At 74.5% G+C, this 114,417-nt stretch carries 105 protein-coding genes and 3 tRNA genes (2 of these 108 running past the window's edge); 38 read left to right on the top strand and 70 right to left on the bottom strand.

The annotated features are described in order from the left end of the window. Positions 1-354 carry the 3' portion of a cob(I)yrinic acid a,c-diamide adenosyltransferase gene (locus Q1A09_RS03590; protein WP_299952113.1) on the top strand. It extends 246 nt beyond the left edge of the window, so 354 of the gene's 600 nt are visible here — the last part of the coding sequence; its start codon lies beyond the left edge, outside the window; its stop codon occupies positions 352-354. A 72-nt stretch (positions 355-426) separates the two neighbouring features. Here Q1A09_RS03590 and Q1A09_RS03595 read toward each other — a convergent pair whose 3' ends face one another. The 15 genes from Q1A09_RS03595 to Q1A09_RS03665 form a co-directional block, all read right to left on the bottom strand. Next, positions 427-831 (bottom strand): DUF2550 domain-containing protein, encoded by a 405-nt coding sequence (locus Q1A09_RS03595; RefSeq protein ID WP_299952114.1) that lies wholly within the window; start codon positions 829-831, stop codon positions 427-429. 54 nt (positions 832-885) lie between these two features. Further along, entirely contained in the window at positions 886-1,275 is a 390-nt protein-coding gene (locus Q1A09_RS03600; protein WP_299952115.1) for a F0F1 ATP synthase subunit epsilon, read from the bottom strand. Between the two features lie 257 nt (positions 1,276-1,532). Further along, complete coding sequence (locus Q1A09_RS03605) at positions 1,533-1,781, bottom strand: hypothetical protein (protein ID WP_299952116.1); 249 nt, start codon at positions 1,779-1,781, stop codon at positions 1,533-1,535. 289 nt (positions 1,782-2,070) lie between these two features. After that, positions 2,071-3,516 carry a F0F1 ATP synthase subunit beta gene (gene atpD / locus Q1A09_RS03610; protein ID WP_299952117.1) on the bottom strand — a complete coding sequence of 482 codons (1,446 nt, stop codon included), beginning with the start codon at positions 3,514-3,516 and terminating at the stop codon, positions 2,071-2,073. 91 nt (positions 3,517-3,607) lie between these two features. Next, positions 3,608-4,585: a F0F1 ATP synthase subunit gamma gene (locus tag Q1A09_RS03615; protein WP_299952118.1), complete on the bottom strand. Its 978-nt coding sequence runs from the start codon at positions 4,583-4,585 to the stop codon at positions 3,608-3,610. 1 nt (position 4,586) lies between these two features. Further along, the gene (gene atpA, locus Q1A09_RS03620; RefSeq protein WP_299952119.1) at positions 4,587-6,224 is read right to left on the bottom strand and encodes a F0F1 ATP synthase subunit alpha; all 1,638 of its coding nucleotides are present in this window, start codon (positions 6,222-6,224) and stop codon (positions 4,587-4,589) included. 112 nt (positions 6,225-6,336) lie between these two features. Further along, the gene (locus Q1A09_RS03625; protein ID WP_299952120.1) at positions 6,337-7,167 is read right to left on the bottom strand and encodes a F0F1 ATP synthase subunit delta; all 831 of its coding nucleotides are present in this window, start codon (positions 7,165-7,167) and stop codon (positions 6,337-6,339) included. Beyond that, complete coding sequence (locus tag Q1A09_RS03630) at positions 7,167-7,742, bottom strand: F0F1 ATP synthase subunit B (RefSeq protein ID WP_299952121.1); 576 nt, start codon at positions 7,740-7,742, stop codon at positions 7,167-7,169. The genes Q1A09_RS03625 and Q1A09_RS03630 overlap by 1 nt, the downstream gene beginning before the upstream one ends. 55 nt (positions 7,743-7,797) lie before the next feature. Next, the gene (atpE, locus tag Q1A09_RS03635) at positions 7,798-8,034 is read right to left on the bottom strand and encodes an ATP synthase F0 subunit C (RefSeq protein WP_299952122.1); all 237 of its coding nucleotides are present in this window, start codon (positions 8,032-8,034) and stop codon (positions 7,798-7,800) included. Between the two features lie 108 nt (positions 8,035-8,142). After that, positions 8,143-8,970, bottom strand: a complete 828-nt coding sequence (atpB, locus tag Q1A09_RS03640; RefSeq protein ID WP_299952123.1) for a F0F1 ATP synthase subunit A — start codon at positions 8,968-8,970, stop codon at positions 8,143-8,145. After that, positions 8,967-9,200, bottom strand: coding sequence for an AtpZ/AtpI family protein (locus Q1A09_RS03645; RefSeq protein ID WP_299952124.1), 234 nt, complete (start codon positions 9,198-9,200; stop codon positions 8,967-8,969). The genes atpB and Q1A09_RS03645 overlap by 4 nt, the downstream gene beginning before the upstream one ends. Before the next feature lie 92 nt (positions 9,201-9,292). Beyond that, positions 9,293-9,790, bottom strand: a complete 498-nt coding sequence (locus tag Q1A09_RS03650) for a hypothetical protein (RefSeq protein ID WP_299952125.1) — start codon at positions 9,788-9,790, stop codon at positions 9,293-9,295. Further along, on the bottom strand, positions 9,787-11,052 hold the full coding sequence (locus tag Q1A09_RS03655) for a glycosyltransferase family 4 protein (protein WP_299952126.1): 1,266 nt from the start codon (positions 11,050-11,052) through the stop codon (positions 9,787-9,789). Before Q1A09_RS03655 ends, Q1A09_RS03650 begins: the two co-directional genes overlap by 4 nt. Positions 11,053-11,056: 4 nt before the next feature. Next, entirely contained in the window at positions 11,057-12,364 is a 1,308-nt protein-coding gene (gene glyA / locus Q1A09_RS03660) for a serine hydroxymethyltransferase (protein WP_299952127.1), read from the bottom strand. A 133-nt stretch (positions 12,365-12,497) separates the two neighbouring features. Further along, positions 12,498-13,139 carry an L-threonylcarbamoyladenylate synthase gene (locus tag Q1A09_RS03665; protein WP_299952128.1) on the bottom strand — a complete coding sequence of 214 codons (642 nt, stop codon included), beginning with the start codon at positions 13,137-13,139 and terminating at the stop codon, positions 12,498-12,500. Between the two features lie 33 nt (positions 13,140-13,172). On the opposite strand from Q1A09_RS03665, the gene Q1A09_RS03670 reads away from it, so the two are divergent. Continuing rightward, positions 13,173-13,991 carry an endo alpha-1,4 polygalactosaminidase gene (locus Q1A09_RS03670; protein WP_299952129.1) on the top strand — a complete coding sequence of 273 codons (819 nt, stop codon included), beginning with the start codon at positions 13,173-13,175 and terminating at the stop codon, positions 13,989-13,991. Here the strand turns inward: Q1A09_RS03670 and prmC are convergent. The 9 genes from prmC to argS all read right to left on the bottom strand — a co-directional run bounded on the left by prmC (position 13,961) and on the right by argS (position 25,473). Then, positions 13,961-14,821, bottom strand: a complete 861-nt coding sequence (prmC, locus tag Q1A09_RS03675) for a peptide chain release factor N(5)-glutamine methyltransferase (protein WP_299952130.1) — start codon at positions 14,819-14,821, stop codon at positions 13,961-13,963. The two genes, Q1A09_RS03670 and prmC, sit on opposite strands and share 31 nt — an antisense overlap. Before the next feature lie 11 nt (positions 14,822-14,832). Beyond that, positions 14,833-15,909 (bottom strand): peptide chain release factor 1, encoded by a 1,077-nt coding sequence (prfA, locus tag Q1A09_RS03680; protein WP_299952131.1) that lies wholly within the window; start codon positions 15,907-15,909, stop codon positions 14,833-14,835. Continuing rightward, positions 15,906-16,178, bottom strand: coding sequence for a 50S ribosomal protein L31 (rpmE, locus tag Q1A09_RS03685; protein ID WP_299952132.1), 273 nt, complete (start codon positions 16,176-16,178; stop codon positions 15,906-15,908). Before rpmE ends, prfA begins: the two co-directional genes overlap by 4 nt. 187 nt (positions 16,179-16,365) lie before the next feature. After that, the gene (rho, locus tag Q1A09_RS03690) at positions 16,366-18,669 is read right to left on the bottom strand and encodes a transcription termination factor Rho (RefSeq protein ID WP_299952133.1); all 2,304 of its coding nucleotides are present in this window, start codon (positions 18,667-18,669) and stop codon (positions 16,366-16,368) included. Positions 18,670-18,950: 281 nt separating this feature from the next. Continuing rightward, positions 18,951-19,892 (bottom strand): homoserine kinase, encoded by a 942-nt coding sequence (gene thrB, locus Q1A09_RS03695; RefSeq protein ID WP_299952134.1) that lies wholly within the window; start codon positions 19,890-19,892, stop codon positions 18,951-18,953. An 8-nt stretch (positions 19,893-19,900) separates the two neighbouring features. After that, positions 19,901-20,992, bottom strand: a complete 1,092-nt coding sequence (gene thrC, locus Q1A09_RS03700) for a threonine synthase (protein WP_299952135.1) — start codon at positions 20,990-20,992, stop codon at positions 19,901-19,903. A 37-nt stretch (positions 20,993-21,029) separates the two neighbouring features. After that, positions 21,030-22,325, bottom strand: a complete 1,296-nt coding sequence (locus Q1A09_RS03705; protein WP_299952136.1) for a homoserine dehydrogenase — start codon at positions 22,323-22,325, stop codon at positions 21,030-21,032. Continuing rightward, positions 22,322-23,815 carry a diaminopimelate decarboxylase gene (lysA, locus tag Q1A09_RS03710; RefSeq protein ID WP_299952137.1) on the bottom strand — a complete coding sequence of 498 codons (1,494 nt, stop codon included), beginning with the start codon at positions 23,813-23,815 and terminating at the stop codon, positions 22,322-22,324. The genes Q1A09_RS03705 and lysA overlap by 4 nt, the downstream gene beginning before the upstream one ends. Then, entirely contained in the window at positions 23,812-25,473 is a 1,662-nt protein-coding gene (gene argS, locus Q1A09_RS03715; RefSeq protein WP_299952138.1) for an arginine--tRNA ligase, read from the bottom strand. Before argS ends, lysA begins: the two co-directional genes overlap by 4 nt. Positions 25,474-25,690: 217 nt before the next feature. Between argS and Q1A09_RS03720 the strand changes: the two genes are divergently transcribed. From Q1A09_RS03720 to Q1A09_RS03730, 3 genes are all read left to right on the top strand, one after another. Next, positions 25,691-26,551 (top strand): DUF3105 domain-containing protein, encoded by an 861-nt coding sequence (locus Q1A09_RS03720; RefSeq protein WP_299952139.1) that lies wholly within the window; start codon positions 25,691-25,693, stop codon positions 26,549-26,551. Positions 26,552-26,588: 37 nt separating this feature from the next. After that, positions 26,589-27,287 (top strand): DUF305 domain-containing protein, encoded by a 699-nt coding sequence (locus Q1A09_RS03725; RefSeq protein ID WP_299952140.1) that lies wholly within the window; start codon positions 26,589-26,591, stop codon positions 27,285-27,287. A 122-nt stretch (positions 27,288-27,409) separates the two neighbouring features. Beyond that, positions 27,410-27,481, top strand: a tRNA-Arg gene (locus tag Q1A09_RS03730). A gap of 79 nt (positions 27,482-27,560) precedes the next feature. Here Q1A09_RS03730 and Q1A09_RS03735 read toward each other — a convergent pair. Then, positions 27,561-29,198 carry an ABC-F family ATP-binding cassette domain-containing protein gene (locus tag Q1A09_RS03735; protein ID WP_299952141.1) on the bottom strand — a complete coding sequence of 546 codons (1,638 nt, stop codon included), beginning with the start codon at positions 29,196-29,198 and terminating at the stop codon, positions 27,561-27,563. 46 nt (positions 29,199-29,244) lie between these two features. Then, positions 29,245-30,360, bottom strand: coding sequence for an adenylate/guanylate cyclase domain-containing protein (locus tag Q1A09_RS03740; protein ID WP_299952594.1), 1,116 nt, complete (start codon positions 30,358-30,360; stop codon positions 29,245-29,247). A gap of 397 nt (positions 30,361-30,757) precedes the next feature. On the opposite strand from Q1A09_RS03740, the gene Q1A09_RS03745 reads away from it, so the two are divergent. The 5 genes from Q1A09_RS03745 (at position 30,758) to Q1A09_RS03765 (ending at position 37,608) form a co-directional block, all read left to right on the top strand. Then, a complete protein-coding gene (locus tag Q1A09_RS03745) occupies positions 30,758-31,642 on the top strand; it encodes an ATP-binding cassette domain-containing protein (protein ID WP_299952142.1) in 885 nt (294 codons plus the stop codon). Further along, positions 31,642-32,409, top strand: coding sequence for an ABC transporter permease (locus Q1A09_RS03750; RefSeq protein ID WP_299952143.1), 768 nt, complete (start codon positions 31,642-31,644; stop codon positions 32,407-32,409). Before Q1A09_RS03745 ends, Q1A09_RS03750 begins: the two co-directional genes overlap by 1 nt. A 244-nt stretch (positions 32,410-32,653) precedes the next feature. Next, on the top strand, positions 32,654-36,577 hold the full coding sequence (locus Q1A09_RS03755; protein WP_299952144.1) for a multifunctional oxoglutarate decarboxylase/oxoglutarate dehydrogenase thiamine pyrophosphate-binding subunit/dihydrolipoyllysine-residue succinyltransferase subunit: 3,924 nt from the start codon (positions 32,654-32,656) through the stop codon (positions 36,575-36,577). Between the two features lie 22 nt (positions 36,578-36,599). Then, a complete protein-coding gene (locus Q1A09_RS03760; RefSeq protein WP_299952145.1) occupies positions 36,600-36,782 on the top strand; it encodes a DUF6104 family protein in 183 nt (60 codons plus the stop codon). Positions 36,783-36,903: 121 nt separating this feature from the next. Next, positions 36,904-37,608 carry a metal-dependent hydrolase gene (locus Q1A09_RS03765; protein WP_299952146.1) on the top strand — a complete coding sequence of 235 codons (705 nt, stop codon included), beginning with the start codon at positions 36,904-36,906 and terminating at the stop codon, positions 37,606-37,608. Between the two features lie 23 nt (positions 37,609-37,631). Here the strand turns inward: Q1A09_RS03765 and Q1A09_RS03770 are convergent, their stop codons facing one another. Beyond that, positions 37,632-38,003 carry a S26 family signal peptidase gene (locus Q1A09_RS03770; RefSeq protein WP_299952147.1) on the bottom strand — a complete coding sequence of 124 codons (372 nt, stop codon included), beginning with the start codon at positions 38,001-38,003 and terminating at the stop codon, positions 37,632-37,634. A 50-nt stretch (positions 38,004-38,053) separates the two neighbouring features. Between Q1A09_RS03770 and sodN the strand changes: the two genes are divergently transcribed. From sodN to Q1A09_RS03800, 6 genes are all read left to right on the top strand, one after another. After that, complete coding sequence (gene sodN / locus Q1A09_RS03775; protein WP_299952148.1) at positions 38,054-38,458, top strand: superoxide dismutase, Ni; 405 nt, start codon at positions 38,054-38,056, stop codon at positions 38,456-38,458. A gap of 145 nt (positions 38,459-38,603) precedes the next feature. Next, on the top strand, positions 38,604-39,836 hold the full coding sequence (locus Q1A09_RS03780; protein ID WP_299952149.1) for a PP2C family protein-serine/threonine phosphatase: 1,233 nt from the start codon (positions 38,604-38,606) through the stop codon (positions 39,834-39,836). 77 nt (positions 39,837-39,913) lie between these two features. Further along, complete coding sequence (locus Q1A09_RS03785; protein WP_299952150.1) at positions 39,914-40,579, top strand: phosphatidylserine decarboxylase; 666 nt, start codon at positions 39,914-39,916, stop codon at positions 40,577-40,579. A gap of 11 nt (positions 40,580-40,590) precedes the next feature. Beyond that, entirely contained in the window at positions 40,591-41,388 is a 798-nt protein-coding gene (gene pssA / locus Q1A09_RS03790; RefSeq protein ID WP_299952151.1) for a CDP-diacylglycerol--serine O-phosphatidyltransferase, read from the top strand. After that, positions 41,385-41,876: a GNAT family N-acetyltransferase gene (locus Q1A09_RS03795; RefSeq protein ID WP_299952152.1), complete on the top strand. Its 492-nt coding sequence runs from the start codon at positions 41,385-41,387 to the stop codon at positions 41,874-41,876. Before pssA ends, Q1A09_RS03795 begins: the two co-directional genes overlap by 4 nt. Positions 41,877-42,008: 132 nt before the next feature. After that, on the top strand, positions 42,009-42,791 hold the full coding sequence (locus Q1A09_RS03800) for an HAD-IIA family hydrolase (RefSeq protein WP_299952153.1): 783 nt from the start codon (positions 42,009-42,011) through the stop codon (positions 42,789-42,791). Between the two features lie 109 nt (positions 42,792-42,900). Here Q1A09_RS03800 and Q1A09_RS03805 read toward each other — a convergent pair whose 3' ends face one another. Then, on the bottom strand, positions 42,901-43,383 hold the full coding sequence (locus Q1A09_RS03805; RefSeq protein ID WP_299952154.1) for a hypothetical protein: 483 nt from the start codon (positions 43,381-43,383) through the stop codon (positions 42,901-42,903). Between the two features lie 89 nt (positions 43,384-43,472). On the opposite strand from Q1A09_RS03805, the gene Q1A09_RS03810 reads away from it, so the two are divergent. Both Q1A09_RS03810 and Q1A09_RS03815 read left to right on the top strand, forming a co-directional pair. After that, positions 43,473-44,429 carry a diacylglycerol kinase family protein gene (locus Q1A09_RS03810; protein WP_299952155.1) on the top strand — a complete coding sequence of 319 codons (957 nt, stop codon included), beginning with the start codon at positions 43,473-43,475 and terminating at the stop codon, positions 44,427-44,429. A 313-nt stretch (positions 44,430-44,742) separates the two neighbouring features. Next, positions 44,743-44,994 carry a WhiB family transcriptional regulator gene (locus Q1A09_RS03815; RefSeq protein WP_222194009.1) on the top strand — a complete coding sequence of 84 codons (252 nt, stop codon included), beginning with the start codon at positions 44,743-44,745 and terminating at the stop codon, positions 44,992-44,994. 102 nt (positions 44,995-45,096) lie between these two features. Here the strand turns inward: Q1A09_RS03815 and Q1A09_RS03820 are convergent, their stop codons facing one another. Continuing rightward, complete coding sequence (locus Q1A09_RS03820) at positions 45,097-46,578, bottom strand: sensor histidine kinase (RefSeq protein ID WP_299952156.1); 1,482 nt, start codon at positions 46,576-46,578, stop codon at positions 45,097-45,099. 87 nt (positions 46,579-46,665) lie between these two features. On the opposite strand from Q1A09_RS03820, the gene Q1A09_RS03825 reads away from it, so the two are divergent. Then, the gene (locus Q1A09_RS03825) at positions 46,666-47,160 is read left to right on the top strand and encodes a GNAT family N-acetyltransferase (protein WP_299952157.1); all 495 of its coding nucleotides are present in this window, start codon (positions 46,666-46,668) and stop codon (positions 47,158-47,160) included. Between the two features lie 13 nt (positions 47,161-47,173). Here Q1A09_RS03825 and Q1A09_RS03830 read toward each other — a convergent pair whose 3' ends face one another. The 4 genes from Q1A09_RS03830 to Q1A09_RS03845 form a co-directional block, all read right to left on the bottom strand. Next, entirely contained in the window at positions 47,174-47,449 is a 276-nt protein-coding gene (locus Q1A09_RS03830; RefSeq protein ID WP_299952158.1) for a biotin/lipoyl-binding carrier protein, read from the bottom strand. A 71-nt stretch (positions 47,450-47,520) separates the two neighbouring features. Further along, entirely contained in the window at positions 47,521-48,567 is a 1,047-nt protein-coding gene (locus Q1A09_RS03835; protein ID WP_299952159.1) for a biotin carboxylase N-terminal domain-containing protein, read from the bottom strand. Between the two features lie 400 nt (positions 48,568-48,967). Continuing rightward, positions 48,968-49,318, bottom strand: a complete 351-nt coding sequence (gene rsrA / locus Q1A09_RS03840) for a mycothiol system anti-sigma-R factor (RefSeq protein WP_299952160.1) — start codon at positions 49,316-49,318, stop codon at positions 48,968-48,970. Further along, entirely contained in the window at positions 49,315-50,007 is a 693-nt protein-coding gene (locus tag Q1A09_RS03845) for a sigma-70 family RNA polymerase sigma factor (protein WP_299952161.1), read from the bottom strand. The genes rsrA and Q1A09_RS03845 overlap by 4 nt, the downstream gene beginning before the upstream one ends. Before the next feature lie 231 nt (positions 50,008-50,238). Here Q1A09_RS03845 and ybaK point away from each other — a divergent pair, with 231 nt between their 5' ends. Further along, on the top strand, positions 50,239-50,718 hold the full coding sequence (ybaK, locus tag Q1A09_RS03850; RefSeq protein ID WP_299952162.1) for a Cys-tRNA(Pro) deacylase: 480 nt from the start codon (positions 50,239-50,241) through the stop codon (positions 50,716-50,718). A 24-nt stretch (positions 50,719-50,742) separates the two neighbouring features. Here ybaK and Q1A09_RS03855 read toward each other — a convergent pair whose 3' ends face one another. Further along, a complete protein-coding gene (locus Q1A09_RS03855; protein WP_299952163.1) occupies positions 50,743-52,311 on the bottom strand; it encodes a fused MFS/spermidine synthase in 1,569 nt (522 codons plus the stop codon). Between the two features lie 19 nt (positions 52,312-52,330). Then, positions 52,331-53,077 (bottom strand): SOS response-associated peptidase, encoded by a 747-nt coding sequence (locus Q1A09_RS03860; protein WP_299952164.1) that lies wholly within the window; start codon positions 53,075-53,077, stop codon positions 52,331-52,333. Positions 53,078-53,257: 180 nt separating this feature from the next. Between Q1A09_RS03860 and Q1A09_RS03865 the strand changes: the two genes are divergently transcribed. The 3 genes from Q1A09_RS03865 to rsgA all read left to right on the top strand — a co-directional run bounded on the left by Q1A09_RS03865 (position 53,258) and on the right by rsgA (position 57,158). Continuing rightward, positions 53,258-54,727: an NAD-dependent succinate-semialdehyde dehydrogenase gene (locus Q1A09_RS03865; protein ID WP_299952165.1), complete on the top strand. Its 1,470-nt coding sequence runs from the start codon at positions 53,258-53,260 to the stop codon at positions 54,725-54,727. Positions 54,728-54,812: 85 nt separating this feature from the next. After that, on the top strand, positions 54,813-56,102 hold the full coding sequence (gene aroA, locus Q1A09_RS03870) for a 3-phosphoshikimate 1-carboxyvinyltransferase (RefSeq protein WP_299952166.1): 1,290 nt from the start codon (positions 54,813-54,815) through the stop codon (positions 56,100-56,102). 51 nt (positions 56,103-56,153) lie between these two features. Further along, positions 56,154-57,158 (top strand): ribosome small subunit-dependent GTPase A, encoded by a 1,005-nt coding sequence (gene rsgA, locus Q1A09_RS03875; RefSeq protein WP_299952167.1) that lies wholly within the window; start codon positions 56,154-56,156, stop codon positions 57,156-57,158. 175 nt (positions 57,159-57,333) lie between these two features. On the opposite strand, the gene Q1A09_RS03880 is transcribed toward rsgA, so the two are convergent. Both Q1A09_RS03880 and Q1A09_RS03885 read right to left on the bottom strand, forming a co-directional pair. Further along, on the bottom strand, positions 57,334-58,065 hold the full coding sequence (locus tag Q1A09_RS03880; RefSeq protein ID WP_299952168.1) for a peptidase E: 732 nt from the start codon (positions 58,063-58,065) through the stop codon (positions 57,334-57,336). 48 nt (positions 58,066-58,113) lie between these two features. Beyond that, complete coding sequence (locus Q1A09_RS03885; protein ID WP_299952169.1) at positions 58,114-58,650, bottom strand: DUF2087 domain-containing protein; 537 nt, start codon at positions 58,648-58,650, stop codon at positions 58,114-58,116. Between the two features lie 63 nt (positions 58,651-58,713). On the opposite strand from Q1A09_RS03885, the gene Q1A09_RS03890 reads away from it, so the two are divergent. After that, the gene (locus Q1A09_RS03890; protein ID WP_299952170.1) at positions 58,714-58,896 is read left to right on the top strand and encodes a DUF2795 domain-containing protein; all 183 of its coding nucleotides are present in this window, start codon (positions 58,714-58,716) and stop codon (positions 58,894-58,896) included. Between the two features lie 157 nt (positions 58,897-59,053). Next, complete coding sequence (gene hisN / locus Q1A09_RS03895; RefSeq protein ID WP_299952171.1) at positions 59,054-59,872, top strand: histidinol-phosphatase; 819 nt, start codon at positions 59,054-59,056, stop codon at positions 59,870-59,872. Positions 59,873-59,882: 10 nt separating this feature from the next. Here hisN and Q1A09_RS03900 read toward each other — a convergent pair whose 3' ends face one another. The 3 genes from Q1A09_RS03900 to Q1A09_RS03910 all read right to left on the bottom strand — a co-directional run bounded on the left by Q1A09_RS03900 (position 59,883) and on the right by Q1A09_RS03910 (position 62,326). After that, positions 59,883-60,062, bottom strand: a complete 180-nt coding sequence (locus Q1A09_RS03900) for a hypothetical protein (protein ID WP_299952172.1) — start codon at positions 60,060-60,062, stop codon at positions 59,883-59,885. Between the two features lie 98 nt (positions 60,063-60,160). After that, complete coding sequence (locus tag Q1A09_RS03905; protein WP_299952173.1) at positions 60,161-61,594, bottom strand: FGGY family carbohydrate kinase; 1,434 nt, start codon at positions 61,592-61,594, stop codon at positions 60,161-60,163. Between the two features lie 30 nt (positions 61,595-61,624). Continuing rightward, entirely contained in the window at positions 61,625-62,326 is a 702-nt protein-coding gene (locus Q1A09_RS03910) for a GAF and ANTAR domain-containing protein (RefSeq protein ID WP_299952174.1), read from the bottom strand. A gap of 234 nt (positions 62,327-62,560) precedes the next feature. On the opposite strand from Q1A09_RS03910, the gene Q1A09_RS03915 reads away from it, so the two are divergent. Beyond that, positions 62,561-63,958: a cystathionine beta-synthase gene (locus Q1A09_RS03915; RefSeq protein WP_299952175.1), complete on the top strand. Its 1,398-nt coding sequence runs from the start codon at positions 62,561-62,563 to the stop codon at positions 63,956-63,958. Then, complete coding sequence (locus Q1A09_RS03920; RefSeq protein WP_299952176.1) at positions 63,955-65,094, top strand: cystathionine gamma-synthase; 1,140 nt, start codon at positions 63,955-63,957, stop codon at positions 65,092-65,094. Before Q1A09_RS03915 ends, Q1A09_RS03920 begins: the two co-directional genes overlap by 4 nt. A gap of 161 nt (positions 65,095-65,255) precedes the next feature. On the opposite strand, the gene map is transcribed toward Q1A09_RS03920, so the two are convergent. After that, complete coding sequence (gene map / locus Q1A09_RS03925; protein ID WP_299952177.1) at positions 65,256-66,026, bottom strand: type I methionyl aminopeptidase; 771 nt, start codon at positions 66,024-66,026, stop codon at positions 65,256-65,258. 45 nt (positions 66,027-66,071) lie between these two features. Here map and Q1A09_RS03930 point away from each other — a divergent pair, with 45 nt between their 5' ends. Together Q1A09_RS03930 and Q1A09_RS03935 are read left to right on the top strand one after the other, a co-directional pair. Next, positions 66,072-66,335, top strand: a complete 264-nt coding sequence (locus Q1A09_RS03930) for a helix-turn-helix domain-containing protein (protein ID WP_299952178.1) — start codon at positions 66,072-66,074, stop codon at positions 66,333-66,335. 70 nt (positions 66,336-66,405) lie between these two features. Continuing rightward, positions 66,406-67,281: a glycosyltransferase family 2 protein gene (locus tag Q1A09_RS03935; RefSeq protein ID WP_299952179.1), complete on the top strand. Its 876-nt coding sequence runs from the start codon at positions 66,406-66,408 to the stop codon at positions 67,279-67,281. Here the strand turns inward: Q1A09_RS03935 and Q1A09_RS03940 are convergent. The 10 genes from Q1A09_RS03940 to Q1A09_RS03985 all read right to left on the bottom strand — a co-directional run bounded on the left by Q1A09_RS03940 (position 67,266) and on the right by Q1A09_RS03985 (position 78,665). Continuing rightward, positions 67,266-67,685: a hypothetical protein gene (locus Q1A09_RS03940; protein ID WP_299952180.1), complete on the bottom strand. Its 420-nt coding sequence runs from the start codon at positions 67,683-67,685 to the stop codon at positions 67,266-67,268. The genes Q1A09_RS03935 and Q1A09_RS03940 overlap by 16 nt on opposite strands. Positions 67,686-67,767: 82 nt before the next feature. Then, positions 67,768-68,637: a polysaccharide pyruvyl transferase family protein gene (locus tag Q1A09_RS03945; RefSeq protein WP_299952181.1), complete on the bottom strand. Its 870-nt coding sequence runs from the start codon at positions 68,635-68,637 to the stop codon at positions 67,768-67,770. Between the two features lie 151 nt (positions 68,638-68,788). Next, positions 68,789-69,076, bottom strand: coding sequence for a GNAT family N-acetyltransferase (locus Q1A09_RS03950; protein WP_299952182.1), 288 nt, complete (start codon positions 69,074-69,076; stop codon positions 68,789-68,791). A 129-nt stretch (positions 69,077-69,205) separates the two neighbouring features. Then, positions 69,206-70,366 carry a galactokinase gene (gene galK, locus Q1A09_RS03955; RefSeq protein ID WP_299952183.1) on the bottom strand — a complete coding sequence of 387 codons (1,161 nt, stop codon included), beginning with the start codon at positions 70,364-70,366 and terminating at the stop codon, positions 69,206-69,208. 79 nt (positions 70,367-70,445) lie between these two features. Continuing rightward, positions 70,446-71,603, bottom strand: coding sequence for a galactose-1-phosphate uridylyltransferase (gene galT, locus Q1A09_RS03960; RefSeq protein ID WP_299952184.1), 1,158 nt, complete (start codon positions 71,601-71,603; stop codon positions 70,446-70,448). A gap of 127 nt (positions 71,604-71,730) precedes the next feature. After that, a tRNA-Met gene (locus tag Q1A09_RS03965) sits at positions 71,731-71,807 on the bottom strand. A gap of 61 nt (positions 71,808-71,868) precedes the next feature. Beyond that, positions 71,869-74,013, bottom strand: a complete 2,145-nt coding sequence (locus Q1A09_RS03970; protein WP_299952185.1) for a DEAD/DEAH box helicase — start codon at positions 74,011-74,013, stop codon at positions 71,869-71,871. A 271-nt stretch (positions 74,014-74,284) separates the two neighbouring features. Further along, positions 74,285-74,361, bottom strand: a tRNA-Met gene (locus tag Q1A09_RS03975). 87 nt (positions 74,362-74,448) lie between these two features. Beyond that, complete coding sequence (locus tag Q1A09_RS03980) at positions 74,449-77,448, bottom strand: UPF0182 family protein (protein ID WP_299952595.1); 3,000 nt, start codon at positions 77,446-77,448, stop codon at positions 74,449-74,451. Between the two features lie 197 nt (positions 77,449-77,645). Continuing rightward, a complete protein-coding gene (locus tag Q1A09_RS03985; RefSeq protein ID WP_299952186.1) occupies positions 77,646-78,665 on the bottom strand; it encodes a PDZ domain-containing protein in 1,020 nt (339 codons plus the stop codon). Between the two features lie 190 nt (positions 78,666-78,855). Between Q1A09_RS03985 and Q1A09_RS03990 the strand changes: the two genes are divergently transcribed. Next, positions 78,856-80,298, top strand: a complete 1,443-nt coding sequence (locus Q1A09_RS03990) for a zinc-dependent metalloprotease (RefSeq protein WP_299952187.1) — start codon at positions 78,856-78,858, stop codon at positions 80,296-80,298. 181 nt (positions 80,299-80,479) lie between these two features. On the opposite strand, the gene Q1A09_RS03995 is transcribed toward Q1A09_RS03990, so the two are convergent. Next, on the bottom strand, positions 80,480-81,100 hold the full coding sequence (locus tag Q1A09_RS03995; RefSeq protein ID WP_299952188.1) for a M48 family metallopeptidase: 621 nt from the start codon (positions 81,098-81,100) through the stop codon (positions 80,480-80,482). Positions 81,101-81,436: 336 nt separating this feature from the next. Here Q1A09_RS03995 and Q1A09_RS04000 point away from each other — a divergent pair, with 336 nt between their 5' ends. After that, positions 81,437-82,516, top strand: a complete 1,080-nt coding sequence (locus Q1A09_RS04000; protein WP_299952189.1) for a ThiF family adenylyltransferase — start codon at positions 81,437-81,439, stop codon at positions 82,514-82,516. A gap of 67 nt (positions 82,517-82,583) precedes the next feature. Next, complete coding sequence (locus Q1A09_RS04005) at positions 82,584-83,906, top strand: AarF/ABC1/UbiB kinase family protein (RefSeq protein WP_299952190.1); 1,323 nt, start codon at positions 82,584-82,586, stop codon at positions 83,904-83,906. Between the two features lie 165 nt (positions 83,907-84,071). Here Q1A09_RS04005 and Q1A09_RS04010 read toward each other — a convergent pair whose 3' ends face one another. From Q1A09_RS04010 to Q1A09_RS04025, 4 genes are all read right to left on the bottom strand, one after another. Then, on the bottom strand, positions 84,072-84,236 hold the full coding sequence (locus Q1A09_RS04010) for a hypothetical protein (protein ID WP_299952191.1): 165 nt from the start codon (positions 84,234-84,236) through the stop codon (positions 84,072-84,074). A gap of 112 nt (positions 84,237-84,348) precedes the next feature. Further along, on the bottom strand, positions 84,349-84,627 hold the full coding sequence (locus tag Q1A09_RS04015; RefSeq protein WP_366139756.1) for a WhiB family transcriptional regulator: 279 nt from the start codon (positions 84,625-84,627) through the stop codon (positions 84,349-84,351). 214 nt (positions 84,628-84,841) lie between these two features. Beyond that, positions 84,842-85,246: a hypothetical protein gene (locus Q1A09_RS04020; RefSeq protein ID WP_299952193.1), complete on the bottom strand. Its 405-nt coding sequence runs from the start codon at positions 85,244-85,246 to the stop codon at positions 84,842-84,844. Positions 85,247-85,502: 256 nt separating this feature from the next. Next, a complete protein-coding gene (locus Q1A09_RS04025; protein ID WP_299952194.1) occupies positions 85,503-87,524 on the bottom strand; it encodes an ATP-dependent DNA helicase UvrD2 in 2,022 nt (673 codons plus the stop codon). A gap of 142 nt (positions 87,525-87,666) precedes the next feature. On the opposite strand from Q1A09_RS04025, the gene Q1A09_RS04030 reads away from it, so the two are divergent. The 3 genes from Q1A09_RS04030 to Q1A09_RS04040 all read left to right on the top strand — a co-directional run bounded on the left by Q1A09_RS04030 (position 87,667) and on the right by Q1A09_RS04040 (position 89,374). Further along, on the top strand, positions 87,667-87,930 hold the full coding sequence (locus tag Q1A09_RS04030; RefSeq protein ID WP_222194045.1) for a mycoredoxin: 264 nt from the start codon (positions 87,667-87,669) through the stop codon (positions 87,928-87,930). Positions 87,931-88,025: 95 nt separating this feature from the next. After that, positions 88,026-88,709: an ANTAR domain-containing protein gene (locus Q1A09_RS04035; RefSeq protein WP_299952195.1), complete on the top strand. Its 684-nt coding sequence runs from the start codon at positions 88,026-88,028 to the stop codon at positions 88,707-88,709. Positions 88,710-88,717: 8 nt separating this feature from the next. Then, the gene (locus tag Q1A09_RS04040) at positions 88,718-89,374 is read left to right on the top strand and encodes a uridine kinase (protein WP_299952196.1); all 657 of its coding nucleotides are present in this window, start codon (positions 88,718-88,720) and stop codon (positions 89,372-89,374) included. 61 nt (positions 89,375-89,435) lie between these two features. Here Q1A09_RS04040 and nudC read toward each other — a convergent pair whose 3' ends face one another. The 5 genes from nudC to Q1A09_RS04065 form a co-directional block, all read right to left on the bottom strand. Continuing rightward, the gene (gene nudC / locus Q1A09_RS04045; RefSeq protein WP_299952197.1) at positions 89,436-90,401 is read right to left on the bottom strand and encodes an NAD(+) diphosphatase; all 966 of its coding nucleotides are present in this window, start codon (positions 90,399-90,401) and stop codon (positions 89,436-89,438) included. Then, on the bottom strand, positions 90,398-91,768 hold the full coding sequence (locus Q1A09_RS04050) for a pitrilysin family protein (protein ID WP_299952198.1): 1,371 nt from the start codon (positions 91,766-91,768) through the stop codon (positions 90,398-90,400). The genes nudC and Q1A09_RS04050 overlap by 4 nt, the downstream gene beginning before the upstream one ends. After that, positions 91,765-93,075, bottom strand: a complete 1,311-nt coding sequence (locus Q1A09_RS04055) for a pitrilysin family protein (RefSeq protein ID WP_299952199.1) — start codon at positions 93,073-93,075, stop codon at positions 91,765-91,767. The genes Q1A09_RS04050 and Q1A09_RS04055 overlap by 4 nt, the downstream gene beginning before the upstream one ends. A 280-nt stretch (positions 93,076-93,355) precedes the next feature. Beyond that, positions 93,356-94,288, bottom strand: a complete 933-nt coding sequence (locus tag Q1A09_RS04060) for a DUF2510 domain-containing protein (protein WP_299952200.1) — start codon at positions 94,286-94,288, stop codon at positions 93,356-93,358. 19 nt (positions 94,289-94,307) lie between these two features. Then, positions 94,308-95,729, bottom strand: a complete 1,422-nt coding sequence (locus tag Q1A09_RS04065) for a M20/M25/M40 family metallo-hydrolase (protein ID WP_299952201.1) — start codon at positions 95,727-95,729, stop codon at positions 94,308-94,310. Between the two features lie 61 nt (positions 95,730-95,790). Here Q1A09_RS04065 and Q1A09_RS04070 point away from each other — a divergent pair, with 61 nt between their 5' ends. Then, positions 95,791-96,672, top strand: a complete 882-nt coding sequence (locus Q1A09_RS04070) for an alpha/beta fold hydrolase (RefSeq protein WP_299952202.1) — start codon at positions 95,791-95,793, stop codon at positions 96,670-96,672. A 403-nt stretch (positions 96,673-97,075) separates the two neighbouring features. Beyond that, a complete protein-coding gene (locus tag Q1A09_RS04075) occupies positions 97,076-97,558 on the top strand; it encodes a hypothetical protein (RefSeq protein WP_299952203.1) in 483 nt (160 codons plus the stop codon). Positions 97,559-97,609: 51 nt separating this feature from the next. Here Q1A09_RS04075 and Q1A09_RS04080 read toward each other — a convergent pair whose 3' ends face one another. The 9 genes from Q1A09_RS04080 to Q1A09_RS04120 all read right to left on the bottom strand — a co-directional run bounded on the left by Q1A09_RS04080 (position 97,610) and on the right by Q1A09_RS04120 (position 113,755). Next, positions 97,610-100,954, bottom strand: coding sequence for an ATP-dependent DNA helicase (locus Q1A09_RS04080; protein ID WP_299952204.1), 3,345 nt, complete (start codon positions 100,952-100,954; stop codon positions 97,610-97,612). Continuing rightward, positions 100,951-104,175, bottom strand: coding sequence for an ATP-dependent DNA helicase (locus Q1A09_RS04085; protein WP_299952205.1), 3,225 nt, complete (start codon positions 104,173-104,175; stop codon positions 100,951-100,953). Before Q1A09_RS04085 ends, Q1A09_RS04080 begins: the two co-directional genes overlap by 4 nt. Before the next feature lie 39 nt (positions 104,176-104,214). Then, positions 104,215-104,577, bottom strand: coding sequence for an MGMT family protein (locus tag Q1A09_RS04090; RefSeq protein ID WP_299952206.1), 363 nt, complete (start codon positions 104,575-104,577; stop codon positions 104,215-104,217). Further along, complete coding sequence (locus tag Q1A09_RS04095; RefSeq protein ID WP_299952207.1) at positions 104,547-105,560, bottom strand: hypothetical protein; 1,014 nt, start codon at positions 105,558-105,560, stop codon at positions 104,547-104,549. The genes Q1A09_RS04090 and Q1A09_RS04095 overlap by 31 nt, the downstream gene beginning before the upstream one ends. A 96-nt stretch (positions 105,561-105,656) precedes the next feature. Further along, positions 105,657-106,244, bottom strand: a complete 588-nt coding sequence (locus Q1A09_RS04100; protein WP_299952208.1) for a TIGR03086 family metal-binding protein — start codon at positions 106,242-106,244, stop codon at positions 105,657-105,659. A gap of 118 nt (positions 106,245-106,362) precedes the next feature. Beyond that, positions 106,363-107,523 (bottom strand): adenylyltransferase/sulfurtransferase MoeZ, encoded by a 1,161-nt coding sequence (moeZ, locus tag Q1A09_RS04105; RefSeq protein ID WP_299952209.1) that lies wholly within the window; start codon positions 107,521-107,523, stop codon positions 106,363-106,365. Between the two features lie 174 nt (positions 107,524-107,697). Next, positions 107,698-111,312 (bottom strand): TIM-barrel domain-containing protein, encoded by a 3,615-nt coding sequence (locus Q1A09_RS04110; protein WP_299952210.1) that lies wholly within the window; start codon positions 111,310-111,312, stop codon positions 107,698-107,700. Between the two features lie 333 nt (positions 111,313-111,645). Continuing rightward, complete coding sequence (locus Q1A09_RS04115; RefSeq protein ID WP_299952211.1) at positions 111,646-112,635, bottom strand: DUF3152 domain-containing protein; 990 nt, start codon at positions 112,633-112,635, stop codon at positions 111,646-111,648. 61 nt (positions 112,636-112,696) lie between these two features. Beyond that, on the bottom strand, positions 112,697-113,755 hold the full coding sequence (locus tag Q1A09_RS04120) for an alpha/beta fold hydrolase (protein ID WP_299952212.1): 1,059 nt from the start codon (positions 113,753-113,755) through the stop codon (positions 112,697-112,699). A 90-nt stretch (positions 113,756-113,845) separates the two neighbouring features. On the opposite strand from Q1A09_RS04120, the gene Q1A09_RS04125 reads away from it, so the two are divergent. After that, positions 113,846-114,417, top strand: the 5' portion of a protein-coding gene (locus Q1A09_RS04125; protein WP_299952213.1) for a TetR/AcrR family transcriptional regulator. It continues 79 nt past the right edge of the window; 572 of the gene's 651 nt are visible here — the first part of the coding sequence; the start codon lies at positions 113,846-113,848; its stop codon lies off the right edge, out of view.

A 114,417-nucleotide genomic window follows, 5' to 3' on the forward strand; every position in this document is an offset into this window, starting at 1 on the left:
CCCGACCCCGAGCACCCACCGCTGCGGGTCACCCCGGCCTACACCGAGCGGCTGGAGGCGGCGTGCGACGTCGCCAACGAGGAGCTGCCGGCGCTGACCTCGTTCGTGCTCCCCGGTGGCACCCCGCTGGCTGCCCTCCTGCACACGGCGCGGACGGTCGCCCGCCGGGCCGAGCGCAGCGTGTGGGGGCTGCTGGAGGCCGACGGGGAGCGCACCAACCCCGAGACGGCGAAGTACCTCAACCGCCTGTCGGACCTGCTCTTCATCCTGGCCCGGGCGGCCAACCCCGAGGGCGACGTCCTGTGGGAGCCCGGCGCGCACAGCGGGGTGCACGCCCAACGCGCCGCCCGCTGACCCGGCCGGCCCGGCCCCGCTGCAGGGGCCCGCGCTGAGCCTGCGGAGCGTGGGGGGCAGCGGGGTCCTTCGTCAGCGGTCGACGGGCGGGGCCGACTCGATCCAGGACAGGAAGCCGGTCACCGTCGAGCTGTCCATCGCCAGCTCCTGCGGTCCGGCACCGGTGCGGCAGGTCAGGATCACGCTCTCGTCGGGCAGCGACAGGTCGTCCGCGGTGGGCCGCCGACGGGCGTCGACCTGGAACTGGGCGCGGCACAGCCGCCGGTTGGGGCGTACCGACAGCGACAGCGCCCGGTACCAGAGCAGCGTCTCCCCGGAGTACCAGGCGACGCCGACCGACCAGCGCGGTGCCCCCGGGGCCCGCAGCCACATCGTGACCGCCCCCAGGCCGGAGAGCAGGAACCGGCGGCGCAGCAGGAAGGCCGCGACCAGGCCGACGAGCAACACCCCGGCGAGGACCAGGACGACAGTGGTCACCGGGCGGGGGCTGGGGGCCGCGGGGGGATCGGGAGGAGGCTCAGCCGGCTGCGGTCAGGCGTCCTGGCCGGCGGCGCGGAGCCGGGACTGGGCTCGGCGGGCGGCGGCGAGCGCCTCCGGGTCGTCGCCGGCTTGCTCGGCCCGGCGCAGCGCCTCACGGGCCCGCTCGACGTCGATGTCGGTGGAGATCTCCGCGGTCTCCGCGAGGATCGACACGCCCCGCTCGGTCACCGAGAGGAAGCCGCCGTGCGCCGCGACGACGAGGTCCTCGCCGGACTCCGGTCGGATGCGGACCACGCCACCGGGGGCCAGCTCGCCCAGCAGCGGCGCGTGGCCGGGCAGGACACCGAGCTCACCCTCGGTCGTGCGGGCGATGACCATGCTGGCCTCCCCGGACCAGATCATCTTCTCCACGGCCACGAGCTCGACCTGCAGGGTCGCCACGTCAGTCCTCCAGGGTCATCGACCGGCCGTTCGGGCCTGTGATGCGGGCCGCCGGTCCGGTCGGACGCGGCAGCGGGTCCCGGCCACTGTACCGGCGCACCGGGACCCGTTCCGCCACAGCCCGCCGGCGACGCCCGCCAGGGGACGGGAGGTGCGGTCCTGCGGCCCGCTCGAGCACGGCCGCCCCGGGCCGGCGGACGCGGTGGGATGCCCTGCGCCCGGGCCGGACGACCAGCGGCGACCGAGGTGAGGCAGCGTCAGGCGGCGCGGCGGTAGACCACGGTCCACCGGCCGACCCGGACCTGCGGGTGCCAGACCACCGAGCGGGGTGCCCACTCGGCGACGTCGAACGGCTCCGCGGCGGCCTCGACCGGCGCGTAGGGCGGCCAGCTCCAGTCCAGCGCGTCCTCGGGCAGCGGGCCGGGAGCGCCCTGGTCGTGCCGGCCCGGCTCGAGGGTCGCCGTCCCACCGCGCCGCAGCACCGCTGCGAGACCTGTCCTGTGCACCGTCGTACTCCTGGGCATGGCGCCCGCCGACCGGACGCACCGGTCCCCATGATCGACAGGCGCGCGGAGGTCCTTGAACCCCGGCCGGCACGACCACCCGATCGGGTGCTGCCCGGGCCGCCGCGCCACCACGCCCGGTCACCCCCCGGCGCCGCAGCGCGCCTCTCCTGGGCCTCCCGGACCAGGTCCGCGACGGTGCCCGGAGACGCCGACGGCCGGGCCCCCGTGGGGAACCCGGCCGTTGACAGGTGCAGCGACGCCCGCAGGGGGCCGCCGACAGGACCTGCGACTAGCTCTTCTTCAGCTTGTCGTAGTTCCGCTCGAGGTCCTCGAGGCCACCGCACATGAAGAAGGCCTGCTCGGGGACGTGGTCGTACTCGCCCTGCGCGAGCGCCTTGAACGCCTGGAGGGTCTCGGACAGCGGCACGTAGGAGCCCGGCTGCCCGGTGAACGCCTCGGCGACGAACATGTTCTGGGAGAGGAACCGCTCGATCCGCCGTGCGCGGTTGACGGTGACCTTGTCCTCCTCGCCCAGCTCGTCGATGCCGAGGATGGCGATGATGTCCTGCAGCTCCTGGTAGCGCTGCAGGATCCGCTTGACCTCGCTGGCGATGTCGTAGTGCTCCTGCCCGACGTACTGCGCGTCGAGGATCCGGCTGGTGGAGTCCAGCGGGTCGACGGCCGGGTAGATGCCCTTCTCCGAGATGGGCCGCGACAGGTTCGTCGTGGCGTCCAGGTGGGCGAAGGTGGTGTGCGGCGCCGGGTCGGTGATGTCGTCGGCGGGCACGTAGATCGCCTGCAGCGAGGTGATGGACCGTCCCCGGGTCGAGGTGATCCGCTCCTGCAGCTCGCCCATCTCGTCGGCCAGGGTCGGCTGGTAGCCCACCGCGGAGGGCATGCGGCCCAGCAGCGTGGAGACCTCGGAGCCGGCCTGGGTGAACCGGAAGATGTTGTCGATGAAGAGCAGCACGTCCTGGTCGGCCTCGTCGCGGAAGTACTCCGCCATGGTCAGCGCCGAGAGCGCGACCCGCAGCCGGGTGCCCGGCGGCTCGTCCATCTGGCCGAAGACCAGCGCGGTGGAGTTGATGACGCCGGACTCGGTCATCTCGGTGATCAGGTCGTTGCCCTCGCGGGTCCGCTCCCCCACACCGGCGAAGACCGAGACGCCACCGAACTCCTGGGCGACGCGACGGATCATCTCCTGGATGAGCACCGTCTTGCCCACGCCGGCGCCACCGAACAGACCGATCTTCCCGCCCTTGATGTAGGGGGTCAGCAGGTCGATGACCTTGATGCCGGTCTCGAGCAGCTCGGTGCGGCCCTCGAGCTGGTCGAACTTCGGCGCGTGCCGGTGGATGGTCCAGCGCAGGCTGTCGTCGCCGTAGCCGGGGGTGTCCAGGCACTCGCCGAGCGCGTTGAACACGTGCCCGGTGACCTGCTCGCCGACGGGCACCGAGATCGCCGAACCGGTGTCGGTCACCGGGGCTCCACGGACCAGGCCGTCGGTCGGCTGCATGGCGATGGTGCGGACCACGTTGTCGCCCAGGTGCTGGGCGACCTCGAGGGTCAGCGTCTTGCCCAGGTCGGCCAGGGTGACCTCGACCTTGAGTGCGTTGAAGATCTCGGGCATCGCGTCGCGGGGGAACTCGACGTCGACGACCGGGCCGGTGACCCGGACGACCCGGCCGGCGCCGGTGGTCGACTGGGTGCTCGGGCGGTCCTCGGTGACGGTCATCAGTACTGCTCTCCTGCCCTGGGGCTCGGTGGTCTCGCGTCTTCGGGGTCCCCGGTCGGGGCGGCGGGTGCCGCCCCGACCGGGGCAGTGCTCAGTTGTCGGAGCTGCTGGACACCAGCGCGTCGGCACCGCCGACGATCTCGCTGATCTCCTGGGTGATGCCGGCCTGGCGGGCCTGGTTGGCCTGCCGGGAGAGGTTCTTGGCCAGCTCCTCGGCGTTGTCCGAGGCCGACTTCATCGCCCGCCGGCGCGAGGCCGACTCCGATGCAGCCGACTCCAGCAGCGCCGCGTAGATCCGGGTGGTGACGTACTTCGGCAGCAGCGCGTCCAGCAGCGCCTCGGCCGAGGGCTCGAACTCGTAGGAGGTCGGGACCTCGCTGGAGCGCGCCGACTGGTCCTGCCCGGCGTCCGCCCCGTCGCCGTCGCCGAGGTCGTCGACCTCCTCGACGACGAGCGGGGCCATCCGCTTCGCCACCGGCACCTGGGCCAGCAGCGAGCGGAACTCCGTGTAGACGATGTGCAGCTCGTCGACGCCGAGGATGCCGTCGGCACCGCCGTCGCCGTCCGCGTCGTCCTCACCTGCGGTGAAGGCGTCGATCAGCGTGCGGCCGACCTCCTGGGCGTCCTCGTACTTCGGCTGCTCGGAGAACCCGGTCCAGGACTCCTCGACGGGCCGGTCCCGGAACCGGTAGTACGTCTCGCCCTTGCGGCCGATGACGTAGACCAGCGGCTCCTTGCCCTCGTTCCGCAGCAGACCGAGGAGCTCCTCGGTGCGGCGCAGCACGTTGACGTTGTACGAGCCCGCGAAGCCCCGGTCGGAGGTGATGACCAGGACGGCGACCCGCTTGGGCTCGGGCCGCTCGCTCAGCAACGGGTGGTCCAGGCTGGCCGAGCCGGCCAGCGCGGACAGCACCCGGGTGATCTCCCGGGCGTAGGGCTGGGAGGCCTCCACCCGGGCCTGGGCCCGCACAATGCGAGCGCCGGCGATCAGCTCCTGCGCCGAGAAGATCTTCTTCGTCGACCGCGTTGAGCGGATCCGGCGCCGCAGCGCACGCAGGGACGCAGCCATCTCAGGAGCTCCGCTTGACCCGGACGGTCTCCTGGCCACGCTGGCTGGCGTCCATGGCCTCGACCTCGGGCTCGTTGACCTGCAGCGACTCGCCGTCGGAGGTGGTGAACTGGCCGTAGAAGGTCTCCACCGCCGCCTCCAGGCTGCTCACCACGTCGTCCTCGAGCTTCTTGGACGTCCGGATCGTGTCGAAGACGACGTTGTCACCCCGGCCGATGAAGTCCAGGAACTCCAGCTCGAAGCGACGCACGTCGCCGACCGGGACCCGGTCCAGCTTGCCGGTGGTGCCCAGCCACAGCGAGACGACCTCGCGCTCGACCGGGAACGGCGAGTACTGGCCCTGCTTGAGCAGCTCGACCAGCCGCTGACCGCGGTCCAGGGTGGCGCGGCTCGAGGCGTCGAGGTCGGAGGAGAAGGACGAGAACGCCTCCAGCTCACGGAACTGCGCCAGGTCCAGGCGCAGGCGCCCGGCGACGGACTTCATCGCCTTGATCTGCGCCGAGCCACCGACGCGGGACACCGAGATGCCCACGTTGATCGCCGGGCGGACACCGGAGTTGAACAGACCCGTCTCGAGGAAGATCTGCCCGTCGGTGATCGAGATGACGTTGGTCGGGATGTAGGCCGACACGTCGTTGCCCTTGGTCTCGATGAGCGGCAGGCCGGTCATCGAGCCCGCACCCAGCTCGTCGGACAGCTTCGCGCAGCGCTCCAGCAGGCGGGAGTGCAAGTAGAAGACGTCGCCGGGGTAGGCCTCGCGGCCGGGCGGACGGCGCAGCAGCAGCGACACGGCGCGGTAGGCCTCGGCCTGCTTGGACAGGTCGTCGAAGACGATCAGGACGTGCTTGCCCTCGTACATCCAGTGCTGGCCGATGGCCGAGCCGGTGTAGGGGGCGATGTACTTGAAGCCCGCGGCCTCCGACGCCGGCGCGGCGACGATGGTCGTGTACTCCATCGCGCCGGCGTCCTCGAGGGCGGCGCGGGTGGCGGCGATGGTCGAGCCCTTCTGACCGACCGCCACGTAGATGCAGCGCACCTGCTGCTGCGGGTCACCGGTCGCCCAGGCCTGCTTCTGGTTGATGATCGTGTCCAGCGCGATGGCCGACTTGCCGGTCTGCCGGTCGCCGATGATCAGCTGACGCTGACCGCGGCCGATCGGGGTCATCGCGTCGATGGCCTTGATGCCGGTCTGCATGGGCTCGTGCACCGACTGCCGCTGCACCACCGAGGGCGCCTGCAGCTCCAGGGCGCGGCGGCTGGTGGTCTCGATCGGCCCGGCACCGTCGATGGCGTTGCCCAGCGGGTCGACCACGCGGCCGAGGAAGCCGTCACCGACGGGGACGGAGAGCACCTCGCCGGTCCGGCGGACCGTCTGGCCCTCCTCGATCCCGGCGAAGTCACCCAGGATGACGACACCGACCTCGCGGACGTCGAGGTTCAGGGCCAGGCCCCGCACGCCGCCCTCGAACTCGAGGAGCTCGTTGGTCATGACCGAGGGCAGGCCCTCGACCCGGGCGATGCCGTCACCGGCCTCGGTGACGACACCGACCTCCTCGCGGGAGACGTCCGGGGTGTAGTCGGAGACGTAGTTCTGGATGGCACTGCGGATCTCGTCCGCGGAGATCGTCAGCTCGGCCATGGCTCTCGCGTCCTCTTCTGCTGGTGTCTGTGGTGGTGCGGTGGAGCGGTCGGGGGGCGTTCCCGCCTGCCGGCCGGTCGGCGTTGCCGCCTGCCGGCCGAGCGGACTGCCGTCAGCCGGCCAGTCGGCGGCCGGCGTCCTCGAGCCGGTGGGCGATGCTGCCGTCGATGACCTCGTCGCCGACCCGGACCACGAGGCCACCGAGCACGTCGGGGTCGACCTGGACCTGGAGCCCCATGGTGCGCCCGTAGATGCGCTCGAGCACACCCACCAGCCGCTCCTCCTGAGCCGCCGACAGGGGGACGGCGCTGATCACGGAGGCGACCGACCGGCCACGACGGCGGGCCGCCATGGTGGAGAGCCGCTCGACCTCGTTCTCCGCGTTGTGCACGTGCGAGCTGGTCAGCGAGTTCCGGACCAGGCGCTCGGTGACCGGGCTGACCTTCCCGGACAGCAGCCGGTCCAGCAGCGCGGTCTTGCCCTCGCGCGGCGCCGAGCGGTTGCCCAGGATCCGCGCGAGGTCGGCGTCACCGGCGACGATCCGGCCGAACCGGAACAGCTCGTCCTCGACGCCCTCGAGCTCGCCGCGTGCGTCGGCGGCGTCCAGCGCCGCCTCCGTCGCCAGCGTCTCGGTCGCCTCGACCAGGTCGAGGGGGCGCGACCAGCGCTGCTGGGCGACGGTCTCGACCACCTCGAGGGTGCCCGCAGAGACCTGTGCCGACAGCAGCCGGCGGGCCAGGCCCGCCCGGTCCTCCGGACGCACCGACGCGTCCGAGAGCGCGCGCCGCAGCGACGGCTGACCGTCGAGCAGGTGCGCCACGGCGAACATCTCGTCGGCCAGGGTCAGCAGCGCCTCACCGCGGTTGCGGCTGCGGGCGCCCCCGGTCTGCTCGAGGAGGCTGGCCCGCGAGGCCTCCATCGCCGCCCGGCTGGAGGCGTGCATCAGCGGGCGTCCTGCGGGACGTACGCCGAGCTGCCGCCACGACCGTCGCCAGCGGCGGACATGCCGTCCAGCTGGTCGAGGAACCGGTCGACGGTGCCGCTGCGCCGGGCGTCGTCGGCCAGCGACTCGCCGACCAGCCGGCCGGCGAGGTCGACCGCCAGCGTGCCGATCTGGCCGCGCAGCTCGTTGATCACCTGCTGGCGCGAGGAAGCGAGCTGCTCCTCGCCGCGGGCGACGATCCGGGCCGACTCCTCCTGCGCCTGGGCGCGGAGCTCCTCGATGATCTGCTGCCCCTCCGCACGCGCGGCGTCGCGGATCTGCGCCGCCTCGGTGCGCGCCTCGGCGAGCTGGGCACGGTACTGCTCCAGCGCGGCCTTGGCCTCGGCCTGCATGGCCTCGGCCCGCTCGATGCCGCCCTCGATCGCCTCGCGACGAGCCTGGAAGACCTGCTCGAAGCGCGGTGCGACGAGCTTGATCACCACGAAGGCCAGGACCGCGAAGGCGATCAGGCCGATGATGATCTCGCCGACGGGTGGGATGAGCGGGTTCGTGCTCTCCGCAGCCAGGATGCTCATGCTGTCAACGTCCTCGTCTGGATGTCAGTGACCGGACTCGTCGAGGAGTGCGGGATCAGGCGCCGGTGCCGTAGACGAGGGGGGCGACGAAGCCGATCAGCGCCAGCGCCTCGGCCAGGGCGAAGCCCAGGAAGGCGTAGGTGCGGGTGAGGCCGGCCGACTCGGGCTGACGGGCGGTGGCCTGGATGTAGGCGGCCCAGACCAGACCGACACCGATGCCGGGGCCGATCGTGGCGATGCCGTAGCCGACCGAGCCGATGCTGCCGTTGATCTCTGCGAGAACGTCCATCATCGCGGGGTGTTCCTCCTGTGTCGTCGCCCGGCGGTGGGCCGGGCGGCTGGCGGGGTCGTGCGGGTGGTGCAGTTCAGGTGACCGACCGGCAGGGCCGGTCGGCTCGGGTCAGTGAGCGGCCTCGACCGAGCCGTTGAGGTAGGTGCCCATCAGCATCGTGAAGACGTAGGCCTGCAGGAAGATGACCAGCAGCTCGAAGAAGGTCATCACGATCGCCATGATCGCCGACACCGGGCCGAAGACGGCGGAGAGGTTGCCGACCGTCAGCAGGTAGGTCGCGCCGAGCGCGAACGTCACCAGCAGCATGTGGCCGGCGAACATGTTCGCGAAGAGCCGGATCGCCAGCGTGAACGGCCGCACGATGAAGTTCTGCAGCAGCTCGAGCGGGGTGATCAGGATGTACATCGGCTTCGGCACGCCGGGCAGGAACATGATGTCCCGGAAGTAGGGCCACAGGCCCTGGTTCTTGATCCCGACCGCGATGTAGACGACCCAGCAGATCACCGCCAGCACGAGCGGGAAGGCGAACTTCGACATGGGCGAGATCTGGGCGAACGGGATGATCGCCATCAGGTTGTTCGCCAGGATGAAGAAGAACAGCGAGGCCAGGAAGGGCGCGAAGGGCAGGCCCTTCGGGCCGATGACGTCGCGGGCGATGCCGTCCCGGACGAAGGAGTAGCCGCTCTCGCCGATGAACTGGAGCTTGCCGGGCACGATCTCCGGCTTGCGCACCGCGGCGACCAGCAGGGCGATCATCGCGGCGGTCGCCACCCAGGCGATCAGCGTGATCCGGGTGATCTCGAACTCGACACCGAGCAGGGAGAAGCTGGTGAGCGCCTCGGGGAAGAACTCACCGAGGCCCGGGGGCGTGAAGCCGCCGCCGGGGTCGCTCTCCACAGCGAGCACGTCGCCGAGCGCGTGGGCGCTGGAGGTCACCGTTGTCCCTTCTGCGTCCTGGGCGGGCTCTGTCGGCCGCCCGGGGGCTGTGCGGCGGCCTGGTCGGGCCCGCCGTATCGCTTGATGACCACGTAGATGGCCACCGCCACGCCGAGGATGATCCCGACCGGGAAGAACACTCGCGTGTCCAGCCACTGGTCGACCAACCACCCGGCCCCGCCCCACACGGCCATCCCGGACAGGAGCGTCCCGGTGACCCCCCAGCCCATGTCGGCCCCACTGGGCTGACGAGCAGGCTGCTGAGGACGTGGTCGAGCGGCCCCGGTTTCGGGACTGTCCTCGGCCATCGCGTCGGACACTATCAGCCGCGTGTCGGGCGGATCCCCGGGTCGTCCCGCCCGGGGGCCCGGGAGGCCGCCGGTGCACCCGGCGGGGGCACGTAGTAGAGCTGCCGGGTCCACACCCAGCGCAGCTGCACCACGCTCCACAGCAGGGCCCCGGCGATCACCGTCCAGGCCAGCACCCGGCGGTCCAGCCAGCCGTCCTCCGGCAGGCCGGTGAGCAGCGGGAACAGTAGGAACGCCTTGAGCCCGAAGGTGCCCAGGGCGGCGGGCATCGTCCACGTGTCGTCCACCTTGCCGGCCCAGGCGATGACCAGGCCGGAGATGCAGAAGAAGGCGGTCACGACCACTGCCCCGACCACGACCCCGAGCGCCTCGGTCCAGCCGGCCACCAGCCCCACGACCGGCGCAGCCACGACGGTCGCGGCCAGCGCCACCAGGGCGCCCACCCGGAGGAAGGACAGGTCCCAGGGCGCGTCGCTGCGCGGCCCGGAGCGTTCCTCGAACAGGCCGCTCACCGGGGCACCCCCGCGGCCGCGGACGACGAGCGGGCAGCAGCGCCGGCCGGCACTCCCCCGGCGTCCGGTCCGGCGCCGTCCCGCAGGACACGACTGGCCGGGTGGGCGGCACGGCTGCGCTCCTTCATGGCCGCCAACTCTGCCTCGCGGGCGGCGATGGCCGCCCGCCGGGCCCGGGGGCTGAGCACCACGACGACCCCGACGACCAGCAGCGCGCCGATGATGACCAGCACCTCGACGGTGCCGCCGGTGATCGACAGGGCCACGGCGCCGAAGCTGAGCAGCGCGGCCCAGAAGTACATGATCAGGACCGCGCGGCGGTGCGAGTGCCCGATGGACAGCAGCCGGTGGTGCAGGTGCATCTTGTCCGGGCTGAACGGCGACTGGCCCTTGCGGGTGCGGCGGATCACCGCCATCAGCAGGTCAATGAACGGGATGAAGAGCACCGCGACCGGCACGAGCAGCGGCAGGGTCAGCGGCAGCAGGCTCGCCGCCGAGCCCAGCGTCTGCGAGTCGGTCTGCCCGGTCGCCGACACGGCCGCCGCGGACAGCATCAGGCCCACGAGCATCGAGCCGGAGTCGCCCATGAAGATCCGGGCGGGGTTGAAGTTGTGCGGCAGGAAGCCCAGGCAGGCACCGGCGAGCACGGCGGTGATCAGCGCGGGGGCGCTGGCCACGTCGTCGTAGCCGACCGCCCCCAGGTGGTAGCTGTAGGAGAAGAACGCCAGCGCGGCGATCGCCGAGACGCCGGCGGCCAGGCCGTCCAGCCCGTCGATGAAGTTCAGCGCGTTCACCGTCAGGACGGTCAGCAGGATCGTCGCGGGCACCCCGACGTCGGACCCGAGGGACAGCGTGCCGATGTCGGCGACCGGCAGGAACACGTAGGCCAGCTGCACGCCGAGCAGCACCATCACGCCGGCCGAGGCGATCTGCCCGGTCAGCTTGGTGAGCGCGTCCAGCCCGAACCGGTCGTCGAGGACCCCCAGCAGGCAGATGAGCCCACCGGCCACCAGGACGGCGATGGTCTGGCTGTTGTACTCGAAGCTGCGCTGCAGCGAGGGCAGCTGGGAGGCCACCAGCACGCCGGCGGCGACCCCCAGGTACATCGCCACTCCCCCACCCCGCGGGGTGGGGATGACGTGCACGTCCCGGTCGCGGACGGCGGCCATCACCCGCAGCCGGACCGCCGCCACCCGCACCACCGGGGTGGCCAGGAAGGTGACCAGGCCGGCGGCGAGGAGGACGACGGCGTACTCGCGCATGGGCTCAGACGGTCCGGGTCGGCTCGGGATAGGCAGGGTGCGCGCTGACGAGCTCGCGCACGCCGGCGGCCACCTCCGCCGTCCGGGAGCCGTCGGCGTCCCGGATCGCGGTGCCGATGAGCGAGGCGATCGCCCGCATGTCGGTCTCGGTCATGCCCTGGGTGGTCACCGACGGGGTGCCGACGCGGATGCCGGAGGCGATCGACGCCGGCTGCGGGTCGAAGGGGATGGCGTTCTTGTTCAGCACGATGCCGGCGGCGTCGCAGCGGGCCTCGGCCACCTTGCCGGTGACCAGCTCACCGGCGGTGTCGGTGACCTCGCGCAGGTCCAGCAGCGCGAGGTGGGTGTCGGTGCCGCCCGCGACCGGGCGCAGCCCCTCGGCGGCCAGGCCCTCGGTGAGCGCCTGGGCGTTGGTGATCACCTGGCGGGCGTAGACCTGGTACTCGGGCTGCAGGCACTCCTTGAGGTTCACCGCCTTGGCCGCGATGGCGTGCATCAGCGGGCCGCCCTGCATCATCGGGAAGGCCGCCTTGTCGATGGCCTTGGCGTGCTCGGCCCGGCAGACGATCGCCCCACCGCGCGGGCCCCGCAGCACCTTGTGCGTGGTGAAGGTGACGACGTCGGCGTGCGGCACCGGCGAGGGGATCGCCTTGCCCGCCACCAGGCCGATGAAGTGCGCCGCGTCGACCATGAAGACCGCGCCGACCTCGTCGGCGATCTCCCGGAAGGCGGCGAAGTCGATCAGCCGCGGGATCGCCGACCCGCCGGCGACGATCAGCTTCGGCCGGTGCTCACGGGCCAGGTCGCGGACCTGGTCGTAGTCGATGTGCTCGGTCTTCTCATCGACCCCGTACTGGACGGCGTTGAACCACTTGCCGGAGAAGGAGACCTTGGTGCCGTGGGTCAGGTGGCCGCCGTGCGGCAGCGCCATGCCCAGCAGGGTGTCCCCCGGCTGCAGGAACGCACCGTAGGCGGCGAGGTTCGCGCTGGCCCCGGAGTGCGGCTGGAGGTTGGCGTGCTCGGCACCGAAGAGCTCCTTGGCCCGCTCGATGCCCAGGGACTCGGCGCGGTCGACGACCTCGCAGCCGCCGTAGTAGCGCCGTCCGGGGTAGCCCTCGGCGTACTTGTTCGACAGCGTGCTGCCCAGCGCGGCGAGGACGGCGGGGCTGGTGAAGTTCTCGCTGGCGATCAGCTGCAGGCCGCCGCGGAGCCGGTCGAGCTCGTCGGTGACGACGCCGGAGATCTCCGGGTCGAACGCCGCCAGGGCGTCGAAGTCGGGCCCCCAGTAGGGGGTCGCGGCCGGGGTGCTCATCGCGGGTGCACTCCTGCGGGTCGGTGCGCGGGCCCGCGTGCACCGGGACGAGGGCACGCGGATGTCGCCCCACCGTAACGCCGCGACGGTGCGATGACCCGCAGCGCACCGCGGCCGGGGAGCACGCCCGGGGTCAGTCGGTGATCTCGGGGACGACCTCGCGCAGCCGGTCGAGGCCGATCGCACCGATCCGGAGCACCCGCGGGGCCGGGACGGTGCAGTCGATGATCGTGCTGGCCGCCGAGCCCGTGCGGGGGCCGCCGTCCAGGACGACCGCAGCATGCTCGCCGAGCTGGTACGTCGCCTCCTGCGCGGTGGTCGCGGCGGGTCGGCCGGAGCGGTTCGCGCTGGAGACCGCCAGGGGCCCGGTCGCCCGGAGCAGGTCACGGGCGACGTCGTCGTCCGGGAGCCGGACGGCGACCGTCCCGTCGGCGTCCCCGAGGTCCCAGGCAAGAGTCGTCGCGTGCTCGACCACCAGGGTGAGCCCGCCGGGCCAGAACGCCTCGGCCAGGTCGTGCGCCACCGAGGGGACGGCGTCCACCAGCCCGGCGAGGGTCGACGCCTCACCGATCAGCACGGGCACCGGCATGCTGCGGCCGCGGTTCTTCGCCGCCAGCAGCCGGGTGACGGCGGCCGGGGTGAAGGCGTCGGCCGCCACCCCGTAGACGGTGTCGGTGGGGAGGAGGACCAGCTCGCCGCGGGCCAGCGCACGGGTGGCGGCGGTCAGCCCCGCCTCGCGCTGGTCGGGGTCACTGCAGTCGAAGACGTCGGCCACGGCTGGGGAGTCTCCCCCACCTACGCTCTCGCCGTGCACAGGTGGGGGGTCCCGGCGTCGATCTCGGCAGTGGCGATCGCGCTGGCCGGCTGCGCGGGCCCCGCCCCCGCCACGTCCGGGACCCCGGCCGGCGCCCTCCCGGCGTCGGTCCCCGGGCTGCCGCCCGGTGCCCGGGTCGACTACCAGCTGGGCGGCGCGTACCCGCCGGCCGACGGGGTCGCCGGGGTGGTCCGCGACCGCACCGATCCGCCCGCGGCCGGGCTGTGGTCGGCCTGCTACGTCAACGCCTTCCAGACCCAGCCGGGCAGGTCGGAGTGGCCCGAGGAGCTGCTGCTGCACGACGCCGACGGGCAGCGGGTCGCCGACCCGGACTGGCCCGACGAGTTCCTGCTGGACGTCTCCACCGACGCCTCGCGGTCGGCGGTGCTCGGCGTGGTGGGTCCGTGGGTCGACGGCTGCGCCGCCGACGGCTTCGACGCGGTCGAGCCGGACAACCTGGACAGCTGGACCCGGTCGGGCGGGCTGCTGACCGCCGCGGACGCCGTTGCGATGGCCCGGCTGCTGGTGGACCGGGCGCACCGCGCCGGGCTGATCGTCGCGCAGAAGAACGCCGCCGAGCTGGCCGACGCCGGCATCGGGTTCGACTACGCGGTGACCGAGGACTGCGGCCAGTTCGACGAGTGCGGTGCCCACACCGACGTGTACGGCGCGGCGGTGGTCGACGTCGAGTACACCGACGAGGGGTTCGAACAGGCCTGCGGCGAGCCGGGCATCAGCGTGCAGCGGCGCGACCTCGGGGTCACCGTCCCCGGGGGCCGGGGCTACCTCGCGGGATGGTGCCCGGTCAGCTGAGCGGTCGTGTAGCGCGGCCGGCCGGCCAGGTCGTGGTGGTCGGTGACCTCGGCCCACCGGCCGTGTCTGCGGACCAGCTCCGGCAGGGACGTGCCCTGCTGGTCGGCGTGCTCAATGCCCAGCCGGCCGCCCGGGCGCAGCAGCCGCGCGGCGGTGCCGAGCAGGCCACGGACGACGTCCAGCCCGTCCGGCCCGCCCCACAGGGCCAGCGGCGGGTCGTGGTCGGCGACCTCCTGCGGCAGGCCGGCGCCGTCCGGCACGTACGGCGGGTTGGAGACGACCACGTCGACCCTGCCGTCCAGCTCGGTGAGCAGCTGCGGGTCGGTCATGTCCCCGGCCAGCACCTCGACCGGGGTGTCGCCGGCCGCGGCCCGGGTCGCTGCGTTGTGCCGGGTCCACTCGATCGCCCCCGGGTCACGCTCGACGGCGACCACCCGGGCACCGGGGTGCTCGTTCGCCACCGCCAGGGCGATCGCGCCCGATCCGGTGCCCAGGTCGACCACGGTGGGCTCGTTCAGGTCGGCGATCCGCTCCAGGACCCAGCCGGCGATCAGCTCGGTCTCCGGCCGGGGCACGAAGACACCCGGCCCGACGGACAGCTCGACGTGCCGGAACGGCGCGGTCCCGGTGAGGTGCTGCAACGGCACCCGGGTGGCCCGCTCCTCGACCAGGGCGGCGAACCGGGCAGCCGGCTCGGCCGCCACCTCACCGAGGGTGAGCAGCGCGGTGCGGGTGGTGCCCAGGACGGCGCAGAGCAGCAGCTCGGCGTCCACCCGCGGTGAGGCGACCCCGGCCGCGGCCAGCCGGCGGGCGGCGTCGGCGACCAGCACCCGGGCCGCGGTCAGGAGCCGGCCGCCAGCAGCTCGGCGGTGGCGGCCGTGGTGAGCGCGTCCAGCACCGGGTCGAGGTCGCCGTCCAGCACCTGGTCCAGGTTGTGCGCCTTGAAGCCCACCCGGTGGTCGGACAGCCGGCTCTCCGGGTAGTTGTAGGTGCGCACCCGCTCGCTGCGGTCGACCGTGCGCACCTGGCTGCGCCGCTGGTCCGAGGCGGTCGCCGCCGCCTCCTCGCGGGCCGCGGCCAGCAGCCGGGAGCGCAGCACCCGCAGCGCGGACTCCCGGTTCTGCAGTTGGCTCTTCTCGTTCTGCGAGCTGACCACGATGCCGGTGGGCAGGTGGGTGATCCGGACGGCGGAGTCGGTGGTGTTGACGCTCTGCCCACCGGGCCCCGAGGAGCGGAACACGTCGATGCGCAGGTCGTTGGGGTCGACGCTGACGTCGACCTCCTCCGCCTCGGGCAGCACCAGCACGCCCACCGCCGAGGTGTGGATGCGCCCCTGGGACTCGGTGACCGGCACCCGCTGCACCCGGTGCACGCCGGCCTCGAACTTGAGCCGGGCGAACACGCCCTCGTCGGTGCGCGACTTGATCGCCACGGCGACGTCCTTGTACCCGCCCAGCTCGGCGGGGACGGCGTCGAGCACCTCGGTGGCCCAGCCCCGCCGCTCGGCGTACCGCAGGTACATCCGGAGCAGATCGCCGGCGAACAGGGCCGACTCCGCCCCGCCCTCCCCCGCCTTGACCTCCAGGATGACGTCCTTGTCGTCGTCGGGGTCCTTGGGCAGCAAGAGCTCGGTCAGCCGGCCGGTCAGCTCGGTGACGGTGGCCTGCAGGTGCTCGGCCTCCCGGGCGAAGGACGGGTCCTCGGCGCCCAGCTCCCGTGCCGTGGCCAGGTCGTCGGTCGCGGCGTCCAGGGCCCGGGAGGTCTCCACGACCGGGGCGAGCCGGGCGTAGCGCCGGCCCAGCCGGCGGGCGCGCGCGGCGTCGGCGTGCACGGCCGGGTCGGCCAGCTCGGCCTCCAGCTCGCGGTGCTCGGCGAGCAGGCCGGCGAGCCGGTCGCTGCCGGCGTCGGTGCTGCTCACTCGGGCTCCTCTGTGGCTCTCACGCCGACGTCGGCAGGTGCGGACATGACGACGGCGCCGGTGTTGCGCTTGCCGAACCGCTTCTCGAAGCGGGCGACGCGGCCACCGGTGTCCAGGATGCGCTGCTTGCCCGTGTAGAAGGGGTGGCAGGCCGAGCAGGTCTCGACGGTCATCGTGCCGCCGGGCGCCGTGCTCTTCGTGGTGAACGTGTTGCCGCAACCGCAGGTCACCGTGGTGACGTGGTAGTCCGGGTGGATGTCGGCCTTCATGCCGGTACACCCTCTCTCTGGTCTCGGGATCTGGTCGTTCGGACGCCGCCGGGAACAGCGGCGGAGGCTCGACGGGCCAGTGTACGGCCCCGGCGAGGTGCTGGAGCGGCCCCCTCACAGGGACCGCCCCCGGTCCCCCTGCCGGGTCCCGCCGCGAGCCTGCTCGTGGCGGGGGGCAGGGAGGCCCTCATTCCTTCTCGTTGACGCCGAGCGTGGTCTTCTGCACCTGCATCAGGAACTCGATGTTGTTGCGCGTCTTGCGCATCCGGTCGAGCAGCAGCTCCAGCGCCTGCTGGGGCTCCAGCGCCGACATCACCCGGCGCAGCTTGATGATGATCGCCAGCTCGTCGGGCGAGAGGAGGATCTCCTCCTTGCGGGTGCCCGAGGCGTTCACGTCGACCGCAGGGAAGACCCGCTTGTCGGCCAGTCGCCGGTCCAGCTTGATCTCGGCGTTCCCGGTGCCCTTGAACTCCTCGAAGATGACCGTGTCCATCGTCGAGCCGGTCTCGACCAGCGCCGAGGCGATGATCGTCAGCGAGCCGCCGTTCTCGATGTTGCGGGCCGCGCCGAGGAAGCGCTTGGGCGGGTAGAGCGCCGTGGAGTCGACACCACCGGAGAGGATGCGCCCGCTGGCGGGGGCCGCCAGGTTGTAGGCGCGGCCCAGCCGGGTGATCGAGTCCAGCAGGACGACGACGTCGTGGCCCATCTCGACCAGGCGCTTGGCCCGCTCGATCGACAGCTCGGCCACCGTGGTGTGGTCGGCCGGCGGCCGGTCGAAGGTCGAGGCGATGACCTCGCCCTTCACCGAGCGCTGCATGTCGGTGACCTCTTCGGGCCGCTCGTCGACCAGCACCACCATGAGGTGGACCTCGGGGTTGTTGGTCGTGATCGCGTTCGCGATCGACTGCAGCACCATCGTCTTGCCGGCCTTCGGCGGGCTGACGATCAGCGCCCGCTGGCCCTTGCCGATCGGCATGACCAGGTCGATGAGCCGGGTGGTCATCAGGTGCGACTCGGTCTCCAGCCGCAGACGGTCCTGCGGGTAGAGCGGGGTCAGCTTGGTGAACTCCGGCCGGTTGCGGGCCTGCTCGGGGTCCAGGCCGTTGACCGAGTCCAGCCGGACCAGCGCGTTGTACTTGTCCTTGCGCTCGCCCTCCCGCGGCTGGCGGACGGCGCCGGTGATGGCGTCACCGCGGCGCAGGCCGTACCGGCGCACCTGGGACAGCGACACGTAGACGTCGTTCGGCCCGGTCAGGTAGCCCGAGGTGCGGACGAACGCGTAGCTGTCCAGCACGTCCAGGATGCCGGCGACCGGGAGCAGGACGTCGTCCTCGCTGACCGTGGGCTCGCCCTGGTCGAAGCGCTCGCGCCCGCCGGTCGCGTTGCCGCCGCGGCGGTTCCGGTCGCGGTACCGCCGCCCGCGACGGCCGCGGCCGCCCTCGAAGTCGTCGTCGTCCTCGTCGTTGCGGGGCTCGTTCCGGGCGTCGTTGCGGTTGGCGCCGCCGTCGTTGCGGTTCCCGTCCCGGGCACCGTCGCTGCGGTTGCCATCGCGGGCACCGTCGGTGCGGTTGCCGTCCCGGCCACCGTCGGTGCGGTTCCCGTCCCGGCCACCGTCGGTGCGGTTGCCGTCGCGGCCGCCGTCGGTGCGGTTGCGGCCGTTGCGGCCCTCGCCCTCGGCCCGGTTGCGGCCACCGCGCTCCTCACCGTCACGGGCGGCGCTGTCACGGGCGGAGCCGTCACGGGCAGCGCCATCGCGGTTGGTGTTCTCGCGGTTGCTGTTGTCGCGGGCAGCACCGTCGCGGGTGCGCTCGTCGCGGCTGCCCCGGTCCTCCCGGTTGCCACGCTCCTCGCGCTCGCCGCCGTCCCGGGGGGTGCGGTCCCCGCGCTCCCGCCGGGTGCGCTGCGGGCGCCCGCCCTCACTGCGCTCCTCGGCGGCCGCACTCTCGCCGCCGGCTGCCGGGTCGTCGCTGCTGCGGCTCTCGACGGGCTGCGCGGTCTCGGCGGCGTCCACGGCCGGCGCACCGGCCGGGCGGCTGGCGCCACGACGGCGACGCCCGGTGGGGGCGCCCTCGGCCGGGGCCTCGTCGGTGCGCTGCGCCGCGCCGGCGGTGATCGGGCCGCCGTTGCCGCCGCCGCTGATCGGCGCCTCGAGCGGCGCGGCCGAGGTGGCCACCCCGCCCGTGACGGCGTCCTCGGTGCGGGGCGCGGGGGCGGCCGGGGCGGTGGCAGCCGGGGTGGTCGCGGCGGGGGCAGAGCCCGCGTCGCCGCCGACCTGCCGCTCGGAGATGGCGGCGACCAGGTCGCTCTTGCGCATCTTGCCGGTGCCGGGGATGCCCAGTTCGGCGGCCAGGCGCTGGAGCTCGGGGAGCAGCATGCCGGACAGCCCGCTGCCGCGGCGGCGGGAACGGGGAGCCGTTCCGCCGCCGGCAGCTGCCTCGTCGGACGGGGCGGCGTCGCGCTCGCCGTCGAGGAGGTCGGTGGTCTCGCTCACGTACAGGTCCTTCCCTGCGGTGACCTGCGCCTACCAGCGCAGGAGGGGACCCGGTCCCAGACGGCGGGAGCCCGCTCTTGGACTCGATGCGTCGATCGGGAGGACACGGGTCTGTGGATGCGGGGCGAGGATCAGCGGCGACGGGTCGACCGTCTGCAACGCTCCCGCGTGGAGCAACGCCCGGAGGCGGCTACGTCGTCAGCCTAGACACAGGCCGACATCGTCCACAACACAGTCCGTCACCGGTGTGTTCCAGACGCCGGAACGATACCGCACCGTGATCAGCTGCTCGGCGGGAGCACGCACGCCCCCGCAGCGTCGATCTGCAGCGGGCGGCACTCCCAGCCCGGCGGGGTGGCGGCCCGCAGCCGGGTGACCTCGGCGGACGCAGCCGGGTCACCGGCGGCGTCCCCCTCGCCGAGGACGGCCAGCGCCAGCACGCACGGGCCCGCACCGGAGACCACCGCCGCGTGACCGTCGGATCGCAGCCGGGTCAGCAGCGCCGCGCTCTCGGGCATCGCCGGAGCGCGCTGGGCCTGGTGCAACCGGTCCTCGGTGGCCTCGGCCAGCAGGGCGGGGTCGGCGGTCAGCGCGTGCACCAGCAGCGCGGACCGGCCGGCCGCGTGGGCGGCGTCGGCGTGCGGCACCTCGGCCGGCAGCAGCCCCCGGGCCAGGTGGGTGGAGAGCGTCGTCTGCGGCACGAACAGCACCGGGACGACCCGGGGGTCGACCTCCAGCCGGACGGCGCGGGCGCCCGAGGGCGTCGTCCAGGACAGCGTGGCCCCGCCGAGCAGGCAGGGGGCGACGTTGTCGGGGTGTCCCTCGAGCGCGGAGCACAGCCGCAACACGGCGGCCTGGTCGATCTCGGCGACGTCGGGGCACAGTGCCCAGGCGGCGAGCACGCCGGCGGTCACCGCCGCGGCCGAGGACCCCATCCCCCGCCCCTGCGGGATGCCGTTGCGGGCGGACAGGCGCAGCCCCGGCGGCGTCCAGCCGAGCTCGGCGCACGCCGCCCGGAACGCCTGGACCACCAGGTGCGACTCGTCCACCGGCAGTTCGCCGGCGCCCTCGCCGGTCACCTCGACGGCCAGCCCGCCGTCGGTGAGCTCGACGTCGAGGGAGTCCCAGCAGGTCAGCGCCAGGCCCGCGCAGTCGAACGCCGGCCCCAGGTTGGCGCTCGTCGCCGGCACACGGACCCGCACGGCGGTGGGACGAGGGCTCACGACGGCGGTCAGAGCCCGAGCTGCGCGGCAGCCGCGGCGGCGTCGACCGGGATGGTGACCGGCGCCGGCGCACCGGAGATCGCCCACTCCGGGTCCTTGAGGCCGTTGCCGGTGACGGTGCAGACCACCCGCTGACCGGGCTCGAGGCCACCGGCCTCGGCGACCTGCAGCAGACCGGCGACCGAGGCGGCCGAGGCGGGCTCGACGAAGACCGCCTCGCTGCGGGCCAGCAGCCGGTAGGCGGCCAGGATCGCCCGGTCGGTGACCGCGTCGATCCGGCCACCGGAGTCGTCCCGGGCGGTGAGCGCCTTGGTCCAGGACGCCGGGTTGCCGATCCGGATGGCGGTGGCGATCGTGCTGGGCTGCTCGACGACCCGGCCGGTGACGATCGGGGCAGCACCCGCGGCCTGGAAGCCCCACATCCGGGGCGTGTGCGTCGCCGGGCCGTCAGCGGCGTACTCCCGGTAGCCCTGCCAGTAGGCGGTGATGTTGCCGGCGTTGCCGACCGGCAGGCAGTGCACGTCCGGGGCGTCGCCGAGCACGTCGACGACCTCGAACGAGGCGGTCTTCTGCCCCTCGATGCGGTACTGGTTGACGCTGTTGACCAGGCTGACCGGGTAGTCGATCGCCAGCTTGCTGGCCAGCGCCAGGCAGTCGTCGAAGTTGCCCTCGACCTGCAGCAGCTTGGCCCCGTGCACCAGCGCCTGGGCGAGCTTGCCGGTGGCGATCTTGCCCTGCGGCACCAGCACGGCACAGGTCAGCCCGGCCCGCGCGGCGTAGGCCGCGGCGCTCGCGCTGGTGTTGCCGGTGGAGGCGCAGATGACCGCCTTGGCGCCCTCCTCGAGCGCCTTGGTGATCGCCATGGTCATGCCGCGGTCCTTGAAGGAACCGGTCGGGTTGGCGCCCTCGACCTTCAGCCACACCTCGCAGCCGGTGCGCCGGGAGAGCTCCGCGGCGTGCACCAGCGGGGTGGCGCCCTCCTGCAGCGTCACCACCGGCGTCGACGCGCTCACCGGCAACCGGTGCCGGTAGGCCTCGATCAGGCCGGGCCAGTACGGCGAGACCGCGCCCCGCAGGCCGGTCGGCAGCTCCGTGCTCATGACAGCGTCACCCATTCACTCGCGCGGATCGCCCCGCTCACAGCCCCTCCACCCGCAGCACGCTGGTCACGCCCCGGACGGCGGACATCTCCCGCAGCCGGGTCACCGTCGCCGCCAGCGCGGAGTCCGGTGCCCGGTGGGTGACGATCACCAGCGTGGCGGCGTCGCCGTGCCCGTCCTGGCGCACGGTGGCGATGCTGACGCCGTGCGCGGCGAACTCCTGCGCCACGGTCGCGAGCACCCCGGGCAGGTCGGCCACGTCCAGGCTCACGTGGTAGCGGGTGGGGGTGTCGGCCATCGGCCGCACGGTCAGCCCCGCGTAGCCCGTCGTCCCGGGCCCGGCGGCACCGGCCAGCCGGTTGCGGGCGACGGCCACCAGGTCACCGAGGACGGCGCTGGCGGTCGGCTGCCCCCCGGCGCCCTGGCCGTAGAACATCAGCTCGCCGGCGGCCTCGGCCTCGACGAACACGGCGTTGAACGCGCCACCGACGGCGGCCAGCGGGTGGGTGGTCGGGATCATCGCCGGGTGCACCCGGACGGCGACCGCGTCGTCGGCCCCGTCGGCGCCGGTCACCCGCTCGCAGATGGCCAGCAGCTTGACGGTGCAGCCGATCTCGGCCGCCCGGGCGACGTCGGTGGCCGAGACCGCCGAGATGCCCTCGCGGTGCACGTCACCTGCGGTGACCGGGGAGTGGAAGGCCAGCGAGGCGAGGATCGCGGCCTTGGCTGCGGCGTCGAAGCCGTCGACGTCGGCGGTGGGGTCGGCCTCGGCGTACCCGGCCTCGGTGGCCTCGGCCAGCGCCTCGCCGAACCCGGCGCCGGTCTCGGCCATCCGGGACAGGATGTAGTTCGTCGTCCCGTTGACGATGCCGACGACCCGGCGCAGCTGGTCACCGGCGAGGGACTCGCGCAGCGGGCGCAGCAGCGGGATCGCCCCGGCGACCGCGGCCTCGTAGTAGAGGTCCACGCCGGCCTCGGCGGCCGCGGCGTGCAGCGCGACGCCGTCCTCGGCCAGCAGTGTCTTGTTGGCGCTGACCACCGACTTGCCGGCGCCGATGGCCGCCAGGATCAGCGTCCGGGCCGGCTCGATGCCGCCGATCACCTCGACCACCAGGTCGACGTCGGGCCGGGTGACCAGGCCCTCGGCGTCGGTGGTCAGCAGCTCGGCGGGCACCTCGGGGTGCCGGTCGGGACGGCGGACGGCGACGCCGGCCACCTCGACCCGGCGGCCGATCCGGGCGGCGAGGTCGTCGGACTGCTCGGACAGCAGCCGCAGCACGGCCCCGCCCACGGTGCCGCAGCCCAGCAGGGCCAGCTTGAGGGAGTCACTCACGACTGGGCTCCAGCGGGGTGCTCGGGGGCCGGCTGGTCGATCGCCGGGCTCGGGGCGGGCAGGTCGGCCAGGACGGCGTCCAGGGCGAACACGTCCGACAGCGTCTGCCGCCGGACGATCTCGGTGGCGGCACCGTCGCGGACGGCGACCACCGGCGGCTTGAGCAGGTAGTTGTAGTTGCTGGCCATCGACCAGCAGTAGGCGCCGGTCGCGGCGACCGCGAGCAGGTCGCCGGGCTGGACGTCGGAGGGCAGCCACAGGTCGCGCACCAGCACGTCGCCGCTCTCGCAGTGCTTGCCGACCACCCGGCACAGCGCCGGCGGGGCGTCGGAGTCGCGGTTGGCCAGCACGCAGGTGTAGCTGGCGTCGTAGAGGGCGGTGCGGATGTTGTCGCTCATCCCGCCGTCCACGGAGACGTAGTTGCGCACCAGCGGGGTGCCCGGGGCGCCGCTGGAGCCCAGCCGCACCGGCTTGATGGTGCCGATCTCGTAGAGCGTCACCGTGCCCGGCCCGGCGATCGCCCGGCCCGGCTCGACGGCCAGCCGGGGCACCGGCAGCCCGAGGGCCGCGCACTCCGCCGCGATGACCGAGCGCAGTTTGACCGCGACGTCCTGCGGGGTGACCGGGTCGTCCTCGGCGAGGTAGGCGATGCCGAAGCCGCCGCCGAGGTTGAGCTCGCCGAGCAGCTCGCCGGTGGCCTGGTGCACCTGGCCCAGCAGCCCGACCACCCGGTGCGCGGCGGCCTCGAACCCGGCGGTGTCGAAGATCTGCGAGCCGATGTGGCTGTGCAGCCCGGCCAGGTGCAGCGCCGGCTCCCGGATGACCCGCACCGCGGCGGTGAGCGCGTCGCCGGTGGCCAGCGAGAAGCCGAACTTCTGGTCCTCGTGGGCGGTGGCGATGAACTCGTGGGTGTGCGCCTCGATGCCGACGGTGGAGCGGATCAGCACCGGGACCGGGGCACCGCCGGCGGCCACCCGGGCCTCGGCCAGCGGCACCAGCCGGTCGATCTCGTCGAAGGAGTCCAGCACGACGTGGCCGATCCCGACGTCGACGGCCAGCTGCAGCTCGACCAGCGACTTGTTGTTGCCGTGCAGCGCGATCCGCTCGGCGGGGAAGCCGGCGGCCAGCGCCACGGCGAGCTCGTTGCCGCTGCAGGCGTCCAGGTGCAGGCCGTCGTCGGCGATCCAGCGGGCCACCTGGCCGCAGAGGAAGGCCTTGGAGGCGTAGTGCACGTCGGCATCGGCGAAGGCGGTGGCGAAGTCCGCGGCCCGGCCGCGGAAGTCCTCCTCGTCCAGCACGAACAGCGGGGTGCCGTGCGCGCGGGCCAGGTCGGTCACCCGGCGGCCGCCCAGCTCCAGCTCGCCGTCGACCCGGCGGGCCGACCGTGGCCAGACCTGCGGGTCGAGCGCGCCGAGCTCGGCCGGGGCCGGCCCGGCGGCCGGCGGCGGGGCGATGTTGCCGTGCAGCGGACCCGCCGGGTGGGCCCTCACATCCGCTCCGGGGCGGAGACGCCCAGCACGGCGAGGCCGTTGCGCAGCACCGTCGCGGTGGCCGCGCACAGCCACAGCCGGCCGGTCGTGACCGGGGTGGCCTCCTCGTCGCCGCGGGGCAGCACCCGGCAGGAGTCGTAGAACCGGTGGTAGGTGCCGGCCAGCTCCTCCAGGTAGCGGGCCACCCGGTGCGGGGCGCGCAGCTCGGCGGCCGAGGCGATCACCCGGGGGAACTCCCCCAGCGCCCGCAGCAGGTCGCCCTCGCGCGGGTGCTCCAGCACCGCCGGGTCGACGTCGCCGGCCTCGCCGAGGGACAACCCCAGGTCGCCCGCACCGCGCAGCACCGAGGAGATCCGGGCGTGCGCGTACTGGACGTAGAAGACCGGGTTGTCGTTCGTCCTGCGGGTCCACAGCTCGATGTCCAGGTCGATCTGCTGGTCGACCGAGGCCCGGGCCAGTGCGTACCGCGCCGCGTCGACGCCGACCGCCTCGACCAGGTCCTCGAGCAGGACGACGGTGCCGGCCCGCTTGCTCATCCGCACCGGCTCGCCGTCGCGGAGCAGGTTGACCAGCTGGCCGATCAGGATCTCCAGGTTGGTGTCCGGGTCGTCCCCGGTGGCCGCGACCAGCGCCTTGTACCGGCCGACGTAGCCGGAGTGGTCGGCGCCGAGCATGATCACGACCTTGTCGAAGCCCCGCCCGCGCTTGTCCAGGTAGTAGGCGCAGTCAGAGGCGAAGTAGGTCGTCTCGCCGTCGGCCTTGACCAGCACCCGGTCCTTGTCGTCGCCGAAGGTCGTCGTCCGCAGCCACACGGCGCCGTCGGCCTCGTAGACGTGCCCCTGCTCGCGCAGCCGGGCGACCGCCTTCTCCACCGCACCCGAGGCGTACAGGCTCAGCTCGGAGAAGAAGACGTCGTACTCGACACCCAGCGCGGCCAGCGAACTGCGGATCTCGGCGACCATCAGCTCCACGCCCCGCTCCCGGAAGACCGTGACCTGCTCCTCCTCCGGCCGAGCCAGCAGCTCCGGCTCGGCGGTCAGCACCTGGGCGGCGATCTCGCCGATGTACTGCCCCGCGTAGCCGTCCTCGGGCACCGGCCGGTCCAGCGCCGCGGCCTGCAGGCTCCGGGCGAAACGGTCGATCTGCGCGCCGGCGTCGTTGAGGTAGTACTCCCGGGTCACCTCCGCGCCGCTGGCGCTGAGCAGCCGGCCCAGCGCGTCGCCGACCGCGGCCCAGCGGGTGCCACCGATGTGCACCGGCCCGGTCGGGTTCGCCGACACGAACTCCAGGTTCAGCCGCTGCCCGGCCAGCACGTCGGTCCGCCCGTACGCCTCGCCGGCGGTGACCACCCGGACGGCGATCTGGCCCAGCGCGTCCTTGGCCAGCGTGATGTTCAGGAACCCGGGCCCGGCGACGTCCACGGCGGCGACCCCGTCGACGGCGCGCAGCTCGGTGGCCAGCAGCTCGGCCACCTCACGGGGTGGGCGCCCGGCGCCCTTGGCCAGCCGGAGGGCCACGTTGGTGGCGTAGTCGCCGTGCTCGGGGTTCTTCGGGCGCTCGATCACGACGTCCTCGGGGACGGCGACGGCGAGGTCGCCGCGCTCCACGGCCGCCGCGACAGCGGACCGGACGACGTCACTGAGCTGCTCGGGTGTCACCGCTCGATCGTACGGAGGCGGGCATCCCCGTTCCGACCTGCCCGGTCGCCGTCCCACAGGGTGAGCACGACGACACCCGGCGCGCCACTCGACGGCCGGGTCCGCACAGGCCGGCGACCTACACTCGCTCGCGCCGTACGGGACCCGCCCGACACGGACCCGCGGCGCGCCGACACCAGGCGCAGCCGCGCGCGACGGACAGCAACGAGGAGCGGCAGTGGCCAAGGACCCCCAGCCCGAGAACGGCCGCGGCACAGGCGGCGCGTCCCGCGGAGGGTCCGGCGCCGGCCGCTCCGGTGGCGTGCCGGGCAAGGGCGCCGGCGGCCGCAGCACGTCCTCCCGCGCCACCGGCCCGCAGGGCAAGGGCCGCACCCGCCCGCCGGCCGACGTGGTCACCCAGCAGAAGCCGTGGGGCCTGATCGCCGCGGCCGTCGCCGTCGCCGTCTTCGCCGCGGCCGTGCTCACCTACGCCGTGCTGCAGGTGAACGAGTCCAACGCCAACCGGGTCACCAGCGTCGACCAGATCGCCGACCTGCAGTCCTATGAGTACGCGGCCGGCCAGGAGCACGTGACCACCGACGTCGACTACACCGAGTCCCCGCCGGTCGGCGGGCCGCACGACGGCGAGTGGGCCGACTGCACCGGCACGGTCTACGACGTGGACATCCGGCACGAGAACGCGGTGCACAGCCTCGAGCACGGCGCGACCTGGATCGCCTACGACCCGGACGCGATCAGCGACGGGGACCTGAGCACCCTGGAGGAGCTGGTCGACGGCCGCTCGGGGCTGATGCTCTCGCCCTACGCCGGGCTCGGCTCGACGATCAGCCTGCAGTCGTGGAACCACCAGCTCGCGGTCGACTCGGCCACCGACGAGCGGGTGGAACAGTACGTGGACTTCATGACGTTCAACGGGGAGATCGAGGGCGCCTACCCGGAGATCGGCGCCAGCTGCGAGAAGCCGCTGTTCATCACCGAGCCCATCGTCGAGGGCGGCTCCAGCCGGGGCACCGGCGCGCAGGTCACCGACGCGCCGACCACCGAGTCGCCGGCCGCGGAGGGCACCAGCACCCCGTGATCCCGTCCCGGTCCACCGCCCGAGCTCCGAGGAGACCATGACCGACCCTGCCGCCACGCCGTCCTCCGCCCCCCGCCGGCACAGCTGGACGACCGCCGTCCTGGTGACGGTGATCGCCCTGGGCATGCTGGTGGCCGGCGGCGGGCTGGCGGTGGCGACGGGGATCGGCCGCGCCGCGGAGCCCACGAGCGACTCGGTGGACGCCGGGTTCGCCCGGGACATGTCCCGGCACCACCTGCAGGCGGTGGAGATGGCCAACCTGGCGCTCACCCGCAGCGAGGACGCCGAGGTGCGGCAGCTGGCCTTCGACATCTCCGCCACCCAGACCAACCAGGTCGGCCGGATGCAGGGCTGGCTGTCGCTGTGGGGCCTCCCCGTGAGCGGCGGGGAGACGATGGCCTGGATGTCCGGCGAGGGGATGGCCGGCGAGGGGATGGCCGGGCACGACATGTCCGGGCACGGGTCCGGCGGTGCGGTGATGCCCGGGATGGCCACCGAGGACGAGCTCGCGCAGCTGCGGTCGCTGTCGGGCAGCCCGTTCGACGTGCTGTTCCTGCAGCTGATGATCCGGCACCACCAGGGTGGGTTCGAGATGGCCGAGCAGGCCGCCGAGCAGGCCGACGTGGACGTCGTCCGCGGCCTGGGCCGGTCGATCGCGGAGACCCAGTCGGCCGAGACGACGACGATGGCGACGATGCTGCGCGCGCGTGGCGGGGAGCCGCTGCCGGCTCCGTGACCGGCCGCGCTCCGGTGGCCGGGGCCGCTGCCGGAGCCGCCTGCGACGGCTGGTAACGTGCTGACGGCGCCGAGGGAGACCAGGCGCAGGCACCACAGCGACACCGCACGACCGCGGAACGAGCCCCCGTAGCTCAGGGGATAGAGCACTGCCCTCCGGAGGCAGGGGCGCAGGTTCGAATCCTGCCGGGGGCACACCAGCCCAGCTCGCACCGCACTCCCCCGCCCGCCCAGGACCTCGGTCCCGGGCGGGCGGAGTCGTCTCCGGGCCCGGTCAGCCCTGCTGGACGCGGCCACCGGCCACCGCGAACCGCCGGGTGGTGTGCACCGCCTCGAGCATCCGGCGGTCGTGGGTGACCAGCAGCAGCGTGCCGGTGTAGTCGGCCAGCGCCTGCTCCAGCTGCTCGATCGCCGGCAGGTCCAGGTGGTTGGTCGGCTCGTCCAGCACCAGCACGTTCACCCCGCGGGCCTGCAGCAGCGCCAGCGCCGCCCGGGTCCGCTCCCCCGGCGACAGGGTGCCGGCCGGCCGCACCACGTGATCGGCGCGCAGCCCGAACTTGGCCAGCAGCGTCCGCACGTCCGCGTCGGGCAGGTCGGGCACCTCGGCTCCGAAGGCGGCCGACAGCGGCTCGTCGGCCAGGAACAGCCCGCGCACCTGGTCGACCTCGCCCAGCCGCACGCCCGACCCCAGGGACGCGGTCCCCTCGTCCAGCGGCAACCGGCCCAGCAGGGCGGCCAGCAGCGTGCTCTTGCCCGAGCCGTTGCCGCCGGTGATCGCCACCCGGTCGCCCCAGTCGACCTGCAGGTCGACCGGCCCGAGGGTGAAGGCGCCGCGGCGGACCACGGCGCCGCGCAGCGTCGCGACCACGGCGCCGGCGCGGGGGGCGGCGGCGATCTCCATCCGCAGCTCCCACTCCTTGCGCGGTTCCTCCACCACCTCGAGCCGCTCGATCCGCCGCTCGGTCTGCCTGGCCTTCGCGGCCTGCTTCTCCGAGGACGCCCGGTTGGCGGCCTTGATGTGCTTGTCGCCGTCCTTGGACTTCTTGATCGAGTCGCGCACGCCCTTGGCCATCCAGTTGCGCTGCATCTGGCCGCGGGCCTCCAGCGACGCCTTCGTGTCGGCGTACTCGTCGTACTGCTCGCGCGCGTGCCGGCGGGCCACCTCCCGCTCGGTCAGGTAGGCCTCGTAGCCGCCGTCGTGCACCCGCACGAGCTGCTGGGCGAGGTCCAGTTCCACCACCCGGGTGACGGTGCGGGCGAGGAACTCCCGGTCGTGGCTGACCAGCACGACACCGGTGCGCAGGCCGGTGACGAAGCGTTCCAGCTGCTCCAGGCCGGCGAGGTCCAGGTCGTTGGTGGGCTCGTCGAGCAGCAGCACGTCGTACCGGGACAGCAGCAGCGAGGCCAGCCCCACCCGGGCGGCCTGGCCGCCGGAGAGCCCGACCGTCGCGGCGTCCAGCGCCACCCCCGGCGCGACCGAGGCGACGACCGCCTCGGCGCGCTCGGCCAGGTCGGCGCCGCCCAGGGCCAGCCACCGCTCGAGGGCGTCGCCGTACCGGTCGTCGGCGCCGGGGGCACCCGCGGTCAGCGCCTCGGTGGCCTCCTCCATCGCCTGCTCGGCGGCGGCGACCCCGGTGCGGCGGGCCAGCAGCTCCAGCACGGTCTCCCCGGGCCGCCGGTCGGTCTCCTGCGGCAGGTAGCCGACGGTGGCCGACGGCGGGCTCAGCGCGATCTCCCCGGACTCGGCGGGCAGCACCCCGGCCAGGGTCTGCAGCAGGGTCGACTTCCCCGCGCCGTTCACCCCGACCAGGCCGACCACGTCGCCGGGGGCGACGACCAGGTCGAGGTCGGTGAACAGGACCCGGGCGCCGTGACCGGCGGCCAGTCCACGGGCGAGCAGCGTGGCGGACACCCGCACATGGTGCCGACCGCCCGCCGCCGGCCGCGAACGGGTTCCCTCAGGGCGGCGTCGGCCCGGGCCGGTCGCCGTGCGGATCCCGCAGCACGTCGTCGGCGATCTCGTCGAGCAGCTCCTCGAAGGCGGTCACCCCGGGCGCCGCGCCCTCCTCGGCGCTCCGGCGGCGGACCAGCCAGGGCTGCAGCTGGTCGTAGCCCCGCACCGACACCCGGCTCAGCGGCCGCACCCGGTAGTCGCGTACCCCGCGCAGCCGGCGGGCGAGCGCGTGGTCGACCAGCACGGTGGAGGGCCGGGCCAGCGAGGTCAGCCGGCTGGCCAGGTTGACCACCGGGGAGTAGACGTCGCCGAGCCGGGTCAGCACGGTGCCGAAGGCGGCGCCGACCCGCAGCGGCGGCCGGTCGGCCGCCGCCCACTCCTCGGGCAGGCGCAGCGCGATCTCCACCGCCGCGATCGGCTCCTCACTGGTGAACAGCACCCCGTCGCCCACCGTCTTGACCACCCGGCCGCGGTGCCGGGCGATCACGTCGGCGGCAGTGCCCTCGAAGTCCTCGACCATCGCGCCCAGCTCACGCCCGCCCATCCCCCGGCTGCGCGAGGTGTAGCCCACCAGGTCCGCGAAGCCCACGGCCAGCTCCCGCCGGTCGACCGTGCCCGGCTCGGCCAGGAACAGCCGGCCGGCGTTGGCCGCCAGGTGCCGGCGCCACACGTAGTCCTGCAGCTCGCGCATCAGCGGCAGCAGCTGCTCGGTGGAGCGGACGACGTCGGCCTCCACGTCCGGCCTGGGGTCCTCCCCCTCGGCAGCCGCCGCGACCAGCGCGGCCAGCATGTCGGTCTGCCAGTCCGCCAGCCGGGACAGCGACTGGCCCATCGCCCGGGCGATGGACGCCTCCGCGTCGGGGGCGACGAAACCGGAGTCGATCAGCGACGACAGCCGGGCCAGGGCGGTGACGTCGGCGTCGGTGAACGCCGGGTCGTCCTCGGGCACGTCGGCGAAGCCCAGCGCCCGCCACAGCCGCTGGGTGCGCTCGGCCGGCATGCCGGCCAGCTCGGCGACCTGGCGCCGGGTGTACCGCCGGGGCCCCTCGAGGAGCAGCCGCTCGAGGGACTCGCGGGGGTCGGGGCCGCCGGTGGGGGGACCGGCCTGGGACTGCGGCAGCGGTCAGCCCGACGTCGGGGCGACGGACGGTCGCGAGGAGTGCACGGACTGCGTCCGGGGGGTCGGTGGCCCAGCGGCGGGAGAGCTGGCGGGCACGCGACCTCCTCGCTGGCGCTCGCCGGCACCGGCGCTGCCGTGCCGGTCCGGTGGCCGACCGGGTGGCTGGTCCGCCGGCGCGCAACCTACCGGGGGACGCCGTCCGGCCGTGTGCCGGGGGTCACGGTGCAGGCTCGCCGGGGCGGCCCGAGTGCTGGCCGCGGGACCCTCTGGTGCGCTTGGATGGCCGCGGTGCCGGACCTGCCGGCGGGACGAGGGGGACGAGATCAGCAGCGCCAGAACGGCCGCCGTCGAACCCGTCCGGGTCGACGTCGCCGGCCTCACGAAGACCTTCGGCACGGTGCGCGCGGTCGACGACCTGAGCTTCACCGTCGAACCGGGGCAGGTCACCGGCTTCCTCGGGCCCAACGGCGCGGGCAAGACCACGACCCTGCGCATGGCCCTGGGCCTGATCACCCCCGACACCGGCACCACCACGTTCAACGGCGTCCGGTACGCCGGGCTGCCCGAGCCGATGCGCCAGGTCGGCGCGGTGCTGGAGACCGCGTTCCACCCGGCGCGCAGCGGTCGGGACCACCTGCGGGTCTACTGCCGGGCCACCGGCCTGCCGGTCGCCCGGGCCGACGAGGTGCTCGACCAGGTCGGGCTGGGTCCGGCCGGCCGGCGCCGCGCCGGCGGCTACTCCCTCGGGATGCGCCAGCGGCTGGGTCTGGCCACCGCCCTGCTGGGCGACCCGTCCGTGCTGGTGCTCGACGAGCCGGCCAACGGGCTGGACCCCGAGGGCATCCAGTGGCTGCGCGGGTTCCTCCGCCACCTCGCCCACGACCAGGGGCGCACCGTGCTGGTCTCCAGCCACCTGCTCTCCGAGGTCGAGCAGACCGCCGACCGGGTGGTGATCGTCGGCGCCGGCCGGCTGGTGCGCCAGGGGTCGCTGGCCGAGTTGCGGGCCGGCAGCACCGGCAGCGTGCTGGTCCGCAGTCCGCAGATCGCCGCGCTGGCCGAGCAGCTGCGCTCGACCGGGACGACGGTCGACGTCACCGACGGTGCCCCGGACGGGCTGACCGTCACCGGGCTGAGCACCGACGAGGTGGGCCGGCGGGCGTTCGCCGCCGGGATCGAGCTGCACGAGCTGCGGTCGCACACCAGCGGGCTGGAAGAGGTCTACTTCCGGCTCACCGCCGGCCAGGAGCAGTACGCCGCCCGCACCGAGCAGGGAGCAGCCTGATGGGCATCGTCCTCACCCGGCTGGTCCGCGCCGAGTGGGCCAAGCTGTTCAGCACCCGGGTCTGGATCGGCCTGCTGGTCGGCGCCTGCGTGCTGTCCGGGGCGTTCGCCGCGCTGTTCACCGCCTTCGCCGGCAACCCCGACAGCGGGCTGCCGCCGCTGGACTCCCCCGAGTACGGGCAGCTGGCCTTCTCCCTCGCCACCAACGCGACGGTCATCTCCGTCGTCCTGGGCATCATCGGGATCACCCAGGAGTACCGGCACCGGACCGCCACGCCCACCTTCCTCGCCACGCCCCAGCGCGGCCGGGTGGTGATCGCCAAGCTGCTGGCCTACGCGGTGGCCGGGATCGGGCTCGCGGTCGCCGTCTGCGCGGTGACGACCGCCGTCGTGCTGGTCTACGGCAACGCCCGCGGGGACGCGCCCGACCTGTCCGGGGACAACCTCCGGGTGCTCGCCTTCGCCGGCCTCGCGCTGGTGATCTACACGGTGATCGGTGTCGGGCTGGGCGCACTGCTGAAGAACCAGGTCGGGGCGATCGTCGCCGCGCTGGTCTACCTCTTCGTCGTCGAGCCGCTGCTGCGCAGCATCCCGGCGACCTCGGGGGCCTACAAGTGGCTGCCCGGCGGCGCGCTGGAGGCGATGACGGCGACCTTCCAGGGCCCGGACCTGCTCGAGCAGTGGCAGGGCGCGTTGCTGCTGCTGGCCTACGGGCTCGTCGCCGCGTTCCTCGGCACGGTGCTGGCCGTCCGGCGGGACGTGGTCTGACGTCCCGGTCCACCGGCACGCCCGGTCTTCCGGCCGACCACCTCCCGGTGGCCCCGCGAGCCGTCCCGCCGGCCCCGGCGCCACCGGGTCCAGGTCGTCACACCCCGATGCCGGCGGCGCGGTGACCTGGGACACGTGCGCCACCCCACCCGAGCGCCGACCCCACCCGAGGGGTGGGGCGTAAAGTCGGCACCCGGTCCAACGACGTCCCTCGACGAAGAAGGCACTCGACCCCGTGTCAAGCGTGAGCTCATCCCAGCCGTCCGCCTCCAACAGCAACCCGGTGGCCGGCTTCGGCACCAACGAGTGGCTGGTCGAGGAGATGTACCAGCAGTACCTCGCCGATCCACGCAGCGTGGACCAGGCCTGGCACGACTTCTTCGCCGACTACCGCCCGGGCAGCCCGGTCGCCGACGGACAGGACCGCGACACGCCGTCCACCCCGGCGCCGTCCACCCCGGCGCCGTCCACCCCGGCGCCGTCCACCCCGGCGACGAGCCCGGCCCCCCAGGCCGCGACCTCGTACGCCTCCCCGGCCCCGGCCCGCGAGGTGGCCCCGCCGGCCGGCGGGCAGGACGCACGCGCGGCAGCACCCCAGCAGCCGGCGCCGGAGCCCAGCGCCGCCGCGCCGGAGGCCGACCGCCCCGCGCCGAAGGCCAGTGCCCCCGCTCCCTCCCGAGCCACCCCCGTCGACGCCCGATCGGAGGGCACCGTGGTCAACCGCGCAGCCGAGCGCGCGTCCCAGCAGCAGCCGGCCGCACCGGCCAAGCCTGCTCCCAAGCCGGGCGCCGGTCGCCCGGCCAGCGAGGACGGCGGGCCCACCCGCTCCCCGCTCCGCGGCGCCGCGGCCAGCGTGGTGAAGAACATGACCGCCTCGCTGACCGTGCCGACGGCGACCAGCGTGCGCGCGGTGCCGGCCAAGCTGCTGGTCGACAACCGGATCGTCATCAACAACCACCTGGCCCGCGCCCGCGGCGGCAAGGTGTCGTTCACCCACCTGATCGGCTACGCGCTGGTCCGGGCGCTGGACGACTTCCCGAACATGAACGCGGCGTTCGCCGAGGTCGACGGCAAGCCGACGCACGTCCAGCCCGAGCACGTCAACTTCGGGCTGGCCATCGACCTGCCCAAGCCCGACGGGTCCCGGTCGCTGGTGGTCGCCTCGATCAAGGGCGCCGAGGAGATGGACTTCGCCGCCTTCTGGGGCGCCTACGAGGACATCATCCGGCGGGCCCGCGGCGGCAAGCTGACCATGGACGACTTCACCGGCACCACGATCAGCCTCACCAACCCGGGCACCATCGGCACCAACCACTCGGTGCCGCGGCTGACCACCAACCAGGGCACGATCGTCGGCGTCGGCGCGATGGACTACCCGGCCGAGTTCCAGGGGATGAGCCCCGAGGCGCTGGCCGAGATGGCCGTCTCGAAGATCATCACGCTGACCTCGACCTACGACCACCGGATCATCCAGGGCGCGGAGTCCGGTGACTTCCTGCGCCGGATGCACCAGCTGCTGCTGGGCCAGGACGGGTTCTACGACGAGGTCTTCCGCTCGCTGCGGGTGCCCTACGAGCCGGTCCGCTGGGTGCCGGACAAGCGGGTCAGCCACGAGGGCCAGATCGACAAGACCGCCCGGGTCATCGAGGTGATCGAGGCCTACCGGCGCAACGGCCACCTGATGGCCGACACCGACCCGCTGGAGTTCAAGGTCCGCACCCACCCCGACCTGGACATCGTCCAGCACGGGCTGACCCTGTGGGACCTGGACCGGCAGTTCCCGGTCGGCGGCTTCGCCGGTGAGCGCACCATGCTGCTCCGCGACATCCTCGGTGTGCTGCGCAACTCCTACTGCCGCACCGTCGGCATCGAGTACATGCACATCACCGACCCCGAGGAGCGCAAGTGGCTCCAGGAGCGGATCGAGGTCAAGCACGACCAGCCGACCCGGGACAAGCAGAAGCGGGTGCTCAACCGGCTCAACGCCGCCGAGGCGTTCGAGACCTTCCTGCAGACCAAGTACGTCGGCCAGAAGCGGTTCAGCCTCGAGGGCGGGGAGTCGGTCATCCCGCTGCTGGACGAGGTGCTCACCTCCTCCGCCGAGCACGGCCTGGACGAGGTCGCGATCGGCATGGCCCACCGCGGCCGGCTCAACGTGCTGGCCAACGTGCTGGGCAAGAGCTACTCGAAGATCTTCGGGGAGTTCGAGGGCAACATCGACCCGGGCACCGTGCAGGGCTCCGGCGACGTGAAGTACCACCTGGGCGCGGAGGGCAGCTTCGAGCACGGTGGCCGGTCCATCTCGGTCTCGCTGGCCAGCAACCCCAGCCACCTGGAGACGGTCAACCCCGTCCTGGAGGGCATCGTCCGGGCCAAGCAGGACATGATCGACAAGGGCGAGGGCGGCTTCACCGTCCTGCCGGTCCTGCTGCACGGGGACGCCGCGTTCGCCGGCCAGGGCGTGGTCCAGGAGACGCTCAACCTCTCCCAGCTACGCGGCTACCGCACCGGCGGCACGATGCACGTGGTGATCAACAACCAGGTCGGCTTCACCACCAGCCCGGCGCAGTCCCGCTCGACGCTCTACTCCACCGACGTCGCGCGGATGATCGGTGCCCCGGTCTTCCACGTGAACGGCGACGACCCCGAGGCCTGCGTCCGGGTGGCGAAGCTGGCGGTCGACTACCGGCAGGAGTTCCAGAAGGACGTCGTCATCGACCTGGTCTGCTACCGGCGCCGGGGCCACAACGAGGGCGACGACCCGTCGATGACGCAGCCGCTGATGTACGACATCATCGACCGCAAGCGCTCGGTCCGGAAGCTGTACACCGAGGCACTGGTCGGCCGGGGCGACATCACCCTCGCCGAGGCCGAGGAGGCCCTGAAGGACTACCGCGGGCAGCTGGAGCGGGCCTTCGCCGAGACCCACGACGCCCGGGACGCCTCGGCTCCCGAGCCGGTCATGGACCCGCGCTCGCCGCAGGAGGCGACGGTGGACACCGCCATCACCCCCGAGGTGCTCAAGGCCATCGGCGACGCGCACGTCTCCTTCCCGCCGGACTTCACCCCGCACCCGAAGCTGCAGAAGATGCTGGAGCGGCGGGCCGCGATGGCCAGCGAGGGCGGCATCGACTGGGCGATGGGCGAGCTGCTCGCGTTCGGCTCGCTGCTCATGCAGGGCGTGCCGGTCCGGCTGGCCGGCCAGGACTCCCGCCGCGGCACGTTCGTCCAGCGGCACTCGGTGCTCATCGACCGGGAGACGGCCAGTGAGTACACCCCGCTGCTGAACCTGACCGAGGACCAGGCGAAGTTCTTCGTCTACGACTCGCTGCTGAGCGAGTACGCCGCACTCGGCTTCGAGTACGGCTACTCGGTGGCCAACCCCAGGGCCCTGGTGCTCTGGGAGGCCCAGTTCGGTGACTTCGTCGACGGCGCGCAGATGGTCATCGACGAGTTCATCAGCTCCGGCGAGGCCAAGTGGGGCCAGCGCTCGGGCGTCGTCCTGCTGCTGCCGCACGGGCTCGAGGGCCAGGGGCCCGACCACTCCAGCGGCCGGATCGAGCGCTTCCTGCAGCTGTCCGCCGAGAACAACATGACGGTGGCCAACTGCTCGACACCGGCGAACTACTTCCACCTGCTCCGCCGGCAGGCGCTGTCGGAGGTGCACCGCCCGCTGGTGGTGTTCACCCCCAAGTCGCTGCTGCGCGCCAAGGTGGCGGTCAGCCCCGTCGACGACTTCACCGAGCAGCGGTTCCGCCCGGTGCTGCCCGACCCGGGCACCGGCGGCCGGCACCTGGACGGCCAGTCCGTGCGCCGGGTGCTGCTGTGCAGCGGCAAGGTCAGCTACGAGCTGCTCGCCCAGCGGGAGTCCCAGGGCAACACCGACACCGCCGTCCTGCGGGTCGAGCAGCTCTACCCGCTGCCGGCCGAGGAGATCGCCGAGGCGCTCGCCGCGTACCCGAACGCGACCGAGGTGGTGTGGGTGCAGGAGGAGCCGGCGAACATGGGTGCCTGGCAGTTCATGGCCTGCAACCTCCCCGAGCAGCTGCCCACCGGGCGCACGCTGCGGCGGGTGTCCCGGAAGGCGTCGGCCAGCCCGGCCGTCGGCTCGGCGAAGGTGCACGAGGTCGAGCAGCGGCAGCTGGTCGCCCAGGCCTTCGCCGACTGAGCCGACGGGCACCGACACCGACATGTACTTCACCGATCGCGGTCTCGAGGAGCTGGCCGGCCGGCGGGGCGGGGAAGAGGTCACCCTCGCCTGGCTGGCCGACCAGCTGCAGGCCTTCGTCGACCAGCACCCGGACTTCGAGGTGCCGATCGAACGACTGGCCACCTGGCTGGCCCGGGGCGGCACCGACGACGACGAGGACTGACGAAGGGCCACCCTTCCCCCACACCTCGCAGGCTCGGCGCGGGCCACTGAAGGGTGGCCGTTCCAGCCCCTGCTGAGCGCGCCTCCGGCGGTTCGGGCAGGCGCGGCGGCACGCTGGGTGGGTGCTCGGTCACTCGCACGCCCTCTCCGGCCTGGCTGCCGGCGCCGCGACGCTGCCCGGGGTCCCGGTGCACGGCACGGTGGCCCAGGTCGCCTGGGTGTCCGCGGTCGGCGGGTTCGCCATGCTGCCCGACCTGGACCAGCGGGGATCGACCATCTCCCGGATGTGGGGGCCGCTGACCGACGCGCCGTCGGGGGTGGTCAGCGCGATCGCCCGCGGGCACCGCTGGGGCACCCACGACGCCGTCCTGGCCCCGGCCGTGTTCGGGCTGATCGCCTACGCGGCGTCCTGGCAACGCTGGTCCAGCCTGCTGCTGATGGCGCTGGCCATCGGCCTGGCGCTGCGGGCGCTGCACTTCGTCATCCCCGGCCGGGCCGAGAACACCGTGATCGGCAACCTGCTGCTGTCCTGGGGCGGGGCCTGGCTGCTGCTGGAGCACAGCCCCAGCCCCGGCTGGCTCCCGCTGGCCATCGCGGCCGGTGTGCTCACCCACATCGCCGGTGACTGGCTGACCCGGGAGGGCGTGCCGGTGCCGGTGTTCTGGCTGGTCCGCCGCAGCCGGCTGGCGCCGGTGCACCTGCGCACCGGCGCGGTCGTGGAGAAGGCGGTGCTCGTCCCGCTGTTCGCGGTGGCGACCGTGGTGCTGCTCTACCGCAACACCGGTGCCCGGGACCTGGTCGACCCGCTGCTCGCCCAGCTGGGCTGAGCAGCCGGCGACCGGGGGCCGGGTCAGGGCGCCGGGGGCAGCCGGACCGGCCGGGGCCGCAGCCGGGCCACCACCCGGCCCAGCACCACCGCCGGCCCGAACGCCCGGGAGTCGTCGGTCACCAGCGGGTTGTCGCCCTCGACCCAGTGACCTCCGGGGGTCGCGTGCCGCACCCGTTTGACCACCAGCAGCTCCGGCCGGGAGGGGAAGCGGGCGAGCACCACGTCGCCGGGGCGCACCACCGCCTCCGGCCGGAGCCGGCGGACGAGCAGCCGGTCCCCGTGCCGGACCGTCGGCGACATGGACGGCCCGCTGACCCGCGCCAGCACCCAGCGGGTCGCCAGCCCGGGGACGTCGTCCGGGCCACGACTTCTCGACGTGTTCGCGCTGATCACCCCGGGTAGGGTCGCAGAAGATCCATCCCCACGAACCCGGAGGCACCCCCATGCGTCTGTTCCGCATGTTCTCCGCCGTGGAGGCCACCGCACACTGCGACCTCCCCTGCGGCGTCTACGACCCGGCCCAGGCCCGTATCGAGGCCGAGTCGGTCAAGGCCATCCAGGAGAAGTACCAGGGCAACGAGGACCCGGTCTACCGGACCCGGGCGATCATGATCAAGGAGCAGCGGGCCGACCTGGTCAAGCACCACCTGTGGGTGCTGTGGACCGACTACTTCAAGCCCCCGCACTTCGAGAAGTACCCGCAGCTGCACGAGCTGTTCAACAAGGCGACCAAGCAGGCCGGCGCCGCCGGCGGCAAGGGCAGCATGGACCCGGCCGAGGGTCAGAAGCTGCTCGACTACATCGCCGAGATCGACAAGATCTTCTGGGAGACCAAGGCCGCTGCCTGACGAAGGACCCGCTGTGGGACCTCACCGCTCGCGATGACGTCCCACGGCGGGCCGGACTGCCGGGTCACCCTCCGGGGTGGCCCGGCAGTGTCGTACCTGTCGCCCGGGTCCTGGTGGCAGCCCCACCTGACCCAGGAGCCTCCCCGTGAGCCCCCGATTCGACCTGCGCGCGCTGCTCGAGCGCGTGGAGGCAGCAGCTCCCATCGACGCCGTCGCGGCGGTCGCGGACTCCCTCGCCGACCTCACCGGAGCCTCCGAGGTCTCCTTCCTGATCGCCGACTTCAGCGGCCACGCACTGGTCCGGCTCAGCACCGCGACCCGGTCCCCGGACGGGACGCGGGTCCAGGGCGCGGAGTCGGCCCAGACGCTCCCGCTGGAGGGCACCGAGCACGCCGAGGTGCTGCGCACCCAGCAGGCGTCGGTCTCGGTGACCGGGCGCGGCGTCTGCATGATCGTCCCGGTCACCGACCGGGGTGACGCGATGGGCGTGCTGGAGCTGGTGCTGCCCGAGCCGCCGGACGCGCAGGTGCAGGCCGACGTGCGCGCCGCCGGGCACGCCCTGGCCTACGTGGTCATCGCCAACCGCCGGCACACCGACCTGTTCGAGTGGGGCCAGCGCACCACCCCCTTCTCCCTCGCCGCGGAGATCCAGCGCCGACTGCTTCCGCCGGCGTTCACCTGTGAGGCCGGGCAGTTCACCCTGGCCGGGTGGCTCGAGCCGGCGGCCACCGTGGGCGGGGACACCTTCGACTACGCGCTGGACCGCAGCTCGCTGCAGCTGTCGATCACCGACGCCGTCGGCCACGAGGTGGGCGCTGCCCTGCTGGCGACCCTGCTGGTCGGCAGCCTGCGCAACGAGCGCCGCCGCGGGCTCGACCTCGGCGAGCAGGCGCGCTGCGCCAACGACGCCCTGGTCGCCCACGCCGCCCCCGGCCAGTTCGTCACCGGCCAGGTGCTCCGGGTCGACCTGGACACCGAGCGTGCGCAGATCGTCAACGCCGGCCACCCGCTCCCGCTGCGGCTGCGGGACGGCCGGGTGGAGGAGGTCGAACTCGAGATCGACCTGCCCTTCGGCGTCGAGCACGGGACGGCGTTCCGGCTCCAGGAGCTCGCACTGCTGCCCGGCGACCGGCTCGTCTTCGTCACCGACGGCATGCAGGAGCGCAATGCCGCGGTGCTGGACGTCGCCGCCGCCCTGGCCGGCACCGCCGCGCTGCACCCTCGGGAGGTGGTGCACGCCCTGGGTGCGGCGGTCATGCGGGCCACCGGCGGTGAACTGCGGGACGACGCCACGGTGGTGTGCCTGGACTGGTACGGCGGACCGCAGCGCCGGCGGGACAGCACCGGTGGCGCCAGCGGGCACCTCGCCTCCACCTGATCCCGACCTGGTCACCACCGTCCGGACGCCCGCGGCGGCAGGGCCCGGTGGCGGCCTCCCGGTAACCTCGGTCTGCGATGCGCATCGACCGGGCCGGCTGGCCCTTCCTCGCCGTTCCGCTGGGCCTGTCAGCGGCGCTCTCCGCCATGGGCCGGGCCACCGGCCGGCGGTGGGCCCGTCTCGCGGCGTGGCCGTTCCTGGCCCTGTCCGGCTACATGGCGCTGTTCTTCCGCGACCCGCAGCGGCGGTGCGACGAGGCGGCCCCGGCGGACGGGGACGTGGTCTCCCCCGCCGACGGCGTGGTGATGGTGGCCGGTGAGCCGCAGCCCGGTGTCGCGCCCGACGGTGACTGGCAGCAGGTGAGCGTGTTCCTGTCCGTGGTCGACGTGCACGTCAACCGCGCGCCGTACCGCGGGGAGATCACCTCCTCGACCTACACCCCGGGGAGCTTCCTGGCCGCCTACCGGGCGGAGAGCGCGCACCGCAACGAACGCAGTGAGCTGTGGGTCCGCGACGGCGACCGGACCGTGGTCTTCCGGCAGATCGTCGGGGTGCTCGCCCGGCGGATCGTCACCCGTGTGGTGCCCGGCGACCGGGTGACCACCGGCCAGCGGATCGGTCTGATGAAGTTCGGCTCACGGATGGACGTGTTCGTGCCGCCGGAGTGCACGGTCCTGGTCAGCAAGGGGCAGCGCGTGCGGGGCGGCGAGACCGTCATCGCCCGCTGGCCCGGGTCCAGCTGAGGAGCGGGCGGATGCCAGGCAGGCGCACCACCACCGTCGAGTTCGTCCGGGGGTCGGTGCGGGGCGGGCGGCGGCGGGCCCGCTCGTGGCTGCCCAGCCTGTTCACCCTCGCCAACATGATGTGCGGCTTCGCCGCGATCCTGGTCGCCTTCCGCGGTGAGTACCGACTGGCGTGCCTGCTCATCGCCCTGTCGGTGGTCTTCGACATCGCCGACGGCGCGGTGGCCCGGCTTGTGGGCGCGGTGTCGCCGTTCGGGCTGCAGTTCGACTCACTGGCCGACCTCGTCTCCTTCGGGCTCGCACCGGCGCTGCTGGTGTTCGCGCTGTTCTCCGACGGCCGCGACGAGCTGGACGCGCTCGGCTGGATCGCCTGCTTCCTCTGGGTCGCCTGCGCGGCGATCCGGCTGGCCCGCTTCAACACCACGATCGACCCGACGGCGGACAAGCGGTGGTTCACCGGCCTGCCCAGCCCCGGCGCGGCCGGCGTGGTGCTGGCCAGCGTCTTCGCCTTCGCCGACCAGATGCAGGGCCGCGACCGGGTCTGGGTGCTGCTGGTGGTCGTCGTCCCCGGACTGCTCATGATCAGCAACGTGCGGTACCGGTCGTTCCGGTCGCTGGTCAGCCCGAAGAGCGGCAAGCCCTACGGCCTGGTGGCCACCGTGCTGCTGGTCCTCGTCGGGCTGCTCGTCGTCCCGACGGTGACCTGCTGCGTGGTCGCCTACAGCTACCTGGTGTCGCCGCTGGTCATGCCGGTGCTCACCCCGCTGGGCCGGTTCGTCCCGGCACGGGTCAAGGAGGTGCTCTCGTGAGCGTGCGCCGGGTGCGACCGGACGACGTCCCCACGGTGCTGGGGCTGGTCCGCGAGCTGGCCGCCTACGAGCAGGCCGAGCACGAGGCGCAGATGACCGCCGGGCAGCTGCACGAGGCGCTCTTCGACACCGCGCCGGCGCTGTTCGGCCACGTGGCCCTGACCCCGGACGGCGAGGTCGCCGGCTTCGCGCTGTGGTTCCTGACCTTCTCCACCTGGCGCGGCACCCACGGCATCCACCTGGAGGACCTCTTCGTCTCCCCCGCGCACCGCGGCACCGGCCTGGGCCGCGAGCTGCTGCGCACGCTGGCCCAGGAGTGCGTCGACCGCGGCTTCGCCCGGCTGGAGTGGTCGGTGCTGGACTGGAACACCCCGTCGATCGAGTTCTACCGGGCCGCCGGCGCGGTCCCGATGGAGGGGTGGACGGTGCACCGGCTCACCGGGGACGCGCTCAGCACCTTCGCCGCCGACGTCCGCGCCCGCAGCTGAGCCCCCGACCGGCATGATCGGCACGGCTACAGCGGGACGCGTGCCGTGCCGATGCAGCAGCAGCCGGCCCACCGCGGGCCGGCGGACCCGACCGCGAGCCACCGGCACCACCCGAACGACAGGAGAGACGGCGTGACCACCGAGCGCGGCGAGTCCCAGTGCTGGCTGACCGACATGGACGGCGTGCTGGTGCACGAGGGCCATGCCCTGCCCGGGGCCGCGGACTTCCTGGCCCGGCTGGTGGAGCGGCAGCGCCGCTTCCTCGTCCTGACCAACAACTCGATCTTCACCCCGCGGGACCTCTCCGCCCGGCTGGCCCGCAGCGGGCTGGAGGTGCCCGAGCAGGCGATCTGGACCTCGGCGCTGGCGACGGCCGACTTCCTGTCCCAGCAGCTGCCCGGCGGCTCGGCCTACGTCATCGGCGAGGCCGGCCTGACCACCGCCCTGTACGAGGCCGGCTACACGCTGACCGACACCTCCCCGGACTACGTGGTGCTCGGGGAGACGCGCACCTACTCCTTCGAGGCGATCACCCGGGCGATCCGGCTGATCGGCGCCGGCGCCCGGTTCATCGCCACCAACCCCGACGTCACCGGCCCCTCCCCGGAGGGCCCGCTGCCGGCCACCGGCTCGGTGGCCGCGATGATCACCAAGGCCACCGGCGCGGAGCCCTACTTCGTGGGCAAGCCCAACCCGATGATGTTCCGCAGCGCGATGAACCGCATCGAGGCCCACTCGGAGTCGACCACGATGATCGGCGACCGGATGGACACCGACGTCGTCGCCGGCATCGAGGCGGGCCTGGACACGGTGCTGGTGCTGACCGGGTCGACCCGGGCCGAGGACGTCAGCCGCTTCCCGTTCCGGCCCAGCCGGATCCTGCCCTCGATCGCCGACGTCATCGAACTGGTCTGATCAAGGACCCCGTCCTCCTCATCCCTCGCACGCTCGGGACGAGCCTCTGGACGGGGCCGGCGGCGCGGGCCCCTGAGCGGGGGCCGGAGAGCGGACGACGGGGTCTTCCTCAGCGGTCGAAGAAGGCCAGCCGGGCCTCGGGGGTGGCGAGCAGGTAGAGCTCGACGGCGACCAGCGCCAGCACCGGCACGCCGATCAGCGGCTGGCCGGCCTGGAAGGCCGTCGTGTAACCGAAGACCCCGAGCAGCAGCTGCAGTGCCACGACCGGGCCGCGCGCCCAGCCCGACACCCGCCACAGGCCCACGGCCGCACCGGTGAGCAGCGCGGCGCCCAGCCCCACGTAGACCACCTCGGCAAGCGCCCGGCCCACGCTGTCCGGGTTCCCGGTCAGGGTCAGGACGAGCAGCACCCCGGCCAGGACGGCGAGGGCAACGGCCTCCACGGCCACGACGAGGGCGGCCCGGCGGACCGCGGCCGGTGCCGGCTCGCGCACCCGCTGCGGACGCGGGGCGGCGGGCTCGGCAGCGCCGCCGAGCAGCCCCTCCGCACGGGGTCGGCGACGACCGGGAGCGTCCTCCTGCTGGCCTGACACGGCGCCGAGGTTACGCCGGGCGCCCGCCCCTCCCCCGCCGGCGGGACGTGCGCGCCGCCGGCCCGGCCGCGCTCGTTATGTTGGGACCCATGCGTGGGCTCCTGGTGGCGAACCCGGCGGCCACCACCACCACCCGCAAGGTCCGCGACGTGCTGGTCCGCGCCCTGTCCAGCGAGCTCAAGCTGGACGTCGCCGAGACCCAGCACCGCGGGCACGCCCGTGACCTCGCCGCGCAGGCCGCCGCCGACGGGGTGGACGTGGTGGTCACCCTGGGCGGTGACGGCACGGTCAACGAGGCGGCGAACGGGCTGCTGGAGCAGGGCCCCGGTCCCGACGTGCCCACCCTCGCCGTCGTCCCCGGTGGCTCGACCAACGTGTTCTCCCGGGCGCTGGGCCGCTCCCGGGACCCGGTCGAGGCGACCGGGGAGATCATGGACTCGCTGCGCGCCGGCCGCACCAGGCTCGTCTCGCTGGGCACCGTCACCGCCCGCACCGGCGAGGCGGAGGACTGGACGGCGCCCCGCTGGTTCGTCTTCGCGGCCGGGATGGGCTTCGACGCCGACGTGATCTCCCGGGTGGAGGCCCAGCGTGCCCGGGGGCGGCGCTCGACCGGCGCGCTGTACGTGCGGGCAGGGGTCAACGCCTTCGTGCTCGGCCGGGACCGACGGCGGCCGCCGATGACGCTGCAGCTGCCCGGCGAGGCCCCGGTGGACGGGCTGTTCCTGGCGCTGGTGAGCAACGTCAGCCCGTGGAGCTACCTCGGCGACCGGCCGATCGTGCCGAGCCCGGAGGCGTCGTTCGACACCGGGCTGGACGTCTTCGCGATGGGCCGGGTCGGAGTGGCCCGGATGGTGCACCACGTGCGGCAGACGATGGCGGCCCGGCCCGACGCCCGGGGCCGCGGCGTGCACCGCTGGCACGACCTGGGCGAGCTGACCCTGACGGCTGCGCACCCGCAGGGCTGGCAGGTCGACGGCGACCACCTGGGCACCGCCACCGCGCTGCGGGTGCGCTCGGTCCCGCAGGCGCTCCGCGTCGTCGTCTGAGGAGCGGCTGCCCGGCGTCGTGTGACGCAACACGCGGACCCGTACCCCGCCGGGTGATGCCGGCCTGCGCGCCGCTCGGGTAGCAACGAGTGGCGAGGTCCCCGCGGGCGTGGTGAGGTTGCTCACGAGCCCCGCTGAACGCCCGGCGAACTGCTTGACAGTGCGTCGTCTCGTGAAACCATCACAAGCAAGCAACCTGCTGTTAACGAGCAGGCGGTCGCCGTACGTCGCGCTGATCAACAAGCGCACTCACCTGCGGGCGCGGTCCGAGAGGCCGCCGACCGACCAAGACGAGATCGAGGAGTACACCGCCATGGACTGGCGCCACCGCGCGCTCTGCCGGGACGAGGACCCGGAGCTCTTCTTCCCGATCGGGACGACGGGCCCCGCGGTCGTCCAGATCGAGCAGGCGAAGGCTGTGTGCCGTCGGTGCCCGGTCGTCGAGTCCTGCCTGGACTGGGCACTGAGCTCCGGCCAGGACTCCGGTGTGTGGGGTGGCCTCTCCGAGGACGAGCGCCGCGCCCTCAAGCGCCGCACCGCGCGCACCCGGGTCCGCACCGCCTGACAAAGGACCCCCTTCCTCCCACCACGAGCTCCGCTCGCGGCGGGCCCCTGGAAGGGGGCCGTACAGCAAGAGCCGCTCCCTTCGGGAGCGGCTCTTGCTGCTTCAGCGGCGGGGGCGGGCGGCGCCGGGGAGGCTGAGGACGGCCTCGGTGCCCGGGCCTCCGCCGGCCGGCGGGCCCATCTCCAGGGTCCCGTGCAGCTCGCTGGTCACCAGCGTGCGGACGATCTGCAGGCCCAGCCCGGTGCTCGCTGCCGGGTCGAAGTCCGCGGGCAGGCCCCGGCCGTCGTCCCGTACGCGGACGACCAGGTCGTCGCCGTCCCGCACGGCGTGCAGCACGATGGTGCCGGGCTCCCCGTCCGGGAAGGCGTGCTCGGCGGCGTTGTGCAGCAGCTCGGTCACCGCCATCACCAGCGGCGTCGCCGCGGCCGCCGGCAGCTCGCCGAAGGCGCCCTCCCGGGTGAACCGGGCCGGCCGGCCGACCGCCGTCACATCGCCGAGCATGGGCAGCACCTGGTCCAGCACGTCGTCCACCTCGACGACGTCCTCCCGGCTGCCGGCCAGCGTCTCGTGCACCACCGCGATCGAGGCCACCCGCCGCACCGACTCCTCCAGCGCCGCGCGGGCGGCCGGCTCGGTCATCCGCCGGGCCTGCAGCCGGAGCAGGGCGGCCACGGTCTGCAGGTTGTTCTTCACCCGGTGGTGGATCTCCCGGATGGTCGCGTCCTTGGTCATCAGCGCGCGGTCCCGGCGGCGGACGTCGGTGACGTCGCGGACCAGCACCAGCGCACCCTCCTCCCCGCCGGGCGTCTGCAGCGGCAGCGCCCGCACCAGCATGGTCGCCGCGTCGTTCTCCACGTCCATCGGCTCCGGGAACCGGCCGGCGACCGCGGCGTCGATGCTGGCCGCGACCGCCTCCCCGGCCACCCGGTCGGCGGAGACGCCGCGGGTGACCTCGGCCAGCGGCGAGCCGACCACGTCGCCGGTCACGCCCATCCGCCGGTAGGCCGACAGCGCGTTGGGGCTCGCGTACACGGCCCTGCCGGACGAGTCGAGCCGGACCAGGCCGTCGCCGACCCGGGGGCTCATCTCGGCGTCGTCCAGCATCCGCGGCGGGAAGGTGCCGGAGGCGACCATCAACGACAGGTCGGCAGCGATGTCGAGGTAGGTCAGCTCCAGCGTGGACGGCGACCGGGTCGCCGCCAGGTTGGTGTCCTTGGCGAGGACCGCGACCACCACGCCGTCGTGCCGGACCGGGATGACCTCCCGCCGCAGCGGTGCGGCACCGGACCAGTCCGGGTCGCCTTCGGTGATCGGGCGACCCTCGCGCTGCGCCAGCAGGAACGGCTCGACGCCGGCGCCGGTGACCTCGCTGCCGATCAGGTCGTCGGGCTGGCTGGTCGGCGCGGTCAGCGGGCGCACCTGCGCGACGCACCACCAGGCACCGCTGCGCAGCGGCACCCACAGCGTCAGGTCGGCGAAGGACAGGTCGGCCAGCAGCTGCCAGTCGGCGACCAGCCGGCGCGCGTGGTCGACCTGGGACGGGCTCGCCGAGCCGCGGGTGAGACGTTCGGACAGGCTGCTCATCGTCCGCCGAGCCTACGGCGTGCCCGGGGGCCCACCGGCCCCTGCGCGGCAGGAGCGCGACAGTCTCCCGCTGTCTACCCTGCTGGGGTGGTCTCCCCCGCCCTGCTGATCGGCCCGGCCGGCCCCGCCGACTTCCCGCGGATCGCCGAGCTCACCGTGGGCGTCTACACCGATGAGGACCTGGTCTCCGCCGGATACGTGCCGCAGCTGGCCGACGTCGCCGGCCGCGCCGACCGGGCCGAGCTGCTGGTGGCCCGCGACCCCGACGGCCAGATCGTGGGCAGCGTCGCGCTGGTGCTGGACGGCGACTTCGGCGAGGTCACCGAGTCCCCCGACGAGGCCGCCTTCCGGATGCTCGTCGTCGACCCGGCGGCCCGCGGCCTCGGCGTCGGCGAGGCCCTGGTGCGCGCCTGCCTGGACCGGGCCCGCGCCGCGGACCGGCGCCGGATGGTGCTGTCCACCGGGGACCGGATGCGTGCCGCGCACCGGCTCTACGAGCGGATGGGCTTCACCCGGCTGCCCGAGCGTGACTGGACGCCGGTACCGGGAATCGACCTGCGGGTGTACGCGCTGGCCCTGTGAGCCGGTGCGGTGGTCAGCCGGGGACGACGGTGGCGATGAGGTCGCCCTCCTGGAGCACCTCGCCCTCCACCACGTGCAGCTCGGCGACGGTGCCGGCGAACTCGGTGAGCACCGGGATCTCCATCTTCATCGACTCGAGGATCACCAGCGTGTCACCGGCGGCGACCTCGGCCCCGGGGGCGACGAGCACCTTCCACACGCTGGAGACCATCTCGGCGTGGACCTCCTGGACCGCCACCGGCGCCTCCTGTTCCGAGAACTGCACCGCCGGGCTCGACGGTGTGCTCATCCAAGCACGCGCGTGTCCGGGGTCCCGACGCGTGATCATCGGGGGACTCCCGCCAGACCACCCGGACCGGGTCAGGACGGGTCGGGCACCAGGGCACCGGCGATCCGGTGGAGCACCCCGCAGACCGCCGCGCCGTCGTGCGGCACGCCGGTCTCGGGCAGCCCGGTGAGCAGTTCGGTGGCCTCCCGGGCGGCCGTGGGGGTGTCCGAGGCCGCCGCGCTGACCGTGGCCAGCAGCGCGTCGTACCAGCCGTCCAGCCGGTCGCCGGGGTCGTAGCCGCTGACCGCCACCACCTCGGTGTCCCCGGCCTCCCGGCGCAGGGGCCGGTCGGGCAGCGGCCCGGTCACCCGGCCGGCGGTGCCCGGCGGCAGCGTGGAGCGCAGCTGGACGGCGAGCGCCGCCCGCGGCGCGGTCGGCTCGGCGTCCGGGCGGCTCCCGGCGCCGGCCCCGACGGCGCTGCGCAGGCCGAGCTCGACGGCGTCCACGCCGTGCGCGCGTTCCAGCACCGCCATGTCCAGGGAGAAGCCGGCGGCCACCTCGGCCAGCTCACCGTCGGGGTCGATGCCCACGGTGACCAGCCCCCGCCAGCCCACCTCGGGCAGCCGGCGGGCCGCGGCGGGCAGCGGGCCGAGCCCGGCCGGCGGGGTCCAGGACAGGCGGGGGGTGCCGCCGGCGCGGTCGCGCAGCACCGGGGTCACGTGGTGCAGCCCCTCCGCGGTGACCCAGGCGAGGAAGCCTCGTTCGCTGGCCGGCTCCACCCCGTCGCCGCCCAGCCGCTCGAGCACCTCCGGGTCGGGTCCCACCCAGGTCAGGCCGGCATCGGCGACCGCGGCCGCCAGCCGGGCGCTGCCGGCCAGCACCGGGGGCACCGGCAGGACGGCGTCGACGCGGGTGCGGCGGGCGGCCTCGACCAGGCGGCGCTCGTCCAGGTAGGACTCGGTGGCCGGCGCCGGCCCGAGCAGCACCGACTCGTCGGCCATCCGCACGTGCCGGGCGTCGCGCTCGGCCTCTGAGCACACCGCCACCGACTTCACGCCCAGGCGCCCGCAGGCGCGGATCACCGCGCAGGCCATCGGCCCCCGGCCGGCGACCAGCACGCTCTGCACTGCCTGGACCACGTCGTCCCCCGTCCCCGGCTCCCGCCGGACTCCCCGGCCCCTGAGCCGCCCGTGCACCTCGCACGGACGCATGCCGACCCGTGAGACCCTTGCAGGGTCAGCTTGGCCGGTCGAGGGGCACCCCGCATCCCGCGGGGGCCCCGCGCCGGCTCGATGAGCAGCTGGGCACGGCCCCGACGAGCGCACGGCCCGCCGGGGAGCACGGCCCCACCGAGAGCACGTGAGAGGAGGGCAGCGATGTCCAAGCGTGGACGCAAGCGGCGCGCCCGTAAGAAGAGCGGCGCCAACCACGGCAAGCGCCCCAACGCCTGACCACACCGAAGAGGCCCCGTCCTCTGCACCCGAGCGGTCTCGGATGCAGAGGACGGGGCCTCTTCGTCGTGCTGGGTCGCGCGACGGCCTAGCTGCGCTCCTCCGGGAGCCGCTCGGTGTAGGTCTCGACGCTGGCCCGCTCGACCCGCACCTGGGTGCCGTCCTCCTCGAAGGAGACGCTGGTCAGCTGCACCTTGATCCGGTCACGCAGGCCCACCGGGGTGGGGTCACCGCCGCAGCGGCGCCGGACCAGGGCCTTGAACTCCTGCTCGATGCCGAACTGGCGCAGGCAGGGCGAGCAGTCCTCGAGGTGCTCGGCGATGACCGCGCGGCGGGCGTCGTCGGTCTCGTGGTCGAGGAACTCGAACACGTGCGACAGGACGTCGTCGCAGGAGTTGATGTCGTCCTGGTGGCCGGTCTCGTGAGCGTCGGTGCTCATGAGCGGGTCGCCTCCTCCGCGGCCCCGGCGCGGACGAAGCCGCGCTCACGGGCGTAGTCGGCCAGCAGCTTCTGCAGACCGCGACGGCCGCGGTGCAGGCGGGACATCACCGTGCCGATGGGCGTGCCCATGATCTCGGCGATCTCCTTGTAGGCGAACCCCTCCACGTCGGCGAGGTAGACAGCCAGCCGGAAGTCCTCCGGCAGCTGCTGCAGCGCCTCCTTGATGTCGGAGTCCGGCAGGTGGTCCAGCGCCTCGATCTCAGCCGACCGCAGCCCGCTGGAGGTGTGCTCCTCGGCGGCGTAGAGCTGCCAGTCCTGCACCTGCTCGGTGGGGTACTGCTGCGGCTGCCGCTGCTTCTTGCGGTAGCTGTTGATGTAGGTGTTCGTCAGGATCCGGTACAGCCACGCCTTGAGGTTGGTGCCCTCGGCGAACTGGTGGAAGGCGGAGTACGCCTTGACGAACGTCTCCTGCACCAGGTCTTCGGCGTCGGAGGGGTTGCGGGTCATCCGCAGCGCCGCCGGGTACAGCTGGTCCAGGAACGGCAGGGCGTCCCGCTCGAACCGGGCGTCGCGCTGGGCCCTGGTCTCGGCGAGCTCGGCGCGGCTGCCGTCGGCGCGCGCTTCGGGGGTCTGCTCGGGTGCGCCCGTCTCGACGACGGGGCTGTCGACAGCGGGATCTTCGGGCACCGACCGTCCTCTCTGCGGCGCCCGGGAGCGGACGACCACGTCGGTCGATCCTAGCCGGGAACGGACAGGTCGGCCGGGGGGACGGCGGTCGGGCGCGGATCCGCGCGCGGTGCGCGCCGGGGCACCCGGGACTGTGCTGCTCACGGTCGGTGCAACGGCACCCACCCGGGCTCGATTCCCCGATGCGGCCTTCGATCGCCGTCCGGCCAGGCGGGCCTAGGCTGCTGCGCCGTGGCGGCAACACCCGCGGTGCGGGCCCTGGAGAAGGCCCGGGTCCCGTTCTCCCTGCACGAGTACGACCCGGCCGACGGCGCCGACGGACACGGCTGGGGCGGCGTCGCCGTGGCGGCGCTGGGGGCCGATCCGGCGCAGGTGTTCAAGACCCTGGTCACCCGGGTCGACGGCGCGCTGACCGTCGCCGTCGTCCCGGTCGGCGGCCAGCTGGACCTCAAGGCGCTGGCCGCCGCCGCGGGTGGGCGGAAGGCCGCCATGGCCGACCCGGGCGACGCCGAGCGGAGCAGCGGCTACGTGCGCGGCGGGATCAGCCCGCTCGGCCAGCGGAAGGCGCTGCCGACCGTGGTGGACGACAGCGCGCTGGCCTTCGGCACGGTGCTGGTCAGCGCGGGGCGGCGCGGGCTCCAGGTCGAGCTGCCGCCGGCGGACCTGGTGCGGCTCACCCGGGCGCGCACCGCCGCCGTCACCCGCTGGTGACCGACCCCGGCACGCGGGCCGGGGTCAGCGGGCCGCGCTCGGGTAGGGGGTGAGCAGCTGGTCGACCGGCGCGAAGTCGTCGGTGAGCACACCGGCGTCCCCGACGAACTCGTCCAGCTCCGCCCCCTCGGCCACCTGCCAGGCGAGCCCCCGGTCGGCCATCGCTGCGGCGATCTCCGTCGCGGGCAGCGGGCGCTGGGAGGCCACTGCGACCACGTTGCCACCGTCCTCCCCGGCCAGCACCGGTGCGCGGGCCAGCAGCAGCACGTGGTCGAAGACCTGCCGCATCGTCGCCAGCTCCGCCCGGACGAACGACAGCGGCGGGTGGTCGATGAGGTTGACCGCGTAGACGCCGTCGGCGGCGAGCGCGTCGTCGACCAGCTGCAGCGCCTCGACGGTGGTGAGCTGCCACGGCACCGACAACCCGCCGAACGCGTCGCCGACCACCAGGTCGCGCCCGCCCGCGGCCTCGTCGTCCAGCCCCACCCGCGCGTCGCCGACCCGCACCCGCAGCTCCGCGGACGTCTCCAGGCCCAGTTCCTGCTCGTCGATCTCGACGACCCCGGGGTCGACCTCCAGCACGAGGCTCTCCGTGCCCGGCCGCACCTCCGCCAGGTAGCGGGGCAGGGTCAGCCCTCCCCCACCCACGTGCAGCGCCGAGATCGGCTGACCGGCCGGTGCGATCGCGTCGGTGACCGAGGCGATCGCCTGGACGTAGGTGAACTCCAGGTGGGTCGGGTCGGCCAGGTCGACGTAGGAGTGCCGCAGGGTGTCCAGCAGCAGCACCCGCCCGGTGTCCCGCTCGGGGTCGGCCACCACCCGGGCGCAGTGGTAGGCGGTCTCCCGCTCGCAGGGCGTCGGCGCCACGGCCGCCAGCACCGGGGCGGCGACGGCCAGGGCCAGCAACCCGACCGGCAGCCGGCCGGCCACGCCCGGCGTCCGGCGTCGCAGCAGGAACGACAGCGCCACCCCGACCACGACGACGAGCAGGCCGGTGCCGACCAGGATCACGCTGCTGGGCAGCACCGCCACCAGCACGAAGCCGGTGGCGAACGTGGCCACGATGCCGCCGATGGTGCCGATGCCCGACAGTCGCCCGACGACCGAGCCGGTCTGGGCCAGGCTGCCCAGCTGCAGCGCGACCACCATCGGCGGGACGGCGGACAGCAGCGCGGCGGGCACGACGACGGCGACCGCGGCCAGCAGCAGCACGTTGCCCGCGGCGGCGCCGGTGAGCAGCTCCCCGGCGAACCGGACCAGCGGCAGCACCGCGACCACCAGCGCACCGCCGGCGACCATCAGCGGCGCGATCAGCCGGCGGGGGTCGGTGCGGTCGGCGGTCACACCCCCGGCCCAGGCACCGACCGCGATCGCGGCGAGGGCGAACCCGATCACCGCGGTGCTGGTCTGCAGGGTGATGCCGACGTAGGGCGCGATCAGCCGGAGACCGACGATCTCCAGCACCAGCACCGCCCCGGAGGACAGGAAGGTGACGCCCGCGGCGATCCAGTCGGGCAGCGCCCGGGACCCGGGGGCGGGCGACGGGTCGGCCGATGCGGTCGGGGCGGTCGGGTCGGGGTCCAGCGGGCTCACCTCGTGGATCGGGGGACGGTCAGAACAGGGCCGGCTGGTCGGCGGGCTCGCTGACCGACTCGACCCGGGCGGTCAGCTGCGGCCCGTTGTTGGCCACGTTGCCCACCGCCGGGCCGACCGGGCGGATCTCCAGCCGCTCGACGACCTCGGCCGGGGTCGGCTCGGCCAGCGCGGCGACGTCCTGCTGGGCCGGGTCGAGCCAGTCGGCCCAGCTGTCGCGGGGCAGCACCAGCGGCATCCGCGGGTGCACCTCGGCGAGCGCGCCGACCGCCGGCGCGGTGACCACGGTGCAGGTGTAGAGCCGGTCCGCAGCCTGCCCCCACACCTCCCAGAGCCCGGCGAAGGCCAGGCCGGCGCCGTCGGCCGGGGTGACGTAGAAGGGCTGCTTGCCCGGCCGGTCCTGCCGGGGCGCCCACTCGTACCAGCCGTCGGCGGGCACCAGGCAGCGCCGGGTCGCCGCCGCCGTGCGGAACGCCGGCTTCTCGGTCAGCGACTCCACCCGGGCGTTGAGCATCCGGTTGCCGATCGAGACGTCCTTGGCCCAGGAGGGCACCAGCCCCCAGCGGACCGCCCGCAGCTCGCGGTGCCCGCCGCCGGTGAGCGCGCCCTCGGCGTCCCGCTCCTTCTTGTGCCGGACCACGTACACGTCCTTGGTGGGGGCGACGTTGTGGTCGGCCGGCAGCGGCGACTGCCCCTCGGCGACGACGGCCTCGAACTCCAGCACCAGGTCCTCGGGACGACGGCTGGCGGCGTAGCGACCACACACGGCGCTCTCCTCCCCGGACGCCCGCGGGGAGGGCGGCCCACTGCGAGCGTAGGGGCGGCCACCGACGTCCTGCTCCGGCAGCCGCCGGGAGCTCCGGGGTGCACGAGGGCACCGGGGAGGGGTAGGACGGGGGCAGCAGACCCGACGAACCGCGACGACGCACCACGGAGGGCACATCACGTGACGACCACCCAGGCTCCCTCGACCGAGCAGCCGAAGACCGCGAGCGACGCGGGGGCCCGCCCCTATGCCACGGTGAACCCCTACACCGGGGAGACCGAGCGCGAGTTCCCCTTCCTGGAGACCGACGCCGTCGACGGCGTGGTCGAGCGGGCCCACGCGGCCTTCGGCGAGTGGCGCCGCCGGTCGGTGGCCGAGCGCGCCGCCGTCGTCGGCCGGGCCGCCGAGCTGATGCGTGAGCGGCAGGACGAGCTCGCCGCGCTGATCACCCGCGAGATGGGCAAGCGGATCCAGGAGGCCGCCGGGGAGGTGCAGCTCGCGGCCAGCATCCTGGAGTACTACGCCACCAACGGCCCGCGGTTCCTGGAGCCGAAGCCGATCGACGTGATGGGCGGCGGCGAGGCCGAGGTCGTCAACGAGCCGGTCGGCGTCCTGCTGGCGATCGAGCCGTGGAACTACCCGCTGTACCAGGTGGTGCGGGTGGCCGGGCCGAACCTGACCCTGGGCAACACGATCCTGCTCAAGCACGCGGAGAACAACCCGCAGTGCGCCCTCGCCCTGGAACAGCTGTTCCGCGACGCCGGGGCGCCCGAGGGCGTCTACACCAACCTGTTCCTGCGGATCGCCGACGTCGAGCAGGTCATCGCCGACCGGCGGGTGCAGGGCGTGACGCTGACCGGCAGCGAGCGGGCCGGGTCGAGCGTGGCCGCCCTCGCCGGCAAGCACCTGAAGAAGTCGGTGCTGGAGCTGGGCGGCAGCGACCCGTTCATCGTGCTCGACGCCCCCGACCTGGGCCGCACCGTGAAGGCCGCCACCATGGCCCGGATGGCCAACACCGGCCAGGCCTGCATCGCCGCCAAGCGGATCATCGTGCTCGACGACGTCTACGACGAGGTCGTCGCCGGGCTGCAGCAGGCGTTCGGCACCTTCACCCCCGGCGACCCGGCCGACCCGGCGACGACGCTGGGCCCGCTGTCCACCGAGCGGGCCGCGCAGGACCTCGCCGCGCAGATCTCCGACGCCGTGGACAAGGGCGCCACCGTGCTCGCCGGCGGCAGCCGCCCCGAGCACGACGGCGCCTTCGTCCAGGCGACGCTGCTGGCCGACGTCACCCCGGAGATGCGCGCCTACCACGAGGAGCTCTTCGGCCCGGCCGCCGTCGTCTACCGGGCCAAGGACGCCGACGAGGCGGTCGCACTGGCCAACGACAGCGACTTCGGGCTGTCCGCGGCGGTCTACAGCGGCGACACCGAGCGGGCCCGCGAGGTCGCCGACCGGCTGGAGTCCGGGATGGTCTGGATCAACCAGCCGTCGGGGTCCTCCCCCGAGCTGCCCTTCGGTGGGGTGAAGCGGTCCGGCTACGGCCGGGAGCTGTCCGAGCTGGGCATGTTCGAATTCGCCAACCGCCGGCTGGTGCGCACCATGCCGCCGAAGAAGCAGGCGGCCCCCGCCCAGCACGTCGGCGGCTGACGGCGGTCTCCGGGGGCCGCCGCGGCAGCCCCCGGAGCCGGCCCGGCGGCGGGCAGCCGGTCCGGACGACGCCCGGCAGGGCAGGATGAGCGGCATGCTCGAGGTCTGGCGGACGCCGTCGCGCGACGCCCCCGTGGACGCCGTCGTCACCCTGCCCGGCTCGAAGTCGATCACCGCCCGCGCGCTCGTGCTGGCCGCAGTCGCCGACGGGCCGAGCCGGCTGGTCCGCCCGCTGCGCGCCCGGGACACCGAGCTGATGGCCGCCGGGCTCCGCGCGCTGGGCGTGCGCATCGACGCCGACGGCGACGACTGGCTGGTCACCCCCGCCGAGCTGCGCGGACCGGCCGAGGTCGACGCCGGGTTGGCCGGGACGGTGCTGCGCTTCCTTCCCCCGGTGGCCGCGCTGGCCACCGGCCCGGTCCGGCTGGACGGCGACCCGCGGCTGCGCGAGCGGCCGAACGCCGGGCTGATCGCCGGGCTCCGCGACCTGGGCGTCGAGGTCGAGGACGGCGGCCGCGGCCGGGCGCCGTTCACCGTGCACGGCACCGGAGCGGTCCGCGGCGGCGCGGTGACCGTGGACGCGAGCGAGTCCAGCCAGGTGGTCTCCGGGCTGCTGCTGGCCGCCGCGCGGTTCGGCGCCGGGATCGACCTGACCGTGGCCGGCACCCTCCCCTCGATGCCGCACGTGGCGATGACCGTCCGCACGCTGGCCGAGCACGGGGTGCAGGTCACCGGGACCGACGGCGGCTGGCGGGTGGCACCGGGCCCGATCGCCGCGCTCGACCGCGTCGTCGAGCCCGACCTCTCCAACGCGGCGCCGTTCCTGGCCGCCGCACTGGTGACCGGCGGGCGGGTGACCGTCCGCGACTGGCCGGGCGACACCACCCAGCCCGGCGCCCAGCTCGACCGGCTGCTCACCGCCATGGGCGCCGGGGTCCGGCGCACCGACGAGGGGCTGCAGGTCACCGGCGGCCCGCGGATCACCCCGCTGGAGGCCGACCTCGGCGAGGTCGGCGAGCTCACCCCGGTGCTCGCCGCGCTCTGCGCGCTGGCCGACGGCACCTCCCGGCTGACCGGCATCGCGCACCTGCGCGGGCACGAGACCGATCGGCTGCAGGCCCTCGACGAGGTGCTCAGCGCCGTCGGTGCCCGGGTCGAGCAGCTGCCCGACGGCCTGGTGATCACCCCCGGCCCGCGGCGTCCGGCCCGGCTGGACTCCTACGCCGACCACCGGATGGTGCACGCCGCCGCGCTGCTCGGGCTGGCCGTCGACGGCGTCGAGGTCACCGACCCCGGCGCGGTCGCCAAGACGCTGCCGGACTTCCGCGAGCGCTGGGCCGGGTTGCTCGGCGCACCGGCCGGGGTGGCCCGTTGACCGCCGGAGCGCGACGATGACCCGCGGGACGGGCCTCCGATGAGCCGCCGGATGGACAAGCGGTCCGACGAGGACGACGTCCGGGTCCGGCCCACCAAGCACGGCTCCCGCCCGCGCACCCGCACCCGGCCGGCGCACGAGGAGGCCGTGCCCGGGCTGGTGGTCGCCGTCGACCGCGGCCGGATGACCGTCCGCGTGCAGGGCCCCGAGGGCAGCCCGGTCGAGGTGACCGCGATGCGTGCCCGGGAGCTGGGCAAGCACGGCGTGGTGGTCGGTGACCGGGTGCGGGTGGTGGGCGACACCTCCGGGCGCACCGACAGCCTGGCCCGGATCGTCACCATCGCCGACCGGGTCACCTCGCTGCGCCGCACCGCCGACGACACCGACCCGACCGAGCGGATCGTGGTCGCCAACGCCGACCAGCTGGTGGTCGTGACCTCGATCGCCGACCCCGAGCCCGCGCTGGGGTTCCTCGACCGCTGCCTGGTCGCCGCCTACGCCGGTGGGCTCGAGCCGCTGCTGGTGCTGACCAAGAACGACCTGGCCAGCGCCCAGCCGCTGCTGGACCGCTACGCCGGCCTGGAGGTCGACGCGGTGCCGATGTCCCCCGCCGCGCCGCTGGAGGACCTGGTGGCCAGGCTCCGCGACAAGACGAGCGTGCTGGTCGGGCAGTCCGGCGTCGGCAAGTCGACGCTGTTCAACCGGCTGGTGCCCGGCGCCTTCCGGGCCACCGGCGACGTCAGCAAGATCGGCAAGGGCCGGCACACGTCGTCCTCGGCGGTGCTGCTGGACCTGCCCGGCGGCGGCACGCTCATCGACACTCCCGGGATCCGCTCTTTCGGCCTGGCGCACGTCACCGCCGGCGACGTCCTCGCCGCCTTCGACGACCTGGCCGAGGCCTCGGCCGACTGCCCGCCGATGTGCGGGCACACCGCCGAGGACCCCGGCTGCGCGCTCGACCCGTGGGCCGCCGCCGGACCGCCCGCCCGGAGTGAGCGCCTGGCCAGCTTCCGCCGGCTCCTCACCGCTGTCGGCCAGCTCGCCCCTGGCCACTGAAGAAGGACCCCCCCACCCCTCGCTCCGCTCGGCGCGGGCCCCTGCAAGGGGGCCGTTCCAGCACGTCACCAAGCTCGGGGCGGGGACCTGCGGGGGGCCGGGCAGCAGCGAGTGCTGACCTGACGACTTCTGGGCCGTGGGCCTGACGTCGTCAGGTCGACAGTCGGGAGGACGGTCAGATGGCCCGCGGGGTGATCGGCCGTTCGAGGACGCCGCCGGCGCCGTCGGGGTCGACGCGCCAGGCGCGGGCGCCGGGACGGACGGTCACCGCCTCGACCAGCTCGGTGCCCAGGTAGTGCAGGCCGACCCCGTCCTCGGTGGCCAGACCGCCGGGCAGCTCCCCCGCCGCCACCATCCGGCGGTACGCCGCCCGGCGCGGCTGCTCGGCGGAGTCGTCGTGCACCGCGTTGCTGTGCGGCAGCAGCCCCAACCCCTCGGTGAACGGCGCCAGCCGCGCCGACCAGGCGTCGGTCGGCCCGCCCGCGTGCCAGCAGAGGCTGCCCGCGCTCGGGCCGGCCAGCAGGACCCCGGCGTCCCAGCATTCCCGCAGCGCGTCGGGGAGGCCGTGCGCCCGCCAGACCGCCATCAGGTTCACCACGCTGCCGCCCTCGACCAGGACGACGTCCTGGGTGAGCAGGTGACTGCGCACGTCGGGCACGCTCGGCTGCGGGAACAGCGTCAGCACGCTGAGCACGACGTCGTCCCGGCCGCCGAAGACCCGCTGGTAGGCCGAGACCGCGGCCGGGTCGTCGCCCACCGCCGTCGGCACGTAGCAGAGCCGCACCGGGCCCTCCGTCTGCCGTCGCGCCGCACCGAGCGCGAGCACGTGCTCCAGCAGCGGCCGGTTACCCCGCTCGCCCGGCTGGGGCGTCAGCACGCCCGAGAAGGCGAACACCTGCCTGCGCACCCTGGTTCCTCCCGTTCTCCGCCCGGGCACCCGGTGTCCCGGCCGGACTCAGACCTCGACGTAGCCGCCGCTGCGCCAGTAGACCCCCGACTCACGCGTCAGCAGCCCCTCGTCCACCAGATATCGGCGGAGCGCGGCCACGTCGGGGTGCCAGGCGGCCAGCAGCGCGTTGACCTCCCGCTCGGGGTACCGGACGCCGACCTCGAACACGTGCACCAGGTGCTCCAGCACCACCAGCCGCTTGCTCCGCTGGGTCGGGACGGAGACCAGTCGCCCGTCCCGCAGGAAGGCCCGCAGCACCGCGTCCTGCTCCGGGTCCGCCGACAGCGGCTCGACCGGCGGTGCGGTGGCGGCAGCGGCCCGGGCGGCGGCACCGAACTGCTCGGTGTGCAGGGCCAGCGCGTGCCCGTCCCGGTGGACCAGCCCGGCGCGGGCCAGCCGGCGGGCGGCCAGCGCGACGTCCTTCAGCGACAGGCCGGAGACCCCGGCGACGTCCTCGATCGTGCCGGCGCCGAGCGCCAGGGCCGCGACCACCTTCAGCCGCGCCGGGTCCGCGAGCAGCCCGACGATCGTCCCTGCCTCCATCCCCCGACGGTATCCGGGCACGCAGACGCATCGCCGCAGCGGCCGCGGGGTAGGTGGCCGGTCATGGTGAGCCCGATCGACATCCAGAAGGCCCTGTCCGGCATCGACTACCCGGCGAAGAAGGACGACGTGGTCGCCCACGCCGAGTCCCACGGCGGCAGCGACGACGTCCTCGAGGCCCTCAAGGGCATCGACGACCAGGAGTACGACACCCCCGCGGCGGTGAGCAAGGCCGTCTTCGACTGAGGAAGGGCCCTCTTCCTCCCCACCCTTCGCACGCTCGGGGCGGGCCCCTGGAAGGGGGCCGTCCCAGCGCGTCACGAGGCTGTTGCGAGGGAGCCGTTCCAGCACGTCACCGGCGGCGGTCGGGGGCCGGGTGGCCCCCGACCGCTAGGTTCGGGTCATGACGGCTGGCCAGCGGGGGTACAACGAGGACATGCGGCTGGCCCACGTGCTGGCCGACCAGGCGGACGCGATCAGCCTGGACCGGTTCCGGGCGCAGGACCTCGAGGTGGAGACCAAGCCGGACCTGACCCCGGTCACCGACGCCGACCGCGCCGTCGAGGAGCAGCTGCGCAGCACGCTGGCCCGGGCCCGCACCCGGGACGCGGTGCTCGGCGAGGAGTTCGGCAGCACCGGCCGCGGCGACCGACGGTGGGTCATCGACCCGATCGACGGCACGAAGAACTTCGTCCGCGGGGTGCCCGTGTGGGCGACGCTGATCGCGCTGCTGGACGGCGACGTGCCGGTGGCCGGCCTGGTGTCGGCGCCGGCGCTGAACCGGCGCTGGTGGGCGGCGGCCGGCACCGGCGCCTGGACCGGGCGGCGGCTGGAGAACGCCACCCGCTGCACCGTCTCCCGGGTCGGCAGCCTGGCCGACGCGAGCCTGTCCTACTCCAGCCTGTCCGGCTGGGAGGAGCGTGGCCGGCTCGACCCGTTCCTGGACCTGACCCGGGCGGTGTGGCGCACCCGCGCCTACGGCGACTTCTGGAGCTACATGATGGTGGCCGAGGGCGCCGTCGACGTGGCCTGCGAGCCGGAGGTCTCGCTGTGGGACCTGGCCGCGCTCGACGTGATCGTCCGCGAGGCCGGCGGCACCTTCAGCGACCTGGACGGCAACGCCGGGCCGGCCGGCGGCAGCGCCGTGGCCAGCAACGGCGTCCTGCACCCCGACGTGCTGACGGCGCTCGCCCCCCGGGAGGGACGAGCACCGTCGGTGTGAGCCGGACCGGTCAGCGCACCGGGCCCGAGCCGCCGCGGCCACCCTGCAGCCGGCGCCGCACGTCGTCGATCTTGGCGCGGTTCTTCGGGTCACTGGCCAGCTGCTGGGCCTTCTCCGTCGCCTGACGGATGACCTGCTTGCCCTTCGGGCTGTTCGCGAACTGCATGACCTTGTTCATCAGCGACGCCATGACGCGCCCACCCCCTGGTCGTCCGGGGAGCCCCGGTGGGCTCCGCTCATCGCGTCAACGGTGCCGGCGCGCCCGGCGTTCCGCGCGTCGGCCGGGGCTCAGCCGGGAGCCCGGCCCCACCGTTCCCGGACCTCCTGCATCGCCGGGCCCCGAGGCTCGACGACGGGCCCGACCACCCGCTGCGGGGTCAGCTGCTCCCCCACCCCACGGGCGGCGAGCACCGCGGCCCCGGCGGCCGAGGCGCTGCGCACCTGCACGTGCTGCACCGCCCGGCCCAGCACGTCGGCCAGCACCTGCTGGACGCCGTCGTCGCGGGCCCCACCGCCGGTGAGCACGACCACCTCGTCACCGTCCGGGCCGAGCAGGTCGAGCCCGACGGCCACGGCGCAGGCGACGCCCTCCAGCGCGGCCCGGGCCAGGTCCGCCCGGGTCGTGTCGGCCGACAGCCCGGACCAGCCGCCACGGTCGGTCGGGCCGGCCACCCCGCCCCGCTCGCCGGTGAGGAAAGGGCGGAAGACCACGCCGCCGGCCCCCGGCGGCGACGCGTCGAGGCTGCCGGCGAACGCCGCCCAGTCCAGGCCGAGCACCGACTGCACCCAGGCCCACGCGGTGCCGGCGTTCTGCAGCGCGGCCATCGCGTACCAGCCGTCCTCGGCGTCGGCGAAGCAGTGGACGACCGGGTCCGGCGCGGGCCGCGCGGGTACCCCCGGCCGGAGCACCTGCGCGCCGGACCCCAGGTTGACCTGCGTGCCGGCCCGGGTACCGGCGGCCAGCAGCGCCAGCGGGGTGTCCGCGCCGCCGACCACCACCGGCACCTCGCCCACCGGCAGCCGGGCCGTGCCGACCACCTCGTGCCCCGGCCGCACCGCCGGCAGCAGGGCGGCGTCCACGCCGGCGGCCGCGACGGCCGGGGCCGACCAGCGCTCACCGGGGACGTCCCACAGCAGCGTGGCCGTGGCGTCGCTGCGATCGGTGACCGCCGGGTCGGCACCGGGGACGAGGGTGGCCCGCACGGCGTCCTTGGGCAGCAGCACCGCCGCCGCCTGCGCCACGAGCTCCGGCCGGTGCCGAGCCAGCCACGCCAGCATCGGCCCGGTCATCCCGGGGGCCAGCGGGTTCGCCAGCGCCGCCCGGTCCGCCGCCGGCAGCTGCCGCCAGCGGTCCAGCTCGCCCGCCGCGCGGCGGTCGGGCCACAGCAGCGCGGGGGCCAGCGCCGTCCCGTCCGCGTCGACCAGGACGGCGCCGTGCATCTGCCCGGCCAGCCCCAGCGCCCTCACCCGGCGGCCGCCCAGCTGCCCGGCCAGCTCGACCAGGGCGCCGTCCAGCGCGCGCCGCCAGCCGGACACCTCGGCCTGCGCCCAGCCCGGCCGCGGCCGATCGACCGGGTAGGCCGCCTCGACTTCGGCCACCACCGCGCCGTCCGGGTCGAGGGCGGCGAGCTTCAGGCCGCTGGTGCCCAGGTCCGCACCGAGGACGACGGTCATCGGCTGCCGGTCACCGCCTGCCGGGTCGCTGCGCCATGGCCCGATCATGGCCTCGGCCGGAGGTCCTCGCGCGCCGGCTCAGCTGCCGCGCAGCACCCCGGTGGCGGTGAGCTCCTCGGCGATGTCGCGGAGCTTGACGTTGCTGCGCTGCGAGGCGTGGGTCAGCAGGGTGAAGGCCTGCTCCGAGGTGACCTTGTACCGCTCCATCAGGATGCCCTTGGCCTGCTCGATCACCGCACGGGAGGCCATCGCCTGGCGCATGTTCGCCACGTCGTCGGTCGCCCGGGCCGCGGCCTCGGCGTTGCCCACGGCGATCGCGACGAAGGCCGCGACCTCCTCGCCGATCGCGACGTCGGCGGCACCGAAGGCCCCCGGCCGGCGGGCGTAGTTGTTCAGCGCCCCGATCGTCGCGCCCTGGAACGGCAGCGGGATCGACAGCGAGCTGTACACCCCCAGCCCCGCGACCTGCCGCGCGTAGTCGGGCCAGCGGTCCTCGTGCCGCATGTCCTCCACGAGGAAGACCTCCCCGGACCGCCCCGCGTCGAGGCACGGGCCGTACCCGCGCTCGTACTGCAGCTCATCGGCGTCCATCGCGATCTGCCCGTCATAGGCAGCGGTGAAGGCACGCTCGTCACGGATCAGCGTGATCGAGGTGGCCTCGGCACCGGGGATCGCACGGTGGGAGATCTGGACGATCTCGGTCAACACCTCGGGCAGCTCCCGCCCCACGAGGACGACGCCCGCCAGCTCTTGGTGCAGGGCGCCAAGGCTCTCGGTCATCGTCTCGGGGGTCCCTCTCCACAGCGGCGGGTGGGCCGTTGGTTCGACGTCCGCCTCGCCGGGGGCAGGCCCGACCGGCCGGACGAGGGTATACGCCGTAAAGGGACCAACCGCACACCGAGCCGGTCCGGGCGCCACCTGCCACCCTGATGCCTCCGCGGGCGTCTGGTGGGATGGTCGGGTCAGCCGGTGCGCGCGATCCGCCGCCGGCCCACCCGCAGAGCAGGAGACCCCGTGCAGTACGCCGAGTCCGTCGTCGAGCTCATCGGCGACACCCCGCTGGTCCGGCTCAACTCCGTCACCGCCCACCTGGGCCCGGACGCGCCGCTGGTGCTGGCCAAGGTCGAGTACGTCAACCCCGGCGGCTCGGTGAAGGACCGGATCGCGGTGCGGATGATCGAGGCCGCCGAGGCGTCCGGGGCCCTCCAGCCGGGCGGCACGATCATCGAGCCGACCAGCGGCAACACCGGCATCGGCCTGGCCATCGTCGCCCAGACACGCGGCTACAAGTGCATCTTCGTGTGCCCGGACAAGGTCGGCCAGGAGAAGATCAACGTGCTCAAGGCCTACGGCGCCGAGGTGCACGTCTGCCCCACCGCCGTCGACCCGGCCGACCCGCGCTCCTACTACTCGGTCTCCGACCGGCTGGCCCGGGAGACCGAGGGTGGCTGGAAGGCCGACCAGTACGCCAACCCGAACAACCCCCGGTCGCACTACGAGACGACCGGGCCGGAGATCTGGACGCAGACCGAGGGGAAGATCACCCACTTCGTCACCGGCGCGGGCACCGGCGGCACCATCTCCGGCGTCGGCCGCTACCTCAAGGAGGCCAGCGGCGGCCGGGTGCAGGTGATCGGCGCGGACCCGGAGGGCTCGGTCTACTCCGGCGGCACCGGCCGGCCGTACCTGGTCGAAGGCGTCGGGGAGGACTTCTGGCCCGAGGCCTACGACAAGTCGATCGCCGACGAGATCGTCGCGGTCTCCGACGGCGACTCCTTCGCGATGACCCGGCGGCTGGCCCGCGAGGAGGGGCTGCTGGTCGGCGGCTCCTGCGGGATGGCCGTCGTGGCGGCCCTGCGGGTGGCCGAGCGGCTGACCAAGGACGACGTCCTGGTGGTGCTGCTGCCCGACGGCGGCCGCGGCTACCTGAACAAGATCTTCAACGACCAGTGGATGGCCGACTACGGCTTCCTGACCGAGTCCGGCGGGGAGACCGTCGGTGAGCTGCTGTCGGCGAAGGCGGGCGAGACGCCGGACCTGGTGCACACCCACCCGAACGAGACGGTGCGCGACGCGATCGACATCCTGCGCGAGTACGGGGTGAGCCAGCTGCCGGTGGTCAAGGCCGAGCCCCCGGTGACCGCCGGGGAGGTGGTCGGCTCGGTCGCCGAGAAGACGCTGCTGGACGCCCTGTTCACCGGCCGCGCCACGCTCGCCGACCCGGTGGAGCGGCACATGTCGCCCCCGCTGCCGATCATCGGCTCCGGCGAGCCGGTCTCGGCCGCGGTCGGGGCCCTGGGTGACGCCGACGCCCTGCTGGTGCACGTCGACGGCAAGCCGGCCGGCGTGGTCACCCGCCAGGACGTGCTGGGCCACCTGGTCGACATCCCGACCCCGGCGGCGCAGTCGTGACCGGCTTCAACACCCGGGCGATCCACGCCGGGCAGGAGCCCGACCCGGCCACCGGCGCGGTCATCCCGCCGGTGCACCTCACCACCACCTACAAGCAGGACGGCGTCGGCGGGCTGCGCGGCGGCTACGAGTACAGCCGCAGCGCCAACCCCACCCGGGACACCCTGCAGACCGCGCTGGCCTCGCTGGAGCAGGGCACCCGCGGGATGACGTTCGCCTCCGGGCTGGCCGCCGAGGACACCCTGCTGCGCACCGTGTGCCGGCCGGGTGACCAGGTGGTGCTCGGCGGCGACGCCTACGGCGGCACCTACCGGCTGATCTCCCGGGTGCTCGAGCCGTGGGGCGTCACGCACACCCCGGTCGACCTCAACGACCTCGACGCCGTCCGGGCCGCCGTCGCGCCGGAGAACGTCCGGGTGGTCTGGTGCGAGACGCCCAGCAACCCGCTGCTCAACGTCTCCGACATCGCCGCGCTGGCCGAGATCGTGCACGCCTCCGGGACGCTGCTGGTCGTCGACAACACCTTCGCCAGCCCCTACCTGCAGCAGCCGCTGACGCTGGGCGCCGACGTCGTCGTGCACTCCACGACGAAGTACCTCGGCGGGCACTCCGACGTCGTGGGCGGGGCACTGGTGGTCGCCGACGCCGAGCTCGGCGAGCGGCTGGCCTACCACCAGAACGCGATGGGCGCGGTCAACGGCCCGTTCGACGCCTGGCTGGTGCTGCGCAGCCTGAAGACCCTCGGCGTCCGGATGGACCGGCACAGCGCGAACGCCGGCCGGATCGCCGAGTGGCTGCTGGCGCACCCTGCGGTGGGCGACGTGCTCTACCCGGGGCTGCCGCAGCACCGCAACCACGACATCGCGGCGAAGCAGATGTCCGGCTTCGGCGGGATGATCTCGTTCCGGCTGAAGGCGGGCGAGGAGGCGGCGCTGCGGGTGTGCGAGCGCGCACAGCTGTTCACCCTGGCCGAGTCACTGGGCGGCGTGGAGTCGCTGATCGAGCACCCGCACCGGATGACCCACGCCAGCGCCGCCGGCTCCCCGCTGGAGGTGCCGGCCGACCTGGTCCGCCTGTCCGTCGGCATCGAGGACGTCGACGACCTGCTGGCCGACCTGGACCAGGCGCTGTCCTGATCCGACGCGCACTGTTGGTCCCCCAGTGCTGTCTCCCGGCACGGGACACCGCACTGGGCGACCAACGGCGCTGCCTCTGTGTCGAGGTCTGGCCGGACGCCGTCGTGCGCTCGCCGTCGGTGTCCGGGTCACGGGACCGACGGGGAGCGCACGACGGCGGCTCAGCGCGGGGCGGTGAGGATCCTCGGGCCGTCGGCGGTGACGGCCACGGTGTGCTCGACGTGGGCCGCGCGGCTGCCGTCGGCGCTGCGCAGGGTCCAGCCGTCGGCGTCCACCCGGTAGTCGTCGCTGCCCCCGGCCAGGAACCACGGCTCGATGGCGATCACCAGCCCGGCGCGCAGCGGCACCCCGCGACCGGCCCGGCCCTCGTTGGGCACGCTCGGCGCCTCGTGCATGGACCGGCCGACGCCGTGGCCGCCCTGGTCGGTGTTGATGCCGCACCCCCCCGCCCGGCCGACCGCACCGATCGCGGCCGAGATGTCCCCGATCTTGTTGCCGACCACCGCGGCGGCAATGCCGGCGGCCAACGCCCGCTCGGTGGTCTCCACCAGCTGCAGGTCCTCCGGGCGTGGCGTGCCGATCGGGTAGGTGCGGGCAGCGTCGCCCACCCAGCCGTCCAGGGTGGCACCGGCGTCCACGCTGAGCAGGTCGCCGTCCTCGAGCTCCTGGGACGTCGGGATGCCGTGCAGCGCGACGTCGTTGACCGACAGGCAGAGCACACCGGGGAACGGCGGCGTGCTGCGCAGCGGTGCGTAGCCGAGGAACGGGGAGGTCGCGCCGGCATCGGCGAGGACCTGGCGGGCGACGGCGTCCAACTCGGTCAGCCGGACCCCGGGCGCGGCCAGGGCGTGCACCGCGGCGTGCATGTCGGCGACCACCGCCCCGGCGGCGCGCATGGCGTCGATCTCCCCGGGTGTGCGCAGCTCGATCATCTGTACTCCTTCCGGGATTGGTATCCCGGTATTACTATCACGTCCATGGTGCGCCCCCCGCTGACCCCCGCCGAGCGCGACCGTGGCCGCCGGCTGGGGGCGGTGCTGCGGGCGGCACGCGGTGCACGCACGCCCGGTGAGGTGGCCGCGGCGTCCGGGGTGAGCCTGGAGGCGCTGCGGAAGATCGAGTCCGGCCGGGTCCCGACACCGGCCTTCTTCACGGTCGCAGCTCTGGCCCGCGCACTCGACCTGCCGCTCGACGACCTCGCCGGGTCCCTCGACGACGCCGGCACCGCCCTCTCCGCCTGACGTGGCCGGTCGCACACGGCCGCCCCTCGCCACCACGTGCGTGCGGCCGACCGGCGGGTAACTCCTCGGCGTGAGTGAGCCCCGCGTCAGCGTCGTCATCGCGACCATGGACCGGCGAGAGTCGCTGCTGCGCTCGCTCGACCGGCTCGACTGCCCCGGCGGCCCTCCGGTGATCGTGGTGGACAACGCCTCCGCCGACGGCACCGCCGACGCCGTCCGGTCAGCCCGTCCCCGGGTCGACGTGCTCGAGCTCCCGGCCAACGCCGGCGCGGTGGCGCGCAACCGCGGCGTGCAGCGTGCCGCCACCCGCTACGTGGCCTTCGCCGACGACGACTCCTGGTGGGAGCCGGGCGCACTGGAGGCGGCGGCCGACCTCCTCGACGCCCACCCGGAGGTGGCGGTGGTCGTCGGCCGGGTGCGGATGGCGCACGACGGCAGCGAGGACGCCGTCACCGGCAAGCACCGCGCCGAGCTGCTGGGCCGCTCCCCCGCCGGCCCGCTGGTGCTGAGCTTCCCGGCGTTCGCCGCCGTGGTCCGCCGGGACGCCCACCTGGCCGTCGGCGGCTTCTCCCCGTTCCTGTTCTTCGGCGGCGAGGAGCACCTGCTCGCCCTCGACCTCGCCGCCGCGGGGTGGCAGCTGGTGTTCGCCGAGGACGTCGCCGCCTGGCACGACCCGGCCGGCCCGGACCAGCCGGGCCCCATGCGCTGGGCGCTGCAGACCCGCAACGACGTCCTGGTCGACTGGCTGCGCCGGCCGCTGTCGGTGGCACTGACCGCCACCGGCCGGCTGGCGTCCCGGGCCGTGCACGACCGGGGCGCCCGCTCCGCCCTGGCCGGGGTGCTCCGCCGGCTCCCCGCCGCGCTGCGCCGCCGGCGACCGGTGCCCGCGGAGGTGGAACTCCGCTTCGCCACCGCCCTGCGACCGCTGGCTCAGTCGAGCAGCTGAAGGGCCCCGGTCGGACAGGCCCGCACCGCCGTCTCCACCGCGGCCAGGTCGGTCGGCTCACCGTCCATGCTGATCAGCGAGCCGTAGAACTCGTTGAGGTCCGGGGGCATGTCCGCGATCGACACCGCGCCGGCACCCGAGGAGAACAGCGCCGGCCGGCTGCTGGTCGCCGCCACGTCGGCGTACCGGGTCACCGCGTGGTAGCCGGCGCCGGGCTCGATGAAGGGGACGACGGGTTCGGCGAAGAACGCGAACGGGCGCTCCCGGCGCAGCCGGTCGAGGACGGCGTGCCGCACCTCCGGCGGTTCGCCCCAGAACACCCGGTCGGACAGGTCGACGGCGTCGAGGTCGATCGCATCGGGGTCGATGGCGTCCGGGTCGGGGCGCAGGGTGGGAGTCGGCACGGTGGCCTCCCGGGGCGGACGGTCGTGGCGACCCGACGCTAGCCCAGACGTGCTCCGGGTCACACCCGTCCGGGCGCCGGTGTCAGCCGGCGAGCAGGCCGGTGAACCACTCCCGCGCCGCGGCGTTGCCCGCCGCACCACGCTCCTGCGCCCCGGCCAGCTCCGCGGTCAGCGTGCCCGACAGCGCATGCTCCAGGGCGGCGTCCAGGGTGGTCGGGTCGACCTCGCCGGCGCGCAGCACGATCGGCCAGCCGAGCGCGGCCGCCTGCGCGCTCACCTTGGCGCCACCGGCGATGGCGTCGCAGGCGATCACCGGCTTCCCGTGCGCCAGCCCGAGCACCAGCGCGTGCAGCCGCATGCTGACCACCACGTCGGCCCGGCGGATCAGCGCCTCCACCTGCAGCGGGAAGCGCTCGTGCGGCTTCTCGAACAGGTCCATGGTCAGCTCGAACCACGGGATCGCCCGGGCACCCAGCCAGCCCTCGATCGCCGCGCGCACCTGGGCGGCCTGGCTGCGGTCGCCGTACTCCTCCTGCGGCGGCGCGAAGGCGACGGCCACCACGGGCACGTCCGGCGTGGTGGTGCCGATGGCCAGGTCCGGCCGGGAGATGCCCGGGGCGTCCCGCTCCCAGACCTGGTGGAACAGCGCCCGGCCGGCGTCGGAGACCACCGAGACGTTGACCGCCCAGCGCTGCGCACCGGCGAAGGCGGCGGTCAGCTCGCGCAGCAGCGGGGTGTCCGAGAGCGGGCCGCTCACGAAGACCAGGTGGGTGTAGTCGGCCGGGTCGAGCTCCCGCCAGTCCGGGCCGCGCTGCAGGTAGGGCGCCCAGGCGACGTCGTGCTCGATGCCGGCCTCGGCGAGCCAGCCGACGACGACGTCGGCCCCCAGCTCGTCGCCGATGGTGGCGATCACCTCGTCGAAGCTGAACCAACCGGTGACCAGGACGCGCATGCCCCCAGCCTCTCAGGCGGCCCACACGCCCCTGCACCGGCCTCTGGACCCGTCAGCGACCCCGGGGCCTCGGGATCCCGGCGGCGACCCTGTCCCGTCAGGACTCAGCGGCGACCCTGTCCCGTCAGGGCCCGGCGGCGACCCGGTCGCGTCAGGACTCGGCGGCGACCAGGTCCCGGTACTCGGGGTGCCGCTCGATCCAGCCGCGCACGAACGAGCACATCGGGACGACGGTGCCGCCCTGCGCTCGCACGTCGTCCAGGGCGCTGCGGACCAGCGTGCTGCCCAGCCCGGAGTGCCCCTCGTCGCTGTCGACCTCGGTGTGGGTGAACACCACCTGGTCACCGCGGCGCTGGTAGGCGGTGACGCCGAGCAGGCGGTCGCCGTCCCGGATCTCGTAGCGGTTGTCCTCGGGGGCGTTGCTGACCGTCGGCTCCATGCCCCTCCCGAACTCCCGTCCCGGCCGCACTGTTCCCCGGGCGCACCCCGCCCAGGGGCCGCGAGCGGAGGGGACGAGGCCAGGCCCCGGAGCGGGGTCCACCGCTCGGTGGGACCCCGCACGGGTCCCTCAGGACAGCCGGCGGGCCGCCGGACCGGAGGTGACCGTGAGGATCCCCGGGAGGGTCAGCTCCCGCTCGCGGCAGGCCGCCACCACGGCCTCCCCGACGACCTCGGCGTCGGCGGAACGGATCAGCGCGATGGCCGAGCCACCGAACCCGCCGCCGACCATCCGGGCGCCCAGGGCACCCGCGGCACGGGCTGCCTCGACCACGACGTCGAGCTCCACCGCCGACACCTCGTAGTCGTCGCGCAGCGAGGTGTGCGAGCCGTCGAGCAGCGGGCCGATCTCGGCGACCCGGCCGGCGCGCACCAGCTCGACGACCTCGTCCACCCGCTGGTTCTCGGTGACCACGTGCCGGGTGCGGGCCTGCAGCCGCGGGTCGCTCAGCCGGTCGACGTCGGCCGGGGTGGCGTCGCTGAGCCACTCCAGACCCAGCTGGCGGGCCGCCTCGTCGCAGTCCGCGCGGCGCTTGGCGTACTGCCCGTCGGCCAGCGTGTGCGTGACCCGGGTGTCGATGACCATCAGCTCCAGGCCTGCCTCGGCCAGCCCCAGCTGCACCGGCTCGGTGCGGAAGTCGCGGGTGTGGATCAGCAGGGCCGAGCCCTCCTCGGCCAGGAGGGCGACGGTCTGGTCCATCCCGCCGGTGCCGGCGCCCACGACCTCGTTCTCCGCCCGGATCGCGGCCTGGATGAGCAGGTGCCGGAGCTCGGCGTCGTCGGCCCGGCCGGCGAGCTCGGCGGCCGACAGCGCCACCGCCGCCTCCAGCGAGGCCGAGCTGGACAGGCCCGCGCCCAGCGGCACGTCGCTGCTGACGGCCATGTCCAGGCCGGGCACGTCCACCCCGGCCTGCTGCAGCGACCACAACGTCCCGGCGGCGTAGCCGGCCCAGCCGGACACCTGACCGGGCCCGAGCTCGGCCAGCGTGCCCTCGAACGGCTCGGCGTCGGGGTCGGTGCTGGTGATCCGGACCCGGTCGTCGTCCCGCCGGCGCACGGCCGCCGCGGTCACCCGGGTCAGCGCCATCGGCAGGCAGCGCCCGCCGTTGTAGTCGACGTGCTCGCCGATCAGGTTGACCCGACCGGGCGCGGTCCAGACGCCGTCCGGCTCGACGCCGAAGGCGCTGCGCAGCTCGGCGACCGCGAGGCCGGCCTCCTCCTGGGCGGTCACGACATCCCCCGTTCGCTCACACGCAGCGCTCCGCTCCTCGGTCGCTGGCGCTCCCTGCGATGCTCACGCCACGCTCCGCTCACGACGCCACCTCGCGCAGCCGCTCGGCGATCCGCTCGGGGGTCGTGTCGTTGATCCAGGCGCCCATGCCCGACTCCGAGCCGGCCAGGTATTTCAGCTTCCCGGGCGCGCGGAGCAGCGAGAACAGCTGCAGGTGCAGCCGGCCCAGCTCCCGCTCCTCGCCGGTCGGCGCCTGGTGCCAGCCGGAGATGTAGGGCACCCGATCCACGCCGGGGTGGAAGCGGTTCACCCGGCGCAGCAGCTCCTGGTAGACGACGGCGAGCTCGGCCTTCTCCGCGTCGTCCAGGGCAGCGAGGTCGGGGACGTCGCGGTGCGGGGCCAGGTGCACCTCGACCGGCCAGCGGGCCGCGCGGGGCACGTAGGCGGTGAAGTGCTCACCGGCCAGCACCACCCGGGTGCCCTCGGCCTGCTCGGCGGCCAGCACGTCGGCCAGCAGGTTGCCGCCGGTCGCCTGCCGGTGCCGGCGGGCCTGCTCGAGCAGCTGCCCGGAGCGCGGCGGCAGGACCGGGTAGGCGTAGACCTGTCCGTGCGGGTGGGTCAGCGTTACCCCGATCTCCTGGCCGCTGTTCTCGAAGACGAACACCTCGGCCACGCCCGGGTCGGCCGAGTGGGCCGCCGTGCGCTGCGCCCAGGCCTCGACGATGGTGCGCATCCGCGCCGCCGGCAGGTTGACGACCGCGGCGTCGTGGTCGCTGGAGAAGACCACGACGTCACAGTGCCCGTAGGCGGGGCGGTCGGCGGGGCCGAACGGCGCCGCCGGGCCGTCCTCGGCCGGCCCGACGGTCAGCGGCGCGAAGCTCGGGAACCGGTTGGCGAAGACGGCGACGTCGTACTCGCCGTCCGGGACCTCGGTGGGCCGTTCGGGGTCCCTCGTCGGGTCCAGCGGGCAGTCGGCGGCGCTGGGCAGGAACGTGCGGTTCATCCGGTGGCCGGCGATGGTCACCCACTCACCGGTCAGCACGTCGTAGCGGATCTCCCCGGCGTGCGGCGGCTCCGGCAGCGGCCGGACGTCGGCGGTCTCGTGCACCGGCCCGTCGGTGGCCCGGTCGTCGAAGTAGAGGATCGGCCGGCCGTCGGCCAGGGTGCGCTCGGTGACCCGGCCGGGCCACTGCTGCGCCCCGCCGCTGGCCTGTCCCGCCGTCGGTCCCGCGTCCATCCCTGTCGGTCCTCCTCGTCGCCCTGCGCTGCCCGGTTTCGGGGCGGCCGCAGGCAGAGTCTGCACACACCGCGCGCACACACGGACGGAGGGCCCGGTCACCTTGACGGTGACCGGGCCCTCCGGTTGGTAGCGGGGACAGGATTTGAACCTGTGACCTCTGGGTTATGAGCCCAGCGAGCTACCGAGCTGCTCCACCCCGCGTCGCAGGGAGAACGTTACCCCACTCCCCGGACGGCGTGCAGCCGGCCCCCGGACGGCCCGCTCAGAGGGCCACCGGCGGGGCGGGCCGGGCCGCCAGCGCGTCGGTGAGCAGTGCGACGAGCGCCTCCAGCTGGACGTCGGCCGACGGCGACAGCTCCTCGTCCGACCCATCCAGCGCCCTGGCCGCGAGCCCCGCCTTGCTGTCGATCAGCTCGGCGATCCGGGCGTCCATCGTCTGGGCGGCGATGATCCGCCAGGCGGTCACCGGCTCGGTCTGCCCGATGCGATGGGCACGGTCGATGGCCTGGGTCTGCTCCGCGTCGGTCCAGGACAGCTCGGCGAGCACCAGGTTCGACGCCACCTGCAGGTTCAACCCGACCCCGGCCGAGGTCAGCGAGCAGACCGCGACGCCGACCTCGGGGTCGTTGACGAAGGCGTCGATGTTCCGCTGCCGCGCCCCCGGCGTCTGGTCCCCGCGGATCGAGGCGAACCGCACCCCCTGCTTGGTGAAGGTCGCCTCCGCGGTGTCCATGACGTCGATGTGCTTGGCGAAGAAGACCACCTTGCCGGCGCTGCGGGCCAGCTGGGCCGCGTAGTCCGCGGCCAGGCCGGCCTTCGCCTCGCCGATGCGCCGCATCATGCTGAAGACGTTCTCCCCGGCCTTGGTCGAGGTGGAGTCCTTCAGCTCCACCCGGGCCACCCGGCGCACCAGGTCGGCGTCGATGCCCTCGGCCCGCTCGTCGGCCGGGCGGTTGGCCAGCGCCGTCTCGTAGCGCTCCACCATGCGCCGGGCGAGGTCCCGCTCGGCGGCCCGGATCGACCGGCCGGCCGGCCCGTCCAGCTCGACCGGGAGGTCGGCGATGCGGCGGGCGGGGATGTCGGCGGCGACGTCGACCTTGCGGCGGCGGACGATGCCCAGGTCGATCACGCTATGCCGCGCGGCGGGGTAGAAGCCGGCGTCGGCGGGGGTCAGCCCGGTCTCCTCCAGCGCGTCGATCAGCTCACCGAGCGGCTTGCTGTCATCGATCCAGCCGAGGAACTGCCAGATCGCCCGGAAGTCGTCGATGTCGTTGATCAGCGGGGTGCCGGTCAACGCCATGAGCAGGGGCTTGGCCCCGCGGGAGCGGATGCGCTCGGAGAGCTCCAGGACGTGCTGCGACCGCTGCGACGTCCGGTTCTTGATGAAGTGCGCCTCGTCGACCACCATCCCGCGGAAGCCGAAGTCGCCCAGCCAGCCGACGTGCCGGTCCAGCACCTCGTAGTTGACGACCACGATGTCGGCGAACCCGTCGATCGTGTGCCCGTCGCCCTGGATCACGGTGGCCCGGCGGTGCGGCGTCCACTGCCCGGCCTCGCGCGCCCAGTTGGTCTTGACCACGTTCGGGACGACGACCAGCAGCGGGTACGCCCCGGCCGCCTCCGCGGCCAGCAGCGACTGGGCCGTCTTGCCCAGGCCGGGCTCGTCGGCGAGCAGGAAGGTCCGGTGGCCCTCCGCGGCGGCCGCGACGACCTGTCCCTGGTGCGGCATGAGCTCCCGGCCCATCGGGGTGAACCGGGCCGACGGCGCCGGGAGGGCCATGCACGCCGGGGCGCCACCGCCGGCGCGCTCGAACGAGCTCAGCAGCGGGCCCAGCAGCTCCCAGCCGGCCAGGCGGCGGGGACGCGGCACGTCCTGGCGGGCGGCGGAGAAGTCCGGTGCGAGGAAGGGGTTGGCCATCTGCCGGGAGATGACCGACTGCGGCACCACCTGACGTTCCGGTGCGACCGGCGCGGCGACGGGCTGGGGAGCCGGGGCCTCCTCGGCGGGCGCCTCGACCCCGATGTCGGCCAGCAGCTCGCGCTTGAGCGTCCGCGCCGCGGCGGAGACGGTGGCGTCCTCGGAGAGCAGCGCGAGCAGCGCGGGGTCCCGCACGGCGGTCTTGGCCAGGATCGTCCCGATCCCGTCCAGGCGCTTCAGCTGCTCGCCCCGGCGGGCGTCGCCCAGGGTCTCGTCGGCGCGGACCCGGGTGTGCTCCTCGCGCACCAGCAGCGCCACGACCTCGAACTTCGCGCGCACCGCGGGCGTGACCCGGCCCCGCTGGACGGCCGCCTCGACCTCGCGGACCGTGCGGGCGAGCGCGGAGACGACGTCGCCGTCCCGGACCCGCCGCTGGTTGCGCGGGGCGCCACGGCGAGTGCCCGTCTGGGCCTGGCCTCGTCGAGCCACAGACTCCTCCTCTCCAGATGCCCCGGCACGGTGGCCGCGGCGGGGATGCCGCACACGCCATCGCAGCCGGGCGGTGGTCGTCGCCCGGAACGGGTGTCGACCCTCGCCGGAGCCGGCCGGGCTGGCCGCTCCGCGGGACGCGTCGACCTCGGGTCCGTGAGGACCGAGGGCACCGGGCCGATGCCCGTCCGCGCCTTTCGACTGCACGCCGATGAGATCGGTCGCACCAACGAAAGCGGCCCCCACAGGTGCTGTGGGGGCCGCTTCGTCGTGGTAGCGGGGGCAGGATTTGAACCTGCGACCTCTGGGTTATGAGCCCAGCGAGCTACCGAGCTGCTCCACCCCGCGTCGGTAGGACAACCATACCGCACTCCGGGGCAGTGCTGCCGAGGGGGTGGTCACGGTGCCGGGAGGCCCCGCGACCACCGCCCCCGGTCAGCCGGTGGGCGTCGCCGGGGCGGCCTGCCCGGTGGCTGCCTGGTAGGCGTCCACCGCCGTCTGCAGGTCCTCCAGCGCCTGCCCCTGCCCACCGAAGTCGCCGGCACGCTGCGCCGCCTCCAGCGCGGCCAGGGCGTCGTTGATCGCAGCGACGGCCTGGTCCTCCGTCGCGGCCCCGGCGCCCCCGCCGTCGTCCGCCGGCGGAGCGGTCGGCGGGATGCTCTCGCCAGGCGTGTCGTCGGCACCGTCGTCCTGGACGTTCTCGCTGTCCGGCGCCGCCTCCCCGGCCCCGGCGCCGAAGACCTGCTCCAGCGCCTCGGCCAGGGTGTTGGCGTAGCCGATCCGGTCCTGGTAGTTGACCAGCACTTTCTGAAGCAGCGGGAAGCCGCTGTCACCAGTGCTCTGCACGTAAAGCGGTTCGACATACACCAAGCCGGCATTACCAATGGGCAAGGTGAGCAGATTTCCAAACACTGGCTCAGAATTGTCACTATCGAACAACGTCAGGTCCGGCCTCACCTGGTTGTTCGCCCTGAAAGCGTTCTGCACCTGCTTTGGTCCGCGGTAAGGAGTGTTTCCCGGAAGCCGAAGCACCTGAAGCTCTCCATAGTTCTCTGGTGCAGAGGATGCCGAGATGAACGAGGAAAGGTTGTCGCGCTGAAAGGCGTTCAGCGCGCTGGTCAGCTGGAAGGACGCGTCATCGTCACCGGGCCGCTGTGCCAGAATGTAATAGGGAGGCTGAGCGTCCGTAGTCTCCCGTGTCGGGTCGGCTGGCACCTGCCACCGGTCGTTCTGGTTGTAGAAGTCGACCGGGTCGGACACGTGGTACCGGGTGAGCACGTCACGCTGCAGCTTGAACAGGTCCTCCGGGTAGCGGACGTGGCTGATGAGCTCCTCGCTCATCTCGCTCTGCGGCTGGACGACGTTCGGGAACGCCTTCATGTACGTCTGCAGGACCGGGTCGGGGTTGGCGTCCTGGTCCCAGGCGTACATCGTCACCGTGCCGTCGTAGGCGTCGACCGTGGCCTTGACCGAGTTCCGGATGTAGTTGAACTGGTCGTCGGGCAGCGCCGTCGTGCCGGTGCCGGTGAGCGCGTCCGCGGCCGCCTCGCCCAGCTCCATCTGCTCGGCGTAGGGGTAGGCGTCGGAGGTGGTGTAGCCGTCGAGGATCCACTGCACGCGGCCGTCGATCACCGCCGGGTACGGGTCGCCGTCCACCGTCAGGAAGGGCGCGGCCTTCTCCACCCGCTCCAGCGGGTCGCGGACGTAGAGCACCTTCGACTGGTCGTTGACCGCGCCGGAGAGCAGGAAGTTCCGCTCCCGGTAGTAGATGGCGTAGGTCAGCTGCCGGAAGAAGCTGCCGATCGAGACGCCGCCCTCCCCGTCGTAGGTGGAGTTGATCTGGCCCTCGCCCGACCCGCCCTCGGGCTGGTCGAACTCGCGCGGCGCGGTGCCCTCGGGGGCGCCGACGACGGAGTAGACGTCCTGACCACCGACGTTGAGCAGCTCGCCGTAGTAGATCCGCGCCTGGTCGACGTCGATGTCCCCGGTGGTCGGCAGGTTGCCGGTGGTGAAGTCCGGCTCGCCGCCCTCCTGGCCGGCGACGACCTGGTTGGCCGGGGCGGCCACGAACCCGTTGCCGTGGGTGTAGACGGTGTGCCGGTTGATCCAGCTGCTCTGGTTCTCGCTCAGCCCGGTCTGGTCGAGCTCCCGGACGGCGACCACGTAGTCCTGGAGCTGCCCGTCGATCTCGTACCGGTCGATGTCCAGCTTCTCCGGGAAGCCGTACACGTTGCGGATCTGCTGGCGCGCGGTGAACGTCGCCGACAGCACGTTGGGGTCCAGCAGCCGGGCGTTGGAGATGGTCGGCGAGTCGGCCAGCTCGGCCAGCGCCGCCTCGGTGTCCACGCTGTTGCCGGTCACGTCACCGTCGTCGTCGGCCTGCCCGTCGGTGGTCTGCCCCTGGGCGTAGTCGACGTACTGGACGGCGGAGAGCCCGTACGCGTCGAGGGTGGAGCTGATCGCCTTCTCGATGAAGGCCTGCTCGCGCTGGTCGGCCGAGGGCCGGACGACGAACTGCTGCACGATCGCCGGGTAGGCCACCCCGATCACCAGGCTCGAGGCCAGCAGCAGCACCAGCGCCGCTGCGGGCAGCAGGGTGTTGCGCACCAGGATGTTGGCGAAGAAGGCGATAGCGCAGATCGCGGCCACGACCACCAGGATGTTCTTGGCCGGCAGCAGGGCGTTGACGTCGGTGTAGGAGGCACCGGTGAAGACGTCACCGCGGTCGGAGTAGACGAGGGCGTACCGGTCCAGCCAGTAGGCGATCGCCTTGAGCGCCACGAACAGGCCGAGCAGCACCGACAGCTGCACCCGGGCCGCGCCGGTCAGCTTCTGCCCCGGGGTCTGCAGCCGCAGCCCGCCGAAGACGTAGTGCGTGAGCACCGACCCGATCAGGGCCAGCAGCACGATGGCGAAGCCGAAGCCCAGCGCCAGCCGGTAGAACGGGTAGTCGAAGACGAAGAACGAGATGTCCAGCCCGAACTGCGGGTCGGTCTGCCCGAAGTCGGTGGAGTTGCGGAACTCCAGCCAGGTCTGCCAGCTGCCCTGCGCGGTGATGCCGGCGAACAGGCCGAGCACCACGCCGATCGCGGTGAGCACCAGCTTGCGGCGGGGCTCCACCGACTGGCGGTAGCGCTCGAGGTTCTGCTGCTCCAGCGACATCGGCCGGAACGCCGGGCGGAAGCGGTAGGCCAGGTACACCGCGAGGGCGACCAGCCCGCCCATGGCCAGGGCGGCCACCGCGAAGAGCAGCGCTCGGGTCTGGATCTCGGTCCAGAAGACCTCGGTGAATCCGGTCTCGTCGAACCAGAGGTAGTCGACGTAGACGTTGGTCAGTGTGCCGATGACGGTGAAGAGCACCAGCAGGACGGCGACGATGCCGATGACCAGCTTCGCGCGCCGGGACAACGTCGGCACCGGCACGGGGGGCCGCATGGCCACGGTCGGTCTCCTGTCTTCTTGCGACTTCGAGATGGCACGGGCTCAGGGGCCCGGCCGGGGAACACGATCTCAGCGGCCCTGGGTCCGCCGGTGGCGGGAGGCGGGCGCTGGGGTCCGATCCTCCAACTGTTGTCGACCGCGACGGGTTCCCAGCGCGGTCACGAGCAGGTCACGGTCGGCGGACAGCCCGGTCAGCACAGCTCCGGGGTCCGGCCCGCGCGGAGGTCGGCCAGCGCCTCCAGCGCGTCGTCCAGCGTGGCGACCTCCGCCAGCGGCAGCCCCGGCTGGGCGTTGGCCACCGCCTCGGCGCAGTTGTCCGCCGGCACCAGGAACAGCTCGGCGCCGATCTCCCGGGCCGAGACGAGCTTGAGCGGGATGCCACCGATCGGGCCGACGGCGCCCGCCCCGTCGATCGTCCCGGTGCCGGCGACCACCGCGCCGGCGGTCAGGTCGGTGTCCCCGACCATGTCGATCACGCCCAGGGCGAGCATCAGCCCGGCCGAGGGCCCACCGACGTCGTCCACCTCGATGTCGACGTCGAAGGGCGCGTACGGCGTCTGCAGGATCAGCACCCCCAGGGCCGACCCGCCCCCCTCGGCGGCGGCCGTGGTGACGGTGGCGGTGCCGGGCGTGCCCTCCCGGGTGTAGCCCACCTCGACGGTGGAGCCGGGCGGGATGCCGGCGAGCACCTCCGTGAGCGCCGTCTGGTCCGGCGTGGGCGTGCCGCCCACCGACTCCAGCGCGTCGCCGGCCTGCAGCTCCCCCTCGGCGGCCGACTCCTCCGCCAGGTCCTGGACGACGACCTTCTCCGGGTAGCCCAGCTCGGCGAACGCCGCGCCCCGGGCCGCCTGCTCGGAGGTCAGGAACGCCTGCCGGTTCGCCGCCTGCGTCTCCTCGACCGAGCGGTCGGAGGGGTAGACCTGCTCGCGCGGGACGACGGTGACCTCGCTGTCGAACCAGCCCTGGACGGCGCCGACGAGGGTGAGCCGACCCTGCGGGATGCCGACGGTGGTCAGGTTCAGGTTGCCGGAGGTCTCGTTGGGCTCCCGGCCGGAGACCGTGATGATCGGCGTGCCGTCGATGTCGCCGAGGGTGTTGTAGGTGGGGCCGGGCACCTGCGCGACGTAGGGCACCGGGAGCAGGGCCCCCAGCACGCCGAAGACCAGCAGCAGCACCGTCCCGGCGCTCAGGACGGTGGTCCGACGGTTCACGTGCCCTCCTCGGTGGCGGCGGGCCGCCGTCGGCCCCGCGGCCGTGGCGGGTGCACCCGTCGAACGGCGAGAGTAGGTGACCGGGGCCGATGGCCGGTGGCAGCCGCGTTCGCCCAGGGCAGAGCCGCGGCTGTGCGAACGGGCCGGTCGGAGGGCGGTCGCCCCGGTCGCCCGCGTCTACGGTGGACCCATGAGCGATCTCCCCTTCGGCTTCGGCGTCCCCGACCGCGACCCGGAGCGCCGCGGCGAGTCCGGCGGCCAGGGCGGTGGTGGCACCGGGCCGGGTGGCACCGGGCCGGGCGGCAACGACCCGTTCGGCCTCGGCGCCCTCTTCGGCGCCGTCGGCGGCCCCGGTGGCGCCGGTGGCGACCCGTCGGACCTGCTGGGCAAGATGCCGCTGTTCGCCGAGCTGCAGAAGCTGATGAGCTGGTCCGGCGGCCCGGTGAACTGGGACCTCGCGCGGCAGGGGGCGATCAGCGCCCTGGCCCCGGGGCACCAGCCCACCTCGGCCGGGGAGCAGGCCGCCGCCGAGGCGCTGCGGCTGGCCGACCTGTGGCTGGACCAGGTCACCGAGCTGCCCTCGGGCATCGACCGCGGGCTGGCCTGGTCGCGGGTCGAGTGGGTGGAGCAGACCCTGCCGGCCTGGACCGCCCTGATCGACCCGCTCGCCGAGCGGGTGGTCGCCGCGATGACCAGCGCGCTGCCCGCCGAGGCCGCGTCCATCGCCGGCCCGCTCGCCGGGATCATGGGCCAGATGGGCGGCGTCATGTTCGGCGCCCAGGTCGGCCAGGCGCTGGCCAAGCTCGCCGACGAGGTCGCCACCAGCACCGACGTCGGCCTGCCGCTGGGTCCCACCGGCGCCGGCGTCCTGGTCCCGCAGAACGTCGCCGCCTTCGGTGAGGGCCTGGACCGCCCCGAGGATGAGGTCCGGCTGTTCCTGGCGCTGCGCGAGGCCGCCCACCAGCGGCTGTTCGCGCACGTGCCGTGGCTGCGCCAGCAGCTCACCGACGCCGTCCACGCCTATGCCCGCGGCATCCACGTCGACCGCGAGGCGATCGAGCGCGGCCTGCAGGACGCGATGAGCGGCATGGAGGGCGGCATCGACCCCAGCGACCCGGAGAGCATCCAGCGGCTGCTGGGCAGCGGGGTGCTGGAGCCGGAGGAGACGCCCGAGCAGCAGATGGCGCTGCGCCGGCTGGAGACGATGCTGGCGCTGGTCGAGGGCTGGGTGGACAGCATCGTGGCCGCCGCCGCGGCCGATCGGCTGCCCGGGCACTCGGCGCTGGCCGAGACGATGCGCCGGCGGCGGGCGTCCGGCGGTCCGGCCGAGCAGACGTTCGCCACGCTGGTGGGGCTGCAACTGCGCCCGCGCCGGCTGCGCGACGCCAGCACCGTCTGGGGCGCGATGACCCAGCAGCACGGCGCCACCGAGCGTGACCGCCTCTGGTCGCACCCGGACCTGCTGCCCACCTCCGACGACCTGGACGAGCCGATGGACTTCGTCGCCCGCCAGGGCGCGGCCGACCCGTTCGCCGAGCTGACCGACGGGCTGGACGCGCAGTCGACGGAGACGCCCGAGCAGGGCGAGCAGTCCCCCGGCGACGAGGACGGCGGGACCGCGCCGCGCGCCTGACCTCATCGGCGCGGCGACCGGCGGCCGGCCTCAGGCTCCGTCGGTCGCCGCGCCGGCGCTGTGCTGGAACGGCCCCGCTGCAGGGTCCCGCCGCGAGCTCGCGAGTGGTGGGGTCAGGCCCCGTCCCGAGGCTCACCCCGAGCCTGCGTGGGGTGATGAGGACGGGGTCCTTCCACCTTCTTCAGTCGACGGCGCCGGGCTCCAGGTCCGCGTCGTCCGGCCGGTCACCCCGGGAGCCGAACTCGAACCCCTCGAGGAAGCCCAGCGCCCGCTCGGCCTGCGGATAGGCCTGCACCAGGGCCCAGAACCGCGCGTCGTGGCTGGCCTCGAGCAGGTGGGCCAGCTCGTGCACCAGCACGTAGTCGACGACGAACTCGGGCATGCCGCGGAGCCTGCTGGACAGCCGGATGGACCGGTCCGCCGGCGTGCAGGAGCCCCATCGGCGGTGCTGGTTGTCCACCCAGCGGACGGTGGCCGGCACGGCACGGCCGCCCAGGTGGGCGGCGGACAGCTCGTGCGCGCGGGCCATCAGGTGCTCGTCGGAACCGAGGTTGCGCCGGCGGCGCTCCTCGCGGGTCTGCAGCTTGGCGACCATCTGGTCGACCCAGCGCCGTTCCTCGTCCGGGCTGAACGCGGCCGGGATCAGGACGATGGTGCGACCGTTCTCCCGGTAGGCCGTGACCGTCCGGCGGCGGCGGGCACTGCGGCGGACCTCCACCTCCGGGGTGGGGCGGGGAGCCGTCCGCGCGGCGGGGACGGCCGTCGACGCAGCCGGCTGGCGGCGGTCAGGTCGCTGGTGCACGTGCGCACGGTAACCGGCACCGCCGCCGGCGCCCAGCGAGGTGCCACCCGGTCGTGGCAGGTGCACACGGAGGGTGGACAGCGCGCCGAGCGGTGTCGCCCGAACGGTGGACCGACTCGGCCGTCCACAGGGGGGTGACCGCGCGTCGGTGCAGGTGGGCGGCCCGCCGGCGACCTGCTGCCGGCCGCCGTCACCAGCCACTCCCCCGGCCGTGCACAACGACACCCCGAGCGGTCCCCACGTGCTCCACAGGGCCGTCCACAGGTTGTGGGCGCTCTCCTGGGCACCTGTGGACGACGCACCCGCCCGGCGGGCCGCACTGGCACGCTCCCAACGGTGACCGAGAGCCTCCACCCGCTGCTGCCCGCCGCCACCCCGGTGCTCCGGCTGGACGACGACCTCCTGCAGGTCGGTGGCGTGGACGGCCGGGCGGGGCTGCGGGTGCAGCCGGCCGGCGACGACGTCGCCGCGCTGCTCCGCCTGCTGGACGGGCAGCGACCCGAGCGGGCGGTGCGGGCCCTGGCGGTCGCCGACGGGCTGCCCGCGGCGGTGGTCGACGACCTGCTCGCCGGACTGCGGGGCGCCGGCCTGGTGCACGACCTGGCCGCCGCCGACCTGCTGGCCGCCGACCCGGGGCCGGCGGCCACGGCGCGGGCGGCGGTGGAGCTGCCGGCCGCCCTGCCGGCCCCCGGGACCGGCGGTCGCTGGCGGGCCCGCCGGCAGAGCGCGGTCGTCGTCGAGGGCGCCACCCGGGTGGGCACCCCGCTCGCGGCCGTGCTGGCGGCCAGCGGGGTCGGCCGGGTGCACGTGCGGGACCGCGGCCCGACCCGGGCCGGCGACGCGGTGGTCGGGGGTGCCGCCGCCGGCGACGAGGGCCGCCCCCGCGCCCTGGCGGCGGCCGACGCCGTCCGCCGGGCGAGCCCGCTGACCGACCTGCGCCCGCTCCCTCCCGAGGCGGCCGTCGACCTGGTGGTGCTCTGCCGGCCGTGGGCGGCCGCCGACCCGCTCACCGCGGCACTGCACCGGGACGGGACGCCGCACCTGGTGGCGACGGTGCGCGGTGAGACCGGCGTCGTCGGACCCCTGGTGGTGCCCGGCGGCCCGGGCGGCTGCCTGCGGTGCGCCGACGCCTGGCGGCGGGACGACGACCCGGCCTGGCCCCGGCTGGCGGCCCAGCTCACCGCGGCCGACGCGGTGCCCACCGGCTCCACCCTCACCGCGTTGTTCACCGCGCTCACCGCGGCGGTGCAGGTGCTCGCCCACCTGGACGGCGACGACGACCCGGTGACCGTGGGCGGCACCCTCGAGCTGCGGTCCCCGGAGTTCCTCCCCCGGCTCCGCCGCTGGCCGGCGCACCCGGACTGCGCCTGCGGAGCCGCCCGGCGGGGCGCCCCCGGCCCGGGCGCCGGTCGGTGAGCGCCGGATCCGCGGCCCGGTCAGCTCGTCCGGGGCGGCCGGAGCCCGCAGAGGGGACAATGGGGTGGTGAGTGACACCGGGCGGGACATCCCACGGGGGGCGGTGTCCCGAACGGCTCGGCTGGCTGCCCTGCCGCTGGGTGCCGCCGGGCGGGCCACCCTCGGCATCGGCAAGCGGCTGTCGGGCCGGCCGGGCGAGGAGGTCGACGCCGAGCTCCAGCAGCGCACCGCCGAGCAGCTCTTCGCCGTGCTCGGGCAGCTGAAGGGCGGGGCGATGAAGCTCGGCCAGCAGCTGTCGATCTTCGAGGCCGCCGTGCCCGAGGAGGTCGCCGGGCCGTACCGGGATGCGCTGGTCAAGCTGCAGGAGGCCGCACCGCCGATGCCGGTGCGCACCGTGCACTCGGTGCTGGCCCAGCAGCTGGGCGGTCGGTGGCGGGAGCGGTTCCGGGAGTTCGACGACACCCCCGCCGCGGCGGCCAGCATCGGCCAGGTGCACCGCGCGACCTGGCGGGACGGCCGGGACGTCGCGGTGAAGATCCAGTACCCCGGCGCCGGGACGGCGCTGATGGCCGACCTCAACCAGCTCGCCCGGTTCGCCCGGATGTTCGCGGTGCTCTTCCCGGGCATGGAGGTCAAGCCGCTGATCGCCGAGCTCAAGGCGCGGGCGGAGGAGGAGCTGGACTACGGGCTGGAGGCCGACGCCCAGCGGGGCTTCGCGGCCGCCTACGCCGACGACGACCAGATCGTCGTCCCGCGGGTGGTGGCCAGCGCGCCGAAGGTGATCGTCTCGGAGTGGCTGGAGGGCACGCCGCTGTCCCGGGTCATCGCCACCGGCACCCGCGAGCAGCGGGACCGGGCCGGGATGCTGATGGCGGTGCTGCACTTCTCCGGTCCTCAGCGGGCCGGTCTCCTGCACGCCGACCCGCACCCGGGCAACTTCCGGCTGCTGCCCGACGGCCGGCTGGGGGTCATCGACTTCGGTGCCACGGCCCGGCTGCCGGACGGGCTCCCGGAGCCGATCGGGCGGCTGGTGAACTGGGCGCTGGACGGCCGGGCCGACGACGTGCTCACCGACCTGCGCGCCGAGGGCTTCGTCCGCCGGTCGGTCGAGGTGGACGCCCAAGCGGTGCTGGACTTCCTGCTGCCGTTCCTCGCCCCGGTGGCCGCTCCCTCGTTCACGTTCACCCGCGCGTGGATGCAGGAACAGGCGAACCGGCTGGGCGACCCGCGCAGCGAGGCCAGCCAGCTGGGCCGGCAGCTCAACCTGCCGCCGTCCTACCTGCTGATCCACCGGGTGACGATCGGGTCGATCGGCGTGCTCTGCCAGCTCGACGCCGAGGCGCCCTACCGAGGCGTCTGCGAGGAGTGGCTCCCCGGCTTCGCGGGGTGACCTGCGGTCAGCCGACCCCGCACCGGGGTCCCCGACCGTCGGTGAGCCACGGCGGTCGAGCGTGCGGCCCACATCCGACCGGGGCGCCGGTGGCGCCCCGGTCGGAGTGGGATGCGGCCGGAGCCGCGCGGTGGTGCTGTCCGGTGCGGACGGCTCACGCCGTCCTCACCAGACGGCGGAGTTGGCGCGGGCGGCGCGCTGCGACGCCCGCTCGGCCCGGCGGTTCCAGCGCCGGGCGCTGATCAGCCGCCGGGCGCGGGCAGCCGCGTCGGCCTCCGCCATCCGCCGGGACATGTGGGCACGGGCCAGGTCCTGGTCCATCAGGTTCATCTCGGGTCCTCCAGGGTCAGCGGCACCGGGAGACGGTGCCGACTGGTGGTGCATCGGGTGGGGAGGCGTCCGGCGCCGGGGCGCCGGACGCCGGTCCTGCGGGTGGGCGGCCTCATGCCGCGGCCTCGGCGCGGACCTTCGGCGGCCGCCCCCGGGGGCGCTTGCGGGCGATCACGACACCTCGGTCGAAGATCTCCCCGCCCCAGACACCCCAGGGCTCGGCGCGGTCCAGCGCCCCGGCCAGGCACGCCGACCGGACCGGGCACTGGGCGCAGTGCGCCTTGGCCTGCTCGAGCTGGGCCGGGCTCTCGGCGAACCACAGGTCGGGGTCCTGGACCCGGCAGGGCAGGGCCCGTCGGACGACTCCCTGCGCCGCCGGCTGGTGGGACACGTGCGTGCGGTCGAGCCCGGCGCGACGGGACGTCGCGGGGTCGATCGTGGTCTGCACGGCCGCTCCTCCTCTTCCTCTGTCTCTTCGACCGGTCGACGGGGGCCCGCCGACCGGGTGGTCGGGGTGGGTCCGCAGAGTCAGGCCGGAAAAGACTGAGGCCGCGGTTCCCGGTGTCCGGGTTCCGCGGCCTCGAGGAGGACCAGCTGAGCTGTGGCTAGCTCAGTGGGTCTTCCGGGGGCAGGTCACCCGGGGTGCTGCTGGTGTGCCGAGCAGGGACGCCGGCGAAGGCGCCCTTCAGGGCAGTGGTCTCGATGAACGGGGTCTCGATGAACGGGGTCTCGTTGACCGGGGTCCCGTTGACCGGGGCCTCGATGGACGGCTGGGCATCGGTGCCGACGGGCGCACCGGTGGTGAGGGAGCCGGTCGTGCCGGCGGCGGCGGTCAGGCCGCGCAGACGGGCGGTGGTGGCGTCCCCGGCGATGGACAGACCGGTGCCGTTCCACGGGGCGGCGTAGGCGCCCATCAGGGCGACCCGGTCGGCCGGGAGGGAGCAGCGCAGGCCGACGGCCGGCGAGGTCACGGTGCTCACGCCGGCGACGGTCATGTCGGTGCTGTTCACGGGGCCCCTCCTTCCGGGGTCGGAGCCCGGCCTGCCGGCCGGTCTCCCTGCGAGTGCTGCTCGGGACGTGCGGTGTTGCTGGACGTGCGGTGCTGCTGGAGGTGCAGTGCTGCTGGTCGTGCTGACTGCTCACGGTGCGTGGTGCGTCCTGGGTCACGCCCAGGTGGTGATGCGAAGGCTAGGGGCTGCTCCGGAGGGGGGTCAAACGAATTACGGAGATTCCTGAGAAAGTGTGTCCGCGCTGGTCCGAGCCCCGTCAGCCCTCGACGGTGGCGATCACCTCGGCCCCGTAGAGCTCGAGCTTGCGGGCCCCCACCCCGGGCAGCGTCGACAGCTCACGCACCGTCGTGGGGCGGGCCTCCGCGATCGACTGCAGGATCGCGTCGGTGAAGACGACGTAGGCCGGTACCGACGCCGCCTGCGCGGTGGCACTGCGCCAGGCGCGCAGTCGCTCGAAGAGCTCTCCCGCCTCGCCCTCCAGCACGACCTTCGGCCGCTGCGCCGGACGTCGGGGAGCGGCCGCCGCATCCGGGGTGAGGCCGTCGAGGAAGCGGCTGCGCGGCCGCGAACGCCGGCCCCCGGGGTTGCGGGCCAGCGACCAGGACAGGGTCAGCTGCTCGCGGGCGCGGGTGACGGCGACGTAGAGCAGCCGGCGCTCCTCCTCGACCGCCTCCGGCCGGGCCTGCGCCTGGGCGATCGGCACCACCCCGTCGACCAGGCCGACGACGAAGACGGCGTCCCACTCCAGCCCCTTGGCCGCGTGCATGGACGCCAGGGTCACGCCCTGCACGGTCGGGGCGTGCTGGGCGTTGGCCCGCTCGGCGAGGTGGGCGACGAACCCGGCCAGGTCGAGGGTGGGCTGCTCGGCGACCAGGTCGACGGCGAGGTCGACCAGCGCGGCGAGGGACTGCCAGCGGTCGCGGGCCACCCCACCGGGCGGTGGCCGGTGCTCGACCCAGCCGGTCGAGGCGAGCACGTCGCGGACGGCAGGCACCAGCGAGCCCGGGTCGTTGCCACCGGCGGCGGCGCCGCGCAGCAGCAGCACCGCCTCACGGACCTCGGGCCGCTCGAAGAAGCGCTCCCCGCCCTTGAGGACGTAGGGCACCCCGACGTCGGCCAGCGCGGACTCGTACACCTGGGACTGGGCGTTGATCCGGAACAGGACGGCGATCTCGCTGGCCGGCAGGCCGCCGTCGATCAGCTCCCGGCAGGCTCGGGCCACCGCCGCCGCCTCCGTCGGCTCGTCGGGGTGCTCGACGAACCGGGGTGCCGGCCCCTCGGCCCGCTGACCCAGCAGCCGCAGCCCCGGCAGCCCCTTGCGCGGCGGGGCCTGGCCGATCAGCTTGTTGGCCAGGCCGACCACCTGCGGGGTGGACCGGTAGTCGCGCTCGAGCTTGACGACCTCCGCGTCGCCGTACCGGTCGGCGAAGCCCAGCAGGTACTCGGGGTCCGCGCCGGTGAAGGAGTAGATGGTCTGGTTCGGGTCACCGACCACGCAGACCTCGGCGCGGCCGCCCAGCCAGGCGTCGAGCAGCCGCTGCTGCAGCGGGTTGACGTCCTGGTACTCGTCCACCACGAAGTGCCGGTACTGGGCGCGCACCTCGCGGGCGACGGCCGGGTGCTCCTCGATGGCGTAGGCGGTGACCAGCAGCAGGTCCTCGAAGTCCAGCGCCCCGTCGCGGGACTTCGCCTCCTCGTAGCTGCGGTAGACCGCCGCGACGGCGGTGGCGTCGAAGGGCAGGTCGCGCCCGGCGGCCGCCGCGCGGGCCGGGTAGTCCTCCGGGGTGGCGAGGGTGGTCTTCGCCCACTCGATCTCACCGGCCAGGTCTCGCAGGCTGCTGCGGTCGGTGGTGAGCCGGTTGCGGGTGGCCGCGCCGGCGACGACCCGCAGCTTGTTCTCGATCAGCTCGGGCATCGGTCCGCCCAGCACCCGCGGGGCGAAGTAGCGCAGCTGGCGCATCGCCGCCGAGTGGAAGGTGCGCGCCTGCACCCCGCCCACCCCCAGAGCCGAGAGCCGGCCACGCAGCTCCCCGGCCGCCCGCGCGGTGAAGGTCACCGCGAGGACCTGCTCGGGCACGTACTCCCCCAGGTGGACGCCGTAGGCGATCCGGTGGGTGATCGTCCGGGTCTTGCCGGTGCCCGCACCGGCGAGGATGCAGACCGGCCCCCGCACCGCCTCCGCGGCGGCCCGCTGCTGCTCGTCCAGCCCGGCGAGCACGGCCTCGGCCCCCGCCGTCCCCTCGACCCCGGACTCCTCCACGACCCTCGACGTCCCCACGTCGAGGAGTCTCCCAGCCCGCGCCGACAGGACGGGGAAGGATCCCCAGGGCCACGGCGTTGGCGCATCCGGCAGGTCCCGTACGACGGGTCACCCCTCCCCGGGTGGCCCTCCCGGGGACGGACGAGAGAGGATCCACCCGATGAGCGCTCCAGCACCCGCAGTGACGATGTACACCACGAACTGGTGTGGCTACTGCAACCGGCTCAAGAAGCTGATGCAGCGCGACGGCATCGACTACGCCGAGGTCAACATCGAGGTCGAGGAGGGCGCCGCCGAGGTGGTCATGCAGGCCAACGGCGGCAACCGCACGGTGCCCACGCTCGTCTTCGCCGACGGCAGCGCGCTCACCAACCCCAGCATCGACCAGGTGAAGGCCCAGCTCGCGCAGCTCCCGGGCGCGTGATCCCGGGTCCGCGGCCCCCGGCGGGCGACGACCGCCCACCGGGGAGCTGCGGCTGCTCTCCCTGCGACCCGCCACCGGTCCCCCGGGAGGGTGCGATGGAACCCGCCGACGACGAGCCCTGCACAGCGGCCCGCCCCGTCATCGTCCGGTTGCCGACCGACGTGCTGCGCGGCCCCGCCGGCCAGCCCGCCGTCCTCGTCGTCCGCACGGCAGGCGGGTGGTCGGTGCTGACCGTCGGCCCGGACGACGCTGCGCCGGCCGGTCGCTCCGAGGAGGTCGCGTTGCCGCTGGTCGAGGCGATGTCGCTGGCCGACCTCGTGTCCGGTGAGCTCGGGGCCACCCCCGAACCGGACCGCCAGGCCCGCCGCGCCGCCCGCAACGGCGCCACCCCCGACGAGCCTGCGCCCGACCCCCGGGACGCCGAGCTGTCGGCGTTGCGCCGCACCGTCGCCCAGCTCGAGCACGCCCTGGCCGCGCGGGTGTCCATCGAGCGCGCCATCGGGGTGCTGGCCGAACGGCACGGCAGCACGCCGCGGGAGGCGTTCGAGGGGCTCCGCAGCGACGCCCGCTCCCAGGGGCGACCCGCCGCCGAGCTGGCCGCCGAGGTGCTGGCGGGGCTGAGCGACGGGGTCGCCGCCGCCGAGGAGCGCCCGGGCGCACCGGTTGCCACGCCCCCGGCGCACGGCCACCGGGCGGCGGGCCAGCCCGGTGCCCGCCGGGTGCAGCGCGCACCGCGGCACCCGGCCGGCGAGGACACCGCTCCCGAGGTGCGCAGCTGACCTCCCCGGTGCCGCTCTCCCCCGCCGCACTCGCCGACCGGCTGGCCGAGCTGATCGCCGCCGTGCCCGCCGAGCCGGGCGCGGCAGCGTTGCGGGTGGCCGTCGACGGACCGGAACTGCCCGGGGCACCGGGGGCGACGGGCCCGCTGACCGTTGCGCAGGCTCTGACCGAGCGGCTGCCCGCACTCAGCCGGCCGGCGGTCGTCGTCCCGGCCGAGGGCTTCTACCGTCCGGCGTCCCTGCGCCTGGAGCACGGGCGCACCGACCCCGACGCCCGGTACTCCGACTGGCTGGACGCCGGCGCACTGGCCCGCGAGGTGCTGGACCGCTGCGGCCCGCGCGGGACGGGTGAGTACCTGCCGGCGCTGTGGGATCTCGACCGGGACCGCGCCGCCCGGCTGCCGCACCGCCCGGCCCCGGCCGGCGGGGTGCTGCTGGTGCCCGGGTCACTGCTGCAGGGGCTGGGCCTGGCCTTCGACGTCGTCGTCCACCTGCGGGTGAGCCCGGCGGCCCGCCGGCGCCGGGTGCCGGAGGACCGGACCTGGGAGTTGCCCGCCTTCGACCGCTACGACGACGAGGTCGACCCGACCGCGCTGGCCGACGCGGTGGTGCTCGCCGACCACGCCGACCGGCCCGCCCTCGTCCTGCAGAACCGCTGGTCCTGACGGCCCCGCTGCAGGGGCCCGCCGCGAGCCTGCGAGCGGTGGGGGGCGGCGGGGTCCTTCGTCAGGAGAACTCGCCGGCCACCCAGCGGTCGATGATGTGCCGGGCGATGGAGACCGTGGGCGGCAGCGCCTGCGGCCCGGTGCCCGAGCGCAGCTCGTCCCGGGTGAACCAGCGGGCCTCCTCGATCTCGTCGTGGTCGACCTGCAGGTCCTCGCTCGTCGCCCGGGCCACGAAGCCCAGCATCAGCGACTGCGGGAAGGGCCACGGCTGGCTGGAGACGTACCGGACGTCGGTGACCGGGAGGCCGACCTCCTCGGCCACCTCGCGGGCGACCGCCGCCTCGGCGGACTCCCCCGGCTCGACGAAGCCGGCCAGGATGGAGAACCGGCCCGCCGGCCACACCGCCTGCCGCCCGAGCACGCACCGGTCGCCGCCGTCGTGCACGAGCATGATCACCGCCGGGTCGGTACGCGGGAAGACCTCGCGGTCGCTCTCCGGGTCGTGCTGCACCCAGCCGGCGCGCGCCATCGTGGTGGCGGCGCCGGTGATCGGGGAGAACCGGTTGCGCTCGTGCCACTCGATGATGCCGACGGCCTGCACGAGCAGACCGGCGTCCAGGTCACCGAGGTCGGCACCGAGGTCGCGCAGGCCGGCCCAGCTGTCGACCGGGCTGCCGCCGACGGTGAGCGTCCGCGGGCCGCGCAGCGCGGCGTAGGGCACGCCGTCGGCCTCGCCGAGGTAGATGGCGCCGTCGGGGAAGAACGGCTGCTCGTCGTACTGCAGCTGTGGGCCGTCGGGCCCCTCGTGCACCGGCACCGTGCGCCGTTCGTCGACCAGCAGCACCCGCACCGGCCGGCCCTGCGCCGGGTCGGGCAGCGAACGGGCCAGGTGCCCGCGGTCGTGCGCCGTGCGCGACAGCAGCGGGACGTCGGTGACGGTGCCGGCCTGCCGGTCCTCGGGCCAGTCGCCCCGGGCCGGGGGCGGCGGGTTGTCGGCCGGGGTGCTGCCGCCGGGTGGGACGGTCACGCCTGGTCGGCGGCGGGCGCGGTGACCTCGACCGGCCCGAGCACCCGGAGCTGGTCAGCGACCTCCTCGGCGTCACCGACCACGACCGCGGTCAGCCCGGCCGGAGCCAGCCAACGGCGCGCCGCCTCGGTCACCTCGTCGATGGTCACGGTGGCCAGGGCCCGCTGGTGCTCGGCGAGCCAGTCGGCCTGCAGCCCGGCACCGAACAGCGCCGACAGCGTGCTGGCCAGGCCGGCGTGCGTCGACGTGCCCAGCGCCAGCGTGCCGAGCAGATACCTCCGGGCGGAGTCGAGTTCGGCCTCGGTCACCGGGATCAGCGCCATCCGGCCCAGCTCGTAGACCGTCTCCAGCAGCGCCGGCCCGGTCACGCCGGTGGCGACGTCGGCCTCGACGGTGAAGGAGGACCCGGCCATCAGGTGCTCGACCCCGCTGCGCGGGCTGTAGGTGTAGCCACGGCGCTCGCGGATGTTCTCCACCAGCCGGGAGGAGAAGTAGCCGCCGAACACCATGCTGGCCAGCCGCAGGGCCGGCAGCTGCGGGTCGGTGCGCCCGGGTGCCGGGCCGCCGAGCCGGACGTTGGACTGCACCGCACCGGCCCGGTGCACCAGCTCCAGCGGGCCGGGGACCAGGGTCGGCACGGGCGCGGCGGTGACGGCCTTGCCCTCGGCCACCCAGCCGGCCAGCGCGGCGCCGACCACGTCGGTCGCGGCGGCCGGGTCGACGTCGCCGACCAGGACCAGGGTGCTGCCGGCGGGCAGCACCCGGTCGCGGTGCAGCTTGCGCAGCGCGGCGGGGGTCACCGCGGCGACCAGGTCGGCGGCGGGCAGCTGCTGGGCGTAGGGGTGCGCCCCGAACCGGCGGGCGGCCAGGGCGGACCGGGCGATGACGCCGGGCTGGGACCGGGCGATGCCGATCCGTTCGACGACCCGGGCCCGCTCGGCGTCCACCGGCCCGGCCGGGTAGGTGGCGGCGGTGAGCAGCTCGGCCACCAGACCGAGCACGGGGGCGAGCCCGCCGGGCAGCATCGTGGTGGACAGCAGCATCCGGTCGGCGTCGGCGGAGACCGACAGCTCGCCACCGTGGCTCTGCAGCAGCTGGGCGATCTCCAGCTGGTCGCGCCCGGCGGTGCCGAGCAGCAGCCCGCCGGTCAGCACGCTGGTGCGCGCGGCGTGCACGGCAGCCTGACGCGGCGCGGAGGCGGCGAAGGGCACCCGCAGCCGCATCTCCACCAGCGGCACCCCGGGACGGGGCACGACCACCAGGCGCAGCCCGTTGGGCAGCGTCGTCCGGTGCACCTCGGGGACGGGCATCGGCCGGGGCTCGCCCAGCGGCGGGACCAGGGAGAGGTCGAGCACGGGGGCACTCATCGGGCAGCTCCGGTCGCGCGCAGTTCGAGGATGGCGGCGGTGTCCGGCGAGAGCCCGCGGGCCGCCGCCTGCACCTGCTCGGGGGTGACCGCGGCCAGCCGTGCGGCGAGCTCGCCGGCCAGCTCGGCGCGGCCGTGGATCAGCTCGGCGGAGGCGAAGCCCAAGGTGCGGCCGAGCACGGAGTCGGCCTGCTGGAGCAGCTGCGCCTCGGTGCGGGCGGTGACCCGGGCGAGCTCCTGGGCGGGGACGCCGTCGGTGGCGACCTTGTCGACCTCCTCGTGCACCGCGGCCAGCACCCGGTCGACCGGCACGTCGGCCGGGTGGTGCACCTGGCTGACCAGCAGCGTGGCGTCCCGGACGTCGAAGGGGTCGCCGAACAGGCCGAGGTAGCTGCTCTGCGCCACCGCCAGCCGGTCGGTGTGCAGCAGCCGGCGCTCGAGCCGGGAGGCGTCGCCCTCGCTGAGCAGCTCGGCCAGCAGCACGGTGCCCAGGTAGGTGTCCAGGTCACCGACCGGGTCGGGCACCCGCCAGCCGATCGCGACCGCGGGAGCAGGGGCGAGCCGGTCCTCGACCACGCCGCGGCGGACCGTGGTGGGCGAGGGCTCTCCGACGACCGGGGTCGGCGGGGCCGGGCGGGCCGGCACCTGGTCGAACCAGCGGCGCACGAGCGCCTCGGTCTCGGTGACGTCCAGGTCGCCGCCGATGCAGAGCACCGCGTTGGCCGGGGCGTAGTAGCGGGAGAAGAAGTCGGTGGCGTCGGCGACGGTGGAGGACTCCAGGTCGACGAAGGAGCCGTAGCCGTCGTGGGTGTTGGCGAAGCTCTCGAAGGCGACCTCGGGCAGCTGCAGCCACGGGAAGGCGCCGTAGGGCCGGTTGAGCACGTTGACCCGGATCTCCTCCTTCACCACGTCGATCTGGTTGCGGAGGTTCTCCTCGGTGATCGCCGGGGCGGCCATCCGGTCGGCCTCGAGGAAGATGGCGCGCTCCAGCGCCTCGGCGGGCAGCGCCTGGAAGTAGTTCGTGTAGTCCTGGTGGGTCGACCCGTTGAAGGTGCCGCCGGCGGCCTGCACGAGGCGGGCGTGCTCCATCTTCGGGACGTTCGCCGACCCCTGGAACATCATGTGCTCGAAGAGGTGCGCGAAGCCGGTGCGGCCCGGCGGCTCGGAACGCATGCCGACGTCGTAGAAGACGCTGACGGCGACGACGGGGACACTCCGGTCGGGCGCCAGGACCACGCGCAACCCGTTGTCGAGCGTGAACCGCTCCACCGGGTGCCGCAGGACCAGGTCACCCTGAGCTGCTGTCACACGACCGACCCTAACCGCGCCGCCCGACACGCCGTGGAGCGGTTCCCCCGGAGGAGCGACCGACCTCCCGAGCACGGGGCAGGTTCGAACGGCGAGTGACGCCCGGAGGGTGCGCGCGGAGGACGGTGAGCGGGCACCCGTCGCGCTACGGACCTCCCGAGCGACAGCGAGGTCGGGTCGACGAGTGGGGCCCGGAGGGCTCCGCGCAGGAGGCCCGGGAACGGCTCAGCGCAGCCGGGGCACGGCTGTTGGCCGCGGTGCGATCCGGAGGATCGCCATGTCACAACACGTCGACGTCGGCGAGCACGCGGTCGATCACGCCGTAGAGCTCGGCGTGGGTGTTGGGGATGGACAGGTAGAGCAGTGCGGGCGCCGGCCGGCCGACGTCGATGAGCAGCAGCGCAGCCCGTTCGCCGGTGGCGTCGTAGCCCGCGGCGTCCCAGGTGAGGTCGAACTCGACCACCCAGGCCGCGGCCCCGTCGACGGTCAGCGCCTCGTCGCGGCGCACGGTGCGTTCGTTGGGCTGCGGGTAGTACAGCTGCCGGACCGAGTCGGCCACCGCCTGCGTCGTCCCCTCGAGGGTGCCGGTGCCGCCGCCCCAGCCGTAGCCCTCGGCCAGCGGGCCGGACGTGCACTGGCTGATGAAGGATCCGGCACTGCCCGGCAGCTCCTCCTGGGTGACGAAGTACTGCCCGGCGGTCTCGGTGGTCTCCCACTGCACGCCGCGGTCCCACTCGTACCAGCCGTCGCCGAGGAACGGGTAGGAGATGCCGGCGGCCTCGTCGATGATCCGCACAGTGCCCGGCGGGAAGGTGCTCCTCGGCTGCGGAGGCGCCACGATCGGCGGGTCGTCGTCCTGCGCCGTCGTCCCGGTCTCCGGGGTGCTGCTCCCGGTCAGCGCGGCGACGAGCACCAGCAGCGCGACGACCACCAGACCGCCCAGGCCGAGCAGCAGCGCCGTCCGCCGGCGGGGGCTCCGGGGCGGGGCGGGCTCAGGGCTGCCCCAGGCGTCCCAGGCCGCCTCGGCCCGTGGCGCGGCCGACGGCTCGAAGGCCCGGCCGACGGACACGCCCGGCCCGGCGGGGGTGGTGACGTCGGACCAGGCCCGGCCGTCCCACCAGCGGACCAGGCCGGCGCCGCCGTCCGGGTCGGGGTACCAGCCGGGCGCGGGCAGAACCTGCTCCCCCGGCGTCCCCCAGCCCGGTCCGCTCATCTCCTCGACCCGACCCGGCTCAGCCCGTGGTGGGGCGGACGGCGGCCAGCTCGCGCCACAGGTGTGCGGTGGCCTCCGCACCCCGGTAGAGCATCGGCAGCAGCACCCGCTCGTTGGGCGAGTGGATCCGGTCGGTGGGCAGGCCGGCGCCGAGGAAGACCAGCGGGGCGCCGAGCTGCTCGGCGAGGTCGGCCTCGGGGCCGCTGCCGCCCTCCTTCATGAACAGCACCTGGTCGGCCTGGCTGTCCCAGGCCTGCGCGATCGCGGTGAGCAGGGCGTCCATGTACGGCGAGTCCAGGTCACTGGCGCACGGGGCGACACCGCCGGCCGGGACGTGGACGTCGGCCTCGATGCCCGCGGGCAGGTTCGCCTCGACCCATGCCTGCACCATCGGGCCGATCTCCTCCGGCCGCTGGTCGGCGACCAGCCGGAAGGTGATCTTGGCGTGCGCCTCGGCCGGGATGATCGTCTTGTGGCCGGGACCCTGGTAACCGCCCCACATGCCGTTGACCTCCGCGGTCGGCCGGGCGCCGATCCGCTCCTGGGTGGAGAAACCGGCCTCGCCGGCGGTGGTGCGGGACGCGGCCGGGCCGGCCAGCCACGCGGCCTCGTCGAACGGGATGCGGCCCATCAGGTCGCGCTCGCGGTCCGACAGCGGGCGGACGGCGTCGTAGAACCCGGGCAGGGTGACCTTGCCGTCGGCGTCGTGCAGCGAGGCGACCAGCTCGGCGAGGGCGTGCAGCGGGTTCGGGACGGCGCCACCGAAGGAGCCGGAGTGCAGGTCGACCGCCGGGCCGCGCAGGGTGATCTCGGCGTCGGCCAGCCCGCGCATGCTGGTGACGGCGCTGGGCAGGTGCGGGGCGGCCATGCCGGTGTCGCTGACCACCACGACGTCGCAGTCGAGCCGGTCCCGGTGCTGGCGCAGCAGCTCGGCGAAGTAGGGCGAGCCGGACTCCTCCTCACCCTCGATGACCATCTTGACCGTGACGGCGGGGGTATCCCGGCCGGTGGCGGCCAGGTGGGCGCGCATGCCGAGCAGGTGGAGGGCGACGTTGCCCTTGTCGTCGATGGCGCCGCGGGCGTGCAGCTCGGGGCCGTCGGGGGTGTCGACGCGGGTGGGCTCGAACGGCGGGTGCTCCCACAGCTCCATCGGGTCGACCGGCTGGACGTCGTGGTGCCCGTAGACCAGCGCGACCGGAGCGTCCGCGTCGGCCGACGGCCACTCGGCGAAGACCGCCGGCGCACCCTCGGTCTCCCAGATCTCCACGGTCGGGAAGCCGGTGCGGCGCAGCGCCTCGGCCAGCCACTCCGCGCTGGCCCGGACGTCGGCAGCGTGCGCCGGGTCGGCGGAGATCGACGGGATGCGCAACCAGGCGTCCAGGTCGGCGTGCAGGTCGTCGAGGTGGGCGGTGACGAAGTCGCGTTCGGCGGAGCTGCTCACGGTGCGAACGGTAACCCGCGCTGCCGGGCGGGCCCGGCGGGGAGCGGGCTAGGTTGCCTGCATGGCCGTGGGGATGCTGCAGGTGGACGTCGGCGACCTGACCTTCGACGTCCGGACCGACGGACCGGAGGACGGCCCGCCCGTGCTGCTGCTGCACGGGTTCCCGGAGACGTCGCTGAGCTGGTCGGCGGTGACGCCGCTGCTGGCCGAGGCCGGGTTGCGCACCTACGCCCCCGACCAGCTGGGCTACTCCCCCGGCGCCCGGCCCGGCGAGGTGGACGCCTACGCGCTGCCCAACCTCGTGCAGGTCACCGCCGACCTGATGACCGCGCTGGACGTGCCGGTCGCCGACGTGGTCGGGCACGACTGGGGCGCCAACGTCGCCTGGGGCCTGGCCGCCTGGCACCCGGACCGGGTGCGCACGCTGACCGCCGTCTCGGTGCCGCACCCGACGGCCTACACGCTGGCCTTCCGCGCCGATCCGGAGCAGAAGGAGCGTTCGGCCTACATCAAGCTCTTCTGGCAGGCCGGCAAGGCCGAGGAGGTGCTGCTGGCCGACGGCGCCCGGCGGCTGCGGCGGATGCTGGACGCGCCGGGGGTGCCGGCCGAGGCGGTGGACGTCTACGTCGAGCAGCTGTCCGCGCCGGGCGCGCTGACCGCCGCGCTGAACTGGTACCGGGCGATGAGCTCGTCGACCCCGGTCGACCCGGTCGAGGTGCCGACGACCTACGTGTGGAGCGACGGCGACGTGGCGGTCGGCCGGACCGCCGCGGAGGCGTGCGCGGACCAGGTGACCGGTGACTACCGCTTCGTCGAACTGCCCGGGATCACGCACTGGGTGCCCGAGCAGGCCCCGGAGCAGGTGGTCCGGGCCGTGCTCGACCGGGTAGCCGGTGGGCCGCGGCTGACCCCGGCCGCCGGACTGCACACCCCGCCCAGCTGAACGGCCAATCGTCAGCCACCGCTCGATGGATGGGTTCCCGCTCACCCGACTCACCACCCAGTCGTCCGGATAGTCGCGAAATGACCTTGCGCTCGTCACCGTCGGGTGCTGACCGGCCCATCGGGCGCGCTCGGGGCCGACCACGTGACCAGCGGTGGGGTCCGGACGGCGCACGCCAGCTCAGGGGCACTACGCCCGGCACGTCCACGACCAACCTCTTGGGAGGACGTGGCTCCAGCACTGCACCCCTTTGAGGCATTGCTGCGGGTGCGCAGCAGGGGAACCCCTTCAAGAGTCCGATCACCCAAGCGACAAGCGAACCTCACGCAAGGCCGCCTTCCGACGACCGGAAGCCGCCCCGGGGGTCGTGCACCTCTTGATGATCGCGATGGGAGCTTTACCGATGGTCATCATCGCCGCACTGGTGACTGCTACCGCAGCCGTCCTTGGCTTCCTGGTCAACGGATCGCTAAATCGGGCAACCGAGAAACGTCGTGTGTGTGCGGAAGCACTGGTGTGCGTTGAGCGGTACGTCCAGCTACCGCATACGTTCGCGCGGCGCGCCAACAACAAGCCTGAGACGCTTCAAGAACTCGGCACCCTATTGGCGCAGGTCCAGATAGACATGGCCTTCCACAAGCGGTGGCTGCAGTTGGAGGACTCGAAAGCGGCCAATGCGTACGTGGCCCTGTGCGACAAATACGAGGCCAAGTGCGCTCTCTTTCGCCAGCAGGCCCTAACCCAACCCCCCGTTGGGGTCGAAGTCCCTCGCGACCACTTCAAGGGCTACTTGGCCGAAGGCGAGTGGGCCCAGTGCCTCGAAGAAATGCGCCGCCACGTGCAGCGCCCGAAACTCGCCTTCTGGCGGATCGAACGCGCTCTCTGACTCGAGCTCAGAGCCGTCAGCGCTGGTCGTCTCCTCGCCTGCGTCAACCAGTCAGGTGCCCGCTACCAGGGCCATGAGGCCGGCCTCGTCGAGGAGGTCGACCGGGCGCAGGGTGCGGTTCGCGGCGACGTGGTGGAAGCCGGCGCTGACCCGCTCGACCGGCACGCCGGTCAACCGGGACCAGCCCAGCCGGTACGCGGCCAGCTGCACACCCGCCGCAGCCAGTTCGGCCGCCCCCGGCACCGGGCCGGTCTTCCAGTCGATGACCTCGTAGCCACCGTCGGGGGTGGCGTAGACCGCGTCGATCCGGCCGCGCAGGGTCAGCGGGCCCAGCGGCGTCTCGAACGGTGCCTCCACGTCGACCGGTTGGCGGTCGGCCCACTCCCCGGCCAGGAACGCCGCCTGCAGTGCGGTGAGCGCTTCGTCGGGAGCCGCCGCGGCGTCCCCGCTGCCGGGCAGCTCGTCGAGGTCGATCAGCCGGGAGACGCCGAACCGCTCCTCCAGCCAGGCGTGGAACGCGGTGCCCCGCCGGGCCAGTGGGGCGGGCGCGGCCGGCATGGGACGGCGCAGCCGGCGGGCCAGCTCGCCGGGGTCGCGGCGCAGGGCCACCAGCGCCGACACCGACAGGTGCGCCGGCAGCGGCACGTCGACGGTGCCGCGGGAGTGCTCGGCCCGCTCGCGCAGCAGCAGGTCGGCGTCCCGCAGCCAGTCGGCGACCAGCGGGTCGTCGGTGGCGCCCAGCGCCTCGGCGGTGAGCGGGTGCGGCCGGCTGGCGGTGACCAGCTCGGCGGCGGCGGTCAGCGCGCGCCGGCGTCCGGAGGACAGCGGGTCGGTCGGCCAGACCCCGATCGGCCACTCGGCCAGCGCGGGGTTCTCCGCGTCGTCGGCGGGCGGGTCGGCCCAGGCGTCGACCACCCCGGCGCCGTCCTCGCAGGTGTCCTTCACCGCGAGCAGCAGGGACGACGGCCCGCAGACGGTCTTGCCGTCGCGCCACCAGCTGCCCGAGCACAGCAGCAGGTGCTTGGCCCGGGTGACCGCGACGTAGCCGAGCCGGATCTCCTCGGCCAGGCCGAAGTCCTTCCACTCGGCGACGTAGTCCTCCAGCGCGTCGCGGACCGCGGCCTGGTCACCGGAGCCGGGCACCGGCAGGTGCAGCCGGGGCAGCTCGGCGCGGTCGGTGGTACGCAGGTCGACCGGGACGGCGCCCGGGTCGCGGATCCAGGAGTCGGAGGCGTCGCCCTTGGCGGGGAACTGCCCGACGGTCAGGCCGGGCACGGCGACGACGTCCCACTCCAGACCCTTGGCCGAGTGCCCGGTGAGCAGCTGCACCGCCTCCGGGTTGACCGCCACCTCGCCCGGTTCCAGGCCTCGCTCGCGCACCTCGGCGTCGGCCAGGTAGCCGAGGAAGGCGGGCAGCGAGGGCAGCTCGGCGAGCTCGCTGAACTGGGCGGCCACCTCGTGCAGCGCGTCCAGGTGGGTGCGGGCACCGCCGGGGGTGACGTCTGGGTGGCTGGCCAGCTCGGTCTCCAGGCCCAGGCTGCGCACCACCTCGTCGACCAGGTCGGGCAGCGACTCCCCGAGCCGGGTGCGCAGGGCGGCCAGTTCCCGGCCCAGCCGGCGGAGCCGCTGGTGCCCCTCGGCCGAGTAGGCCTCGGGTCGGCCGAGGTCGTCGAGTGCCTCGACGATGCTGCCGCGTTCCCGGGGCGGCGTGGGCGCCGCCGGTGCGCCCGGCTCGGGCGGGGTGGCGTCCTCGACCGGGGCGGGCGCGGACCGCTCCCGGACCAGCGCCCGCGACCGCGCCTCCAGGGCGGCGAGGTCGCGGGGGCCGATCCGCCAGCGGGCGCCGGTGAGCAGCCGGCCGAGCGCATCGCCCGCGGTCGGGTCGACCAGCACCCGCAGGGTGGCGACCACGTCGGAGACCTCGGGCACGTCGAGCAGGCCGCCCAGCCCGACGACCTCGACCGGGAGCCCGCGGGCGCGCAGTGCGGCGGCGATGCCGGGCAGCTGGGCCCGCCGCCGGGCCAGGACGGCGATCGTCGGCCGCTTCGCCGGCGCGCCGGGGCCGGCGTCCTCGTCGCCCTTCCAGCAGCGCTCCAACCGGTCGGCGAGCGCCTCGGTCTCCTCGGCGACGGTCTCGTAGAGCCCGACGTGCACCGCGCCGGAGCCGGCCACCGGCGCAGGCTGCAGGTCCGGCAACGGCTGCTCGGGCTCGGGCAGCGCGGCGGCGACGGCGTTCGCGACGGCCAGCACGGAGCGGTCGTTGCGCCAGCTGGTCGACAGGGTCAGCCGCTCGGCCGGACGGTCCGGCGTGCCGGGGAAGGTGCGGTCGAAGCGCTCGATGGTGCCCGCCGAGGCGCCGCGCCAGCCGTAGATCGACTGCCGTGGGTCGCCGACCGCGAGCACCGGGTGCCCGCCCGGGCCACCGAAGAGGGCCTCCAGCATCCGTAGCTGGCCGACGCTGGTGTCCTGGTACTCGTCCAGCAGGACGACCCGCCACCGGGCCCGCTCCCGCCGCCCGACCTCGGCGGAGGTGACCGCGACGCGGGCGGCATAGGCGACCTGGTCGGCGTAGTCGATGGCGCCGGCCGCGCGCTTGCGGGCCTCGAAGGCCTCGACCATCGGCAGCAGGGCGACCCGGGCCCGCTGTCGCGCCAGCATCTTGAGCACCTCGGCGTACGGGCCCTTCTTCCTGCCGGCGTCGGGGTAGCCGGTGAGCTGGGCCTCGAAGCGCGCCGTCCAGGTGCGCAGCGCCGCCGGGGTCACGTCGTGCTCGCCCAGCTCGGTGGCCAGCTGGAGCACGTCCTCGGTGGTGGTGACCAGGCCGAGCGCGACGTCGCTCATGTCGCCGGTGTGCCCGGCCACCGCGGTCGCCGCCTGCCCCCAGCACATCGCCGGCCCGAGCACCCCGGAGCCGGGCTCCACGCCGATCCGTAGCCCGTGCTCGGCGACGATCGAGGCCGCGTAGCCGTGGTAGGTCGCCACCGTGGGCGCGGCGACGGCGAGCCGCTCGCGCAGCGCCGGGTCGGTGTCGGGGTGCTCGGCCAGCGCGCCCAGGCGCAGCCGCACCCGGGCGTTGAGCTCGCTGGCGGCCTTGCGGGTGAACGTCAGCCCGAGCACCGCCTCCGGGGCGACCAGTTGGTTGGCCACCAGCCAGGCGACCCGGGCGGCCATCGTCTCGGTCTTGCCCGACCCGGCGCCGGCGACGACGACCAGCGGCCGGTCGACCGGGGCGGACACCACACCGGCCTGTTCGTCCGACGGCGCGTAGGACAGCCCGCAGCGGGCGGCGACCTCGGCCGGGGTGAGCAACCGCGGCGGCTCGGGAGCCACCACCGGCACCATCCCGGGCAGGTCGAAGCTCAGCTGGCCGTCGGCGGCGGCCGCCCGCGGCGTCACCGGGTCACCTGCCGGCCGGACTCCTGCATCGGGCAGCTGCGCCGGAAGGCGCACCGCTCGCAGTCGGTGTCGGTGCGGGCGGTGAAGGACGCCGCCCCCATCCCCTCGCCCACCTCGGCGATCAGCTCCCCGGCCCAGGTCTGCCGCGGGTCGACGTCGGCCGGCAGCGGCGACTGCGCGTGTTCCTTGGCGGACTTCTGCGCGCCGCCCACCTGCAGCAGCGCCGCCCCGCCGGTCGCCGTCCCGTGGTCGGCGAAGGCGCCCTCGGTGACCGCGAGCTGGTAGGCGGCGAGCTGACCGTGCTCCTCCACCGCCCGGGGTGCGGTCTTCCCGGTCTTGAGGTCGACCACGACCAGCCGGCCCTCGGCGTCGCGCTCCAGCCGGTCGACCTGGCCGCGCAGCCGGGCCCGCCCGACGGTCACGTCGAAGTCCTCCTCCGCGGCGACCAGCTCCCGGTCGGCCCGGGCGTGCCAGGCGAGGAACTTGGTCAGCATCTCCTGGGCGCGTTCGCGCTGCCGCTGGTCGACCCAGCCCGGCCCGAGGTCGAGCCCGTCGAGCTCGACGTCCAGGACGGCGGGGGCCTCGGCGGGCGGCAGCCCCTCGGCCACTTGCTGGGCCACGTCGTGCACCGCCGAGCCGACCGTGCGGGTGGCCTCCGGAGCCGCCTCCGCCCCGACCGCGCCGAGCACCCAGCGCAGCGGGCACCGCTGGAAGGTGTCGATCGCCGAGGGGCGCACCGGCACCACCTCGGCCGGGTCGACCAGCGGCGCGTCGTCGGAGAGCGGGGCCAGCCCCCACCAGCCGGCCGGGTCGGCGCCGGGCACCCGCTCCTCGGCCAGCCGGCGCAGCACCGCCGCCGCGCTGGACCGCCGGGCCGGCGGCGTCTGCGGATCGGTGAGGTGGCGGCGCAGCTCTGCCACCAGCGCCGGCAGGGTGAGCTGGCGGGGCAGTGGGGTGTGCGGCCGGACGCCGTCGCCGTCCGCCGGCGGCGCAGCGACCAGGTCGAGGAAGCGCGAGGCGGTGGCGCCGGCGTCCCCGCCGTCCAGCGCGCCGTCGACGGCGGTGACCAGCAGCCGGCGGCGGGCCCGGGTGCAGGCCACGTAGAACAGCCGCCGCTCCTCGGCCAGCGCGTGGGTGCGCCGGTCCAGCGTCGCCGGGTCGGTGCCGCCGGCGGCGTCGACCAGGTCCTCGGCGCCGAGCAGGCTGGCCCGGCTGCGCAGGTCGGGCCACACGCCCTCCTGCACACCGGCGACGCAGACCAGGTCCCACTCCAGGCCCTTGCTCGCGTGCGCGGTCAGCAGCCGCACCGTCTCGCCCATCTGCGCGCGGGCCGCGCCGCTGTCACCGGGCAGCTGCTGCGCGCCCAGGTGCTGCACGAACGCGGCGACCCCGGCGTGCGGCAGCCGGTCGACGAAGCCGGCGGCGGCGTCGAACAGCGAGACGACGGCGTCGAGGTCGCGGTCGGCGACCGCGCCGGTGGGCCCGCCGGCCGCACTCGCCCGCGCCCAGCGGTTCGCCAGCCCGCTGGCCTGCCACATCGCCCAGAGCACGTCCTCCGCGGTGCCGTCGGTGGCCAGCGCCAGCCGGCCGGCCGCCAGCACCGCGGACACCCGCAGCGCCGGCCGGGCCATGTGCTCGGGCACCGCATCCAGCAGGGTGCGGTCGGCGAGCAGGGTGGCCAGTGGGGCGCCCCGCACCGCAGCGTCCTCGCCCCGGTCGGCCATCGCCCGCCGCGCGGCCCGCCGCAGCCGGCGCAGGTCGAGCACGGTCGCGTTGCCCAGCGGGGAGGCGAGCAGCGCCTCGGCACCCGCCTCGTCGAGACCGGCCTCGCTGTCGCCGGCGGGGGTGCCGGCGGCCGGTGGCAGCAGCGCCGTGAGCGCGGCCAGCAGCGGCTGCACGGCCGGCTGCCCGGCCAGCGCCACGTCGTCGGCGGAGACTGCGACCGGCACGCCGGCCTGGGTCAGCGCCCGGCGCACCGGGCCGAGGCCGGCCGCGGCCGACCGGACGACGACGGCCATCTGCGACCACGGGATGCCCTCGAGCAGGTGCGCCCGGCGCATCGTGTCGGCGAGGAAGGCCGCCTCCACCGCCGGGGAGTCGAAGACGTGCACCTCCGCCGCGCCCGGGTCGATGCCCGCGCCGGGCTCCAGACGGCGGTGCTCCCACGGCCCGGGCAGCCCCTCGGCGACCCGGCGGCTGACGGTCAGCAGCTCGGCACCCGAGCGGCGGCACACCCCCAGCGACAACCGGGGTGCCGGGCGGCCGTCGCGCTGCCGGAAGCGGGTCGGGAAGTCGATGATCCCGCGGGGCTCGGCGCCCCGGAAGGCATAGATGGCCTGGTCGGGGTCACCGACGGCGACCAGGTTGCCGCCGCCGCCGGCGAGCAGCTCGACCAGCTCCACCTGCGCCGGGTCGGTGTCCTGGTACTCGTCGACGAACAGCCAGCCGGCCCGCTCCCGCTCGGTGCGCAGCAGCTCGGCGTCGTCCCGGAGCTCGTCGATCGCGGTGCGCACCAGCTCGGCGGGGTCGTAACCGGAGGCCCCGCCGCGGGTGATGGTCTGGAACCAGGAGACGTCCTGGTACTGCCGCAGGAAGTCCGCCGCGGCCTCCCAGTGCGGCAGCCCGCGCTCCCTGCCCCAGGCGGCCAGCCGGCGGCTGTCGATGCCCCGCTCGGTGGCGCGCAGCAGCAGGTCGCGCAGCTCGCCGCGGAAGCCCTCGGTGCCCAGGGCGGCGGCGAGGTCGGCCGGCCAGCGGACCGCGCCCTCCTCGTCGGCGTCCCCGCGCAGCAGCTCGGCGACCACCGCGTCCTGCTCGGCGGAGGTGAGCAGCCGCGGCGCCGGCTCACCGCGCAGCACCGCCGCCCGGCGCAGCACGCCGAAGGCGTAGGAGTGGAAGGTGCGGGCGACCGGTTCGCGGATGGTGCGGCCGACCCGCGCGGTGATCCGGGTGCGCAGCTCGGCGGCGGCCTTGCGGCTGAAGGTCAGCACCAGCAGCCGTTCGGGGTCGGCGCCGGCGTCGATCCGGGCGGCGACCGCCTCGACGATCGTGGTGGTCTTGCCGGTGCCCGGGCCGGCCAGCACCAGCAGCGGCCCGCCGCGGTGGTCGACCACCGCCTGCTGGGTCGGGTCGAGCCGCGGCCGGACCACCGGCACGGCCTCCGGCTGCACCAGCCGGTAGACCGGTGCCGTCTCGACCGCTGCGCTGCTCGACTCCCCCCGCACCCCTCGATGAGACCACGGGGGGACGACAGTCCCGGTCGCTCAGCCGTCCGCGTCGGGCCAGCCGACCGCTGCCAGGTCCACCCTGGAGCCGCGCAGCGGCACGCCCTCCCCGGCCAGCAGCTCCAGCTGGCGCACCCGCACCGGCTCGGCGGCCGTGCCGTCGGCCCGCACCACGCGGTGCCACGGCACGGCTGCACCGCCGCCGGAGAGGGCGCGGGCGACCCGCCGGGGCCCCACCCCGACCAGCCGGCCGATCGCCCCGTAGGTGCTGACCCGCCCGGGCGGGATCGCCTCCACCACGTCGTAGACGGCCTCGTCGACGTCCGCCGGATCCGGTGGACCGGTCGTCCCGCGCTCCTGGTCGATGACGGTCAGCCCTGGAAGAAGCTGTTCTCGGTCCACCACGCGTAGAGGGCGCTGACGTCCTCCTGGGTCGTGCCGGGTGCGCTGATCAGGCCCTCGGTCAGGAACTCGTCGTCGGTCCAGGCGATCTGCACGATCCCGTCGCCGATCGTGCAGGCCACCAGTCCGCCGGTGACCCCGTCGATGGTCCACTCGCCGTAGCCGAGGGCCGTGGAGCAGTCGTCGTCCTCGCTGAGCGCGGTCAGCCCGGCGCCGCCGGTGTCGGCCTGGAAGACCGCGTCCAGCGTCGCGACGTCGGGGTAGCGGTGGAAGACCGCCTCCGCGGCGCCCGGCTGGGTCTGCGACGCACCGCACGCCGCGGCGGCCACGTCGCCGTCCCCGGCCAGCGGCTGCTCGACGCAGTCGACGAAGTCGCTGGGCAGCTGGGCCAGGAAGTCCTCGGCCGCCGGGGCGGCCGGTGACTCCGGGGCACCCGAGGACGACGGCGCCGGCTCGCTGGACGAGGGACGGGACGGCGCGGAGCCCGTCCCGCCGGCCGTGGTCTCCTCGTCGTCGCCGCCGAGGGTGAGCACCAGGGCGATCGCGACCACCACGACGAGGGCGAGCGCGGCGACCGCGGTGATGACGGTGGTCCGCTTCCCGCGGCGGTCGGGGCCACCCGGCCCACCCCAGCCCGGACCGCCCGGGTACGGCGGCTGTCCCGGCACCCCGAAGCCACCGACCGGGGTCGGGGGGCCGTCCTGCCGCGGCGCGCCGCCCCAGCCGGCGGGCTGACCGGGCTGCGGCCCCCACCCGCCGGGCGCCGGCGGCTGACCCGGCTGCTGTCCCCACCCGGCCGCGCCGGCCGGGGGCTGCCCCCAGCCTCCCGGACCGGACGGCTGACCGGCCGGCGGCGCCCAGCCACCCGGCCCGCCGGGCTGCCCCCAGACGCCCTCGGGCTGCTGCGGGACCTGCCCCCAGCGCCCCGGTTCGGGCTGCCCCTCCGGGCCGTGCGGCGGGTTCCCCTGCGGGGGCTGGCTCATCGTGCGACCTCCGACTCGACTGTCCGGGGAGGGAGCCTAGGGGTCACGGCTCGACGGAGGGCGGGTCCCCGCGGAACCGGCGCGTGGACGGCGGGTTCAGCCGCGGCGACCGAACCGGGCCAACAGCCTCGTCTGCAGGTCGGCACCCGGCGGCACGTCCAGCGGCGCGGCGAACAGCCCCGGGACGCCGTCCTCGCTGAGGTGGGACTCGGCGTAGCGGAAGGCGGTGGCGACCAGCTCCGGGTCCAGGTCGGTGTCGCCGTCCACGGCCCGGGCGAGGTCCCAGGCGTGCACGGTCAGGTCGGCGGTCATCTCGGTCAGGTACTCCGCGGCGCGCGCGGGCCCGGAGGAGAGCTGCACCGTGCGGTCCGGCGAGGAGAGCCCGGCCCAGGCGGTCAGCGCCTCGTCGGCAGCGGTCTCCCAGGCCAGCAGGGGGTCCCCGCCCAGCAGTTCGTCCGGGTCGGTGGGGATGCGCGCCGCGACGGCGTCCACCGGCTCACCGGCCAGCAGCGGCGCGACCCAGAGCTGTTCACCGGTCAGGTGCGCGACCAGGTCGGCGACGCTCCAGTCGGGCAGCGCGGGGGCGTCCCACTCCCCCGGCTCGACGGCGTCCACCCGGTCGGTGAACTGGGCCTGCGCCCGCTGGAACAGCAGCAGCAGGTCGGCGTGACTGGGCTGTGGCATGCCATGAGTAGAACGCAGCAGGGGCCCGGGACGCCGATCGGCGTCCCGGGCCCCGGGCCGGCCTCGTCTCAGGGTCCCGTGGCGCGCGGAGCGTGTCGCGGGGGGAGACGAGGTCCTTTCAGTACGTGGGCAGCGCCTTGTCGATGCGGGTGGCCCACGCGGTCACGCCGCCCTGCACGTGCACGGCGTCCTTGAACCCGGCGTTCTTCACCGCGGCCAGCGCCTCGGCGGAGCGGACGCCGGTCTTGCAGTGCAGCACGATCGGCTTGTCGTTGGGCAGCTGCGCCAGCGCCCGGCCGGAGAGGATCTCGTCCTTGGGGATCAGCGTCGCGCCCGGGATGGAGACGATCTCGTACTCGTTGGGCTCCCGGACGTCGATCAGCTCGAAGTCCTTGCCGGCGTCCATCATGTCCTTGAGCTCGTCGACGGTGATCGTCGAGCCCGCGGCCGCCAGCTGGGCCTCCTCGGACACGACGCCGCAGAACGCCTCGTAGTCGATGAGGCCGGTGATCGGCTCGCCCTCCGGGTCCTTGCGCACCTTGATCTCGCGGAAGGTCATCTCCAGGGCGTCGTAGACCATCAGCCGGCCCAGCAGCGTCTCGCCGATGCCGGTGATGAGCTTGACCGCCTCGGTGGCCTGGATGGCGCCGACGGTCGCGCAGAGCACGCCCAGCACGCCGCCCTCGGCGCAGGAGGGCACCATCCCGGGCGGCGGCGGCACCGGGTAGAGGTCGCGGTAGTTGGGCCCGTGCTCGTTCCAGAACACCGAGACCTGACCATCGAAGCGGTAGATCGAGCCCCAGACGTAGGGCTTGTCCAGCAGCACGCAGGCGTCGTTCACCAGGTAGCGGGTGGCGAAGTTGTCGGTGCCGTCGACGATCAGGTCGTACTCGCCGAAGATGTCCAGCACGTTCTCGCTGTCCAGCCGCGTCTCGTGCAGCCGGACGTCGATGAGCGGGTTGATCTCCTTGATGGAGTCCCGCGCGCTCTCGGCCTTGGACCGGCCCACGTCGGACTGCCCGTGGATGATCTGGCGCTGCAGGTTGGACTCGTCGACGGTGTCGAACTCGACGATGCCCAGGGTGCCCACGCCGGCCGCGGCCAGGTACATGAGCACCGGCGACCCGAGGCCACCGGCACCGACGGCGAGCACCTTGGCGTTCTTCAGGCGCTTCTGCCCGTCCATCCCGACGTCGGGGATGATCAGGTGGCGGCTGTAGCGGCGGACCTCGTCGATCGACAGGTCGGCGGCGGGCTCCACCAGGGGGGGCAACTGCACGGCGCGCTCCTCACACTGCTGCGGTGACAGGGCTGACCGGCTCCAGAGGCCGGGGTCCTGGACTGCGCAACAGCGTGACACGCGGTGGTGATTCCCACGGTGGGCAGGCTGGTGGGGCGGGGCGCCGCTGACCGGCGGGCCGGGGTCTCCGGCCCGCCGGTCAGCGGGAGCCGGTCAGCGGTAGGCCACCTCCATCGGCATCCGGACCGGCCGCTTCGGCACCGAGACGGTGAGCACGCGGGTCTCCGGGTCGAACGTCCAGCGGCCGGTGTCCATCCGGGCACCGTTGAGCATCACCGAGCGCGGCTCGTGCGCGTCCAGGAAGCGCACCGTCCAGTTCCGCTCGGTCACCCCGCCGGCGTAGGAGCCCTTGGGCGCCGAGACGTGCACGATCGACCGGTTGCCGTCCACCGAGGCACGGACGGCGGTGGTCCGGCTCTGCGAGCGGTCGTCGGTGACCCCGTCGTCCTCGAAGAGGGAGAAGGCCCCCTTGGCCCCGGAACCGACCGTGAGGGTCACATCGGTCAGCGGGTTCTGGGCGTCGTTGGCGACGTCGTCCGTCCGGGTGGCGACGATGCCGCCCGAGCGCACGAACACCGGCATGGTGTCCAGGCCGCTGGTGACGTCGGCGGTGGTGCCGCCGGCGTACGTCTGCCCGGTGAACCAGTCGGTCCACGAGCTGCCCGGTGGGAACCAGACCCGGGTGGTCGCCGTCTCACCCGGCGTCACCACCGGCGCGACCAGGACGTCGGGGCCGTACAGGTACTCGCTGCCGGCGGTCGCGTAGGCCTCCTGCTCACCCGGGTGGTGCAGGTAGGGCGCACGGACGACGGGGACGCCGGTGGCCTCCGCCTCCCGGGCCAGCGTGTACGTGTAGGGCACGAGGGCCTCACGCAGCCGCAGCGCATCGGCCGCCGCGTCGCCGCCGGCCCCCGGGTACTGCCAGGGCAGCCGGTCACCGTGGTTGCTGTGCAGCCGGTCGATCGGCTGCCAGGTGCCGAACTGCACCCAGCGGGCGTAGAGGTCGTCGGGCAGCTTGTCGGTCCGGACGCCGTCCACGACGTCGGAACCCGGCAGCCCCCAGTTGCCCCCGTTGTGCCCACCGATGTCGTGGCTGACCGGCGACAGGCCGGTGGCCGCGGACTGCCCGGAGGTGAAGCCGACCTCGGCGGCCAGCATGCTCCAGGTGGACGTGGTGTCACCGGTGAAGGGCAGCGTGGTGCGCTTGTCCGCCCACGGACCGGTCGGCAGCGGCGTCGCGTTGCCGTAGCCACCGGCCTGCAGCGAGCCGAAGGCGCGGGAGAAGGCGAACCCACGTCCGAGCCGGGAGTCGCTGTAGTCGGCGTACGCCTGGTTGATCCAGGCGTCGCCGGTGACGCCCTCGAGGTTGGACTCGCTGGCGTCGCAGCACCAGTCCAGCCACCACACGTCCTGCCCGGCCGCCTGCATCGAGTCGTGCAGCTCGAGGTAGGCCGCCAGCTGGTCGGGGTCGCCGAAGTCGAACGTGTAGCAGACCGGGCCGCCGTTGCACCCGCTGGTGCGCTGGGTGAGCTTGCCCTTGGCGGTCGCCTGCGCGGCGGCCAGCTTCGGGTCGCGGGCGTCGATGCTCGGGTGCACGTTCAGGCTGGTGTGCAGCCCCTGCGCCTTCGCCCAGGCGAAGAAGCCGGCCGGGTCGGGGAACTTCTCCCGATCGATCTCCCAGCCGTTCCAGGTGTTGCCCGCCTTGAAGTCGGTGTCGATGACCAGGGCGTCGAGCGGGACGTCGTTCGCCCGGAACTGCTCGACCACGGCCTGGTAGTCCGCGGCGGTGCGGTCGAGGTACTCGGAGAACCAGACGCCGTAGGTCCAGCGCGGCAGCAGCATCGACGGCCCGGTCAGGGTGGCGAGGTCGCCCAGCGCCTGTTGGTACTCGTGGCCGTAGCCGAAGACGTAGCCGTCCTGGTAGCCACCGGCCCCGTGCGAGGAGCGCGGGGTGGGCGTGCGGGTCGCCTCGTCGTAGATCGCCGAGGTGGTGTCGTCCAGCAGCGACCAGCCGTCCTGGTAGAGCAGGCCGGGGTTGAGGGCCGGGTTGCCGTTGCGCGCGTCGACGCCGTCCAGGCTGCGGCGGTAGCCGCCCAGGGCGGCGTGCGGTGCGAGCAGCGGCGCACCGGTCGCGGTGACGGCGACGGTGTCGAGGTTGGCACCGCAGCCGCCCGCCGCCGGGCAGCTGAGGACGACGTCGTTGTCACCGGCCGCCAGCACGACGGGGGTGGCGATGGTGCGCCAGCTGTCCCAGCTGCTGGTCGCCGCGAGCGGGACGACGGCCGCCGGGCCGGTGCCGGCCTGCACCGTCATGGAGCCGTCCCCGGCCACCCCGTCGGCGTAGCGGAGCTGCAGGTCGTAGGTGCCGGCCTTCGGCACCCCGACGACGCGCACCGAGTCGGTGGCCCCGCTGACGTCCAGGCCGGCGGTGAAGCCCTCGCCCGAGTACCCGTTGTGGTCCTCGGCCAGCCGGGCGCCGGCTGACAGCGCGCCGGACTCGGCCTCGCAGATCGCACCGAAGTCGCAGTCCTCGCCCACGACCGGCGCGGGCTGTCCGAGGCCGGACCCGACCGGGCCGACCGAGAGGCTGTCGACGTTGACGTCGCCGCCGTCGGACTGCTGCCGGACCAGGGTCACCCGGTTGGCGCCCTCGGACAGCTGGACCCGTGCGGCGGCCAGGCCCCAGGTGTCCCAGTTCCCGGTGGCGGGCAGCCTCAGCGGGGTGCTCGCGCCGCCCTCGACCGCGACCGTGAGGCCGGTCGGCTCGGCGAAGCCCCGGGCGTAGCGGGTGGTGAGGTCGTACTCGCCGGCGGCGGGCGCCTCGACGGAGAAGGTGGCGGCGTCGCCCACGGCCTCGTAGCCGGCGGCGAAGCCGGTGCCGGTGTAGCCGGGGTGGTCGGTGGCGAGGTGCAGCCGCCCCGACAGCGCGAGGGCCTCCGCCTCGCACAGGGCGTCGAAGTCGCAGACCACGGTCGCGCCGGGGTAGGCGGCGCCGGGGGTCAGCACCGCCAGGCTGTCGATGTTGAGCTGGCCGGTGTCGGTCGGGCGGTGGGTGAGCGCCACGGTGTGCCGGCCGGCCGAGAGGTCGAGGTCGACCGGCAGCACCGACCAGGTGTCCCAGTTGCCCGTCGGGGGCAGCGAGATCTGCCGGGCGCCCTCGCCGTCGACGGTGAGCGTCAGCGTGCGCGGCTCGCCCAGCCCGTTGGCGTAGCGCAGCGCGAGCTGGTGAGCCCCGGCGGTGGCGACGGTGACCTCCAGGGACATCGAGGTCCCGGTGCCCTCGAAGCCGGCGGCGAACCCGGTGCCGGTGAAGCCGGAGTGGTCGCCGGCCACGCCCACGCTGTCCAGCGTGAGGTCCTCGGCCTCGCAGAGCGCGCCGACCTCGCAGGAGGCGAGCTCCCGCCCGGCCCACGGTGAGGCGACCACGTCCTGCTCGCCGGCCTGCAGCTGGACGACGAGGTTGTCCTCGGTGAAGCGGCCGGACCCGATCTCGTAGCGGAGGGTCATCGCGCCGGTGTCCAGCACCAGCCAGCCGTCCCGCTTGGCGGTCCGCACCGGTGTCCTGGGGAAGGCGTCCCTCCCGATCGCGTTGAACGTCGGCGCGTCGACGAAGCGGGAGTCGCCGGCGTACTCGGTGCGCACCAGCGTCGGTGACAGGACCTCGAACCGGGCCTGGCCCGACGTGATCGCCCCGGATGCGGCGTCGCGCGGCGGCGGGGCGGCCGTCGCGGCGGGCGCGACGGCGACGACCACCGCGGCGACGGCCACTGCCGCCGGTACGGCCGCCGGCCATCGGGACCGACGTCTGCGGCCTCGTGGTGTTCCGGGCAGGTCCATGTACGACAACCTCTCTGTTGTCCGCGGTCAGGGCGCGCCACCCGGGGCGACGCGGTCTGCGCCGCCTGCCGGGGTCCGGTCGCGCGGGCCGGTCCACCCCCCGGACCACCGCCAGGACCACGGTCCGGCGGCCGCTCGGTAGTGCGCGGAGTGCAACCAGTTGCCTGAGTGGATCCTGTGTGCGCGATCACACCTTGTCAACGGCCCGCAGGCAGAGAGTGACGGACGTTCGAGGTCCGGATCGGCACTCGCTCGGCGCCGGGCTCAGCCCTGCGGGAACGGCCAGGCGTTCTTGGCACAGCCCTGCAGGCCCAGGGTCTGCTGCTGCATGACCGGGGCGAGCTGGCCGGGGCCGGGGCAGGGCTGGTGGCCGTTGCCCAGCGCGTGCCCGACCTCGTGGTTGACCACGTACTGCCGGTAGGTCGGGACGTCCCCGCCGTAGTCGGGGACGGCGGTCTCCCAGCGCGCGAGGTTGATCACCGCACGCTCGCCGTACCGGCAGGAGGTGTAGCCGCCGGTGCCCACCCCCGGGCAGTACGTCTCCATGCTCCCGGGGCTGACCAGGCTGACCCGGAACTCGTAGGCACCGCCGGCTGCCTCGGCCGCACCGACCCGCTGGAAGGACCGCTGTCCACCCGCCCCCCAGGACCGCGGGTCGCCGAGGGTGGCCTCCACGGCGGCGGCGAACTGGGCCCCGTCGACGCCGATGCCGTCCTCCACCTCCACGACGAACCGCTGGAGTGGGCCGGTGCCGTAGACCCCGGAGGTCCCGTCGACCACGGAGACCGTGCCGGCGCCCTGCTCGACGTAGGTGGCCGCGGCCGGCGGGGCCGGCTCCGCGGTCGGCGTCCCCTCACCCTCCGCCGCGGGCGTCGTGGCGGGTGCGGTGCTCGAGGGTGCGGTGCTGGCGGGGGCGGCCTCGGCGGGTGGGCCGACCGGGGAGGCGGCCGCGGTGTCGGTCGCCCGTCCCCCGGTGACCACGCCGGTCACGGCGTCGAGCAGCGCGACGACGGTGGCCAGCGTGAGCAGCGGGATGGCGTAGGCCCGCCAGCCGTACCGCTGGACGAACCGGCCGAACCGGCTGCGGGCCGGGGCCGGACCGCGCCGGCGGTGGGGCGCCGGGTCGCGGCGCGCGACGAGGGGGCCGGCGGGCCGCTGGGCCCGCGGGTCGGCCGGCCGCGGCCCGGGCCGCTCGCCCACGGGGCGTCCGCGCCGGCCCACCTCCCGGTCGGCGCGCGGGCCGGAGCTCGTCACGCCCGCCAATCTCTCACGACGACCGTCCCGGGCGGCAGACCTCGGCCGGGACGGCGGGGGATCACACCCGCTGGGCGCGGCTCCCGGTCTCCCCGGTCGCGACGGCCGCCCCGGTCGTGCCCGCCGCGGCGTCCTCGGCGAGCGCCAGCACCGCACGAGCGGTGGGCTCCGGCGCCTCCAGCATCGCCAGGTGACCGATGCCGGCCTGGACCTGCAGCCGGGCGTCGGGCAGCACCCCGGCCAGCCGGGGCGCCAGCGCCGGGTCGACCAGCTTGTCCCGGTCGCCCCAGACGACGAGGGACGGCGCCTGCACCGAGCGGGCCATCCGCCAGGCGTTGGCCCGCCCGACGCGGAAGTAGGAGGTCATCAGGCCGCGCAGGCTGCGGGTGAGCGCCTGCCCGGCCCACGGCTGCTCGTCCCGCTGCCGCATCTCCGCCACCGCCTCCTCGACCCGCTCCCGCGGCACCCGGGTCGGGTCGCCGAAGCACATCTGCAGCAGCCCGCGGACCCGCTGCTCCGGGCTCACCCCGGCCATCCGGCGTTCGGCCAGCGACGGGACGCCGGGGAGCAGCACGAGGGTGATGGCCCGGTCGAACGCCGCGGGCACCCGGTAGACCGGCATGGCCGCCGAGATCAGCGTCAGCGTGGCGACCAGGTCGGGACGGCGGGCGGCGACCCAGACGCTGACCAGGCCACCGAGGGAGTTGCCGACCAGGTGCACCGGGGCCCCCTGCCCCGGTCCGGGCTGCGCGACGACCCACTCCAGCACGTCGACGACGGCCTGGACGTGCCGGTGGACCGAGTAGCGGGACGGTGGGGCGGACTGCCCGAAGCCGGGCAGGTCCAGCGCGTAGCCGTCGAAGCGGACGGCGAGCAGCGCGGCCAGGTCGGTCCAGTTGGTCGAGGCGCCGCCCAGGCCGTGCACGTAGAGCGCCCGCTCGTGCGGGGCGTCCGCCGGCGGGTCGGCGGCCGGCTGCCCGTCGTCGTCCACCGGGCCGGTCCACGGGGTGTGCCGGACGAGCACCTCGCCACCGGTCACCGGGACCATCGCCCCGGGCCACGGCGGGAGGAGCACGCCGGGCCGGGGCAGCGGGGTCTCGGACAGCCGGGCGTCGCTCACCCGCCCGACGGTAGAACACCGAGATGGCGCCCACCGCCCACCGTTGCGGACGACGCCGTCCAGCAACGGCGTCGGTAAGCTCGCCCCGCCATGCAGCCAAGCCGACCCGTCCCCGTGCCGCCGGCCGCCCGCCGCACCTCCCGCCTGCCGCGCAGCGCCCGCCGGCTGCAGCTGCTGCGGGCCGCGCAGGACGTCTTCGTCGCCCAGGGGTTCCACGCCGCCGCGATGGACGACATCGCCGACCGTGCCGGGGTCAGCAAGCCGGTGCTCTACCAGCACTTCCCCGGCAAGCGCGAGCTCTACCTGGCGTTGCTGGAGCAGCAGGTCGACGAGCTCAGCGACCGGGTCAGCCAGGCGATGGCCGGCACCGAGGACAACCGCACCCGGGTCGACGGCGCGGTGGGCGCCTACTTCGACTTCGTCGACGCCGAGGGCGAGGCGTTCCGGCTGGTCTTCGAGTCCGACCTGCGCAACGACCCCGACGTCCGCCGGCTGGCCGACCGCGGCGCCCTGGCGTGCATCGAGGCGATCGCCGAGGTGATCGCGGTCGACACCGGCGCCGACCCGGAGCGGGCGCTGCTGCTGTCCGCGGGGCTGACCGGGCTGGCCGAGAACAGCGCCCGCTGGTGGCTGGCCCGCAAGGGCACCGTCTCCCGCGACGA

The organism is uncultured Modestobacter sp. (assembly GCF_947486615.1).
GTDB lineage: Bacteria > Actinomycetota > Actinomycetes > Mycobacteriales > Geodermatophilaceae > Modestobacter.

Excerpts from the sequence above, each read along its gene's own strand:
- atpD (WP_299952117.1), bottom strand. The coding sequence starts at position 3,516 with ATGACCGTCACCGAGGACCGCCCGAGCACCCAGTCGACCACCGGCGCC.
- Q1A09_RS03615 (WP_299952118.1), bottom strand. The coding sequence starts at position 4,585 with ATGGCTGCGTCCCTGCGTGCGCTGCGGCGCCGGATCCGCTCAACGCGG.
- atpA (WP_299952119.1), bottom strand. The coding sequence starts at position 6,224 with ATGGCCGAGCTGACGATCTCCGCGGACGAGATCCGCAGTGCCATCCAG.
- Q1A09_RS03625 (WP_299952120.1), bottom strand. The coding sequence starts at position 7,167 with ATGCACGCCTCCAGCCGGGCGGCGATGGAGGCCTCGCGGGCCAGCCTC.
- Q1A09_RS03630 (WP_299952121.1), bottom strand. The coding sequence starts at position 7,742 with ATGAGCATCCTGGCTGCGGAGAGCACGAACCCGCTCATCCCACCCGTC.
- atpE (WP_299952122.1), bottom strand. The coding sequence starts at position 8,034 with ATGATGGACGTTCTCGCAGAGATCAACGGCAGCATCGGCTCGGTCGGC.
- Q1A09_RS03645 (WP_299952124.1), bottom strand. The coding sequence starts at position 9,200 with ATGGGCTGGGGGGTCACCGGGACGCTCCTGTCCGGGATGGCCGTGTGG.
- Q1A09_RS03655 (WP_299952126.1), bottom strand. The coding sequence starts at position 11,052 with ATGCGCGAGTACGCCGTCGTCCTCCTCGCCGCCGGCCTGGTCACCTTC.
- glyA (WP_299952127.1), bottom strand. The coding sequence starts at position 12,364 with ATGAGCACCCCGGCCGCGACCCCCTACTGGGGGCCCGACTTCGACGCC.
- rpmE (WP_299952132.1), bottom strand. The coding sequence starts at position 16,178 with ATGAAGGCCGACATCCACCCGGACTACCACGTCACCACGGTGACCTGC.
- thrC (WP_299952135.1), bottom strand. The coding sequence starts at position 20,992 with ATGAGCACGGAGCTGCCGACCGGCCTGCGGGGCGCGGTCTCGCCGTAC.
- Q1A09_RS03725 (WP_299952140.1), top strand. The coding sequence starts at position 26,589 with ATGACCGACCCTGCCGCCACGCCGTCCTCCGCCCCCCGCCGGCACAGC.
- Q1A09_RS03750 (WP_299952143.1), top strand. The coding sequence starts at position 31,642 with ATGGGCATCGTCCTCACCCGGCTGGTCCGCGCCGAGTGGGCCAAGCTG.
- Q1A09_RS03760 (WP_299952145.1), top strand. The coding sequence starts at position 36,600 with ATGTACTTCACCGATCGCGGTCTCGAGGAGCTGGCCGGCCGGCGGGGC.
- sodN (WP_299952148.1), top strand. The coding sequence starts at position 38,054 with ATGCGTCTGTTCCGCATGTTCTCCGCCGTGGAGGCCACCGCACACTGC.
- Q1A09_RS03785 (WP_299952150.1), top strand. The coding sequence starts at position 39,914 with ATGCGCATCGACCGGGCCGGCTGGCCCTTCCTCGCCGTTCCGCTGGGC.
- pssA (WP_299952151.1), top strand. The coding sequence starts at position 40,591 with ATGCCAGGCAGGCGCACCACCACCGTCGAGTTCGTCCGGGGGTCGGTG.
- Q1A09_RS03810 (WP_299952155.1), top strand. The coding sequence starts at position 43,473 with ATGCGTGGGCTCCTGGTGGCGAACCCGGCGGCCACCACCACCACCCGC.
- Q1A09_RS03815 (WP_222194009.1), top strand. The coding sequence starts at position 44,743 with ATGGACTGGCGCCACCGCGCGCTCTGCCGGGACGAGGACCCGGAGCTC.
- Q1A09_RS03820 (WP_299952156.1), bottom strand. The coding sequence starts at position 46,578 with ATGAGCAGCCTGTCCGAACGTCTCACCCGCGGCTCGGCGAGCCCGTCC.
- Q1A09_RS03830 (WP_299952158.1), bottom strand. The coding sequence starts at position 47,449 with ATGAGCACACCGTCGAGCCCGGCGGTGCAGTTCTCGGAACAGGAGGCG.
- rsrA (WP_299952160.1), bottom strand. The coding sequence starts at position 49,318 with ATGAGCACCGACGCTCACGAGACCGGCCACCAGGACGACATCAACTCC.
- aroA (WP_299952166.1), top strand. The coding sequence starts at position 54,813 with ATGAGCGGCATGCTCGAGGTCTGGCGGACGCCGTCGCGCGACGCCCCC.
- rsgA (WP_299952167.1), top strand. The coding sequence starts at position 56,154 with ATGGACAAGCGGTCCGACGAGGACGACGTCCGGGTCCGGCCCACCAAG.
- Q1A09_RS03885 (WP_299952169.1), bottom strand. The coding sequence starts at position 58,650 with ATGGAGGCAGGGACGATCGTCGGGCTGCTCGCGGACCCGGCGCGGCTG.
- Q1A09_RS03890 (WP_299952170.1), top strand. The coding sequence starts at position 58,714 with ATGGTGAGCCCGATCGACATCCAGAAGGCCCTGTCCGGCATCGACTAC.
- hisN (WP_299952171.1), top strand. The coding sequence starts at position 59,054 with ATGACGGCTGGCCAGCGGGGGTACAACGAGGACATGCGGCTGGCCCAC.
- Q1A09_RS03900 (WP_299952172.1), bottom strand. The coding sequence starts at position 60,062 with ATGGCGTCGCTGATGAACAAGGTCATGCAGTTCGCGAACAGCCCGAAG.
- Q1A09_RS03905 (WP_299952173.1), bottom strand. The coding sequence starts at position 61,594 with ATGATCGGGCCATGGCGCAGCGACCCGGCAGGCGGTGACCGGCAGCCG.
- Q1A09_RS03910 (WP_299952174.1), bottom strand. The coding sequence starts at position 62,326 with ATGACCGAGAGCCTTGGCGCCCTGCACCAAGAGCTGGCGGGCGTCGTC.
- map (WP_299952177.1), bottom strand. The coding sequence starts at position 66,026 with ATGATCGAGCTGCGCACACCCGGGGAGATCGACGCCATGCGCGCCGCC.
- Q1A09_RS03930 (WP_299952178.1), top strand. The coding sequence starts at position 66,072 with ATGGTGCGCCCCCCGCTGACCCCCGCCGAGCGCGACCGTGGCCGCCGG.
- Q1A09_RS03945 (WP_299952181.1), bottom strand. The coding sequence starts at position 68,637 with ATGCGCGTCCTGGTCACCGGTTGGTTCAGCTTCGACGAGGTGATCGCC.
- Q1A09_RS03950 (WP_299952182.1), bottom strand. The coding sequence starts at position 69,076 with ATGGAGCCGACGGTCAGCAACGCCCCCGAGGACAACCGCTACGAGATC.
- galT (WP_299952184.1), bottom strand. The coding sequence starts at position 71,603 with ATGGACGCGGGACCGACGGCGGGACAGGCCAGCGGCGGGGCGCAGCAG.
- Q1A09_RS03980 (WP_299952595.1), bottom strand. The coding sequence starts at position 77,448 with ATGCGGCCCCCCGTGCCGGTGCCGACGTTGTCCCGGCGCGCGAAGCTG.
- Q1A09_RS03990 (WP_299952187.1), top strand. The coding sequence starts at position 78,856 with ATGAGCGATCTCCCCTTCGGCTTCGGCGTCCCCGACCGCGACCCGGAG.
- Q1A09_RS04010 (WP_299952191.1), bottom strand. The coding sequence starts at position 84,236 with ATGAACCTGATGGACCAGGACCTGGCCCGTGCCCACATGTCCCGGCGG.
- Q1A09_RS04030 (WP_222194045.1), top strand. The coding sequence starts at position 87,667 with ATGAGCGCTCCAGCACCCGCAGTGACGATGTACACCACGAACTGGTGT.
- Q1A09_RS04035 (WP_299952195.1), top strand. The coding sequence starts at position 88,026 with ATGGAACCCGCCGACGACGAGCCCTGCACAGCGGCCCGCCCCGTCATC.
- Q1A09_RS04050 (WP_299952198.1), bottom strand. The coding sequence starts at position 91,768 with ATGAGTGCCCCCGTGCTCGACCTCTCCCTGGTCCCGCCGCTGGGCGAG.
- Q1A09_RS04060 (WP_299952200.1), bottom strand. The coding sequence starts at position 94,288 with ATGAGCGGACCGGGCTGGGGGACGCCGGGGGAGCAGGTTCTGCCCGCG.
- Q1A09_RS04070 (WP_299952202.1), top strand. The coding sequence starts at position 95,791 with ATGGCCGTGGGGATGCTGCAGGTGGACGTCGGCGACCTGACCTTCGAC.
- Q1A09_RS04075 (WP_299952203.1), top strand. The coding sequence starts at position 97,076 with ATGGTCATCATCGCCGCACTGGTGACTGCTACCGCAGCCGTCCTTGGC.
- Q1A09_RS04095 (WP_299952207.1), bottom strand. The coding sequence starts at position 105,560 with ATGAGCCAGCCCCCGCAGGGGAACCCGCCGCACGGCCCGGAGGGGCAG.
- Q1A09_RS04100 (WP_299952208.1), bottom strand. The coding sequence starts at position 106,244 with ATGCCACAGCCCAGTCACGCCGACCTGCTGCTGCTGTTCCAGCGGGCG.